74 protein-coding genes and 1 tRNA gene (1 of these 75 cut by a window edge) are annotated in these 115,343 nt (G+C 62.5%); 40 read left to right on the top strand and 35 right to left on the bottom strand.

The window, feature by feature from the left end:
• Positions 1–82: the 5' portion of a hypothetical protein gene (locus ACFSDX_RS22385; protein ID WP_382317671.1), read on the bottom strand. 491 nt of this gene lie to the left of the window's left edge; 82 of the gene's 573 nt are visible here — the first part of the coding sequence; it begins with the start codon at positions 80–82; its stop codon lies off the left edge, out of view.
• A 109-nt stretch (positions 83–191) separates the two neighbouring features.
• Positions 192–1,001: a M48 family metallopeptidase gene (locus ACFSDX_RS22380; RefSeq protein ID WP_382317669.1), complete on the bottom strand. Its 810-nt coding sequence runs from the start codon at positions 999–1,001 to the stop codon at positions 192–194.
• A gap of 266 nt (positions 1,002–1,267) precedes the next feature.
• On the opposite strand from ACFSDX_RS22380, the gene ACFSDX_RS22375 reads away from it, so the two are divergent.
• From ACFSDX_RS22375 to ACFSDX_RS22340, 8 genes are all read left to right on the top strand, one after another.
• Positions 1,268–1,882 (top strand): fumarylacetoacetate hydrolase family protein, encoded by a 615-nt coding sequence (locus ACFSDX_RS22375; RefSeq protein ID WP_382317667.1) that lies wholly within the window; start codon positions 1,268–1,270, stop codon positions 1,880–1,882.
• 146 nt (positions 1,883–2,028) lie between these two features.
• Positions 2,029–4,023 (top strand): M23 family metallopeptidase, encoded by a 1,995-nt coding sequence (locus ACFSDX_RS22370; protein WP_382317665.1) that lies wholly within the window; start codon positions 2,029–2,031, stop codon positions 4,021–4,023.
• A gap of 151 nt (positions 4,024–4,174) precedes the next feature.
• Positions 4,175–4,624, top strand: coding sequence for a thioredoxin-dependent thiol peroxidase (gene bcp / locus ACFSDX_RS22365; protein WP_382317663.1), 450 nt, complete (start codon positions 4,175–4,177; stop codon positions 4,622–4,624).
• Between the two features lie 38 nt (positions 4,625–4,662).
• Positions 4,663–6,108 carry a vWA domain-containing protein gene (locus tag ACFSDX_RS22360; RefSeq protein WP_382317661.1) on the top strand — a complete coding sequence of 482 codons (1,446 nt, stop codon included), beginning with the start codon at positions 4,663–4,665 and terminating at the stop codon, positions 6,106–6,108.
• An 83-nt stretch (positions 6,109–6,191) separates the two neighbouring features.
• Positions 6,192–6,761: an RNA polymerase sigma factor gene (locus ACFSDX_RS22355; protein ID WP_382317659.1), complete on the top strand. Its 570-nt coding sequence runs from the start codon at positions 6,192–6,194 to the stop codon at positions 6,759–6,761.
• A 32-nt stretch (positions 6,762–6,793) separates the two neighbouring features.
• A complete protein-coding gene (locus tag ACFSDX_RS22350; protein WP_382317657.1) occupies positions 6,794–7,243 on the top strand; it encodes a hypothetical protein in 450 nt (149 codons plus the stop codon).
• 20 nt (positions 7,244–7,263) lie between these two features.
• Positions 7,264–7,758 (top strand): hypothetical protein, encoded by a 495-nt coding sequence (locus ACFSDX_RS22345; RefSeq protein ID WP_382317655.1) that lies wholly within the window; start codon positions 7,264–7,266, stop codon positions 7,756–7,758.
• Between the two features lie 44 nt (positions 7,759–7,802).
• Positions 7,803–8,993: an aspartate aminotransferase family protein gene (locus ACFSDX_RS22340; protein ID WP_382317653.1), complete on the top strand. Its 1,191-nt coding sequence runs from the start codon at positions 7,803–7,805 to the stop codon at positions 8,991–8,993.
• Positions 8,994–9,142: 149 nt separating this feature from the next.
• Here ACFSDX_RS22340 and ACFSDX_RS22335 read toward each other — a convergent pair whose 3' ends face one another.
• Positions 9,143–9,589: a tellurite resistance TerB family protein gene (locus ACFSDX_RS22335; RefSeq protein ID WP_382317651.1), complete on the bottom strand. Its 447-nt coding sequence runs from the start codon at positions 9,587–9,589 to the stop codon at positions 9,143–9,145.
• A 253-nt stretch (positions 9,590–9,842) separates the two neighbouring features.
• Here ACFSDX_RS22335 and pfkA point away from each other — a divergent pair, with 253 nt between their 5' ends.
• Entirely contained in the window at positions 9,843–10,814 is a 972-nt protein-coding gene (pfkA, locus tag ACFSDX_RS22330) for a 6-phosphofructokinase (RefSeq protein WP_382317649.1), read from the top strand.
• An 82-nt stretch (positions 10,815–10,896) separates the two neighbouring features.
• Here the strand turns inward: pfkA and miaA are convergent, their stop codons facing one another.
• Both miaA and ACFSDX_RS22320 read right to left on the bottom strand, forming a co-directional pair.
• Entirely contained in the window at positions 10,897–11,829 is a 933-nt protein-coding gene (gene miaA / locus ACFSDX_RS22325) for a tRNA (adenosine(37)-N6)-dimethylallyltransferase MiaA (protein ID WP_382317647.1), read from the bottom strand.
• 86 nt (positions 11,830–11,915) lie between these two features.
• Entirely contained in the window at positions 11,916–12,887 is a 972-nt protein-coding gene (locus ACFSDX_RS22320) for a glycosyltransferase (protein ID WP_382317645.1), read from the bottom strand.
• Between the two features lie 352 nt (positions 12,888–13,239).
• Between ACFSDX_RS22320 and ACFSDX_RS22315 the strand changes: the two genes are divergently transcribed.
• From ACFSDX_RS22315 to ACFSDX_RS22295, 5 genes are all read left to right on the top strand, one after another.
• A complete protein-coding gene (locus ACFSDX_RS22315) occupies positions 13,240–16,872 on the top strand; it encodes a PAS domain S-box protein (protein ID WP_382317643.1) in 3,633 nt (1,210 codons plus the stop codon).
• Positions 16,873–16,927: 55 nt separating this feature from the next.
• Positions 16,928–17,314, top strand: coding sequence for a response regulator (locus tag ACFSDX_RS22310; RefSeq protein ID WP_382317641.1), 387 nt, complete (start codon positions 16,928–16,930; stop codon positions 17,312–17,314).
• Between the two features lie 140 nt (positions 17,315–17,454).
• Positions 17,455–18,222: an MBL fold metallo-hydrolase gene (locus ACFSDX_RS22305; protein WP_382317639.1), complete on the top strand. Its 768-nt coding sequence runs from the start codon at positions 17,455–17,457 to the stop codon at positions 18,220–18,222.
• Between the two features lie 32 nt (positions 18,223–18,254).
• Positions 18,255–18,737, top strand: coding sequence for a hypothetical protein (locus ACFSDX_RS22300; protein ID WP_382317638.1), 483 nt, complete (start codon positions 18,255–18,257; stop codon positions 18,735–18,737).
• A gap of 23 nt (positions 18,738–18,760) precedes the next feature.
• On the top strand, positions 18,761–20,335 hold the full coding sequence (locus ACFSDX_RS22295) for an NFACT RNA binding domain-containing protein (RefSeq protein WP_382317636.1): 1,575 nt from the start codon (positions 18,761–18,763) through the stop codon (positions 20,333–20,335).
• 130 nt (positions 20,336–20,465) lie between these two features.
• On the opposite strand, the gene ACFSDX_RS22290 is transcribed toward ACFSDX_RS22295, so the two are convergent.
• A tRNA-Leu gene (locus tag ACFSDX_RS22290) sits at positions 20,466–20,547 on the bottom strand.
• Between the two features lie 216 nt (positions 20,548–20,763).
• Between ACFSDX_RS22290 and ACFSDX_RS22285 the strand changes: the two genes are divergently transcribed.
• Positions 20,764–21,216 carry a low affinity iron permease family protein gene (locus ACFSDX_RS22285; protein WP_382317634.1) on the top strand — a complete coding sequence of 151 codons (453 nt, stop codon included), beginning with the start codon at positions 20,764–20,766 and terminating at the stop codon, positions 21,214–21,216.
• A 76-nt stretch (positions 21,217–21,292) separates the two neighbouring features.
• On the opposite strand, the gene ACFSDX_RS22280 is transcribed toward ACFSDX_RS22285, so the two are convergent.
• From ACFSDX_RS22280 to purH, 6 genes are all read right to left on the bottom strand, one after another.
• Positions 21,293–21,820 carry a hypothetical protein gene (locus ACFSDX_RS22280; RefSeq protein ID WP_382317632.1) on the bottom strand — a complete coding sequence of 176 codons (528 nt, stop codon included), beginning with the start codon at positions 21,818–21,820 and terminating at the stop codon, positions 21,293–21,295.
• A gap of 181 nt (positions 21,821–22,001) precedes the next feature.
• Positions 22,002–28,166, bottom strand: a complete 6,165-nt coding sequence (locus tag ACFSDX_RS22275; protein WP_382317630.1) for an alpha-2-macroglobulin family protein — start codon at positions 28,164–28,166, stop codon at positions 22,002–22,004.
• A gap of 138 nt (positions 28,167–28,304) precedes the next feature.
• Positions 28,305–28,838, bottom strand: coding sequence for a hypothetical protein (locus tag ACFSDX_RS22270; protein ID WP_382317628.1), 534 nt, complete (start codon positions 28,836–28,838; stop codon positions 28,305–28,307).
• Positions 28,835–29,836 (bottom strand): rod shape-determining protein MreC, encoded by a 1,002-nt coding sequence (mreC, locus tag ACFSDX_RS22265; protein ID WP_382317626.1) that lies wholly within the window; start codon positions 29,834–29,836, stop codon positions 28,835–28,837. Before mreC ends, ACFSDX_RS22270 begins: the two co-directional genes overlap by 4 nt.
• A 108-nt stretch (positions 29,837–29,944) precedes the next feature.
• Positions 29,945–30,970 (bottom strand): rod shape-determining protein, encoded by a 1,026-nt coding sequence (locus ACFSDX_RS22260; protein ID WP_382317624.1) that lies wholly within the window; start codon positions 30,968–30,970, stop codon positions 29,945–29,947.
• A 77-nt stretch (positions 30,971–31,047) separates the two neighbouring features.
• A complete protein-coding gene (gene purH, locus ACFSDX_RS22255) occupies positions 31,048–32,589 on the bottom strand; it encodes a bifunctional phosphoribosylaminoimidazolecarboxamide formyltransferase/IMP cyclohydrolase (RefSeq protein WP_382317622.1) in 1,542 nt (513 codons plus the stop codon).
• A 236-nt stretch (positions 32,590–32,825) separates the two neighbouring features.
• On the opposite strand from purH, the gene ACFSDX_RS22250 reads away from it, so the two are divergent.
• The 3 genes from ACFSDX_RS22250 to ACFSDX_RS22240 all read left to right on the top strand — a co-directional run bounded on the left by ACFSDX_RS22250 (position 32,826) and on the right by ACFSDX_RS22240 (position 35,545).
• Positions 32,826–34,061: an acyl-CoA dehydrogenase family protein gene (locus ACFSDX_RS22250; RefSeq protein ID WP_382317620.1), complete on the top strand. Its 1,236-nt coding sequence runs from the start codon at positions 32,826–32,828 to the stop codon at positions 34,059–34,061.
• A 135-nt stretch (positions 34,062–34,196) separates the two neighbouring features.
• The gene (locus ACFSDX_RS22245) at positions 34,197–34,952 is read left to right on the top strand and encodes a PIG-L deacetylase family protein (protein ID WP_382317618.1); all 756 of its coding nucleotides are present in this window, start codon (positions 34,197–34,199) and stop codon (positions 34,950–34,952) included.
• Positions 34,949–35,545 (top strand): class I SAM-dependent DNA methyltransferase, encoded by a 597-nt coding sequence (locus tag ACFSDX_RS22240; RefSeq protein ID WP_382317616.1) that lies wholly within the window; start codon positions 34,949–34,951, stop codon positions 35,543–35,545. The genes ACFSDX_RS22245 and ACFSDX_RS22240 overlap by 4 nt, the downstream gene beginning before the upstream one ends.
• A gap of 108 nt (positions 35,546–35,653) precedes the next feature.
• On the opposite strand, the gene ACFSDX_RS22235 is transcribed toward ACFSDX_RS22240, so the two are convergent.
• From ACFSDX_RS22235 to ACFSDX_RS22220, 4 genes are all read right to left on the bottom strand, one after another.
• The gene (locus tag ACFSDX_RS22235; RefSeq protein ID WP_382317614.1) at positions 35,654–36,973 is read right to left on the bottom strand and encodes a glycosyltransferase family 2 protein; all 1,320 of its coding nucleotides are present in this window, start codon (positions 36,971–36,973) and stop codon (positions 35,654–35,656) included.
• A 289-nt stretch (positions 36,974–37,262) separates the two neighbouring features.
• A complete protein-coding gene (locus tag ACFSDX_RS22230) occupies positions 37,263–38,486 on the bottom strand; it encodes a BamA/TamA family outer membrane protein (RefSeq protein WP_382317612.1) in 1,224 nt (407 codons plus the stop codon).
• Positions 38,487–38,692: 206 nt separating this feature from the next.
• Positions 38,693–39,595: a geranylgeranylglycerol-phosphate geranylgeranyltransferase gene (locus ACFSDX_RS22225; protein WP_382317610.1), complete on the bottom strand. Its 903-nt coding sequence runs from the start codon at positions 39,593–39,595 to the stop codon at positions 38,693–38,695.
• 134 nt (positions 39,596–39,729) lie between these two features.
• Positions 39,730–40,392 carry a Dps family protein gene (locus ACFSDX_RS22220; protein ID WP_382317608.1) on the bottom strand — a complete coding sequence of 221 codons (663 nt, stop codon included), beginning with the start codon at positions 40,390–40,392 and terminating at the stop codon, positions 39,730–39,732.
• A 208-nt stretch (positions 40,393–40,600) separates the two neighbouring features.
• On the opposite strand from ACFSDX_RS22220, the gene ACFSDX_RS22215 reads away from it, so the two are divergent.
• Positions 40,601–41,146, top strand: coding sequence for an MOSC domain-containing protein (locus ACFSDX_RS22215; RefSeq protein ID WP_382317606.1), 546 nt, complete (start codon positions 40,601–40,603; stop codon positions 41,144–41,146).
• Positions 41,147–41,199: 53 nt separating this feature from the next.
• Here the strand turns inward: ACFSDX_RS22215 and ACFSDX_RS22210 are convergent, their stop codons facing one another.
• Positions 41,200–43,197 (bottom strand): PAS domain-containing sensor histidine kinase, encoded by a 1,998-nt coding sequence (locus ACFSDX_RS22210; RefSeq protein WP_382317605.1) that lies wholly within the window; start codon positions 43,195–43,197, stop codon positions 41,200–41,202.
• 841 nt (positions 43,198–44,038) lie between these two features.
• Here ACFSDX_RS22210 and ACFSDX_RS22205 point away from each other — a divergent pair.
• From ACFSDX_RS22205 to ACFSDX_RS22190, 4 genes are all read left to right on the top strand, one after another.
• Entirely contained in the window at positions 44,039–45,286 is a 1,248-nt protein-coding gene (locus tag ACFSDX_RS22205) for an ATP-binding protein (RefSeq protein ID WP_382317603.1), read from the top strand.
• A 316-nt stretch (positions 45,287–45,602) separates the two neighbouring features.
• A complete protein-coding gene (locus tag ACFSDX_RS22200; RefSeq protein WP_382317601.1) occupies positions 45,603–47,045 on the top strand; it encodes a CehA/McbA family metallohydrolase in 1,443 nt (480 codons plus the stop codon).
• Complete coding sequence (locus tag ACFSDX_RS22195) at positions 47,042–49,315, top strand: GH92 family glycosyl hydrolase (protein WP_382317599.1); 2,274 nt, start codon at positions 47,042–47,044, stop codon at positions 49,313–49,315. Before ACFSDX_RS22200 ends, ACFSDX_RS22195 begins: the two co-directional genes overlap by 4 nt.
• A 147-nt stretch (positions 49,316–49,462) precedes the next feature.
• Complete coding sequence (locus ACFSDX_RS22190) at positions 49,463–50,029, top strand: hypothetical protein (protein WP_382317597.1); 567 nt, start codon at positions 49,463–49,465, stop codon at positions 50,027–50,029.
• 88 nt (positions 50,030–50,117) lie between these two features.
• On the opposite strand, the gene galA is transcribed toward ACFSDX_RS22190, so the two are convergent.
• The 6 genes from galA to ACFSDX_RS22160 all read right to left on the bottom strand — a co-directional run bounded on the left by galA (position 50,118) and on the right by ACFSDX_RS22160 (position 62,631).
• Positions 50,118–53,021 carry a beta-galactosidase GalA gene (galA, locus tag ACFSDX_RS22185; RefSeq protein WP_382317595.1) on the bottom strand — a complete coding sequence of 968 codons (2,904 nt, stop codon included), beginning with the start codon at positions 53,019–53,021 and terminating at the stop codon, positions 50,118–50,120.
• Positions 53,022–53,178: 157 nt separating this feature from the next.
• A complete protein-coding gene (locus ACFSDX_RS22180) occupies positions 53,179–54,780 on the bottom strand; it encodes a RagB/SusD family nutrient uptake outer membrane protein (RefSeq protein ID WP_382317593.1) in 1,602 nt (533 codons plus the stop codon).
• A gap of 24 nt (positions 54,781–54,804) precedes the next feature.
• Positions 54,805–57,876 carry a SusC/RagA family TonB-linked outer membrane protein gene (locus tag ACFSDX_RS22175; RefSeq protein WP_382317591.1) on the bottom strand — a complete coding sequence of 1,024 codons (3,072 nt, stop codon included), beginning with the start codon at positions 57,874–57,876 and terminating at the stop codon, positions 54,805–54,807.
• A gap of 291 nt (positions 57,877–58,167) precedes the next feature.
• Positions 58,168–59,379 carry an AGE family epimerase/isomerase gene (locus ACFSDX_RS22170; protein ID WP_382317589.1) on the bottom strand — a complete coding sequence of 404 codons (1,212 nt, stop codon included), beginning with the start codon at positions 59,377–59,379 and terminating at the stop codon, positions 58,168–58,170.
• A gap of 69 nt (positions 59,380–59,448) precedes the next feature.
• On the bottom strand, positions 59,449–60,675 hold the full coding sequence (locus ACFSDX_RS22165) for a glycoside hydrolase family 130 protein (protein WP_382317587.1): 1,227 nt from the start codon (positions 60,673–60,675) through the stop codon (positions 59,449–59,451).
• Between the two features lie 123 nt (positions 60,676–60,798).
• Positions 60,799–62,631 (bottom strand): sodium:solute symporter family protein, encoded by a 1,833-nt coding sequence (locus tag ACFSDX_RS22160; RefSeq protein ID WP_382317585.1) that lies wholly within the window; start codon positions 62,629–62,631, stop codon positions 60,799–60,801.
• 372 nt (positions 62,632–63,003) lie between these two features.
• On the opposite strand from ACFSDX_RS22160, the gene ACFSDX_RS22155 reads away from it, so the two are divergent.
• A complete protein-coding gene (locus tag ACFSDX_RS22155; protein ID WP_382317583.1) occupies positions 63,004–63,879 on the top strand; it encodes an AraC family transcriptional regulator in 876 nt (291 codons plus the stop codon).
• 36 nt (positions 63,880–63,915) lie between these two features.
• Here ACFSDX_RS22155 and ACFSDX_RS22150 read toward each other — a convergent pair whose 3' ends face one another.
• The 3 genes from ACFSDX_RS22150 to ACFSDX_RS22140 all read right to left on the bottom strand — a co-directional run bounded on the left by ACFSDX_RS22150 (position 63,916) and on the right by ACFSDX_RS22140 (position 67,470).
• Complete coding sequence (locus ACFSDX_RS22150) at positions 63,916–64,950, bottom strand: LacI family DNA-binding transcriptional regulator (protein WP_382317581.1); 1,035 nt, start codon at positions 64,948–64,950, stop codon at positions 63,916–63,918.
• 21 nt (positions 64,951–64,971) lie between these two features.
• Complete coding sequence (locus ACFSDX_RS22145) at positions 64,972–65,901, bottom strand: ROK family protein (RefSeq protein ID WP_382317579.1); 930 nt, start codon at positions 65,899–65,901, stop codon at positions 64,972–64,974.
• Positions 65,902–65,979: 78 nt separating this feature from the next.
• Positions 65,980–67,470 (bottom strand): sialate O-acetylesterase, encoded by a 1,491-nt coding sequence (locus ACFSDX_RS22140; protein ID WP_382317577.1) that lies wholly within the window; start codon positions 67,468–67,470, stop codon positions 65,980–65,982.
• Between the two features lie 372 nt (positions 67,471–67,842).
• Here ACFSDX_RS22140 and ACFSDX_RS22135 point away from each other — a divergent pair, with 372 nt between their 5' ends.
• The 10 genes from ACFSDX_RS22135 to ACFSDX_RS22090 all read left to right on the top strand — a co-directional run bounded on the left by ACFSDX_RS22135 (position 67,843) and on the right by ACFSDX_RS22090 (position 88,952).
• Positions 67,843–69,837 carry a glycoside hydrolase family 97 protein gene (locus ACFSDX_RS22135; protein WP_382317575.1) on the top strand — a complete coding sequence of 665 codons (1,995 nt, stop codon included), beginning with the start codon at positions 67,843–67,845 and terminating at the stop codon, positions 69,835–69,837.
• 460 nt (positions 69,838–70,297) lie between these two features.
• Positions 70,298–72,940 carry a beta-mannosidase gene (locus tag ACFSDX_RS22130; RefSeq protein ID WP_382317573.1) on the top strand — a complete coding sequence of 881 codons (2,643 nt, stop codon included), beginning with the start codon at positions 70,298–70,300 and terminating at the stop codon, positions 72,938–72,940.
• Between the two features lie 164 nt (positions 72,941–73,104).
• Entirely contained in the window at positions 73,105–75,525 is a 2,421-nt protein-coding gene (locus tag ACFSDX_RS22125; protein WP_382317571.1) for a beta-glucosidase, read from the top strand.
• 113 nt (positions 75,526–75,638) lie between these two features.
• Positions 75,639–77,432 (top strand): glycoside hydrolase family 9 protein, encoded by a 1,794-nt coding sequence (locus ACFSDX_RS22120; protein WP_382317569.1) that lies wholly within the window; start codon positions 75,639–75,641, stop codon positions 77,430–77,432.
• A gap of 587 nt (positions 77,433–78,019) precedes the next feature.
• On the top strand, positions 78,020–81,217 hold the full coding sequence (locus ACFSDX_RS22115) for a SusC/RagA family TonB-linked outer membrane protein (RefSeq protein WP_382317567.1): 3,198 nt from the start codon (positions 78,020–78,022) through the stop codon (positions 81,215–81,217).
• Between the two features lie 27 nt (positions 81,218–81,244).
• On the top strand, positions 81,245–82,921 hold the full coding sequence (locus tag ACFSDX_RS22110) for a RagB/SusD family nutrient uptake outer membrane protein (protein WP_382317565.1): 1,677 nt from the start codon (positions 81,245–81,247) through the stop codon (positions 82,919–82,921).
• Positions 82,922–82,996: 75 nt separating this feature from the next.
• On the top strand, positions 82,997–84,124 hold the full coding sequence (locus tag ACFSDX_RS22105) for a glycan-binding surface protein (protein WP_382317563.1): 1,128 nt from the start codon (positions 82,997–82,999) through the stop codon (positions 84,122–84,124).
• 159 nt (positions 84,125–84,283) lie between these two features.
• Positions 84,284–86,257, top strand: coding sequence for a glycoside hydrolase (locus tag ACFSDX_RS22100; RefSeq protein ID WP_382317561.1), 1,974 nt, complete (start codon positions 84,284–84,286; stop codon positions 86,255–86,257).
• A gap of 312 nt (positions 86,258–86,569) precedes the next feature.
• Complete coding sequence (locus tag ACFSDX_RS22095; RefSeq protein ID WP_382317559.1) at positions 86,570–87,799, top strand: glycoside hydrolase family 27 protein; 1,230 nt, start codon at positions 86,570–86,572, stop codon at positions 87,797–87,799.
• A 49-nt stretch (positions 87,800–87,848) separates the two neighbouring features.
• Positions 87,849–88,952 carry an SGNH/GDSL hydrolase family protein gene (locus tag ACFSDX_RS22090; protein ID WP_382317558.1) on the top strand — a complete coding sequence of 368 codons (1,104 nt, stop codon included), beginning with the start codon at positions 87,849–87,851 and terminating at the stop codon, positions 88,950–88,952.
• Between the two features lie 226 nt (positions 88,953–89,178).
• On the opposite strand, the gene ACFSDX_RS22085 is transcribed toward ACFSDX_RS22090, so the two are convergent.
• From ACFSDX_RS22085 to ACFSDX_RS22075, 3 genes are all read right to left on the bottom strand, one after another.
• Positions 89,179–90,579: an RtcB family protein gene (locus tag ACFSDX_RS22085; RefSeq protein WP_382317556.1), complete on the bottom strand. Its 1,401-nt coding sequence runs from the start codon at positions 90,577–90,579 to the stop codon at positions 89,179–89,181.
• Positions 90,580–90,956: 377 nt separating this feature from the next.
• A complete protein-coding gene (locus tag ACFSDX_RS22080) occupies positions 90,957–92,255 on the bottom strand; it encodes a PcfJ domain-containing protein (protein ID WP_382317554.1) in 1,299 nt (432 codons plus the stop codon).
• Positions 92,256–93,963: 1,708 nt separating this feature from the next.
• Positions 93,964–95,487, bottom strand: coding sequence for a TROVE domain-containing protein (locus ACFSDX_RS22075; RefSeq protein ID WP_382317552.1), 1,524 nt, complete (start codon positions 95,485–95,487; stop codon positions 93,964–93,966).
• 671 nt (positions 95,488–96,158) lie between these two features.
• On the opposite strand from ACFSDX_RS22075, the gene ACFSDX_RS22070 reads away from it, so the two are divergent.
• The gene (locus ACFSDX_RS22070) at positions 96,159–97,166 is read left to right on the top strand and encodes a J domain-containing protein (RefSeq protein WP_382317550.1); all 1,008 of its coding nucleotides are present in this window, start codon (positions 96,159–96,161) and stop codon (positions 97,164–97,166) included.
• A 28-nt stretch (positions 97,167–97,194) separates the two neighbouring features.
• On the opposite strand, the gene ACFSDX_RS22065 is transcribed toward ACFSDX_RS22070, so the two are convergent.
• The 4 genes from ACFSDX_RS22065 to ACFSDX_RS22050 form a co-directional block, all read right to left on the bottom strand.
• Entirely contained in the window at positions 97,195–97,902 is a 708-nt protein-coding gene (locus ACFSDX_RS22065) for an exonuclease family protein (RefSeq protein WP_382317548.1), read from the bottom strand.
• 160 nt (positions 97,903–98,062) lie between these two features.
• Complete coding sequence (locus ACFSDX_RS22060) at positions 98,063–99,442, bottom strand: DUF4270 family protein (RefSeq protein WP_382317546.1); 1,380 nt, start codon at positions 99,440–99,442, stop codon at positions 98,063–98,065.
• A complete protein-coding gene (locus tag ACFSDX_RS22055) occupies positions 99,426–100,517 on the bottom strand; it encodes a Kelch repeat-containing protein (RefSeq protein WP_382317544.1) in 1,092 nt (363 codons plus the stop codon). Before ACFSDX_RS22055 ends, ACFSDX_RS22060 begins: the two co-directional genes overlap by 17 nt.
• 237 nt (positions 100,518–100,754) lie before the next feature.
• Complete coding sequence (locus ACFSDX_RS22050; RefSeq protein ID WP_382317543.1) at positions 100,755–101,969, bottom strand: ABC transporter permease; 1,215 nt, start codon at positions 101,967–101,969, stop codon at positions 100,755–100,757.
• Positions 101,970–102,131: 162 nt separating this feature from the next.
• Here ACFSDX_RS22050 and ACFSDX_RS22045 point away from each other — a divergent pair, with 162 nt between their 5' ends.
• The 3 genes from ACFSDX_RS22045 (at position 102,132) to ACFSDX_RS22035 (ending at position 105,033) form a co-directional block, all read left to right on the top strand.
• Positions 102,132–103,283: an exo-beta-N-acetylmuramidase NamZ family protein gene (locus tag ACFSDX_RS22045; protein WP_382317541.1), complete on the top strand. Its 1,152-nt coding sequence runs from the start codon at positions 102,132–102,134 to the stop codon at positions 103,281–103,283.
• Positions 103,284–103,468: 185 nt separating this feature from the next.
• On the top strand, positions 103,469–104,407 hold the full coding sequence (gene fmt, locus ACFSDX_RS22040; protein WP_382317539.1) for a methionyl-tRNA formyltransferase: 939 nt from the start codon (positions 103,469–103,471) through the stop codon (positions 104,405–104,407).
• A 128-nt stretch (positions 104,408–104,535) separates the two neighbouring features.
• Positions 104,536–105,033 carry a dihydrofolate reductase gene (locus tag ACFSDX_RS22035; RefSeq protein ID WP_382317537.1) on the top strand — a complete coding sequence of 166 codons (498 nt, stop codon included), beginning with the start codon at positions 104,536–104,538 and terminating at the stop codon, positions 105,031–105,033.
• A gap of 102 nt (positions 105,034–105,135) precedes the next feature.
• Here the strand turns inward: ACFSDX_RS22035 and porU2 are convergent, their stop codons facing one another.
• The gene (porU2, locus tag ACFSDX_RS22030) at positions 105,136–110,391 is read right to left on the bottom strand and encodes a putative type IX secretion system sortase PorU2 (protein ID WP_382317535.1); all 5,256 of its coding nucleotides are present in this window, start codon (positions 110,389–110,391) and stop codon (positions 105,136–105,138) included.
• A 98-nt stretch (positions 110,392–110,489) separates the two neighbouring features.
• On the bottom strand, positions 110,490–111,620 hold the full coding sequence (locus tag ACFSDX_RS22025; RefSeq protein ID WP_382317533.1) for a putative type IX sorting system protein PorV2: 1,131 nt from the start codon (positions 111,618–111,620) through the stop codon (positions 110,490–110,492).
• A 456-nt stretch (positions 111,621–112,076) separates the two neighbouring features.
• Between ACFSDX_RS22025 and ACFSDX_RS22020 the strand changes: the two genes are divergently transcribed.
• Positions 112,077–112,412, top strand: a complete 336-nt coding sequence (locus ACFSDX_RS22020; RefSeq protein ID WP_382317532.1) for a PadR family transcriptional regulator — start codon at positions 112,077–112,079, stop codon at positions 112,410–112,412.
• A gap of 136 nt (positions 112,413–112,548) precedes the next feature.
• Complete coding sequence (locus ACFSDX_RS22015) at positions 112,549–115,236, top strand: GIN domain-containing protein (RefSeq protein ID WP_382317530.1); 2,688 nt, start codon at positions 112,549–112,551, stop codon at positions 115,234–115,236.
• Positions 115,237–115,343: the final 107 nt, after the last annotated feature.

Below are 115,343 nucleotides of genomic sequence, written 5' to 3'. Positions count from 1 at the left end.
TGGCCTCGCACGAGGTTAGCATCAGCAGGCTCGCCAGCAGGCCCAGCAGCCCGAAGCCCAGTAAACGAGGTAAAACACGCATAAGTAACATACTGATAAATAGACTTTAGTGAGATAAGAACGGACGATTACTAAGGGTTATTATTCTGCTTACTATATATTTTAATAACTTAACTGCCTAACCGGCTCACTTACCGCGCCTTATAATACTTCTGGGCTTCGGGCAGCAGGCGCTCTATATCGGCGATGCGGGTGGCATCGGCGGGGTGGCTCGACAAGAACTCGGGGGTGCCACCCTGACTCTGGGCCGCCATGCGCTGCCAGAATGGGATGGCCTGCGCGGGGTTGTAGCCGGCCATGGCCATGAAAATGAGCCCTAGGTGGTCGGCCTCGCTTTCTTGGTTGCGGCTGAACTTGAGCAGCAGCACCTGCCCGCCCAACTGGGTGCCGGTGCCCACGGCGCTGGCAAAAATGCTTTGGGTAGCGGCCGGGTTCTTGGTGAGCGCCGTCGAGACGGCCGAGGTGCCGAGCTGCGCCAGCATCTGGTCGCTCATGCGCTCCGAGCCGTGCTTGGCTACGGCGTGCGCTATTTCGTGGCCCATTACCACAGCCAGCCCGGTTTCGTCGCGCGTGATGGGCAGGATGCCCGTGTACACGGCCACTTTGCCGCCGGGCATGCACCAGGCGTTCACCATCTTATCGTCCTGAATGAGGTTAAACTCCCACTGGTAGCCGGCTAGCTGGTCGCTCTGGCCCTGGTCGCGAAAATATTTTTCGACGGCCGCCTGAATGCGCTGCCCCACGCGCCGCACCATCGCCACATCGGCCGAGTTGGTCGAGAGCTTCGCCGTAGTGAGCGTCTCTTTGTACTGCGTTACGGCCAGCGAATTCATCTCACTGTCCGACACCAAATTAAGCGTGCGGCGGCCCGTGATGGGCACCGTGGTGCAGGCGGCTAACAGGAGTAAGCTCGTGGCAGTAGCAACTTTTTTAAACAACATACTGGGTCAGGTTTTGGAAAAGACAGAATAGCGTGCCGCGCGCCGCCTAGGTAGCCAGTTTAGGGCCAGTTTTACGAAGGCGCGGCTGGCAGCTATACGCAACCAGACGGGGAGAATGTTTACTTTGTGCTTTGGGTACGAAGCCCGCCCGAACGAGCGACTGGTACGAAGAAACGGCCACCTTTTGAAAAAAACCGCCTTTTCTGCGTACTATCCAACTTTTTCGTCGTTCTCTGCTTTCGCCCCACCCCTACTCGCCCCGCCTTATGAAAATCATTTGCATCGGCCGCAACTACGCCGACCACATTGCCGAGCTTCAAAACGAAACGCCCACCGCGCCCGTCATCTTCCTCAAGCCCGAAACGGCGCTGCTCCAGCGCGGCCAGCCGTTCTTCTACCCCGACTTCTCTACTGATGTGCACTACGAGCTGGAGCTGGTGCTGCGCATCAGCAAAAACGGCCGCCACATCGAGGAGCAGTTTGCCCACACCTACTTCGACGCCATCAGCCTAGGTATCGATTTCACGGCCCGCGACCTGCAAAGCGAGCTCAAGAAAAAAGGCCTGCCCTGGGAGCTGGCCAAGGCCTTCGACGGCTCGGCGCCGCTCTCGCCCACCTTCAAGCCCGCCACCGAGTTTGCCGATTTTAGCAACATCAACTTCCGGCTCGAAGTGAACGGCGAGGTGCGCCAGCAGGGCAATTCGGGCCTGATGCTGCACCCGTTTGCCAAGATTATCAGTTTTGTTTCGCGCTACATCACCCTCAAGCAGGGCGACTTGCTCTTCACGGGCACGCCCGCCGGCGTGGGCCCCGTGCAACCCGGCGACCAGCTCGCGGGCTTCCTGGAAGACGAGAAAATTCTGGACGTGGCCGTGCGGTAGGGTGCGGGGCTTGCCCCCGCCCGGCGCCCTAGGTTAATTAATTAAGCAGGAATACGGCAAGCCCAGGCCTGCCAAACCAACTATTTATTTTGCTGACTACCAAACTAATGCGCCGACTTGCGCTGTCGGCCGCAGGCGGCTTATTATTGCTTACTACCGCCCTACACGGCCAGGACGACGGCAGCGACGACACCACCAGCCGCAAGGTGAGCGGCCCCATCAGGCCAACGGCGGCGGCCTCGGCTGTGGCGGTAGCGCCGGGCTACTTTTTGCTGCCCATCATGCCGGGCCAGCAAAATTTTCTGGCCGCCAGCATGGGCGAGCTGCGGCCCAACCACTTCCACGGCGGGCTGGACATCAAGACGGCGAGCGTCATCAACAAGCCCGTGTACGCGGCGGCCGATGGCTACATCTCGCGGCTGAAGCAGTCGTCGTTCGGCTACGGTAACGTGCTGTACATCACGCACTCCAACGGACTAACGACGGTGTATGGCCACCTCAACGAGTTTCTGGACCCCGTGCTGACGGAGCTGCGCCAGCGCCAGTACGAGAAGCAGACCTACGAGCTGGAGCTGTTTTTTGACAAGAGCCGCTTCCCGGTCAAGCGCGGCGACATTGTGGCCAAGTCGGGCAATACCGGCGGCTCGGCCGGCCCGCACCTGCACTGGGAAGTGCGCGACGGCCAGGACCGCCAGCTGAACCCCCTGCAGTGGGGCGGCTTCCCCGAGATTCAGGACCACCTAGGGCCCATTTTGCAAGCTCTTTCAGTCGAGCCGCTGGCCATCACGGCGCGGGTGCGGGGGCAGTTTGAGCGGGCGCTGCTGGTGCCCAAGACGCAGCCCGCGCCGGGCGCCAACACCGTATTTCCCGACACCGTGGCCTGCGTGGGCCAGGTGGGGCTATTGCTGCAAGGCTTCGATAGATTTGACCAGGCCTGGAACAAGAACGGCATCCAGCGCGTGACGGTGCGCGTGAACGGGCAGCCCCACTACCAGCACGTTATCGACGCGGTGCCGTTTCCGAACGGCTCGCGGCAGGTCAACAATTTCGTGGACTACGCCTACCACTTTCAGGCGGGCCGCATGCTGCAAAAGCTGTGGGTGGATGAGGGCAACGACCTGCCGTTCTACACGCCGCCCGGCCTAGGGCAGGGCAAGCTGACCGTGGAGCCGGGTAAGGTTTACACCGTGGAGTACGAGCTGGCCGATGCCTACGATAACAAGGCCACGGCGCGGCTGGTGCTGCGCGGCGAGCCGCTAGCCGACTACGCCGCCCTAACGCCCCCGCCAGCCACTGCTACCACCGCCAAGCCGCTGCTGCGCTACGACATCACGCGCAACCTGCTGCGCGCCGTGGTCACCAACGCCCCGCTCGACACCGCCGACGTGCCGGCCAACCTCGTGCTGCGCCGCAGCGGCCGCGAGCTGGCTTTGCGCCCCAGCTACCGCAAAGGCCGCGAAACCACCTACCTCTACGACCTGCGCGCCGGCCTGCCCGATTCGCTGGTCCTAGAGGAGGTGTCGAAGCGGTTTGACCGGCAGGTGATGATTCCGGCCGGACAGGAAACCAGCTACACCACACCGCACCTCAACCTGATTTTTGGGCCGCAAACGCTGTTTGCGCCGCTCTACCTGAGCACCGCCTACCGCCCCGCCACGGCCGCCGCGCCCGAAACCTGGGTGGTGGGCTCGGCCATTACGCCGCTCTACCTGCCGCTGCGCATCACCCTCAAAACCACCACCCCGCCCGCCGACCGCGAGCGCACGGCCGTGTACAGCGTCACGGCCAAGGGCGGCCGGGCCTACGTGGGCGGCAAGTGGGACGAGAGTGGCCAGCAGGTGTCGTTCAACACCAAAGTATTTGGCCAATACCGCCTCTACACCGACACGAAGGCGCCCGAAGCCCGCCTCCTAGGTAAGCCGGGCGGCCAGCTGCTGTTCAAGGTCGGCGACGACTTATCGGGGCTAGCGTCGTACCGGCTTTTCATTGGCGGGCGCTTCCGGCTGCTGCGCTACGAGCACAAGAACAGCACGCTGTTCACGGTTGCGAACGACCCCAATGCCCCGGCGCTGCACGGCGCCGCCGAGCTGCGCCTAACCGACGAGGCGGGGAATGAGCGCGTCATTCCGCTGACGTTGTAATCCTACTGAATACTTCATCTAATGACGTCTGTCATGCTGAGCTTGTCGAAGCATCTCTGCCGCTTCGTTACTAGGCTATCTAGACGAAGCGGCAGAGATGCTTCGACAAGCTCAGCATGACAGACCATAAATCCTCTAATTCCCTCCCAACATGCTTCCCGAACCCGGCACCCTCGCTCCCGACTTCACTGCTCCCGACCAGCACGGCAATCCATTCACGCTGAGTAGCCTGCGCGGCCAGAAAGTAGCGCTCTACTTCTACCCCAAGGACGACACGCCCGGCTGCACCGCCCAGGCCTGCAACCTGCGCGACAACGATGCCCAACTAGCTGCTCAGGGTATCAAGGTGGTGGGCGTGAGCACCGACGACGCGGCCTCACACGGCAAATTTGCCCAGAAGTACGACCTAGGGTTTCCGCTGGTGGCCGATGCCGACAAGGCCATCGTGCAGGCCTACGGCGTGTGGCAGGAAAAGAAAAACTATGGCAAAACCTACTGGGGCACCGTGCGCACCACGTTTTTGCTGGACGAAAACGGCGTGATTACCCGCGTTATCAAGCGCCCCGACACCAAGGAGCACGCTGCGCAATTGCTGAAATAAGCGCGGCGCCAAGCCGGGTTTTTGCTTACCTTGCGCCCATGCACCTGGCTTTCTGCACCGCGCCGCGCGCTCGCCCCACCTTTCTCTCCCGCGGCTTCTTCTGGTTATTCATCAGTGCGTTGGCGCTGCTACTGTCGGCCTCGGCCGCCCGGGCGCAGAACGCGCCGCCCGAGCGGCCAAGGGTCACGCGCCTGCTTTTCCTGCTCGATGCCTCGGGCTCGATGATGGCGCCCTGGGAGGGCCAGCCGCGCTGGGAAGTGGCCAAGCGCCTGCTGGCCAAAATGGCCGACTCGCTCAACGCCTACCCCAACCTGGAGCTGGGCCTGCGCGTGTACGGCCACCAGAGCCTCAACTCCGAGCAAAACTGCGAGGACTCGCGCCTGGAAGTGCCCTTCGCCCCCAAAAACGCGGCCGCCATCAAGGCCAAGCTCAAGACCCTAAAGGCCCAGGGCAATACGCCCATCACGTACTCGCTGGGGCAGTCGGCCAATGACTTTCCGATTGACAAAACGTCGCGCAACGTGCTGCTGCTCATCACCGACGGGGTGGAATCGTGCGCGGGCGACCCCTGCGCCACGTCGCTGGCTTTGCAGCGCAAGCGCATTTTTCTGAAGCCCTTCGTCATTGGCATTGGGGCGCAGAAGGACTTTGGCAAGGCGCTCGACTGCCTAGGTCGGTACTACAACGCGGCCGAAGTCAAGACCTTCAAAACGGTGCTCAACGACGTAATCGCCCAAACCTTGGCCAAAACTACGGTGGCCGTGAACCTGACCGACGAAGCGGGCCGCGCCGTGGAATCGAACGTGAACATGACGTTTACCAACAACGTCACAAACCAGCCCGAGTACAACTACGTGCACTACCGCGACGGCCAGGGCAAGGCCGACGTGCTCGACATCGACGCCCTGCAGAGCTACGATTTGGTTATCAATACCCTGCCGCCCGTGCGCCAGGCCAACCTCGTCATCAAGCCCGGCAAGGCCAACGTCTTGACCTACAAGACGCCGCAGGGCACGCTGGCCCTGCAGGGCCCCGGCGTTAGCCCCAACCCCTACGGCGGGCCGGTGCAGGCGGTGGTGCGCACCCCGGCGGGCGCCACGGTGGTGGCCCTGCCCTTCGGCACCAAGCAAAAGCTACTGGCCGGCAACTACGAGGTGGAGCTGCTGACCCTGCCGCGCACGGTGCAGCGCATCAGCGTGCGGCAGGGCCTGACCAGCACGCTCACCTACCCCGCCCCCGGCACCCTCAACATTACCAGCGACCTGAAGGGCCACGGCAGCATTTACCAGGTCGATTCGGACGATACCCAAACCTGGGTGGCCAGCCTGCCCGAAACCAGCAGCAAGGTGAACCTGGCTTTGCAGCCGGGCACCTACCGGCTGGTGTTTCGCACCGCCACCAGCACCGGCAGCAAGTTTACCGACGTGCGCAACTTCACCATCCGCTCGGCCCAGACGACTTCGCTGGCGATTTTTGGGCGGTAGGCAGCGGCTGGAAAAGTGTCAGGGCAGCATTAAACCCGCGCCCGTTTCCGTCGTCCAACCAGCCCGCTTGCCCCACTCCGCGCTTGGAAGACCACGAAATCCTCCTCAAATTTCAGGACCCCGCCAGCCGCAACCTGGCGTTTAACCAGCTCGTGCGCAAGTACCAGCAGCGGGTGTACTGGCACGTGCGCAAGATGGTAATCGACCACGCCGATGCCGACGACCTCACGCAGGACGTGTTTGTGAAAGTCTGGAAGCACCTAGAGAATTTTCGGCAGGATGCGGCCCTCTTCACCTGGATTTACCGCATCGCCACCAACGAGTGCCTGGGCTTTTTACAAAGCAAGCGGCGCAAGTTTTTCCTGCCCCTCAACGACGTAGGCGCCGAGTTGGCAGCCAAGCTGGAGGCCGACCCGGCCGTGGCCGGCGATGAAATCGAGCTCAAGCTGCAGCAGGCCATCCTGCGCCTGCCCGACAAGCAGCGCCTGGTATTCAACCTGCGCTACTACGACGAGATGCCCTACGAGCAGATGGCGGAGGTCACCGGCACTAGCGTGGGCGCCCTCAAGGCGAGCTACCACCACGCGGTGCGCAAAATCGAAGACTATGTGACGGCCGCCGACACGCTGGGTTATTCTTCTGACGCTGATTAAACCCTAGGTTAGCTTTTTCATCATATGTTTATATGACCCCGTTCCGTCTTGACCAGCACCCGCGTCGCGGGTCGCAGCCGCTGAGCGTGCCCCCCGCGGGCTACTTCGAGCAGCTACCCACCCGCGTAATGGCGCAGGTGGCCGCGCCCGCCCGCCGGCCGCTGCTGCCAGATTGGCTGCGTCAAGCGCCGGCCTACGTGCGCACGGGCTTGGCTTCTGCACTCTTGCTGGGCACGTTTGCGGCATCGCTCTGGCTGGGCGGCGGGGCCGCGCCGCGCGCCGCTACGGCGGCTAGCCTCGACGGCGTGCCGCAGGAAGAACTGCTGGACTACCTGGCCAGCGATGCCCGCCTCGATATGACTGACCTAGCCGAGCTGCCCGCCCGCCCCCTAGGTATCACCACCCACTACCTGCACCCTTCGGCCCCCGAGCTCACCGACGCCCTCGACGCCCAGCCCATCGACGAGGCCGCGCTGCTCTAGCCCCCATTTTCTTGCTATTTATGAACACGTTACGCTCTTCTATTTTTAGCGGACTTTGCCTGCTGCTGCTGGCCGCTAGCCAGCCGGCGCAGGCGCAGGTGCGCCCCCACGGCCGGCTAAACCAACCCGCGGGCGGGCGTCTGAATCAGCTCGATAATGCGCGCATCGCCTTTATTACGGGCCGCGTGGTGCTCACGCAGGACCAAGCCCAGCGCTTCTGGCCCGCGTATCACGAGTTTATTGCCAAGCGCCGCGACCTCAACCGCTCGGCCCGCCTACTGCGGCGCGAAACCGAAAACCCAAACCTGGGCGATGCGCAGCTGCGCGAGAACTTCACGCAGGATTTTGCCGTGCGCCAGCAGCAGCTCAATCTGGAGAAAGACTACTTTGAGCGCGCCCAAAAAGTACTGAGCCTGCGCCAGCTCGCGCAGCTCTACCAGGCCGAGCGCGACTTCACGAAGGAGGTGCTGCGGCGCGTGGGCGGCGCGGCCGCGGCGGCACCCGGCGAGGACTAGCCGCCGGGAGGCACCCTAGGGGGCGGTATCTTTGTTGGATACTTATGCTTACCTCCCGCCAGCTTTTTCTTCGCCACCAGGCCCAAACCTCCGGGTTTCCGCTGCTAGTAGAAATCGAGCGGGCCGAAGGCGTGTACATGTACACGCCCGAAGGCCGGCCGATTCTTGATTTGATTTCCGGCATCGGCGTCAGCAACGTGGGCCACCGCCACCCTAGGGTACTGCAAGCCATTCACGACCAGCTTGATAAATACCTGCACCTGATGGTGTACGGCGAGCTGGTACAGGCTCCGCCCGCCCGCCTCGCCCACGCCCTGGCCGCCACCCTGCCCGCGCCCCTCGACACGGTGTACTTCACCAACTCGGGCGCCGAGGCCATCGAGGGCGCCCTCAAGCTAGCCAAACGCCACACCGGCCGCACGGGCTTGGTTTCGGCCTATAATTCGTACCACGGCTCCACCCACGGCGCGCTGTCCATCACCGGCTCCGAGAACTTCAAGAACAGCTACCGCCCGCTGCTGCCCGACGTGGCGCACCTGCGCTACAACGAGCTGGCCGACCTAGCGCTGATAACCGCGCACACGGCCGCCGTCATCCTCGAAACCGTGCAGGGCGAGGCCGGCGTGCGGGTGCCCGCGCCTGGCTACCTAGGCGCCGTGCGGCAACGCTGCACCGAGGTCGGCGCCCTGCTCATCCTCGATGAAATCCAGTGCGGCTTTGGGCGCACGGGCACGCAGTGGGCTTTTGAGCAGTTCGGCATCGTGCCCGATATCTTGGTGTGCGCCAAGGGCATGGGCGGCGGCATGCCCATCGGCGCCTTCATCTCGTCGCCCGAAATCATGGTTGGCTTCCAGACCAATCCCATCCTGGGGCATTGCACCACGTTTGGGGGGCACCCGGTGAGCTGCGCGGCGGCTTTGGCCACGCTCCAGGTCATTCAGGAGGAGAACCTACTGGCCGGCGTGGCGGCCAAGGCCGCTCGCCTGCGGGCGGGCCTACAACACCCGGCCATCCGGGAAGTGCGCAACTGCGGCCTGCTGATGGCGGTAGAATTTGCGTCGTTCGAGGTGCTCAAGCCCATTATCGACCAGGCCCTAGCGCACGAGAACATCCTCACCGACTGGTTTTTGTTCTGCGATAATTCTCTGCGCATCGCCCCGCCCCTCACCATCACCGAGGCCGAGATTGACCAGGCGCTGGCCGGCCTGCTGCAGGCCATCGAGGCCACTGTCTGAATCGCGGATTCGGCGGATTTTTCGGATTACTCGGATTTTGTAGCCGACTGCCTTTCAAAACGAAAAAGGCCATCCTTGCGGATGGCCTTTTTTGCGTCTACAAAATCCGAGTAATCCGAAAAATCCGCCGAATCCGCGATTCAGACGAGTTAGTGCTGCGGTATGTTGTTGTAATTCAGAAAGGCCAGGCTTTCTTCCTTGATGCGCTCGCGCGGTAGGGCGTCCTTCACGCCCTGCGAGATTTTGCGTACCAGCACGCCCACAATGGCTTTGCGGAAGCCGAGCTTCTCGGCCATCATGATGCAGAAGTCCATTTCGGTTTCGTCCACGATACCGTCGGCCAGCATCATATCGACTAGGTCAAAAATCTGGTCGAAGCGCTCCGAGTCGTTGCTCGGAATATCCGACTCACCGCTAGTTTGGCCCAGCACGAGCTTGCGCACGTTGGGGGCCGACATACCATTTTTTTTGCCGACCGTGATAATGAAATTCATCTCACGGTCGTCAATGTGGCCATCGGCTTTGGCTAAAGAAGCTAGGTTGCATAAGTGGCCTTTTATTTTTTTGGCCTGCTCATTTTCGAAAAAACCAAACATAGAGCGGTAGAAAAGAGGGTGGAGAATGTTCGGCTGCGGGCCGGGTGGGAAGTGACCGAAAAATAAGGAGAAAAAGCGTGATAAACTAGTGTTTTTTCTAAAGACGGTGAGCCTAATACGCAAGCGTCGTAAAAATGTCCGGCGAAAAACCCTGGCCTTACCCAATAACTGCCGCTCACGTACGACCTTTGCGGACTTAACGGCTGCCAGCGCTGGCTAGAGGCCAGCTGGCGCTACTTAAGAAACCGGTTTTATGAAGCGAATTGGAGTTTTTACCAGCGGTGGCGATGCCCCCGGCATGAATGCCTGCGTGCGCGCCGTGGTGCGGGCGGCCGTGTACCACGGGCTGGAAGTGTACGGTATTATGCGGGGCTATAGCGGCATGATTAAGGGCGAGTTTGTGCGGATGGACTCGGCCTCGGTGGCCAACACCGTGCAACGCGGCGGCACAATCCTGAAGTCGGCCCGCTCCCAGAAATTCATGACCAAGGAAGGCCGCCAGCAGGCCTTTGACCAGCTCTCGCACGCTGGCATCGAGGGCTTGGTGGCCATCGGGGGCAATGGCACCTTCACGGGCGCTTCCATTTTTGAGCAGGAATTCGGCATCCCGACCGTGGGCGCGCCGGGCACCATCGACAATGACCTCTACGGCACCGACTACACCATTGGCTACGACACGGCCGTGAACACGGCACTGGAGGCCATCGACAAAATCCGAGACACGGCCGATTCGCACGACCGCTGCTTTTTTGTGGAGGTAATGGGCCGCGACTCGGGCTACATCGCCATTCCGTGCGCCATTGGCGGCGGCGCCGAAATCGTGATGGTACCCGAAACGGCCATGAGTGTGGAAGCCGTGATTGAGACGCTGCAAAACAGCTACAGCCGGCACAAAACCTCATTTATTGTTATTGTGGCCGAGGGCGAGGAGGAGGGAAACGTGCACAACGTGGCCCGCCGCGTGAAGGCGGCCCTACCTCAGCTTGACACCCGCGTCACCATCGTGGGGCACATTCAGCGCGGCGGCTCGCCCACGGCCTCCGACCGCCTGCTGGCCTCGCAGCTTGGCATCGCGGCCGTGGAGGGCCTGATGAACGGCATGAAAAACGTGATGGCCGGCATCGTGGACCGCAAGCTCATGTACACGCCCTTCGACGACACCATCCACAAGCGCAAGGTCATCAACCAGAGCTTTATGCGCATGGTAGAGATACTGAGCGTGTAGAAAATAGGTAATTTGAGTAATGGGTAATGGGCGTAATGCGTTTGCTGCAAGGAAGTAGCAAACGCATTACGCCCATTACCCATTACCCATTACTCAAATTACTCCAAACGTAGTTTGGGTCGCGGCGCAGCCAGGTGAGCTGGCGCTTGGCGTAGTGGCGGGTATTGCGCTGAAGCAGGCGCACGGCTTCGGCGTAGTCGTAGGCACCGTCGAGGTAGCCAAAAATCTCCTGGTAGCCCACAGTTTGCAGGGCTTGGTGGTGGCGATACGGCACCAGGCCTTCGACCTCGGCCAGCAGCCCAGCCGCCAGCATCGCGTCGACGCGTTGATTGATGCGGTCGTACAAGACCTCGCGCGAGCGGCTCAACGCCACTTTCACCACCCGAAACGGCCTGGCCGCGGCCGTAGCGGCCGCCGCGGCCGGCCCCGTGTGAAAGCTGGAAAATGGCCGCCCCGTGCCGCGCGTGATTTCGAGGGCGCGCAGCACGCGCTGGTGGTTTTGCAGGTCTATGCGCCCGTGGGCCACGGGGTCGGTGGCCGCAAGCTCCGCCACGAGGGCGGGCAGCCCTAGGGTCTGCAACTCGTGCTGGAGGCTTAGGCGCACGGCGGGGTCCACGGCGGGCAGTTCGTCGAGGCCATCGGTAAGGGCTTGCAGGTAGAGGCCCGAGCCGCCGGTGAGGATGACTACGGGTAGGCGCTTAAACAGCTCGCCCAGCACCCCTAGGGCATCGGCAGCGAAGCGCCCAGCGCTATACTCTTGCGTAATGCTGTGTGAATCAATAAAATGGTGCGGCACGCCCTGCATCTCTTCCGCCGTGGGCTTGGCCGTGCCAATGCTAAGCTCGCGGAAAAACTGGCGCGAGTCGGCCGACAGAATCTCGGTGCCCAGGTGCTGGGCCAAGGCTACGCTCAGGGCAGTTTTGCCCACGGCCGTAGGGCCCGCCAGGGCGAGCAGCACGGGGCGCGGGTCGGCGGCAGTAGACGCTAGCTGAGCTAGTAATTCGGGGGAAAGCATAGGGGTAGCGCGAACTATATAGTTCGCGTTCAGTATTGGCGGCGTGTGGACAAACGCGAACTACAAAGTTCGCGCGCTAGGCTTTTCTAGCGCGCCAGCAGCTTCTGGTACAAACCGACCAACACCTTTTCCTCCTCCTGCCAGCTCCATTCGGGGCGGGCGCGGCGGCAGTTGGCGGCCAGCTGCTGGTGGTAGGCGCCGGGCTGCCCGCCGGGGAGCAGGCGGGCCAGCGCGGCCACCAGCGTAGCGGGGGCCAAGTCGGGTACCAGGGCGGCTACCTCGTGCTGCGCATTGAGGGCGCGGTACTCAGGGAAGTCAATGCACAGCTGCGGCACGCCGGCCTGCACGTAATCGAAGAACTTGTTGGCCAGGGAATAATAGTAGCTAAGGCCCGTGTTTTCGAGCAGCATGATGCCCACCGTGGCCTGGGCCGTGAACTGGCGCAGTTCGGCGGGCAGCACGTAGCCCCGAAACTCGACCTGCCCCGTCGCCAGCAGGCCCAGGCGCTCGGCTTGCTGGCGCAGCTCGGCCGAGCAGTCGCCCTCCCCGCAAATGACGAGCCGGGCCGGCACCAGCGGCATAGCAGCCAGCAGCTGCGCCAGGCCGCGGCCCACGTTCAGCACGCCCTGGTAGAGGAGCACCGGCGCCGTGGCCACCGCTTGTGGCTTGGTATTCAGCGCGAAAGCAATACCAGGTGCGGCCACCGGCTGCCCATTTTGCGCCGCCCCTAGGTCCTGCGCGCTGGCCGCCGCCCTCACCGGTACGTTGCGCACTACCTCGAAAGGATACCCCGCGTGGCGTTGCTCAAACAGCCGGGCCAGCGACGGCCCGACCGTGTAGCGCAGCTGGGTGCGGGGCACAATAAAGTCTTCGACCCACTGCCAGATGCGCTGCACCCTAGGGCGGCCCACCACCTCCGGCACCTCCGGAAAAAGCTCGTGCGCATCGTACACAAACAATTGGTTACTAAGCTTTGCACGCGCCCATATCGGCAGCGCGGTATCCAGGTCGATGCAGCACCACACGTCGGCCCGCCGCCGCAGCAGATACCAGAACAAACGTATAGTATATTCTAAATAAAATAATTTTCCCTTCTGACACCATCCGCGCAGCCGGTGCTGCCGGTAAGGCTGAGCTATTAATGTCCGCGAAGCATTTCGTTGCCAGCCTATTAACTCTACTTCGTAGCCGGCCGCGGCTAGGCTGCCGCACACCCGCTGCATGCGCTGGTCGTAGTTCAGGTCGGTGGTCACGGCAAAAACCAGGCGCCGAGCCCGGGCAACAGAGGCAACCACAGCAGGCGGAATACTAGATTTAATTGTGGGAACAGAATTTGTGCCCCAAATTTAGGCTTCAGTAAGCTGCTACGTGTTTATATTGGTAGTTATATCTTGATGCCGATAGGCTATTATGCGAGGTTTCTTAGCGCCCCCTTCCCCTACTCTACCCCCTGCCGCGGCCCTGCTCGACCAGCTCCAACTGGCTTATATTCTGCTCGACCGTCAGGGCTTGCTGGTAGAGGTTAACGAGACGCTGCTGAAACTAACCGGCTACACCAGCGCCGAGGTCCTCGGCCAGTCGTACCACGAGCTGTTTTCGCCGCTCAGCTACCGCGAGCAGCGGCAGCAGGAGCTGCTGCAAGTGCTGCGCGAGCAGTCGGCTGAGCCCTACTACGAGCACGACCTGCTGGCCCGCGACGGGCAGCTCGTGCACCTGCACTGGCAGCAGCAGCTGCTGCGCGATGCCGACGGGCAGGTATCGGGCCTGTGGGCGGCGGGCCACCAGCTGAGCACCGTGCGGGAGATGCCCGTTATCACCAGCCCCGAGGCGCCGGTGTACTTGCAGGAGTTTTTCAACGACTCGCACGACCTTATTCTGCACCTGAAGGCCGATAACTCGTTCTTGTTCATCAACAAAGCGGGCGAGGAAACCCTGGGCTACCAGGCCAACGAGCTCACCAGCCGGTCGCTGGCCGACATCGTGCACCCCTACTACCGCGCCAAGCTGCTGCACCAGCTGCGCCGGCTCTACGAGGGCCAGGCCCTCAACAAGCTCGAAACGGTGCTCATGACGCGCACCGGCCGGCCGGTGCACCTCATCGGCTCAGTGAGCTGCGTGCGCACGCCGGGCCAGCCGCTGAGCGCCCGCGTGGTGCTGCATGACATCACCGACCGCATCAAGGCCGAGCGCCTGCAGAAGGTTTACTACAGCATTGCCAACCTTGCCATCTCGGCCCGCGACCTGCCGGCGCTCTATGGTGCCATTCACCGCGAGCTAAGCAAGATACTGGAAACCAACAACCTGTATATCGCGCTCTGCGACGACCAGCGCACCCAGCTCCGCTTTGCCTACCACATCGACCAGTACCCGCAGCTCAATTCGGGCGCGTCGCGGCCGTTCTCGTCGGGCGTGTCGGAGTACGTGATTCAGCAGGGCCAGCCGCGCTACTTCAGCCGGGCCGACTTACTGGCGCTGCTGCACGATGGTACCATCACGGCCTTCGGGCGCCTGCCCGAGGTAATGCTCGTGGCCCCGCTCAGCGTGGGCGAGCGCACCATTGGGGTGCTCGCCGTGCAGGACTACGACCGCGCCGATACCTATGCGCCCAGCGACCTGGACATTCTGCACTTTATCTCGAGCCAAGTGGCGCTGGCCATCGACCGCAAAAGCCAGGAAGAGCACCTAGCCCGGCAGAATGCCCGCCTCAACGCCATCTTCGAGAGCGGCACCCACCTGCTGTGGAGCGTGACGCGGCGCGGCGACCTCGTATCGTTCAACCGCAACTACGCCGATAACTACTTCCGCCGCAATGGCGTGATACCCACGCCGGGCATGAATCTGTTTGAGACGGAGCGCGTTACCACGGCTCCCGACACGCACGATGTTATCGCGACTTACTACAATCTGGCGCTGCAAGGCCAGCCGCAGCAGTTTGAGGTGAATACGCCCGACTCGTCAGGCAATCCCCTGTGGAGCAGCGTCAGCCTCAACCCCATCTACCTGCCCGACGGGTCGTTTGAGGAAGTATCGGCCCGCGCCCAGGACATCACGGAAAGCAAGAACTCGCAGCTGGCGCTGGCGGCGCAGGAAGAGAAATTTCGCTCAATTTTTGAGTCGTTCCAGGATATTTACTACCGCACCGACGACGAGGGCTTCTTCACCATCGTGAGCCCCTCAGTGCGCGATATCCTAGGCTACGAGCCGAGCGAGGTGCTGGGCAAGCTGGTGCAGGACTTTTACTACCATCCAGAAGAACCCCTCACCCTGACCAGCGAGCTGCGGCTCGGCGGCGAGCTGCGCAACCGCGAAATTCAGCTCCGCCACCAGGATGGCCGCCCCGTAACGGTGCTCATCAACTCGCGCATCACGCCGAGCGGCACCGAAGGCATTGCCCGCGACGTAACTGAAATGCGGCAGATTCAGGACGATTTGCGCCTAGCCAAAGAAGAAGCCGAAGCCGCGCTGGCCGCCAAAACGCAGTTTTTGGCCAACATGAGCCACGAGCTGCGCACGCCTATGAACGGCATCATCGGCATGATTGACCTGCTGCACCAAACCGGTCTCAGTGCCGAGCAGGCCGACTACGTGGACACGCTGCGCAAAAGCTCGGATGCGCTACTGACCATCCTGAACGACATTCTGGACTTGTCCAAAATCCAGGCCGGTAAGCTGCGCCTGCAAGAAGCACCCCTGGCCCTGCGCGGGCTGCTCGAGCGGCTACACTCGCTGTTTGCGTACCGCGCCAGCCAGAAAAACCTGCGCTTTACCTACCACATCACCTCGCACACACCGCCGCTCATCATCACCGATGAGATGCGCCTGCTCCAGATTCTATCAAACTTGGTAGCCAACGCGCTCAAGTTCACGGCCCACGGCACGGTGAGCGTGGTAGTGTCGTCGGTAGCCATGGAAGGCGAGTTTCACACGCTGCGCTTCGCGGTGCAGGACTCGGGCATCGGCATCTCACCCGACGATGCCGTGCGGCTCTTCACCAGCTTTACGCAGCTCGATACCACGCCCAGCAAGGCCTTTGGCGGCACGGGCCTGGGCCTGGCCATCAGCAAGGAGCTGGCCGAGCTCTTAGGGGGCGAAATCGGAGTTTTCTCCGGCGTCGGCGAAGGCAGCGTCTTCTGGTTTACCATCCGCTGCCGGGTGGCCACAGCCCCGCTGATTGCCCTCGGCGACGATGCGGCGCCGGCCGTGAAGGTGGCGCTACCGCCCGCGCTGCTGCTGCCCACCTCGGGCCCCGCTCCGCGCATTCTGCTGGTCGACGACAACGCCATCAACCAAAAAGTAGCAGCCCGCCTGCTCGATAAGCTGGGCTGCGAGGTCGAGATTGCGAGCGATGGCTACGAGGCCATTGCGCGGGCTACGGCCCTGGATGCCGGGTACCAGCTCATCCTGATGGACATCCAGATGCCTGGCCTCGATGGCATCGCGGCCACCAGCGAGATAAAAGCCCGCCTAGGTGACCAGTGCCCGCCCATTATCGCCATGACGGCCTACTCGATGCCTGACGACGCCACGCGCTTCGTGCAAGCTGGCCTCGACGACTACCTTGCCAAGCCCGTCAAGCACCAGCAGCTCTCCGATATGCTGGCCCGCTGGTTGCCCGAGCCGCTAACTGCCCCCGCGCCCACCAACGTCATCGCGGCCACGCCGGCTCCCGTCACGCTCGATACCGAAGTGCTTAGTCAGCTTCGGCAGCTCGGGGGCCACGAGTTCACGGCTGACCTTTATTCTGACTTCGAGCAGGAGGCCGGCGAGCTGCTCGCCCAGGCTGCCGCGTGCGTGAGCGCCGCCAGTTGGGAAGGCCTGCATCCGCTTATGCACCAGCTCAAAGGCACAGCGGCTACCCTAGGGCTTGTAGCCCTGGCGGGACAGGCCCTGCGCATCGAGCAACTGCTCAAAAGCTCGACCATTGCAGCCCTGCCCATCGAATTTAAACTTCTACAACATTACTTTGCTCAATTCAAAGCTGTATACCCTAGCGTAGTAGCCGCCCCCGAGTCGCTACCCGCTACGGCCGACAGCCTGTCCTAATTCTCTCTTATCTAGTTCGTTCTCTCGTTGTTCCACTCGCTACCTGCCCTACTCAATGCCTGCTGAAAACACCCCCAAGACTATCCTCATTGCTGAGGATAGCTCCGTTATTCTGAACCTTACGCGTAAAATTCTGGAGCAGCAGAAATACAAAATCCTACTGGCGAAGAACGGGGGCGATGTGCTGCCGCAACTCGAGAAGAATACCGTTGATGGCATCCTGATGGACATCAACATTCCGGTGAAGGATGGCATGCAGTGCACCCGCGACATTCGGGCCCATGCCGACGAGCGCATCCGCTCGCTGCCGGTTATCGCCATCAGCGGCAACGCCAATGACTATACCATGGCCGACTTTCAGGCCGCCGGCGTCACAGCATACTTGCCCAAGCCTCTCAACTTTGACGAACTGGTGCGCATGGTACGGCAGTACGTAGGGTAGTGTGTGAGTTAAGAGTTAAGAGTTGAGAGTTAAGCGTTAGCAACTGGCCTGGTCTTCACTTGTAAAGGGTGGCCAGATACCCAATTGCTAACGCTTACCCGCAAACTCTTAACTCTTAACTTTTAACTCTTAACTTCAAAGTGACTATCACGTTTCTCGGTACGGGCACCTCTTCGGGCGTGCCGATGATAGGCTGCGACTGCCCCGTGTGCCGCTCGCTCGACCCGCGCGACCAGCGCCTGCGGGTGTCGGTGCACGTGGCCGTGGGCGACCGCAGCCTCGTTATTGACACCGGCCCCGACTTTCGGCAGCAAATGCTGCGGGCTCGCGTCAGCCACCTCGATGCGGTGCTCTTTACCCACGAGCACAAGGACCACACGGCGGGCCTTGATGACATTCGGGCGTTTAACTTTCGGCAGCAGCAGGAGATGCCCGTGCACGCCGAGCCGCGCGTTATCCGGCAGCTTAAGCAGGAGTTTGCCTACATTTTTGCCGAGCAGAAATACCCTGGCGTGCCCCAGGTGAGCCTCCACCCTATCGAGCGCGACGACCAGCCCTTTGACGTGGCGGGCGTGGCCGTGCAGCCTCTGCGGGCCCTGCACTACCGGTTGCCGGTGCTGGGCTTCCGCATTGGCGGCTTCGCCTACCTCACCGACGCCAACTTCATCGGGCCCGAAACGATGGAGCAGCTGCGCGGGGCCGATACCATTGTGCTGAATGCGCTGCGCCGCGAGCCGCACATCTCACACTTTAGCCTAGCGCAGGCCGTCGAGGTTTTGGAGGACCTAGGGCCCCGGCGGGCCTACCTCACCCACATCAGCCACCAGCTAGGCCGCCACCGCGAGGTCGAGGCAGAGTTGCCGCCATGGATTCGGCTGGCGTATGACGGGCTGAAGATTGAGGTGTAATTCGTCGCACATTGGGGCGATATGATTGCGGTATGCACCTACTGGTTTATCTGAGGCGTCAGTACAGCTCGCCGCTGCCCCCAACGGCCCTGCTACGGCGGCTTGAGCACACGGTACCGCCGCGCCCGGCGGGCTTCTTCTGGTGGCTAGGTATCCGCTACCTGCCCTGCTGGGGCGAGGTAGTGCCTTCCAATCAATCTTTCCGGGCTCGGATGCGCTGGGGTCGCTCCAGCGGCGTAGTCGTGCGAGGGCGCTGGCTGGCAGCCCCTACCAGCGTGCCTTTGGCTGGCACGGTTGTGCAATTAACCGTTCGTGCTACTGTATCGGAGCTGCTAGCCAGCTTCTGTTTCCTGGCCATCGCTGCCGGGGGTATTCGGCTATCGCGCCCGGCCGATGTACTGATACCGCTGCTGCTACCGGGCGTTATGGCCTTGTTTTGGACTGGCCTTTTTTGGCTGGATATTCGCCGCGCTGAACGCTATTTTGGGCAAGCGCTTTTACTGACCAAGACGTAAGCTAAGCCAGTCCTCTTCTCAACATGCACACCAACTATTATTTCCTGCGCCAGCTGGCTCCGGCCCTTACCGAGCAGCTGCGGGGCTACCGCGTAGCCAGCTGCTTTTCGCAGGAAAAGGACGAACTGGTCATTGGGCTGTTGAGCGAAACCGGCGCGGAGTTCTGGCTGAAAGCCCAGCTGGGCGCGGCTTTTCCGGCGCTGGCCCTGCCCGAAACTTTCCAGCGGGCGCGCCAAAACTCAGTGGACTTGCTGCCCGAGCTCCTAGGCCGCACGGTGGCCGCAGTCAGCGCCTGGCCCCAGGACCGGGTGCTCCGGTTCGCTTTTGCCGAAGAGGGCGCCACGCTGGATTTCAAACTTTACGGGCCGCGTCCTAATGCCATCTTCCGGCCTGGGGTTGGCGCGCCGGCCCAGCTGTTTCACCAGCGCTACGCCGCCGACGCTGACTTGCAGCCGGCCGCGACAGCAGACGTCCCGCCCATTGGCGCAACTGGCAAGCTACCGCCCGCGCTAACTGACCTACCGGCCCGCTTCCTGCGCGAGCAGCGCGGCTATGACCCCGCCCCGCCCGAAGTCAAGCAGCAGCTGGCCCAGGAATTATTGACCGAGCTGGAGAAGCCGGCGCACTACTACCTCGTGCAGCTCGACGGGCGCACCCGGCTGAGCCTGGTGCCCCTAGGTACCATTTTACAAACCCTGCCGGGCAATGACCCCGTGGGGGCGCTGCGGCGCTTTGTGCCGCTCGCGCTGGGGCGGCGGGCCCTCGAAACTGAGCGCCGCCAGCTGCACCAGCTGCTAACGCGCCGAGCCGACGAAGCCAGCACCAGCGCCCACCTAGCGCGGCAACGCCTGCACGCGCTGGCCCACGAGGCCGGCTACCGCCACCGCGCCGACCTGCTGATGGCGCACCTGCACGAAATCAAGCCCGGCGCCGCGCAGCTCGAGGTCATCGACTTCTACACCAACGAACCGGTAGTGCTCAAGCTCAAGCCCCTCGAAAAGCCCCAGCGCACCGCCGAAAACCTCTATCGCAAGGCCAAGAACCAGCAGATAGAAGAGCGCCAGCTCAGCGAGCGCATCGCCCGGCGCGAGGATGAGGCGCTGCAAACGCTGGAGCTGCTCGAAGAGCTCGACACCCAGCCTGGCCTGCTGGAACTGCGCGGCCTGCGCACCTGGCGCAAGCAGCACGGCCTCGACCCAGTGGCCGCAGCCAAGGCCGCTGGCCCGGAGCTACCCTTCAAGGTGTTTGAGGACCACGGCTTCACTATCCTGGTGGGGCGCAACGCGGCCAACAACGACCTACTCACCCAAAAGTATGCGCACAAGGACGACCTCTGGCTGCACGCTAAGGACGTGACGGGCTCGCACGTCGTTATCCGGCACCGCGCCGGGCACCCGGTGCCCGAGCCCGTGGTGGAGCGCGCCGCGCAGCTGGCGGGCTGGTACTCGCGCCGCCAGCACGACTCGCTGTGCCCGGTCACGGTCACGCCCAAGAAGTTTGTGCGCAAGCCCAAGGGCGCGCTGCCGGGACAGGTAGTAGTCGAGCGCGAGCGCGTGGTGTTAGTGGTGCCCGGCAATCCGTTTGAGCACACCGCTTAGTAGCGTGAAGCGCCGCTTCGCGCAGCGTGTGGGAATTGCAACGGGCTGACCTTGGCGCTGCGCGAAGCGGCGCTTTGGGCTACGGCCGGACACAAAAAAGCCCGCTTTGCAGCGGGCTTTTTGTTTTGCGTGCGCGCGGGGAGATTCGAACTCCCACACCCGAAGGCACCACCCCCTCAAGATGGCGTGTCTACCAGTTTCACCACGTGCGCAAAGGGCAATCGGTAATTTGGAGCGACCCAGGGGCCGGCTTTACTGAGGTGGTAAAGCGGGTGCAAATGTACGCCCTCAATCCGCTTCTGCGCAACTATTGGCCCGAATTTGCTTGAAAAACTAAGCGCTTCAATTGTCCTTCATGAAGCCTGTTAGTTCTTTGGCAAGGTCTTAGCTCAGCTTTGCCTGCTCATCTTTTTTTTTCATTTTCGCGCATGGCCCACGTTAAGCAATCCTTTTTTGGCCACTTTGCCGAGAAAACGACCCAGTACTCGGGCACTACCTCCGTATTCGTAAGCGCGGTGGGCCTGGTGCTGCTATGGGCCGCTACCGGGCCCTTTTTTCAATATTCTGAAACCTGGCAGTTGGTCATCAACACGAGCACTACCATCATCACATTCCTGATGGTCTTTCTGATTCAGCGGGCCCAGAACAAAGACTCGCTGGTGCTGCACCTCAAGCTTAACGAGCTGCTGGCGGCTACCAAGGGCGCCAGCAACCGCCTCATCAACGCCCAGGACTTCTCGGAGGAAGAAATCCGGCTCATCCACCAGTTTTACTGCCTACTGGCTGAAAAAGCCAAGGAGGATAACGACCTAGGCGAAACCCACTCGGTAGAAGAAGCAGAGGACAACCACCACGAAAAGCTGGCGGCCCACCGCGATTAGCTTCGGGCACGATTTAACTTTAAACCAAAAAGGCCCGGTCAGTACTGACCGGGCCTTTTTGTTGCTTGGATAAAACCTAGCGGCGGTGGCGCTTGGCTTTTGTTTTAGTGACCTTCTTGGCGGTGTGGTGCACGGTGGCCTTTTTGGTTTTCGTCTTGGTTTTGCGGGCGGCTACCTTTTTAGTGCTGCGGTGAGCGGTAGTTTTCTTGGCCTTACTGCTGCGCTTGGTGGCTTTCGCCTTGGTGGCGGCACTGTGGTGGCGCGCGCTGCGGGTGCGGCTGTGGTGGCGCAGGGAGGTGTGGCGCTCGGTGCGGGCAACGAAGGCAATGTCTTCGGGCCGGGCTTCGGCGGCTTCGGCGTAGTGGGCGGTGGCGTCTAGCTCGGGGGCGGCGGTGCTCTCCAGCTCAGCCGACGAGGCGGTGGCCTTCGTCGCTTCGGCCATCTTTTTGTGGCGGATTGGCATCAGGAAATCGCGTTCGGCCCGCTCCCGGATACTCAGTTTTTCTTCACCAGGCAGCTTGGTTACGGCTGGGTTTTTGTCGGCTTGGGCCTGGGCCGCCGAGGCGCTCAGCAGCAAGGCACAAATAGCAATTAACTTCCGCATCAATAACTTAGGAGTTGGTTATAAAAACAAAAATAAGCCGTTGACCCTGACCAAGCAAGCCTAGGGTACCTCTAGCAACGGTGTTTTTTCAAGCCCTACTCGCGTTAGCCGGGGCCAACTAACGCTGTATCAGTGCCTCTAACGCCAGCCAGCGCAAGCAGGGCTTGAATTGGGATTTATCCTATTTAGTAGCTGCGCCGATGCGCAGCCGCTGCCCCGCCGACTGCGCCCTAAACTCGGGTGCGTACAGGCATTGCACCTGGCTGAGGCCGCCTGAGAAGTCGCCGGCCTGGCTGGCGCGCAGCCGGTATTCAAAGACGTGGGTGCCCCGCGGCACGGCGCTTAGGAAGAAGTTGGTGGCCGCGTCGCGGGGGCTTTCGTAGTAGCCCAGGCCGTTTTGGTATTGGTAGCCGCTGAGCTGGCTGATGGGCTCGAGGCCGGCGGCGCGTTGGTCTTTGAGGTGTACGTATTCGAGGGCGCGGTCGGTGCGCAGCACCAGGCGCACCACCAGCGCGTCGCCCACGCGCAGCGGCGTGGCGGCAGTGAGGGGCTCTAATTGGGGGCCGCTGGCGGTGCGAGTTTCGCGGTAGAGCTGGCGCTCGAGGCTTAGCGGGGTGGCGGCGGGCGTCACCTTGTCGAGGTCCTCGAAGTACTGCCAGTAGAGCGCGCCCCAGGCCACGCCCGCGCTGGGTTTGGTCACCGTGACCTTACCTAGGGCCGGCTGGATGGCGGCGGCGGGCCAAGTGGTTTTAAGGTAGCCGGTGCCGGCCTGGACGCCCGTAATTGGCACGGCTTCGCCGCCCACGGTGGCTTGCAGGGGCGGCGCGGCGGCCGCCCAGTCGGTGCCGCGCAGCAGCAGGGCGTAGCAGGCGTCGGCAGTGGCGCGGGTGCTCTCCCAGTTCTGGGTTTGCTTTTGGGTGAGCAGCCACAGCTTCAGCTCGTCCACCGACTTTTGGTCGTTTTTCACTTCATCGAAGGCCTCGATGAGCGTGGCCTGGGTTTCGGTGGGGGCCTCGCGCCAGTAGTAGCCGCCGCGCACGTCTTTCCAGTACATGCCTAGGTCGGGCGAGTGCAGGGCGTTTTCGGTAAGCGCCCGCAGGATGGTTTGGACGGCCGGGGCGGCTTTGTTTTCGCGGTACAGAGCCAGCGCCAGCTGCGCTTGCAGGTAGCGCGTTTGGGCAGGCCAGTGGGTAGCGGCCTGGCCGCGGTAGTAGGCGTAGGCGGCCTGCGCGGCGGCCGGGGGCACGGGCTGAGGCCAGAAGCTGCGGGCGTAGAGGGCCTGCACGGCGAGGTCGCCTAGGTGGTCGGCGGCGAGCGGCACGCCCTTCTGCTGGCGCAGCTCGGCGTAGTCGCGGGCAGTGGCGGCGTCGAGGTAGCGCAGGGAGTTTTGCAGCAGCGGGCGGGCGGCATCGTTTTGGGTGGCATCGAAGGCACCTAGCTTTTTGAGCTTGCCGAAGCCCGCCACAATGAGCTGGGTGAGGTAGCGGTCGGCGGGCATTTTCTCGAACCACGGAAACGAGCCATCGGGCAGCTGCATGGCTTGCAGCTTGGCCAGGGCGCGGGCGGTTTCGGCTTGCAGGCGCGGCTCATCGAAGAGGGTAGCTAGGCGGGCCAGGCGCTCGGTTTCGCTTTGGGCGTCGCGCACCCAGGGGGTTTCTTGCAGCAGCAGGTTTTTGAGGTCCTGGTTTTGAGCGAGCTTGCTGCTGAGCTGCTCACGCTGCGCGGAGGTGCCACTTTGGGCCTGGCGTTGCCACTCGGCCAGCACGGTTTTGAAGCACGGATTGGCTTTCAGAATCTGAGCGGCCAGCAGGTTGGCGTAGAGGCGGCTGAATACCTGCTCGGAGCACTCGTAGGGATACTCCATGAGGTAGGGCAGGCTCTGCACGGCGTACCAGGCGGGGTTAGCGGTTAGCTCCAGCGTCAGGCTTTGGTTGCGGCGGGTGGGGCTGCCGGGGCCGGTGAGTTTCTTCAGTTCGAAGGTGCGGGTGCCGGCGCCCACCAGGGGCAGCGGCAGGCTTTCGGTGATGAGAATCTTGTTGGGCAGCACGGGCAAGGTGTTTTCCTCGCCGTCAGAGTAAGCGGCGCTTGGGGCTGCTTGCTTTTTGCTACGCTTGCTTTTTACCACTTCTCCCCCAGCCTGGGTTACCACGCGGTAAGTCACGGCCACGGGCGCAAAGTCGGCGGGCAGGCTCAGTTGCCACCCTAGGGCCACGCTCTGGTGGGCAGCGGCCGACACCGTTTGCTGGGCGCTGCCTTTCACTAGCTGGCTGGTAATGTCCTGGCCGGTAGCAGCATCGAGCAAGAATAGCTGGGCCGTGCCACCTAGAGCGTGGTCGGTGAGGTTCGAGAACCGGGCGGGAAAAGTAAACGCGTCGCCCGGCCGCAAGAAGCGCGGCGCGTTGGGCGTAATCTGGATTTCCTTCTGCGTCACGAGTTGGCGGGCCAGCTGGCCGGTGTGCAAGCTCTTGTCGTGGGCTAGGGCCAGCAACTGCCAGCGCGTCACGGCCTCGGGCATCTGAAATTCGAGGACCACGTCGCCGTTTTTGTCGGTGTGCAGGGCGGGCTGCCAGAAGGCCGTTTCGCGGAAGTCAGTGCGGGTGGGGACGGTGGTGAGGTCGGGAATAGTAGGCTTTTTAGGTGTGCCGTAACCAACAGTCACAGTCTCATTCAACGCTGCGCCATCGGCCATTGCGGCCGAAGCCATGGGCGCTGGCGCAGCCGTCATTGCCATTCGGGAAACCGCCCCACGAATACGTATTGGGACGTTAGTATAGACTTTATTCTCTATTACCTCTGCCACTGGTGCGGAAAGGTTCAACTCATAGCCATTGAGCATAGGGTAGCGCACTTCAGCGAGTTGTGCACTCGCGTAAGCAATGCCAAGTAACTCCGAATTAGTTTGCCTAAAATATCCCTGCCAGGCAAACCGCGCCGGGTAATACTCTCCACCAAAGTCCAGCCCAATAAAGCTGTGCTTGCGAAACACGTCCAAACTCTGGTCGTAGAGCGTGGCTAGCAGCTCGGCCTCGGCGGGCCGGCCGTTGGCTTGGTGGATGGTCACGCGCCAGGTTTCCTTCTGGCCGGGCTGGAGCCGGTCGCGGAAGGTGGCGATGCTGAGGCGCAGCGGCTGGGGCTGCTCGGCCACCTGCACGGTGGCATCGTGGCGGTAGAGGTGGCCGTCGCGCACCTGCGTGGTGTGGATGTAGAGCGGCCCTAGGGCGGTGGCGGGGCCACTCGCTACTTCCAGGCGGCGCTGCTCGCCGGCGCGCAGCGTCAGCCACTCCTGGCGCAGGAGCTGGCCGCCGCGCTCTACTTCGAGCAGGATGCGGGTGTCGGCTTCACTGCTACCCAGTAACGCCAGCGTGCGCCCGCCAGGAGCCACCGTGTCGGCGGGCACCGTAAACCAATCGGGCGTGGCGTAGGGCACGGTACTGGCCTGCGCATCGTAGAGCACAAAATCGAGGTGGGCGTGGGCGGCCGTGTCGGGCGCGGCGGCCTGGGCTTCGAGGCGGTAGCGGCCGGTGGGCACGCCGGCCAGCAGGGCACCTAGGTCGAGGGCGGGGCTGGTTTTGGTATCGAAGGGCAGCGTCCTGACCAGCTCGGTGGGGGCTTCGTTGTCCTCGGTTTCGGGGGCGGGGCCGGGCACGCCGGGCAGGTTGGGGCGGTAGCGGCGGGCCAGCAGGCGCAGCGTGCCGGCGGCGGGCAGCGGCTCGCCGGTGGCATTGGTGCCGAGCAGCGTGACGGTGGGCGGGTGCTGGCGGTCCACCCGCTCGGGGCCGGCGAGTTGTAATTGGAGCGGATTGCGGCCGATGACCACGCTGCGGGTGCCGGTGCGGGTTTCGCCGGCCGCGTCGGTCACGTCGGCGGTTATTTCAAATAGATAGCCCGGTTCCCAACCCCGGCGGCCCGGCTTGGCAGCGGGCACGGCGGGCGGCGTGAAAGTGAGTGAGAAGTGGCCTTCGGCATCGGTAGCGGTGGTGCCGTGAGCAATTTCTTGGGTGCCGCGCTGGCCGCCGATGCCGCGCCCCCGCAGGCCATAATCGAGTACCCACAGTTCGCGGCGCGTAATACGATACTTCACGGTGGCTCCGTCGGTAGCCTGCCCAGCGTAGGCACGGGCACGGCCGTTCAGGGTCAGTGGCTGGCTCAGCTGCGGCCGGCCGGGCACCGAGTCGAGCGTTACCAAAAACGTGGGCCGCTTGTAGTCTTCGACCGCGAAGCTGAGGCTGCCGTGGTCGGTTTGCAGGCTCATCTCGCCGTTGAGCAAACCGGTGGGCAGCACCAGCGAGCCGTTGAAGCTGCCGTAGTCGGAGGTGGTGAAGGTCAGCGTTTGGGCGGTTTGGCCATTCACATCCACGAGGCGCACGCTCATCGGCTGGCTGGTTAGCAGGTTGCTTTTGGCACCTAGGCTCTCGGTCAGAATGCCTTTGAAATAAAGCGTTTGGCCCGGCCGGTAGATGGCACGGTCAGTGAAGAGGAAGATGCGGCGCTGGGGTTGCGCGGCATTAGGAATGCCGCCAGCAGAATAGTAGGCGTTCAGGGGCGTCAGCAGCGTGTCGCGGCCCAGCCACGAGCGCACGGCGCTCAGCTGCTCGCGCCCTAGGGCATCGCTGGCTTTGTTGGGCCCCGGCAGCTCTACCTCGCCGCTGGCGCTGGTGGGTCGCACGTCGCCCAGGCGGCGGTCATCGCGCTGCTTGGTGCGGTTGTAAACGTTGAAGGTTGCTTGGGCTTTTACCCCGGCCAGCGGGGCGCCGGTGGCCCGGTCGAGCAGCAGCAGGGTGGTGTTGCCGCTGGCCGCTGTGGGGCGATGCACGAGGCTCAGCTGGCTAGCGCCTAGTCGGGCGTAGGCCGTTACGGTGCCAACTGGCGCCTTGCTCGCGGCTGGGTCAGTCGAGAGCACAGCCTTGTTGCTGAGCAAGATGAGGTAGTAGCCGGCTGGCAACGCCGCGCCCGCCGCCGCCAGCTTTTGCTCTTTGTAACCAACCGAATGCGCGGGAACCGGCACGGCCCAGGTGGCGGCCGGGGCAGCTTTGAGGGCCCGGGCATAGCGCTGCGCCAACGGGCGGTTTTGCGGGTCGTAATTGGCACCCTGCTCCCACTCTCTCAGCGTGATTCGGTAGGCCCAAGCGTGCAGTTCGGTCACGTTGCGGGCCGTTACGTCGAGGCGCCAGGGCTGGCCGGGCACCACGATATCGGCCGCCGTAAAGGCTACTTCCGGCCGCTCAATCTCGGCGCGCAGGGCCCGCGCCCGCGCCGCGCCGCGCGACTTAGGATAGCGCGCTTCGGCCGCCCGCGCCAGGGCCACGGCGGCCACGGGGTCGGCTTCGCGCCGGGCCTCGGCCTGGCGGGCCATGAACTCGGCACTGAGGGGCAGAGCTTTATAAGCGTCGGCCAAGCGGGCCAAGGCGCGCACGTACTCATCGGCGAGGTCGGTGTTTTGGGTTAGGCCGTGCAGGTAGTCGAGGCGTTGCAAGTCCACATCAGCCAGCGCGGCCGGGTTATTGGCACCTAGGCGAGCGGCAGTGAGGCGCTGCAACAGCCGCAGCGCGTGCAGCTGGCCATTGAGCGAGTCAGCAGCCGGGGCGTCGAGTTTCAGCGCTGCAAACTCCTGAGCACTACCGAATAGCTTAGGGTCCGTTACTTGGAACTGCTGCTCGGGCCGCGTAATGTAGAGCTCCTGGTTTTGCAGACCCGCAATGGCGCGCTGGGCCAGCAGGTCGTAGAGCGTGGGGCGCAGGGCCCGGCCTTCGGCGTCGCCGCCGGTGGCCAGGTCACCTAGGGCGGCCAGGGTGGTTTTCAGCTGGCGCTGCGGCTCATCCTCCACCGACTGGTAGTAGTGCCGCACGATGGCGCCGCCCAGGCGGCCGGCATCCCAGGTGGCGAGGGTGGTGCCGCCGTCGGCGGCGCCGGGCGTGGCCTGGTCGGCGGTGGGCGCGGCGCCCCGGGTGCGCTCGTAGAGCTGGTAGCGGTGCCCGTTGTAGTAGCTGGCGTAGAGGCCCGCCAGCAGCGAGTGCAGGATGGGGCGGGCCGGAAACTGCGCCGTTTTCAGGTCGGCTTCGAGCAGGGCGATGGCCTTTTCGTCGGCGTCGTTTTCCTTATTATTGAGCAGCCTGATTTTGTAGAGCAGCGCCCGCACGTAGGCCGGGGCGTTGTTGTCGCGCTTGGCCTGCTGATATAGCTGCTCCACCAGCGGCGCGGCGGTGGCCGTCTGGTCTTTTTTGAGCAGAGCATCGATTTTCTTCCACTGCGCGGGCAGCGGCGGGCGGGGGCCGGGCGCAGCCGAATCAGCCAGAAAAGCAGTCATCAAAAGGGAGCCAAACAGGCCAAACAGCAGCAGGTAGCGCATGAGCAGAACGGGAGGAACTGCCCCAAAGATGCCAGAACCACGCCAAATGCACACTTTTCCAATGAGCAATTAATAAGGAGCAATGAGCCGACTGAATAAACAGCCTGCTCCTTGCTCCTTGTTAATTGCTCATTGAAATCATCCCCTCCCCCGCCGCACCGGGAAGAACAGCAACTGTACTATCAGCATCACCACGCTGGTGTAGAGGATGCTTACGCCTACCCGGCCTAGGGTCACCAGCGGGTGTTGCAGCGAGCCAAGCTCCAGAAAAAAGAAGGCAACGTGGTGGACCGTCACGAGCAAGGACAGGTACACCAGAAACCACTGCCAGCCCATCTGGTGGATGTTCACGGTGTCCTGGGCATCGTAGCCGTCGCGCGGGGTGAGCAGGCGCAGCACCCACGGGCGCAGGTAGGCCAGCAGCACGGCCGCGGCGGCGTGCAGCCCGCCCGTATCGTGCGCAATATCAACGGTAAAGCCCATGGCAAACCCCAGCAGCAGCTGCAAGGCAATGGGCGTGTTGATGGGCAAAAACAGCAGGAAGCCTAGGTAGAAAAAATTCCAGCCCAGGCCGAAGAGCACCACGCTGCTGTTGTCGAGCAGCAACACGTACAGGCCCACGTAGAGGGCGAAGCGCAGCAATTGCCCGCCAATGCTTGCGACGATGCTCATGGCTGTTTTGCTTTTGCGGCTTGGGCCTGGGCCGCTTTTACCGGGGCTGGCAGCTCACCGGTGTGCTGCTCCAGGGAATCGCGCTCGGCGCGGGGCGGCGTGGGCACCACGTACACGTAGTTGAGGCGGCTAAAATCGACCCCTAGGCGCAATTTTACCGTCGAGAAATTCTTATTAGGCTCGGTCGTGAACGACTCGACAGTGCCGATAAATACGCCCGCCGGAAACACCGAGTTGTAGCCCGAGGTCACGACCGAGTCGCCCACCACGAGCTTATTTTGGCGCGGAATGTAGTCGAGCATGGCGTGCGAAAAGTCGCTGCCCTCGGGCCAGCCCACGCTGCCGATGGTGCCATCGCGCTTGATTTGGGCCGCCACTTGCAGCTTGGAGTGCAGCACCGAGGCCACGCGGGCGTAGTGCGCGCTCACGGCCTGCACCTTGCCCACCACCCCGGCCGCGCTGATAACGCCGCGGTCAGGCTGCACACCGTCGGCACTGCCTACGTTCAGAGTCAAGTAGTTGTCTACTTCGCGCAGCGAGTTGTTGATGACTCGCGCCGGCACCAGCGGCAGCGTGGCCTGCCTGCTACTACCCAGTAGCAAAGTGTCGGGCCGGCGCTGCGAGTTAAGAGTTGACGCAGTTGTAGTTGGCAGCTGCGGCGCGGCCGGGCGCAGGTGCCGGTACACCACGCGCCCTAGGGTGTCGCGGCCCACGGGCAGCGAGTCGGCTTCGCGGTGCGCAAAATCGGGCGGAAAGAGCTGGCGCCGCAGCTGGGCATTGTCGGCCACGAGCTGCTGGTTGAGCTCGGCCAGCCGGAAATAGTCCGTAACCTGGGTGCGGCGGGCCAGCACCACGCCCATGTAAGCGTTGGCCGAGTTAAAAAACGCCGCCCGCTGGTACGAGCTGTTCGTCAAGAAGAAATACAAGCTCACTACCTCCAGCAGCACAAAGAGCATAACTCCTTGATAGCGCAGCAGAAAAGCAATAAGGTTACGCATAACTCAGTTAAGAGTTAAGAGTTGAGAGTTAAGAGTTAAGGGCTGCAAAGCCGCGGCGTTTCCGCTCTCGGCTTCATAACTCTTAACTCTTAACTCTCAACTCTTAACTTAGGTAAGCAGTACGCCACGGAAGGCCTGAATGTCCTTGATGGCCTTGCCGGTGCCGCGCACTACGGCGCGCAGTGGGTCTTCGGCGATGTGGATGGGCAGCTTGGTTTTGGCGGCCAGGCGCTTGTCGAGGCCGCGCAGCAGGGCCCCGCCGCCAGTGAGATGAATGCCGTTCTCATAGATGTCGGCTGATAGCTCGGGCGGGCTGATTTCCAGCGCCTTCAGCACGGCTTCCTCGATTTTAGCTACCGACTTGTCGAGTGCAATCGCGATTTCGGAAGACGTTACTTTAATGACCTTCGGGATGCCCGTCATCAGGTCGCGGCCGCGCACCTCGTAGTCGGGCGGGGTGTTTTCGAGCTCGGTGAGGGCCGCGCCCACCTCGATTTTGATGCGCTCGGCCGAGCGCTCGCCAATCAGCAGGTTGTGCTGGCGGCGCATATAATCTAGGATGTCCTGGTTGAACACGTCGCCAGCCGTCTTGATGGACTGGTCGCAGACAATGCCCGAGAGGGCGATAACCGCAATCTCGGTAGTGCCGCCCCCGATGTCGATTATCATCGAGCCCACGGGCTGCTCCACGTCGATGCCGATGCCGATGGCGGCGGCCATGGGCTCTTGAATCATCCAGACTTCCTTGGCCCCAGCATGCTCGGCCGAGTCACGCACGGCGCGCTTCTCTACCTCCGTGATGCCGCTCGGAATGCAGATAACCATGCGGTGCGAGGGCTGAAACAAGCGCCGGCGGGTGTCGATGAGCTTGATGAGGCCCTTTATCATCTCCTCGGCGGCGTGGAAATCGGCAATAACACCGTCCTTCAGCGGCCTGATAGTCTTGATATTATCGTGCGTCTTTTCATGCATCTGCTGGGCTTTGCTGCCCACGGCGATGACTTTGTTGGTTGTGCGGTCTTTGGCGATGATGCTCGGCTCATCCACCACGATTTTATCGTTATGAATGATGAGCGTATTGGCCGTGCCCAGGTCAATGGCGATGTCGCTGGTCAGGAAATTAAAGAAGCCCATTATAGAAAGGCGGCGAAAAGCAGGAGGAATTAAGCGGACAAAGGTACGGCCGAAACGGCCGCCCTTACGTCCAACTTTTAGTGCTTAAAGTGCCGCACGCCGGTCAGCACCATCGCCAGCCCTAGGCGGTCGCAGGCGTCGATGCTGTCCTGGTCCTTGATGGAGCCGCCGGGCTGCACTACGGCGCGCACGCCCGCCGCCGCCGCTATTTCGACGCAGTCGGGGAAGGGGAAAAACGCGTCGGAGGCCATCACGGCGCCGTGCAGGTCGAAGCCAAAGCTGGCGGCCTTCTCGATGGCCTGGCGCAGGGCATCGACCCGCGAGGTCTGGCCCACGCCCGAGGCCAGCAGCTGGCCCGCGCGGGCCAGCACGATGGTGTTGCTCTTGGTATGCTTGCAGATTTTGCCGGCAAAAACCAGCGCCGCTGTCTCATCGTCGGTGGGGGCCGATTTGGTTACTGTGCGGAAGTCCGCGGCCGTTTCGCTCTGCAAGTCAGCATCTTGCTCGATGATGCCGTTGAGCAAGGTTTTAATCTGCTTCTTCGGGAATTCTACCGGCTTCTGAAGCAGCAGAATGCGGTTTTTCTTGCTTTGCAGTATGGGTAGCGCGTCGGCGGCGAAGCTCGGCGCGATGAGCACTTCGAAGAACAGTTTATTCAGCTCCTGGGCGGTGGCCAGGTCCACTTCCTTATTCACGATGATGACGCCGCCGAAGGCCGACACCGGGTCGCAGGCCAGGGCATTAACGTAGGCCGTGTGCAGGGTTTCGGCCTGAGCCACGCCGCAGGCGTTGGTGTGCTTGAGGATGGCCACGGCGGGCTGGCCTTCGGCAAACTCGCGCATGAGCTGCACGGCCGCGTCCACGTCCACCAGGTTGTTGTAGCTCAGCTGCTTGCCGTGTAGCTGGTCGAACAGGGCACCTAGGTCGCCGTGGAAAGCGCCGGCCTGGTGCGGGTTCTCGCCGTAACGCAGGCTGGTGCTGGGTGCCTGGGGCGTAGTACCTAGGGCCTGCCCACCATCCAAAGTAGTACCCTGGCTTACGTACTTGAAAATCTCGGTGTCGTAGTGGCTGGTGGCGGCGAAGGCCGCAGCAGCGTACTGGCGGCGGTCTTCCAGAGTAGGCTGACCATTAGTGGCTTCCAGCAGCTGAGTCACGGCCTCGTACTGGTCGCGCGAGCTCACTACTAGCACGTCGCGGTAGTTTTTGGCGGCGGCGCGCAGCAGGGCAATGCCGCCGATATCGATTTTCTCAATCACGTCGGCCTCGGGCGCGCCGCTGGCCACGGTTTCTTCAAACGGATACAAATCGACCACCACCAGGTCGATGGGCGGAATACCGTGCTGCGCGGCCTGGGCGAGGTCGCCGGGCTCATGGCGGCGGTGCAGAATACCACCGAATACCTTGGGGTGCAGCGTTTTGACGCGGCCGCCGAATACCTCGGGAAAGCCGGTGAGGTCCTCCACGGCCGTGACTTCGGCGCCTTGCTCTTCCAGAAACTGCTGGGTGCCGCCGGTGGAGTAGAGCTGCACGCCGAGGCGGCGCAGCGTGGCTACCAGCGGGGCCAGCCGGTCTTTGTGGTACACGGAAAGCAGGGCGGCGCGAATGGGTTGGTCGGACATAAACTACGGGGCGTGAAACGCTAAAACGGAGAGACTATACGGGGCGGCCGGGCCCGCCCACCGGGCACGGCAGGCGACTTAGCGCCGCGAAGGTACGCCCCTCACTAGCGCGCCCCCAAGCCGTGCGCACGCCGCACGGGGCCTCGTTTAGCCCCGCAGCGGTAACTAACCAGGCCCTTTCACAGTTAAGATTAGTCCATAAGGCCTTCATTTTGCCTACCTCGCCGCCTCATTTTATGCTAAAGGACTTACCATCGGCCCTTGTCTCGCAGCCGCTGTTGCCCTTACTACCGCTGGGCGTGGCCTGTGCTACCTGCCCGCCCACCCCCGCGCTGGCCGTGGCCACGGCCGCCCGCCTGGCCCCCCACCTGCTGGCCCGCGCCGCCGAGACGGACCAGGTGGGCGGCTTCCCAACCCAGGAGTTTGCCTGGCTGCGCGAGGCGGGCCTGCTAACGGCGGCGCTGTCGCCGACCCTGGGGGGCGTGGGCCTGGGCGAGCCCGCCGCCGCGCTGGCGCTGCTGCAAGTGCTCTACCACGTGGGGCGCGGTAACCTGGCCGTGGGGCGGCTGTTTGAAGGCCACGTTAATGCGTTATTACTAGTGCAGCGCTTCGGCACGGCGGCGCAGGTGGCGCGCTACGCGGCCGACGCCCGGGCGGGCCACGTATTCGGGGTTTGGAACACCGAAAACCCCGCCCACGGCGTGCGCCTAGAGCTGCTGGCCGATGGCTACTACCGCCTGCACGGCGCCAAAACCTTCGCCTCGGGCGCGGGCCACATCACGCGGCCGCTGCTCACGGGGGCGCTGCCGGGCCAGCAGGGCTGGCAAATGCTGGTGCTGCCCGCCGATGAGCAGCGCCCCAGGCTAGACCGCAGCTTCTGGCGCCCCCTGGGCATGCGGGCCACGGCCAGCTTTATTGCTGATTTTGAGCGCCTGGAAATCACCGCCAATTGCCTGCTGGGCCAGCCCAACGACTACTACCAGCAGCCCTGGTTTGGGGGCGGCGCGGTGCGCTTTGCGGCTGTGCAGCTGGGCGGCGCGGCGGCGGTGCTCGACGAAACTCGGCGCTTTCTACGCGGCCTAGGTCGCATCGACGACCCCTACCAACGCCAGCGCCTGGGCGAGATGCTGACTATGCACGAAGCCGGCCAGGGCTGGCTGCGCGGCGCGGCTACCCACGTGCCGCTACCGGTGCAGCCCGGCGTGGCGGCGTTGCCGGCTGCCACCAGCGCCGCCATCGCCTACGCCAACCTGATGCGCACCGCCACCGAAGAAATCTGCCTGCGCACCTTGCAGCTGGCCGAGCGCTCGGTAGGCGCGCGGGGCCTGCTCCAGCCCGAGCCTTTCGAGCGCCTGCACCGCGACCTCACGCACTACCTGCGCCAGCCCGCTCCCGACGCCATCTTGGCCGATGCCGGCCGCTTCGCCCTTGACTCAGACAAGCCCAGCTACGAGCTGTGGCAACCCCTGTAGCTGGGCCTCTGCGAGTCCGAGCGCGAGCGCAGCTCGCATCTGCGGTCGGGCTGTTCTGACGTGAGTGCTCGCTATACGAGCGCTCGGGCTCGCAGAGGCCAAGCTGCTTTCTCACACTCTCTATTATCTATCCCGTTGGCTCCTCTCGATTCCCCGTTTCTGGCTTACCCCCAGCGCCCCGCCAGCTTTGCGGCTACCCTAGGGGCTACCGTCGTCGTCATTCCGCACCCCGACGATGAGGCCCTGGGCTGCGGCGGCCTACTGGCGCTGCTGCGCCAAGCGGGCCAGCCGGTGGCGGCCGTGCTCACCAGCGATGGCAGCCAGTCGCATCCGCACTCGCAGGAATTCTCGGCCGTGGCCCGGCGCGAGCTACGCTACGCCGAACTGCGCCATGCCCTCAGCATACTAGGGGTAGAGGAAAGCGATGACAACGTGCGCTATCTGCACCTGCCCGATGGCGCGCTGCCCACCGAGGGCCAGCCCGGCTTCGCAGAAGCCGCGGCGCAGCTCGCCGGCTTTTTGCGTGAGAAGCAGCCGGCCACCGTGCTGGTGCCCTGGCGCCGCGACCCCCACCCCGACCACCGCGCCACCAGCCAGCTGGTAGCCGCCGCGCTGGCGCAGCTGCCGCAACCCCCGCGCCGCCTCGAGTACGTGGTGTGGGCCTGGGAGCGCGCCGCTCCCGACGACCTACCTAGGCCGGAGGAAGCCGTTAGTTTTCAGCTCGATATTGCGCCCGTGCTGGCGCAGAAGCAGCGCGCCATCCGGGCGCACCGCTCGCAGTTGGCGCCGGGCATTATCACCGATGACCCCAGCGGTTTTTTGCTGTCTGATAGTATGCTGGCGCATTTTGCCCAGCCCACCGAAGTGTTTTTAGAAGCCCCCACCGCATGAACCAAGACCAGCCCAACTCCCTCGCGCCTGGCTATTTTGACGACGTGTACCGGGCCAACACCGACCCCTGGCAGTTTGCCAGCAGCCCTTACGAACGCGAAAAATACGTGGCTACTCTAGGTGCCCTTTCCCGCCCGAATTACGCCCGGGCCTTCGAGATTGGCAGCTCTATTGGGGTGATGACGGCCCAGCTGGCAACGCGCTGCGGCTACTTACTGAGCGTGGACGTGAGTGAGGCTGCCCTAGCCCAGGCGCGACAAAGGTGCGCCGCTCTGCCGCAGGTCGAGCTTAAGAAAATGCAGGTGCCCAACGAGTTTCCGGCGGGCGAATTTGACTTGATTTTAGTGTCGGAGGTCGGCTACTACCTCTCGCCCGCCGACCTGGCCCGCGCCGCCGACCAGATGCTGGCCGCCCTGCCCACCGGCGGCCAGTTGCTGCTGGTGCATTGGACGCCGGTGGTGCCCGACTACCCACAGACCGGCGACGAGGTTCACGATTTTTTTCTGGCTAAAGCTCAGCCCGGCGGCGCCCTGCGCCACCTCGCCGGCCAGCGCCACGACAAGTACCGGCTCGATTTATTGGAGAAAAACTAACCTAAGGAGATTCTTGAATACGAGTAAGGGCACTGGGGCTGCGCGTATCGCGCAGCCCCAGTGCCCTTATAGTTACGAGCCATATACGATGCGCCGGGCGCCGGCTTCTTAGATTGAACTACTGACCGCTACTCCCTGGCGCACGGCTTGGCGCAGCCAAGCCACCGCCTCGCTGAGCGGAACGCAGGTAATGGGCGAATGCACGGATACGCCGCTGGCGCGGGTGCCGAGCACCCACTCCCAAAAGGCGCCGAACGACTTGGCAGCGTGCAGCTTTTCGTAGAGCAAGCCGGCCTGCACGCGCAGTATCAGGGCCCACTCGCGGAAGCCGGCGGGCGTGGGCTGGCAGCGGCCCTGCCAGTAGGCGCGCAACTCGCACCGGGCCTGCCACACGGCGGCTAGCTGGCGCGGGCACTCCACTTCGGGCTCGCGCTGCTCCTGGGCGTTGGTGGCCCACTCGCGCAGCTGCCACGACAGCCCCACTTCTACGCGGCCTTGCTGCCGGGCCGAGGTACTCACGCGCACGCGGGGGCTGTGGCGCACGGGCAGGTCGTGGCGGCACAGGGCGCGCCACAGGGCTTCGTCTTCGAGGTAGCGCACCACGGGCAAGCCCCCCACTTGGCGGTAGGCCGCCACCGTGAGCGCCAGGCTGGCGCCGAAGTGCTGATGGTGGCGGGGCCAGGGGTCGTGCTGGCAGGGGTCGAGCAGGCACTCGAGTTGGTTGCGCAGCAGGTGGTAGGTAGCATCGCGGAGCTGGGTGCGGCGCACTGCCAGCGCCTGGCTCACCAGGGGCTCGCTGCACGGGTTCACGGCCACCAGCTCTTCGGGCTCGGGAGCGCCGGGGCGCGTGAGGATGCGCCCGCCCACGGCCGCCGCCCCGGCAGCTACTTCGGCGCGGCACGCGGCCAGCCAGTCGGGGGCCACCAGCGTGTCGGCGTCGGTGCTGAGAATAAGGCCGCCGGGCCCGGCAGTGTCCTCGAGGCGCGTGGCGGCGGCATCCATGAGCAGGCGCCGGGCCTGGCCCACGTGGGCCAGCTCGCCGGGCAACTGCAGCTCGGCCACGTGCAGCGCAAGGCTGGGGTAGCAGTGCGCCAACTGGCGCACCACGGCGGCCGTGCTGTCCTGGCAATTATTGGCCAGCACGATAACCTCTAGGCAGCCGGCCGGTAGGGGCGTGCCATTGAGCTCGGTTTGGGCGGCCAACGCTGCCAGGGTAGCGGGCAGGTTGTGGGCCTCATCCTTAGCCGGAATAATAACGCAGGCCTGTAGGCCGGCGGCCGGCGGTGGCAACTGCCGCCAGAGCGCCCGCGCCAGCTGGGCGGGCGTAGTGAGAGGCCGCGGCAGTTGAACTGGCCAGGGCAGCAGGGTAGCGGTGGCCATAGCCTCGCGGGCTGCGTGAAAGCGGGCAGGCGTAGCAAAATTGCTCATAGGGTAGCGCGTGTACGCCCCCTTGGCTCTTCAGGATAAACTCACAGCTATAATTTATCCAAAACAGCAACCGGAATAAGCTCAATAAAGCTTATAAATCCTGCTTATACTATTATTATACAATAGCTTATCAAAATCATACTTTACCAATGAAAAACTAGTATTATTAGTCAGCCCAGGGCCAGCGCGCTGGCGCACCGGTGGCCGACAATTGCTAAAAAGCCGCGTTGCCTAGGTAGGCAACGCGGCTTTTTAGCAATTGTCGGCACGAGGCCGGGCTCTAGGTAGGCTAAAACGCCTCGCCAATGGCGAAGTAGAAGCCGGGGTCTTTGCCGAAGGCGTAGTCGAAGCGCAGGTTCACGCGGTCGCGCCGGATGAAGTTGAAGCGTGCACCCACGCCGCCCGCCGTGTGGAGGCCGCCAAACGTGTAGTCGCTGAGGTTATTACGCACCTGGCCCACCCCCAGGAAGGCGGCGCCATCGAGGCGCCAGAACAGGTGCTGGCGCAGCTCGGCCTGGGCCGTCACCATCTGGCGGTCGCGGTAGCGCTGCTCGTAGATGCCGCGCATCAGGTTGGCATTGTCGTAGAGCGTGCCGCCTAGGTTGGCCCCGAGGCCCGCCAGCGCGTGCCAGGGCACATTGCCGGAGTGAAACTGCCCCAGAAACTGCAGCGCCAGGATGGTTTTGTTGCTGAAAATGGGCTGAAAGTGCCGCGCATCAATCTGATACCGCACAAAGTTGTAGTTGGAGCCAATAAACTTGCCGTTGAACATCACCTGCAAGTCGAGCAAATCGCCTTTCGTAGCCCCTAGGGCCACATCGCGCGAGTCGAGGGTGTAGACCGGCCCAATGCCCGAGGTGTTGAAATTGCGCGTCTGACTAGGGTCCTGCAAGATGCGCGGGTCGCGCAGGAAGTAGTTGGTGCCGCTAATCTGGTCGCCGTCCTTATTCACTAGGCCAGTCTGCGGCGCAATATTGTAGACCCGCGACAAGCGGTACTGCAAGCCCAGAAACTGGTTTTTGGCAATGCTTTTCTGGATGCGCTGGTTGATGATGAACAAGTTGAAGTCCAGAAACGACCGGTTGTCGTCCGATACCTCATTGCCGATACCGAAGTAGTACAGGCGGTTTTTGTAAGCGCTAATCTCACCGTTGAGGTAAAACTTCTCGCCCGGCGAGTAGATAGTGTGCACAAACTGCAACAGGTTCTGGCTCTGCTGAGTGGTCCAGTACTGCACGCGGGCATTAGACGAGCGCGTGATGGTATCGGTACCTAGGCGCCCGCTGAGCAGGCCACCCAGGCCGTAGCCGACCCCCGTTTCCTGCTGGTAAAACAGCACCGGAATGGGGAGAATCGTGATTCGCTTGGGCGGCTTGGCGGTCTTAACCGGGGCAACGGTAGTAGTGGCAGTAGTCGTGCGGGTCGTATCGGGCTGGCCGGCGGGTAGCCCCTGCCCCTGGCTTACGAGCGAACCACTCACTAACCCTGCTAACAGCAGCGGAAAAATGCGCATATGAAATGAAGAAAAGAAGAAGAAGTAAGGGTCTCAACGGAATTCGGGCCTCAACGGTTGAGATACCACGCGAAATGGGCAGGGGTGAAGGAGTGAATGAGCGAATGAGCGAGGGATTAAAGGAGTGAGTTTACTGCCAGGGCATAGTCAAGCGCCCACTCTCTTCTTCACCAACTCACTCATTCACTCCTTCACCCCCTGCCTCACTACGCCAGCAGCATGCTCAGCACGCCCGCCAGCATAATGCCTTTGCACCAGCTGCTAAGCTGCCGAAAATGCCGGCGGCGGTCGGCCCGCCAGAGCAAGCGCGCCAGCCCGCCCAGCGGCAGCAGCACCAATAGCAGCAGCCAAGCCCCCAGGGCCCAGCGCTCGAAGGCCAGCAGGTGGTAGATTACCCCGATTACCAGCATGCCCAGGCAAGCTAAAAAGCCCCCGGCTACCCACTTGCTGCGCGCCACGCCCCACACAAGCGGCAGGGTGTGGCAGTCGTGCTGCGCATCGCCGCGCATGTCTTCGATATCCTTGGCGATTTCGCGCACCACCGTGAGCAAAAAAGCCGCGAGCGCATACAGCCACACGGCTTTTTGGCCCGTTAGTAGCTGCAGCTCGGGCAGCAGCACCAGCGCCGCCGTGAGGGCGCCAATGCTGACGTTGCCCACCAGGGCCACCCGCTTGAAGCGGGCCGAGTAGCCCCACAGCAGCAGCGCCGCCCCTAGGGTCACGAGCCCCAGCCGCCCCGACAGGGCCGCGGCCAGCAGCACCCCCACCCCGCTCAGCACCACGTGCGCCAGCATGGCGTGCCGGCGGCGCACCACCCGCCCTACCACCAGCCGGTCGGGCCGGTTGATGGCGTCGATTTTAACGTCGTAGTAGTCGTTGATGATATAGCCGGCCGCCGCTACCAGCAGCGCCGCCAGCACCAGCAGCCCGAAGCTAGGCGCCAGCAGCGCTTGCCAAAACGGCCGGCCGGGCTGCAGCAGCGGCCCCCGCACCAGCACTAGGCTCAGCAGCATAATAGCTAGGTTGGGCCAGCGCACCAGCCCCGGCAGCGCCCGGAGCAGCGGCCCGGCGGGGGCCGTGGGGTCAGGGTTGGGGCGGGCAGAAAACATGGCGCACACAAGAAAGGGGCCCAAAGATACTAGCCTACCCCCGCGGCGGGCTGCCAAACCAGCTAGCCGCCCACGCAAAAGCCCGGCCTTGCGGGACCGGGCTTACTATTAGCCGAGGGCTAGCTAGCGAATGACTACTCCGCCTTCGTCAGCGGCGACTCTACTACGTGCTCCGATACAAACCACACTTGCAGTTCGTTGGTACGCATTACCTGGCTTACCACCAGGTCATTGGTGCCATCATCGCCCGACTCGTCGGCTTTTTTGGCGTACTCGTGGCAGTTTTTCAGAATAATCTGGTGAGCTTCTAACAGACGCGAAATCTGCACGGGGGCTTCCTCACGGTCGCGCGGGGGGCGCGGAATGCTGGTGATTTCGGCCACGTCGAAGGCCATAGCCACCGCTACACCACCTAGAATCTGGATGCGCTCGGCAATGGTATCAACCAACTCCGACTGCTCCTCATAGTGCTTGTCGAACAGCAGGTGCAGCTGGTAGAACGTAGGACCTACTACCTGCCAATGGTGCTTTTTGTAGAGGTCGCGCAGGCTGATGGTGTCGGCCAGCAGTTGATTCAGCATTTGCACGCTTTCTAGGCGCACATGGTCGTCGAGGCCGATGGGCAGGCGCTGGCTTACGGTGCCAAAGCGCTGCGTAGGGTTGGGGGCCTGCACTTGCTGGTTGAGAATCGGCTGAATATTCACTGCCGAATTTGTCTGCGGCTCACCAGCGCCCTTCGTCGAAGTCAGGCCTTTGGTAGCTTCTTTTTTGGTTTTGCTGGGGGCTTGCGTAGCCATAAAAACAGAATTTTTAGTAAGAAAGCGGGTCTAGCGCCAGTGCTGCACTCGACTGAGCGCGGTAACCGGCGGCTGGTTATTTTACGCAAGGCAGGCGGCTAAGTTGAGGTAGCAGCCCGCTTTATTTTGGTTTCTTTCGCCCGGTAAGCCACTTTTACTGTTATCCTCCTCCTTCGGTGTTCTGCTGCTTATCGTCCTTACTTATCCCATGGCTTTTCCTTTTTTTGGCGACAACAAATCAACCATTGCGGGCCTGCTGGCCACCCTGCCCCAGCAAGGGCGGCTGGAGTGGATAGGCCTGCGCCCGGCCCGCCGCACTGCGCTGCTGGCCGTGCCCGAGGCCGAGGTGCTCACCGACCAGCGCCTGGCCGGCGACCACGCCAGCCCCAAGCCCAGCGGCAAGCGCCAGCTCACCCTCATTCAGTACGAGCACCTAGGGGCCGTGGCGGGCTTTTTGGGCCTGCCCGAGCCAGTGGCGCCGGGCCGCCTCCGGCGCAACCTGGTGGTGAGCGGCCTCAACCTGCTGGCCCTCAAAGGCCGGCAAATTCAGATTGGCGACGAGGTGCTGCTCGACATCACGGGCGAGTGCCACCCCTGCTCGCGCATGGAGGAGGAGCTGGGCCCCGGCGGCTACAACGCCATGCGCGGGCACGGCGGCCTCACGGCCCACATTGCGCAGGGCGGCACGATTCGGGTGGGCGATGCCGTGCGCGTAGTGGCTCCGGCTCCTCCTGAAGCGGCGGCGCCAGCCTAGGCATCGACGAGCCGCACGCTGGCTAAGGGAAGCATCCAGCAGAGGCAACGGACTCAAACAGGGATGGAGACGGTGAAAGTGGTACCCACGTTGGGCTGGCTCTGCACCTGGATGTTACCGCCCGCATTTTCCACGAGGCGCTTGGTAATGTAGAGGCCCACACCCGTGCCCTCTACGTGGGTGTGCAGGCGCTGAAACAAGCCAAAGAGCTGGCGCTGCTGCACCTCGGTCATCCCTAGGCCATTATCCTGCACTGTGAGCACCACGGCCTGCGGCGTTTGTGCAGCGCGCACTTGCACCCACGCCGGCCGGCCGGGGGCGCGGTACTTGATGGCGTTGCTGAGCAGGTTGTACACAATGCTGCGCAGGTTGGCGGGCGAGAAGGACACCACCAGCCCGGCCGGCACCGCCACCGTGAGCTGCGTACCCGCCGTGGCAACGGCGGGCAGCAGGTCTAGGCGCACGTGCTCGACCACCGCGGCCAGGTTCACGGGCTCGGCGGGCCCAGTATGGGCCAGTTGCAGCCGCGAAATATCGGTGAGCTGATTGATGGTGAACTGAAAGCGGGCCACCGTCTGGTCAAGCAAATCGAGCAGGTGGGGCACCAGTGGGTCGGGTGGCGCCGCCGCCGCGAGCGTCTCGCGCAGGGCCAGCACGATGCTCTCGATGTTGGTGATGGGCGCCTTCAAATCGTGCGAGGCCGTGTACACGAACGTGTCCAGGTCCACGTTGGTGCGCGTGAGCTGGCGGTTGCTCTCGCCCAGCTCCTGGTTGCTGGCCTGCAACTTCTCGTTGCTGGCGGCCAGCCTCTGGTTGAGGCTTTCTATCTGCTGGCGGGTGCGCACCTGCTCCGTTACGTCGTTGGCAAAGACCCGCACGCCGTTGATGCTGCCGTCGGCCGCGCGGCGCGCCTGATACGTGAAGGTCCAGTAGATTTCTTCGGGCGCGCGCCCCTCGTGGCGCGCCATCATCAGGGGCATTTCCTGCACCGTTATGGGCTTGCCGGTTTGGTACACGCGCTGAAACAAAGCGGGAATGGGGGTGCCCACCAGTTCGGGCAACGCTTCCAGCAAGGACTTGCCCGCCAACGCGCGCCCCGGAAAAATGCGCTGGTAGGCCGGGTTCACCAGCTGAAACACCAAGTCGGGTCCATCAAGAATGACGATGGGCGCCGGGGCCTGCATAAACAGCTGCTCAAGTTGCCGCTGCTCCTCCTCCCGCTGGCGCCGGGCCATTATCTGCGCGGTTACGTCGTAGACAAAGGTGGAAATGCCCACAATCTCCCCGTGCTCCCGCATGGCCTGGTAGGTGAAGGAGACGTGGACCCAGGCGGGCGGCCCGCTGGGCTGGTCCAGCAGCAGGGAAACCTCACTGGCCTGAAACGTCTCGCCCGTCTGGTACACGCGGTCGAGCTGCGCCAGCAGCCCATTGTCTATCACCTCCGGAATGGCCTCGGCCACGCCTCGGCCCACGAGCGGGCGGTCGGGGAAAAACTGCTGGTAGGCCGCGTTCACGTATTCGTAGCGGTGCGCGGGTCCCCGCTGCAGGCAGATGGCGGCCGGCGTTTGCTCAAATACCTGGTAAAACGTTTCGCGGGCTTGCGCCTGGTGCTGGGCGGTGGCCAGCAGGGCGGCCTGCTGGGCGGCCTGCACCTCGGCCGTAACATCCACGGCGGCGTGGATAATGTGCGTGACGTTGCCCTGCGCATCCAGCACGGGCGCATTGAGCGCTCGCCAGTAGCGCTCCACAAACTGGCCGGGGCGGTCGGGGTCAGGCACGTCGAAGTGCTGGTGGGCTATCTGGTGCGGCTGCCCGGTGGCAAGCACCTGCGCCAGCGAGGCGCGCACGTTGTGCCCGCCGTTGGCCTCGGGCGTCTGCGGATTATCCGGAAAAGCATCAAACATGTACTGCCCCACCAGCTGCGCGCGCTGGGTCAGCGTGGCGTGGAGGTAGGCGTCGCTTACGGCTTCAATCACAAACGCTGGCGAGAGCAGCAGATGGGGCGTGGGCAGGGCATTGAAGAGCGCGACTGATTCGGGAGCGGCAGGCATCGGGGGTAGTCGGGAAAGTAGCGGTAGCGAAGGTACACCGCTTCGCTACCGCAGGCTGAGGACTGCCGGCGCGCCTCCCCCACCTTGCTTTAGCCGGCCAACCCAGGCTTTCGCGAGCAGGCCCCTAGCCAGCACGGGCCGAGCCCCGCACTAGCGGCGCTAACTCAAACAGCCCTAGGAGAAGGGCGCGGCCAGGGCTAGCAGATTCCGCGGGCCGGGCCAGAGAGCAGCTTGGCGGCGCCCCGGGCCTAGGGCCGAAATAACTACCGGAGCCAGGTTGCCGTCTGGCACGCAGCAGGTACCTTTCATGAAAATCAAGGTTTTTTTGCGGCAAGCTTTCCTGGTGAGGAACGGAACCGAGTTCGTTTTCACCGCTTCGTGCCCATGCTGCATTCCTCCTTTTCCGCGCAGCGAGTAGCTCGCCGGGCGCTCATGCCAATCGACTGGGGCCAGCCGGCCGCGTGCTGGTGCCTGATGGGCCCACCGGCCCGGCCCTGAGCTAGCCCCCCGCCCGCCGGGCCCCAAACCGGGCCCTAGGTGCCCACCGCCGGGCCCCCAGCCTGCGGGCCAGAGCAGGCGGTCAGCCATCTCCCAGGGGTATACCTCGGCGGGTGGTCATTTATTCTTTTCAGGATGGGTTTGCGAGCCGATGGCTGGCGCAGCACCACATGCGGCAGCGACTACCCGCAGCTTTTTGCGCGCCCGGCCCTAGGCTAGCTGCTGAGGGCCCGCCGGGACCTTGCGCGCTTAGTTTGGAAGGGCAGCCAGCGTGGCTGCCCCGTTCGCATCGCTTACACGGCGTGGCGCAAGCTGCCCTCCGCGTGCTACTACTCTTGATTTTATGAAACGCATTCTAATTATCGAAGACAACGAAGCCGACCGCTGCCTCTACCGGCGCTACCTGGCGCCGTCGGGGGCTGAGCCGCTGGAGTTGGAACTGGAGGAGGCGTCGTCGGGGGAGGAAGGCCTGGCCTTGTTTGCGGCGCGCCCGCCCGACTGCGTGCTGCTCGACTACCAGCTGCCCGATACCGATGGCTTGGTGCTGCTGGCCCAGCTGCAGGGCCTGTGCCCGGCCCACACGCTGTGCGTGGTGATGGTGACCGGCCGCGGCAACGAGCAGCTGGCCGTGCGGGCGTTGCTCAACGGCGCCCTCGACTACCTGGTCAAGCAGCAGTTCGACCCGTTTATGCTGCGCAAAACGGTGTGGCACGCCATCGAGCGCAACGAGGCCCGCCAGCACGCCGCCCATTTCCACGGGCAGCTGCACACCATCAACCAGCAGCTGCGCGCCTCTTTGCTCGACCTCACGGCCAGCCAGCAGCAGGTGCAGGCCCAAAACCTGTGCCTGCACACCGCCAACCAACAGCTCATCCACTCCAACCAGAACCTCGACAACTTCGTGTACGCCGCCAGCCACGACCTCAAACAGCCCATCAACAACCTAGTGGGCCTCTTCGGCGAGCTGCAGCGCACGGCCACCTTTCACGATGCCGAGGAAGGCATAGTGTTGCAGATGGTCGAGGAGTCGCTGCGCGACTTGTCGACCACCATTCACGACCTAGCGGCCGTGGTGCAGGAGCAGCGCCCACCCAGCGCCCTGGCCGCCGAGCCCGTGGCCCTGGCCGAGGTACTGGCCGATGTGCAGCTGGCCCTGCGCCCCGCCTGGCTCGCCACCCAGGGCCAGCTCACGGCCGATTTTGCGGCCCTGCCCACGCTGCACGGCGTGCGCAGCAGCCTGCACACGATAGTGCTCAACCTGCTCAGCAACGCCCTCAAGTACCGCCAGCCCAGCCGCCCCCTGCGGGTGCACGTGCGCACCTACGAGCAGGGTGGCTGCGCCGTGCTCGAAGTGCAGGACAACGGCCTGGGCATCGACCTGCCCCGGTGCGGCAAGGAGCTGTTTCACTTGTTCCGGCGCTTCCACCCCGAAGCGGCTGAAGGCACGGGGGTCGGGCTGTTTCTGGTCAACCGCCTGGTCGAAAGCACCGGCGGCCACATGCAAGTAGACAGCCAGCCGGGCGGCGGCACCACTTTTCGGGCGCACCTGCCCGTGCGGCCAGTGTTCGCCAGCCCAGCGGCCGTTTACTAAACCAAAGCAGCTCGAAGCCCAGCCGGGGCGAGCCGCAGCACACCGGCCAGTGCCCAGTAATTTATAAGATAAGTAGCATGGATTATATGCTTAGTGCAAAGCGTAACAATGCAATTATATTCTGGTAATAGGTGCGCCGGTGCTTTGCAGTGCTCAGAAACAGCCTGGGCCAAACAGCCTTCGTGCTTATGCAAAAGCAGTACTTCGTGCCACCTAGGAAAAAATCGGCCAAGCAAGGCAACGCGTGGCTACAGCTGCCAGCCCCTGGGGCAGCCAGATGAGGCCGGGAAAAAGGCAGTGCAGCTATCTGCTTGCCGTGGGCAGCTACCTAGGGCTAGCCGCCCCGGCGCCAGCCCTGGCCCAAGCGCCAGTCGAGCTAATCCGCACCGGCCACGTACCGGCCGACAGCCTGTATAAGTTGCTTTACGTGCCCATCGAAGTGCCGGCCGGCACGCGCGAAATCCGGGTGCAGGAGTCGTACCCGCATCAGGGCAAGAACGTGCTGAACATGGGTATTTACGACCCTAGGGGCCACCAGGCAGGCCACCCGCGGGGCTTCCGAGGCTGGTCGGGCGGGGCTAAGAACGAGTTCTTTATCAACGCCCAGGCGGCCTCGACGGGCTACGTGCCCGGCCCCGTAGGAGCCGGCACCTGGCACGTGCTGCTCTACCCCTCCACCATCGAGCCGGCGGGGCTCGACTGGCAGCTACGCGTGACGCTGGTGCCAGGCGCGGCCGGGCCGGCCTTTCAGCCCACGCCCGCGCCGGCCGTGGCCAATGATAGGCCCGGCTGGTACCAGGGCGATTTGCACCTGCACACGCTGCACTCCGATGGCAAGCGCACCCAGCAGGAGCTAGTGGATGAGGCTAGCGCCCAGGGGCTGGATTTCCTCATCTCAACCGAGCACAACACCAACAGCGCCAACCTAAGCTGGGGCCAGTATGCTAGCCCCAAGCTACTCATCATCAACGGCGAAGAAGTAACCACCACCGCCTTTGGCCACTGGAACGCCCTAGGACTAGACGCCACCACGCTGCTCGACTGGCGCTACGCGCCCGCCGACAGCGCCATTGCCAGCGCCACGGCCCAGGTGCGGGCCCTGGGCGGGCTGGCCATCATCAACCACCCGTTCTTCCCCGATACGGTCAACCGTTTCCGGTTTGGGGTGCGGCACTTCGATGGCATCGAGGTCTGGAACGGCCGCTGGGACGCCCGCAACGAGCGCGCCCTGGCCTGGTGGGACGCCCTGCTGCGCCAGGGCCGCCCTACCCTGGCCGTGGCCGCCAGCGACACTCACACCGCCGCCCCCTCGCCCAACCAGCTTGGCCGGCCGCGCACCGTGGTGCAAGCCGGCGGCTTGTCGCGGACGGGCATCATGCAGGGCCTGCGCCGGGGCCGGGCCTACCTAGTGGCCGACCGCCTCATCAGCCTGACGCTCACGGCCCAAGCCGGTGCGGCCACAGCCGGCCTAGGCGATACGCTGGCGGTGGTCGCCGTGCAGGTTATTCGGGTGGCATTTGAGCTACGGGGCGCGCCGGCCGGCACCATCACGCTGCGCAGTGACCTAGGCGTGCTGGCCACCAACCCGGTAGCCGCCAGTGGCCCCACGGTAGTGCGCTGGCCGCTGCCAAATGCCCATCCCCGCTACCTACGGGTGGAGGTGCGCACGCCGCAGGGCGCCATGCTAGCCCTCACCAACCCCATTTGGGTGAGCAGCCCGGCCACCCGCCGGCCTGCTAGTAAGAAATTGATTAAATGAGAGTTGCTAAATTTATTTTGCTGGCCGCTAGCCTCCTAACTAGCCGGCTTCCGGCCGCTGCGCAGGACTACACCCGGTTCGTGGACCCGCTCATCGGCTCGCAGGGGCTGGGGCGGGTGTTCGTGGGCCCCACCGCGCCCTTCGGGATGGTGAAGCCCAGCCCCGACTGCACCAGCAGCCCCAACAGCGGCTGGCTGCCCGAGCCCACGCCCGTCACCGGCTTTGCGCAGGTGCACGTGAGCGGCACCGGCGGCGGCCCCAAATACGGCAACATCCTGCTCATGCCCTTCAGCGGCCCGCTGGCCCTAGGTGATAAGTCGGCGCACCGCCAAGCCGAGCACGTCGAGCTAGGCTACTACCGCGCCCAGCTCGCCCAACCGACTATTAAAGTAGAGATTACGGCGTCGCCGAAGGTGAGCTTCTACCGCCTGGCCTACCCCCAGGGCCAGCCCAAAGCGCTGCAAATTGACGCTGGTTTTTTCCTAGGTGAGCAGCCCGAACCCGACGGCCGCGAGGCCCAGCAGTTCGTGGGCTCGGAGGTCGAAGTAGTGTCGCCGACCGAGGTGCGGGGCTACAGCCGCATCCGCGGCGGCTGGAACAACGGCCGCGCCTACACCGTGTATTTTGCGGCCGTGTTCGACGCACCAATGGCCGAGTTTGCCACCTGGAAGGGCAAGCAGCTGCACCTAGGCCAGAAGCTACAAGCCGACTCGGGCGAAAAAACTGGGGCCTTACTGCGCTTCGCCAATGGCGCCGGCGATACGCTAAAAGTGAAGGTCGGCATCTCCTTCCTGAGCGCCGCCCGCGCCAGCGAAAACGTGCGGGCCGAAATACCGGGCTGGAATTTTGCCCAGGTACTAGGCCAGCTGCGCGAGCGCTGGAACGCCCTACTGAGCCGCGCTGAGCTGGGCGCCGATACGCCGCTCGCCCAGCAAAAGCTGTTCTACACCGGCCTCTACCACACCATGCTCATGCCTGTGGACCGCACCGGGGAGAACCCGCTCTGGAACGGCCCCATGCCGTACTACGACGATTTTTACGCCATCTGGGACACGTACCGCACGTCTAATCCGCTCATTACGCTGCTGGCGCCCCAGCGTGAGGTGGCCATCGTCAATGCCCTGCTCGACATCTACAAGCACGATGGCTACCTGCCCGAGGCCCGCAGCGGCAACGCCAACGGCCGCACCCAGGGCGGCTCTAACGCCGAGGTGCTCATCGCCGATGCCTACGTCAAAAACCTGCCCGGCATCGACTACCGCCTGGGCCTGGAAGCCATGCTGAAGGACGCCACCGTGCCGCCCGGCGGCAACGAGGAGCAGGAAGGCCGCGGCGGCTTGCTGGCTTATAACAAGCTGGGCTACGTGCCCTACGGCGTGGACCGCGCCGGCAACCGCACGCTCGACTACGCCTACGACGACTATTGCATCTCCGTGGTGGCCAAGGGCCTGGGGCAGCAGCCCCTGTATGAGCAGTACCGCCGCCAGGCCAACAACTGGCAAAACCTGTGGCGCGCCGATTATAAAAACCACGGCGCCACCGGCTTTATCATGCCGCGCGATGCGGCCGGCCAGTGGCTCGATACCATTCCGTTTGGCAATTCGGTGCGGCAGCACCCGACGTTCGTGTACACGCCGCTCACCCGCGAAAACCCGTGGTACGTGTGCCATTGGTGCGCCTATTTCTACGAGGCCACGTCCTGGGAATACTCGCTGAGCGTGCCGCACCAGGTGCCGGCGCTCATTGCCAAGTCGGGCGGGCCGGCGGCCTTCCGGGCGCGGCTCGATACGCTGTTTGAGAAGAAATTTTACAATGTGGCCAACGAGCCGTCGTTCCTCACGCCCAGCCTCTACCACTGGCTGGGGCGGCCCGATTTGAGCAGCCAACGCATCCGCCAGATTATCTCCCAGAGCTACAATACCACGCCCACCGGCCTGCCCGGCAACGACGACTCGGGCGCCATGTCATCGTGGCTGGCCTTCCAGATGATGGGCCTCTACCCCAATGCCGGCCAGCCCTACTACCTACTCAATGCCCCGCTGGTGCACCAAACCACCCTGCGTTTGGCGGACGGCAAAGACTTCAAAATCACCGCCCGCAATCTGTCGGCTACCAACTGCTACGTCAAGTCGGCCCGCCTCAACGGCCGCCCCCTACGGCAGGCTTGGCTCTCGCACCAGGCGCTGATGCAAGGCGGCGAGTTGGTGTTTGAAATGGCTGCGCAGCCCGGTAGCTGGGGCACGCAGGTATTGCCGCCCGCGGCGGAATAAGCTTAATCTACAGCGAATTGATTAGGGTACGTTTGTCCTTGCGAGCGCAGCGAAGCAATCGCACTCACGCAGCGCGTCTTGATGCTATTGCTTCGCTGCGCTCGCAAGGACAAACGCGCTCTATTCCCGAAACTGGTATATACTATTATGCTCAGAAATATCCTGCTACTATCGCTCGCCGCCCTAGGTAGCGCTTCGGCCCGCGCCCAAGCCCTAACGCCCGCCGTGGGCGTGGGCACCACGTTCAGCTACAACTTTGAACTGCACGGCCAGCACGCGCCCTTCGAGCTGACTATCGCCAACGCCACCGACACGCTGAAGCTTAAGTGGCGCATCCGCAACCTAGCGGGCGGCGTTTATGCCGTGTCGCCCGCGGCCTGGCAGCGGGGCACCGCGCTGCACGTGGCTCAGCCGCTGCCCGGCCCGCCGGTGCGCCTACCCGATAGCCAGACGTTTATGATGCTCTCGAAAAGCGCCTACGCCACGCTGCTCGCCCAGCGCCGCTTTACGTATAACAACACCGTGTACGAGCTGCGTGACGACCCAGGCGCGCACCCACTGCTGCTCGGCGGCCAGCCGCTCGACGTGCTACACGTGGTGGCTCAGGGTGACCTCACCGAGCTCTGGATACTGCGTAACGCCGCCTTCCCGGTCATCTGCCAGATGGCGCACAGTCCCCTAGGGGTCAATTATGTGCTTACCAACCTCAAGTAAGCGGCGGTGGCTTAGACGCGGTTTGCATTAGGCCACCGCCGCAGCGGGGCAGTGCTACCGCAACTGGATAGCACTGCTCGCCCCGCTGCTAGTTGGCCGCGCGCGCCGGGGCGGCTACCGACTTTATTTTCAGCACGCTGGCCTTGAGTCCCGGCGCCTGGGCCGTGAGCGTAATCTCGCCCGCCGCCTGGGTCGATTGCACCAGCACCTGCGCCAGGCCGTTGAAGGCTTTGCGCTTCCAGGCCGGGGCCGGCGTGCGCACTTGTATCGTGCCAGGCAGGGTGTTAGTCACGTCCCACGGGCGGTTTTTCACCAAGGGCGTCGCCACGAATACAATACTGTTTTTGCCCGGTTTCAGCAGCGCTGCATCCAGCACAAACCCCGCCGCGGGCGATTGCTCGGCCTTGAGGCCCTGGGTGAGGGCGCGGCCATTCACGTAGATGGATTGCTCGCGCCCAATGGGTTGGTAGAAAAGCGTGACCCGCGAGCCACCTAGGGCATGACGCGGCAGCTCGAAGCTGCCCCGCGTCACGTACATCTTGGCCGTGGGCGCCAGCTGCGCGGCATCGTACTGGCGCGTAGTGAAGGCCGTTACCCAACTCGCATCGTCGAAAGTGGGCGTCAGCTCGGGACCGGTGGTGAAGCTGTCGGCCGCCCGCTCGCGCAGATTTTCGATGGGAATGACGCGCACCGTGTCCACGTAGCGGTCGGGTTCGAGGGAAGTCGGGTCGCCGTTGCCGACGCCGATAATGCGGCCGGGACCGCTCAGGCTGAAGGTTATTTCCGGGTTGGCGGTCGGCATGAGCAGCTTGCGCTGGTCAGTGACTTGCACCGTCACGACCGCTATGTCTTCGCGGTTGGCTTGCACCGCTGGCTTATCGGCTAGCAGACCTAGGGCGGCCGCCGGGCCGGTGGTGCGCACCTCGTCGGTGGCGATGCGCTTGCCCTGGCGGTAGCCCACGGCTACTAGGGTACCGGGCGCGTAGGGCACCTGCCATTGCAGGTGCGAGTTGCGGGGCATGGGCTTGCGGCCCAGGCTTTTCTTGTTCAGAAACAGCTCTACCTCGTCGCAATTGCTGTAGGCCCACACGTCGATGGGTTGGCCTTCGCGGCCGGGCCAGTTCCAGTGGGGCAGCAGGTGCAGCACGGTCTGGTTGGTCCACCACGAGCGCAGGTACCACACGTTATCCTTGGGGAAGCCGCATAGGTCCAGCATCCCGAAATACGAGGTAATCGAGGGCCAGGCAAACGGCGTGGGCTCGCCCCGGTAGTCGAAGCCGGTCCAGATGAACATACCGGCCAGGTACGGCCGGGCGGCGTAGTGCTGCCAGCCGCCCTCGATGCTGTAAAACTTGGGGTTCGGTTTCTGGTCGTAGGCCGCCGCGTAGTGCCGCGCCTCATCGCGCACGTAGATGCCGCGCGTGGCGTGGGTCGAGCCCTCCTCGGTGCCCCAGCCGGCCTGCTTCGGAAACTTGGCGTGCTGCGCGTCGGTGTCGCCCTGCCCGATGTAGTTGTAGCCCATCAGATCGATAACTGTGGACGTGCCCTGGCCCCAGCCCCCGCTGATGGCCACCGTAATGGCCCGCGTCGAGTCCACGGTTTTGGCAAACGCCTGCATGGTGGCCCCGATGCGGGCACCCAAAATATTGCCTTCAATGGCCCACTCCTCGTTGCCAATCGACCAGCTGATAACACTCGGGTGGTTGCGGTCGCGCACCATCAGGCGCTTCAGCTCACCTAGGTTATTCTGGGTGATGCCCATCAGGCGGTTCTCGTCAATGACGAGCATCCCGAGGCGGTCGCAGATGTCGAGCAGCTCGGGCGTGGGCGGGTTGTGCGAGGTGCGGTACGCATTGCAGCCGAAGGACTTGAGCTGCCGGATGCGCCATTCCTGGAGCGCGTCGGGGATGGCCGAGCCCACGCCCGCGTGGTCCTGGTGGTTATTGGTGCCGGTCAGCTTCACGTGCTTGCCGTTGAGGAAAAAGCCCTCGTTGGCATCAAAGCGAATGGTGCGGATGCCAAATTTCGTCTGGTACTCATCCACCACCTGCCCACCCTGCCGCACGCGCGTCACGAGGGTGTAGAGGTAGGGCGTTTCGAGCGACCACAGGTGCGCCCCGGCCACCGCGATGCGGCTACCTAGGTCCTGCTGCCCGGCCCCGGCCACCCGCACTTGGGTAGCGGGGCTAGTGGCCACCGTTTTACCTTCAGCATCTAGTACCGTCTGGGTCACTTCTACTAGCTGGGCCGTGGTGCTGCCGTTGGCCAGCGTGGCCTGAGCCGTGACCGTGGCCGCGCTGCCCGCCACCTGCGTCGTCACGAATGTGCCGTTCGGGGCCACGTGCACGGGGGCGGTTTTGGTTAGCCACACGTGGCGATAGATGCCGGCGCCCTCGTAAAACCAGCCTTCTTCCATCGTGGCATCCACGCGCACGGCTATCACGTTGGGCTTGCCGTCGTAGTTGAGGTAGTCGGAAATGTCGTACTGGAAGCCGTTGTAGCCGCTGGCCTCGGTGCCTAGGTAATGCCCATTCACCCACACGATGGAATTGCGAAACACCCCATCAAATTCTAGACTGATGCGGCGCCCTAGGTCGGTGGCGGGCACCGCAAACGACTTGCGGTACCAGCCCACGCTGGCATCTGGGAACGGCCGGCCGATGGCCTTGAAGCCGTGGCTAAAGCTAGCTTTCTCCGAGAAAGGCTGCTCCACGGCCCAGTCGTGGGGCAGGTCGAGCTGGCGCCAGGCGCGGTCATCGAAGTTGGCGGCGGCGGCCCCGTCGCCGTAGCCGGTTTTGGCCAGGTAGGAGAAGTAGCCGAGGCCATTGTTGAAATCGCGCTGGGGGTCAAACGGATGGCCGTAGGCGAAGCGCCAGTCGAAGTCCATCAGCAAATGCTCGCGGCCAGTTGTCGGCGCGGCCTGGCTGCGTAAGGGCCCGGCCGCTCCAGCCAGTAGGAACACGAGTAGGGTGAGTAATGGGCGGGAAGACATAGGGGGTGACTGAAGTAAAGTTTGATTACCAGGCCGAGCCCTGGCTGAAAGTCTCAGCACAGGCACGAAGGCCGAACCTAGCGGGCGGGCTACAAAGCAAAAAAGACCAGAATAGCTACTGGCTACTCCGGTCTTTTTTCAGCAAACTATGCGCAGCTTAATAGCCAGGGTTCTGGGCGATACCCCAAGTCTGCACATCCTGCAACTCGATGGGCAACAGCGGAATGGGGTTCACTACCCCGGTCGTGATGCTGTGGGTGCGGGCGCGGGTGGCTACGTCGGCGGGCAGGGAGCTAAAGTAGCGGCCCGTGCGCACGAGGTCCCAGTAGCGCAGCGACTCCTCGCCAAACTCGACGCGGCGCTCGTGCCAGATGGCGGTGAGCAGCGCCGAGCCCGAGAGGCCCGTAATGTCGGGCAGGGTGCCGGCCGGCACGTTGGCGGGGGCGTAGGCCGTCGAGCCCACGGTGGTGCCGGGCGGGCGGGTCGAGAGGCGGGCGCGGGCGCGCACTTGGTTGACGAGCGTGATGGCTTCGCTGTTGCGGCCGAGCTGGGCGGCGGCCTCGGCCTTCATCAGCAGAATGTCGGCGTAGCGCATCTTGCGCACGTTTTGGGAGGCCGACTGGGGCGCGGGGGGTGCCGCAATCGCCACTTTGCGGCTGAGGTAGCCCGTCGCGTTAAAGCCAGGGTCTACGGTATTGGTCACCCCTAGCACCACGTCACCGTTCTTAATGAAAGTGACTTCGCGGCGCGGGTCGTTGGCCTCAAACTCGCTGTACAGGCTCTGCGTCGGGTTGTTGAAGCCGTAGCCGAAGGTGGCGCGGTTGTTCTGGAACACGTTGTTAGCCGTACCCGTCGAGATGGGGCCGTAGCTATCGTTGGAGGCCGCGAACTGAATTTCAAATACCGACTCGCTGCTGTTCTCGCCAATATCCTGGTGGATGGCGGCGTAGTTGGGGTACAAGCTGTACTGGGCCGACGTGATAACGGTGTTCGTCAGGTCGTACACTTCCTGCCAGGTGTGGTTGTTGGTGTTATCAGTACCGAGCTGGTACATGATAACGCGGGCCAGGTAGCCGTTGGCCGCCCCCTTGGTAGCGCGGCCTAGGTCACTCGAGGCCAGTGCGCCCTTCTCGGGCAGCAGCGCGGCAGCGGCTTTCAGGTCTTTCTCGATGAAGGCGTAGGTTTCGGCGATAGTGCTCCGCTTCACGTTGCCCGCATCAGTAGGCAGCACGGCCTGCTCAAACAGCGGCACGCCGCCGAAGGTCTTCACCAGGTTGAAGTAGAAGTAAGCCCGCAAAAATAGCGCCTCGCCCTTGAGGCGCGACTTCAACGTGGCATCGATGGTACCCGCGTCGATGTTGTTAATCACGGTATTAGCCCGTGCGATGCCCGTGAAACTGTGCGTCCACAAGCTGGCAACAATTAGGTTGGTGGTCGGCACCGACCAGTTCTTGATTTCGGCTACTGCCCCGAAGTCGGTGGGGCTGCTGCCCTTCTCGGCGTCGTCGCTCAGGATGTCGCCAAACATCCACTCGAAGTGAACCGTCACGAAGTCACCCACCCCGAACTTGGGGCCTTGGTCCCAGCCGGCCACGTCATACACCGCGTTCACGGCCTGCACGGCGTTGGTAGCGTCGTTGAAGAGGTTGACTTGGGTAACGGTACCTAGGGGGTCTTTATCAAGAAAGCTTTTGCAGCCGGGGGCCATACCCAGTAGGGCCGCGAAGGCCAGCATACGGGCGGTAGAATAGGTTTTCATCTGTTATAGCGGGTGGGAATAGTCTTAAAACTGTACGTTGAAGCCCAAGCGGTAAGTACGGGGCTGGGGGTAGTTGCCGTAGTCTACACCGTAGGCCAGTGGGTTGCCGTAGTAGCCGCTCGACGAAATCTCGGGGTCCAGGCCCCGGTACTTCGTAACGGTGAACACGTTGTCGACCGAAGCAAACACCCGGAAGCCGTTGATTTTGAATTTTTCAAGCACGGTCTGGGGCAGCGAGTAGCCCAGCTCCATGTTGCGGGCGCGCAGGTAGCTGGCATTCTCCACAAAGCGGCTGCTCAAGGCGTCGTTGGTGGTGGCCGCCGACGTCATGCGGGGCTGGTTGCTGTTGGGGTTGCTGGGGGTCCAGCGGTCCATGCGGTCGGCATAGAAGTTGGTCCAGATGTTGGCAATGGCGCTCGACTTGTCCAGGTTGATGGCCGCGGCGTTGAGCGCCTCGGCACCCTGCACCCCGTAGAGGAGGATTTTGAAGTCGAAGTTGCTGTAGTTCAGATTTAGCGAAGCGCCGTAGGTGAAGCTCGGCGTGGCGCTGCCCAGGTAGGTGTTATCGGTGGCGTCGATTTTACCGTCGCCGTTGGTGTCCTGGTACTTCACGTCGCCAGCTTTCGCAGTGGGCTGGATGGGGGTACCACCGGCACTCACGTAGCTAGTAGCCTCGTCCTGGGTGTGGAAGACGCCCAGCGCCTGCAAGCCGTAGAAGTAAGCAATTTCGTGGCCCACGTCGGTGCGGGTCGTGAAGCCGATTTGGGTGTTGCCGCTGGCGATGGGGTTAGCCCCACCCAGGCTCGTGATAACGTTGTTGATTTTGGTGAAATTCACCCCCACGTTATACCCGAGCTTGCCGATTTCATTGCGGTAGCTCAGGGCTAGCTCCAGGCCGCGGTTGCGCAGCGTGCCCACGTTGGCGCTGGCGGGTGCCTGGCCCAAGTAATCCGGCACGGGCAGCAGGGCAATCATGTCCTTGGTCGTGCGCTGGAAGTAGTCGCCGGTGAAGGTCAGCTTGCTATCCAGGAAAGAGGCATCGATACCGATGTTGCCCGTCTCAGCCGTTTCCCACTTCAGGGCCGGGTTGCTGAGCGTGGCGATGGCCAGGCCCGGGGCGCGCGACTGGTCGGCGCCAAACACGTAGTTCTGGTTGTTGACGGCCGTCGAAGCGTAGCCGTAGTTAGGCGCGGCGTTCTGGTTGCCCACGCGGCCCCAGCTGGCGCGCAGCTTCACCTGCGATACGGCAGCTACATCCTTCAGGAAATTCTCGTTAGAAACGTTCCAGGCGGCACCCACCGATGGGAACACGCCCGTGCGGTTGGAACCTAGGAAGCGCGACGTTTGGTCGAAGCGCAGGGTACCCGTCACGAGGTAGCGGTCGCGGAAATTGTAGTTGGCGCGGCCGAAGTACGAGAGCAGCGAGCCATCATACTGCGAGCTGCGGATGGTAGAGTTGGCCGCGCGGGCGGCCGAGATGTATTGCAAAGTTGCATCGGCGGGCACGTCGTAGCCGGTCACCGAGATGCCGTTGCCGTAGCCGCGCTGCGCTTCCTGCCCTAGGGTAAAGGAGAGGTTGCTGTTATCCGCGAAGGTCTTGTTGTAGTTGAAGTAGTTCGACCACACCCACGAAATGTTCTCGTTGCGCGTCTCGATGAGGGTGCTTTGCGTGCGCCGGTCATTGGGCCCTAGGTAGTACTGCGGCAAGTACACCTTGGGGTGAAAGTTGTTGTAGTTGATGCCGAACGTGGAGCGGAACGTCAGGTTCTTGAGCAGCGCTACGTCGAGGTAGGAGCTGGTGAAGAGCGAGGTATTTGCCGTTTTGTTGTACTGCTGCTCGGTAAGGTAGCGCGCCAGGTTGGGCGTGAAGCTCGTCACGTTGTTGTACGCGTAGCTACCATCCGCATTGTAGGGCGAGCTGATGGGGTTGGCCTGAATGGCATTTTGCAGCACCGTGCTGTAGCCCGTGTTGCCGTTGGCGTCCAGGCCGCCGGTTTGGTTCGAGTTGGTGAAAGTGGCCGATACGCCCGCTTTCAGAAACTTGGTCAGCGTGGCGTCGTCGTTCAAGCGCACCACATACTTGCGGTAGCCCGACTGCTGAATGATGCCATTCTGCTGGAAATAGCTGCCGCTGATGAGGTAGCGGTTCTGCTCAGTGCCGCCCGAGGCCGACAGGCTGTAGTTGGTAATCAAGCCTTTCTGCAACACCAGCTTCTGGTAGTCGGTGCCGGTGGCACCGCCAGTCAGGGCGCTAGTCAGGAGGGGGGTCAAGTCAGCCGGCACCACCACGTTATCGTTGGTGTAGGCCTCCGATACCAGCGTGGCGTACTGCTGGGCATTGGTGAGGGGCAACTGGCGCCGAATCTCCTGGAAGCCCGTGTAGCCAAACAGGTTGAACTGCGTTTTGCCCGCCTTGCCGTGCTTGGTGGTGATAATAACCACGCCGTTGGCGCCGCGCGAGCCGTAGATGGCAGTAGCCGAAGCGTCCTTCAGGATTTCGGTCGATTCAATATCAGTCGGCAGCAGGAAGCTAATATCCCCCGTTTGCACGCCGTCTACCACGTACAGCGGGTCGCTGTTGTTGATGGTACCCACGCCCCGCACCCGGATGCGGGTGCCCGCACCCGGCTGGCCGCTATTGGCGGTAATGTCCACGCCGGCTACCCGTCCTTGCAGGGCCTGCACCGGGTCGGCGGTGGCTACCTGGGTTAGCTGGGCGTTGCTCACGCTGGCCACGGCGCCCGTGAGGTCGCTCTTACGGGCCGTGCCGTAGCCCACTACCACTACGTCGTTGAGGCTCTGCGCATCCGCGTCGAGCGTAACGCGAAAGTCGGTTTTAGTGCCGATGGGCACCTCCTGCGTTTTAGCGCCTACCGAGCTAATAACCAAGGTAGTAGCTCCGGCCGGCAACCCCAGCTGAAATTTGCCGTCAACGCCCGCCGTAACGCCAGTAGTGGTGCCCTTTACCAGGATGGTAGCGCCGGGAATGGCTTCGCCCTTGGTATCGGTTACAACGCCCTGCACGGTGCGCTGCTGCGCAAAGGCTAGGGTAGTGCTGCACGCCAGCACCGCCGCAGTCTGTAAAAAAGTCCTCATTAAGTAAAGTAAGAATTAGGTGAGAATCAGGGAATCAAAGGTGACGGTTAACTGACTATTTTTAGTAATGATATTTTATCGTTTTTTTGTATTAAAATGCGCGAAATGTCATGATACTTTATGCGTAAAATATTATTTATTAATATTTTAACTATCAAAACAGATTAGCTTCACATTTGATGTGGCTAGGCGTTTTATAGCGCTACGCTGGAAAATGCCCACTAAGCAACCCCTATCGCCATCCACTAGATGTCCTACTTAGCACCTAAGATTTGTGGGACGTACCTAGGGTCAGCCAGGTATAGTTTGCAGGGTATCGGTCACTCCGATGCTCCCCAACCGGCGCAGCATTTCGAGGCAGGCGCGGCTGTTGTGATAAGGGCACTTCCAGGGGCCCACCTTGTCTTCGCCGGGCATCGGGGAGTAGTCGGCGCGCACGCCCCAGTGCCATTCCCCCTGGCTGCGGTCCAGGATGTGCGCTTGGATAAAGCGCCAGGCGTCTTCGCTGCGGGCTTGAAACTGCGCATCGCCGCTCACCTCAAACGCGTTGTAGAAGCCCACTACCGCCTCGGCCTGCACCCACCAGTGGCGGTCGTCGGCCCAGTGGCCGCCGGGCGCCAGCTCGTAGCGCAGGCTGCCATCGGGGGCCAGCCCCTCGGCAGCGGCCTGCGCCATTTGCACGGCTACTTCTTGAAAGTGGATAACTAAGCAGGGCTCACCTAGGGTTTGCGCGGCTTCGAGCAGCAGCCAGGCCGCTTCTACGTCGTGGCCGAAGGAAATCGCATCGGGCTGCGGCTGCCAGTCCTCATCAAAAAACAGCGTGAGGTGCTGCGTCCTGGGGTCGATAATATGGTCTGTGAAGTTGAGCAGCAGCGCGTTGAGCTGTTGCCGCAGTTGCGGGTCGGGCCACACCTGGTAGAGCGTGGTGTACGCCTCCAGGATGTGGAGGTGGGTGTTCGTGGTTTTCTGCGCGTTGGCGTCCTTGTCGCTTAGGCGCAGGTCGTCGATGGACTGCCAGTCGCGGGCAAAGGCCTCGTAGTAGCCGCCCCGCAGCCGGTCGAAGCCACCCAGCTCGATGCTGTAAAACAGCGTCTGGGCGTGGGCCAGCGCCGTTTCGTCGCCGCTGGCGCGGCAGTACTCGGCCAACCCGTAGAGGCTGAAGGCCAGGGCGTATAGCTGCTTTTTGGTATCGAGCGGCTGCCCTAGGTAGTCCACCGTCCAGTACACGCCGCCGTGGTCGGGGTCGAGAAAATGGATAGTGAGGTATTCATACGCCCGGCGAGCCACCGCTAGGTGCGCCGGGTCTTGGCTGCGGCCGTAGGCCGCCGCAAACGTCCACAGGATGCGGGCATTCAGCACCGAACCCTTGGGCGCGCGCGGGTTGGGCTGGTTGTCAGCACTCACTTGGCCGTAGAAACCACCGTGCTCATGGTCGGGCACGCAGGTCATCCAGTAGCCCAGAATGTTGTCCAGCTCTTGTTGAAAGTCAGCAGCTTGCAGCATGGAATGCGAAAAGAACGAGGCAAGTGAGCCTAGGGGATGCGCCGCCTCCCCTACCCTCCCCTGGCGTAGTTACAAGGTGTGGGCGTGCGCCGCGTTGGCCACGCGCTCAGCCAGCGTAGGCGTTGGGATGGTTTGATTCTTATCAATCAGCTCATTAATGCGCTGCACCGAGGCCGCCGAGCGCAGCCCGTCTTCGGGTGTGTGCACCACGTAGTCGAGCAGTTGGGCCAGGGTCGAGGTGGCCACGTGCAGCCGGGTGTCGGACGAGGCGTAGTAGATGAACACCCGGCCGTCGTCGTCCAGAATCCAGCCGTTGCCGAAGGCCACGTTCGACACATCGCCCACGCGCTCCTCGCCCTCGGGGGCCAGGAAGTAACCGGCCGGCTTGTGAATAATGCGGGTCAAATCGTCGAGCGCCGTCATGAACACGTACAGCACGTAGCGCAAGCCGGCGGCCGTATTGCGCACGCCGTGGGCTAGGTGCAGCCACCCTAGGTCGGTTTTGAGCGGCGCGGGACCTAGGCCGTTTTTCAGCTCCGAAATGGTGTGGTACTGCTTCTTGTCGATGATAACTTCCTCCATCACCCGGGCCGTCTCGATGGTGGCCGACAGGCCAAAGCCGATGCCGCCGCCCGAGCCGGCTTCGATAAAGCCATCCTGCGGGCGGGTGTAGAAGGCATACTGGCCCTGCACCAGCTCGGGGTGCAGCACCACGTTGCGCTGCTGGGCCGAGGTGGTAGTCAGGTCGGGCAGGCGTTCCCAGTGCACGAGGTCCTTGGTGCGGGCGATGCCGCATTTGGCCAGCGCGGCCGACTGGTCGGCTTCCGGAGCGCTGGGGTCGCGGCGCTCGGTGCAAAACAGGCCGTACACCCAACCATCCTCGTGGGCCACTAGGCGTATGTCGTACACGTTGGTGTCGGGCTCGTCGGTTTCGGGCATCGTCACGGGGTGGTCCCAGAAGCGGAAGTTGTCGATGCCGTTCGGGCTTTCGGCCACCGCAAAAAACGACTTGCGGTCGGCGCCCTCCACCCGCGCCACCACCAGGTAGCGCCCCTGCCACTTGATGGCGCCCGCGTTGAACACGCCATTCACCCCGATGCGCTCCATCAGGAAGGGGTTGGTACTGGGGTTGAGGTCGTAGCGCCAGGCCAGCGGCGCGTGGGCGGCCGTGAGCACGGGGTGCGCGTAGCGGGTGTATACGCCGTTGCCGAGGGCTTCGGGGTGGTTAGGCCGGTGCAGCAACTCGTGGTGGGCGGTTTGCAGCAGGTGCAGGCGGGAGGTAAAAATAGGGGCCATGTTTCCAGCAGTTGTTGAGCCGTTAGCTACTAGCTGCTGGCTTGCCGTTTGAGGTAGAGAAAGGATAGAATGCAGTTGCTAAAATATTAGCAGTCATTACATAAAATGAGTATCAATCAAAAACTAGTCGTCGCCTAGGCGGTTCCACCAGGTCTTCTTCAGGATGAAGCCGATGACTGCCAACAGGGCCACCGTGATGGCCAGCGGCCCGTGCTGCCGCAGTAGCAGGTACATAGGCAGAATGGTGAGGCCCAGCTGCGCCACGATGCCGAGCACGACATTAAGCATATTGCGCCCGAAGTTGCGGTTGGGCTGAAAGCCCGGCTCCTGCGCCCGCACCTCGGCCAGCACCGGCCCCCAAAAACCCCAGGGCCGCACCGTACGGTAGAAGTGCTGGAGCACCGCCGCCTCGGTGGGTGGCGCCAGGTAGGTGCCCCCGATGGAGCCCGCCAGCGAGATGCCAAACAGCACCGGAAACCAATAGAGCAGGTTGCCGGACGGGATGAACAGCCCGAAGACCATCGCCGCCACGATGCCCGCGAGCATTCCCGTGAAAAAGCCCGTGGCGTTGAAGCGCCACCAATGCCACTTGAGCACGTTGGCGGCGATGTAGCCGCCGTAGAGCGCCGACACGATGAACTGAAGCACCGTGTTTACATCCTTGGCCAAGAAGCCCAGGGCCACGCCGGCCGCCACTACCAACACCCCCACCAAGTAATTGGTCGAAATGATGCGCCGGGTGCTGGCCTGCGGGTTGATGTACTTGAGGTAGATATCGTTCACCACGTAGGCCTGTGCCGCATTCACGGTGCCGCTAAACGTGCCCATGAAGGCCCCCAGCAAGCCCGTGAGCACCAGCCCCACCAGCCCGGTGGGCAAGAAGTTGTTGATAGTCTGCGGCAGAATGCGCTCGAAGTCGATGGTGCCATCGGGCGCCTGCAAGTTCATTTGGCGGTAGTAGAGCAGCCCCAATACGGTGAGGCCCACGATGAGCGCGTAGCGAATGGGCAGCAGAATGATGGACACGAACCCGCTCATTTTGCTAGCGTCCTCGGGCGAGCGGGTGCTCAGGATTTTCTGCATGTCGTAGTTGGGCGCCGGGCCCGCCAGCGACGCAAACACGCCCTTGAAGGCCATCATCATGAAGAAAACTCCGAACAGCGAGTAGCCGTCGCTGGAGATTTTGCTGTTAACCTCCGGGATAATCCGCGACCAGTCGAGCCCCAGCCGCCACCCAAAAAACGGGTTGAACCAGCCCGCCGGCACGGCCAGCTCGTGGCCTTGCAGCTTGACGTAGGCGATGCCGGCAATGGCCACGCAGGCCACCGTCATGACGGCGTACTTGATAATATCGCCCAGCACGATGCTATGCATGCCCCCCACAATGGAGTAAAACATGGCAAACAGCGTGAACACGATGCCGTACACGTGCGGCACGTACTGCGGCGCCACCGCGAAGGGCACATAGCCGCGCACCAGCTCCCAAGGGATAAAAATCTCGACAAACTTGCCTAGGCCCACAAAACCGTAGGCCAGAAAGCCCAGGCAGCTGAGCAGCGCAAACGCGATAACCACTTGGTGCGAGGCCCGCACGCCCGGCCCGCGCTGCCCGAAGCGGGTGGCCAGCCACTCGGCCCCCGTGGAGGCATTGGAGCGGCGCAGCCAGCGCGAGAGGTACATCATCAAAAACACCTGGTTGAACACCGGCCAGAGCCAGGGTATCCAGATGCTTTTCATGCCGTACACGAAGCACAAGCTCACCATCCACATGGTGCCGCTGATGTCGAACATGTCGGAGGCGTCGCTCAGCCCCAGCTTGTACCAGGGCAGCGTGCGCCCGCCCAGCATGTAGCTGTCCTTGTCCTGGCTCGATTTTTTGCGGTAGTAGAAGCCAATAAATACCGTCGCCAGCAGGTAGGCCGCGATGATAAGAAAATCGATTAGCTGAAGCTTCATGCAGCAAAGTGGGTGGGAACTGCCAGCCGGCGGCGCGGGGCGAGCCGCTAGGTTAACAGGGAGAGTAGCCACGCCTAGGTTGCCAATTTTGTAGCGGGCCACTCGTGGTAAAAGAGGCTCTAGGCCAGCAGGCTAGGCGGGAAAACAACGGGCTACAAAGGTCTATTCAGAAGCACTCGTTAACTAATGCTTTTATAGCAATTAATTGTAGCGAATTAACAGAAACTTCTTTCGCCGCACCCGCTCAAATCTCCCTATAAGCTACTATTAAGCTAAATAGACCTTATTAGCTCAGTCAGATTCTGATTTTACACTGATAGCATTTTGTTATTACAGCGTAATTTTATTGCTGGCCACCTATCTATTTGCCCCATGAGACAGGAAATCATGCGCGAAATCACGCCGCTCACGCAGAGTGATTGCTTCACTTTGTTCTCGCGGGTGAAGGAGGAGTTTGACTTTCCGCTCCATTACCACGAGGAGTATGAGCTGAACCTGATTCTCAACGCCGGGGGGGCCAAGCGCATCGTGGGCGACCACGTGGAGGAAATCACCGATGTGGAGCTGGTGCTCGTGGGGCCCAACCTCTACCACGCCTGGTTTACGCACAAATGCCAGGGCAAGCAGATTCGGGAAATTACCATTCAGTTTCACAAGGACCTGTTTGAGGACCGGCTGCTGCGGCGCAATCAGCTCAGCTTTATTAAGACCATGTTCGACATGGCGCAGCGGGGCGTTTTGTTTGCCCCCGACACCACCGAGCGCTTGCTGCCGCGCCTGCTGGGCCTGGAGCAGAAGCACGGCTTCGACTCGGTGCTGGAGCTGTTTTCCATCTTGCACGACCTCTCCACGTCGCGCAACATGCGCATGCTGTCCGGCACCTCCTCCGACAACGAGCAGCTCAACCACCACAGCCGCCGCATCGAGAAGGTATTTGAGTACATGAACGCCAACTACAGCCGGCCCATTACGCTGGCCGAAGTAGCCAAAGTGGCCAACATGCCCGAAACCTCGTTTAGCCGCTTCATCAAAAAGCGCATCGGCAACACCTTCATCGATAGCCTCAACGAGATTCGGCTGGGCCACGCCACGCGCCTGCTCATCGACACCACCCACAACGTGACGGAAGTGGCCTACAAGTGCGGCTTCAATAACATTTCCAACTTCAACCGCACTTTCAAGCAGCGCAAAGGCTGCACCCCCAAGGAGTTTCGCAGCAACTTCTCGGGCAGCCGGATATTCATCTAATAGCCAGTAGCTTGGGCTTTGTAGTCCAAGCTACTGCTACTGCCGCGCAGACGACCCGCGGACTACTAACGACACCGGTAGCTCTACCGTTTGCGGCTGGGCCGCCGCCGGGCGCTCGTCGCTCAGCTTGGCGAGCAGCACGTTGATGAGGGCCTCGGCGAGGGCTTCCACGGGCTGCGCAATGGCGGTGATGGTGGGCGAATGCAGTCGAAACAGGTCGTTGTCATCGAAGGAGATAACGGCCAGCTCCTGCGGGATGCGGCGCCCTAGCTGCGCAATTGCCTCTAACCCTAGGGTAGCCAAAGAGTTGTTGGCAAAAATAACCGCCTCGCAGGCAGGATTATCCTGCAAGAACTGGTGGATGGCCGCGATACTTTGCTCCCTAACGCTATCATCATCGAAGTTCAACGGCACGTGCTGCACCTGAGCCGGCTGGCCGGCCTCCTGCATCGCACGGGTATAGCCTTGCTGGCGGGCCGCCATCTGGGTCTGGGTTGACTCGGTGGTAAGAAAGGCGATGCGGGCAACGCCTTGGTCGAGCAGCAGTTGCGTGGCCTGGTACACGCCAGCGGCATTATCCACCCCGACGTAGTCGGTGGCTAGGCCGGGTAGATAGCGGTCAAAAAACACGGTTGGCACGCCGCTTTTCAGCAGCTGCTCCAGCTCCGCTTCCACGCCGGCGGGCGGCGCAATAATGTAGCCATCAAGGTGTTGCTCCTGAAATAGGGCAATCAGGTCTTTGGCCTTGGCCGCACTATCATCGGTGCTGCTATAGAGCACGCGGTAGCCACGCGCCGAAGCGTGCCGCTCCACGAGCCGGGCCACGGTGGCGAAGAACGGATTGGAGATGTCCTCGATTATCAGCCCGATAACGTGCGTTTTGCCAGTGCGCAGGCTCTTGGCCAGCTGGTTGGGCCGGTAGCCCACCTGCGCTACGTACTGCATCACGCGCTCGGCCAGGGCGTCGCTGATGCGGTATTCCTTGGCCTTACCGTTCAAGACAAGCGACACCGTGGTGATAGACACCTCTAAATGCCTGGCAATGTCGTGAATGAGAGTTCGCTTTTTCAAATCAACTGCGCTGGGAGAGTGCTACGCCACCAAGTAGGCGGCGCCAAATACGCCGGCACTATCACCAAGCAAGGGCTTGACGACCGGGGCTTCAAACTGGTGGTCGAACACGTGCGCGTTCACGCTGGCCACTCCTGCCTGGTAGAGGCAGTCAATATTACCTACGCCGCCCCCAATTACGATTACATCCGGGTCCAGCACATTGATTAACCCGCTCAGGGCCAAGCCGAAGAAGCTAGTGAGTCGGTCCATGGTTTGGGTGGCCGCCGCGTCGGAGCCGGCGGCGGCCCGGCTCGCGATGTCGGGGAGCCGGCGCGCCTGCCCGCTCTGCTGGGCGTAGTAGCGCTCCAGGGCGGGGCCCGCCAGAATGCTCTCGTTGCAGCCCGTTTTGCCGCAAAAGCAGGGGTAGCCCTCGACTTCGCTGAGGTAGTTGTGGCCCCACTCGCCGGCAATGCCGTGAAAGCCCTCGATAACCTGATTGTTCACGACCAGCCCGCCGCCCACCCCCGTACCTAGGATGATGCCAAACACCACTTTAGCCGCCGGAAACTGCTGCTTCACCACCCCCAGCCGGGCCTCGGCCAGGGCAAAGCAGTTGGCGTCGTTGGCAATAACAACTTGCATAGCAAGCAGCTGCTCTAGGTCGGCGCGCAGGGGCTGGCCGTTGAGCACGGTGGCATTGCAGTTTTTTATCAGGCCCGTTTTGGGCACGGTGGTGCCGGGCGTGCCGATGCCTAGCCGGGCCGGGCGGTAGCCCGCGGCGGCCGCCATGTGCTGCACCAGTTGCGCAAGCTGGCCCAAGATGTGCGCGTAGCCTAGGTCGGCGCCGGTGGGCACGCGGTGCCGAAACAGCACCTCCGGCTCCTGCGCCGACCGCAAAATAACGCCTTCTATTTTGGTGCCGCCTAGGTCGATACCCCAGATATTCTCGTGTTGGTTAAAGCTATTCACGTAGTGCGTGGTAATGATGAATGCGACCTAGGCGCGCCCGCCGGGCCGCGGTTTAGTGGTAGAGTAATGCGCCGATACTCACGGCTTGGCCGCGGCCGGGCGGGGCCACTGGTCGGTGCGAAACGGCGCGGCCGGTAGGCCATCCTTGTTGTAGAGGTTACCCAGGGGGTTATTGGCCCAATCGTAGCGCACGGCTACCGGCACGGGCACGGCGGCGCACGTCAGCACTACTTCTGAGCCAACCAATGTGGCGGCGGCCCAGTGAAACTGCTGGTCGGCCCCGGCCACGGCGAAGCCGCTGAGGGTGGAGTTGCCCGTTTTCAGGGTCAGGCCGGCGCCTAGGTTCGTAAACGTGAGGCGCGCCTGGTTGCCGCGCACGCTCAGGCGCTGAAAGGTGGGGCCGGCGGCCACCACCTGCTTGTCGCCATAGGCTACCTGGCGCGCCACCAGGGTCAGCCGGTGGCCAACATCCTGCTTGTTAGCAGGATGAATATCCGCGCCGTCGCCGATGTCGATGGCCACCACCATGCCGGTGCGCGGCAGGGCCAGCGCCTGGGCCTGGGCTTCACGCAGTTCGGCCCAGTCCGACTCGGCCGGGAAGGGCAGCACCGGCGTGAAATTGGCCAGCTGCACAAACAGGAACGGCACCTCGGCCCCCCAGCGGGCGCGCCAGTCGCGGATGAGCGCCGGAAACAGCGTGCGGTACTGGGCCGCGCGGCCCACGTTGCTCTCGCCCTGGTACCAGATGATGCCCTTGAGCGCGTAGGGTAGCAGAGGCGCTATAATGCCGTTGTAGAGCACCGTGGGGGTGTTTTGGGCGTCCTTTTCCAGCGGCTCGGGGCGCGTAGGGCGCTGGGCCAGCGCCGTTACTTTGTCCTGGAAGTCGGGTAGCTGCTTCAGGGCCTCCGGGCTCACCCAGGCTTCGGCCGGGGTGCCGCCCCAGGGGCTGCTAATCAGGCCAATGGGCACGTGGTAGCGCTGGTAGAGGTCGCGGGCAAAGAAGTAGCCCACGGCCGAAAAGCTGCCGGCCGTGCCGGGGCTGCACACCTTCCAGTCATAGCCTTCGTTCTCGGTTTGGGGCTGGTAGGCCACCACTTTTTTCACCGTGAACTGCCGAATCTGTGAAAAATCGGCCATCGCCACTTCCTGCTCGGCGTTCACAATCAGGGGGTAAGCGCCGGGCGCGGGCGCGTTGCGGTCGCGCAGCGGCAGCTCCATGTTCGACTGCCCGGAGGCGAGCCACACGTCGCCCACCAGCACGTCTTCGAGCGTAATCGTATTCTGGCCTTTGACTACCAGCGTGTAGGGCCCGCCGGCCGGCGTGGCGGGCAGCGCCACCTGCCACTTGCCATCGGCACCGGGCGTAGCCGAATAGGTTCGACCTAGGAACGTTACCGTCACTTGCTCGCTGGCGGCGGCCCAGCCCCAGACGGGCACGGGCACATCGCGCTGCACCACCATGTGGTCGCCCACCAGGGCCGGCAGCCGCACGGTGGCCCTAGCCCCGAGGCTGCTCCCCCACCCTAGCACTACTAACGCGACTAATCGCTTGTTTTTAAGCTCGTTCAATTGAAAAACTTGATAATGGGTACTACTTCAAACTAGCCCCGCGAGGCGGACAAAGCCAAATGTATCGCGTGTTTCGGACCGCGCAACCGGCTACCTAGGCCCTAGCCCTGGCCTCATTCAGCGGCTACTTTTTCTAAACAATGCGCTGCTACCATAGCTGTGGCTGTTTGACTAGCATTTTCAGCTGATTAGCTTTTCTATTCCGGTGGCAACTTCGCTAAACTATTCCTTACTTTGTGAGCTGCTAAAACCTATTAGTGAGCAAATATCGGCCTTTTTTCGGTTTGTTACGCTGCATAGGATAGTCTTTTTGCTGACAGCCACCGTTCGCCCGGCGAAGCAACTAGACAATCTCTCATTTTCTTTCCTACTATGGTCGTCAAATACTTCATTCTGGGCGCGTTGCTGGTAGCGGGCCCGGCTGGCTGGGCTCAGCGCGGCGCCGTTTTCCACGTAAAGTCGCCGGACGGCCAGCTCGACCTTACCGTGCAGACTGGCGCCACGCTCAGCTGGGCGGTGCAGCACGCGGGCACGCCCATCCTCACGCCCTCGACCCTGTCACTGACGCTGGCCGGGGGCGAGGTGCTGGGGCACCACGCCGTAGTGACGAGCGCTAAAACCGCGGCCGTGAATACGGCCATCCTGGCCCCGGTTTATAAGAAGCGTGAGGTAATCGACCAGTACAACCAGCTGACGCTGAATTTAAGAGGCAATTACGGCCTGGTGCTGCGCGCCTACAACGACGGCGTGGCGTACCGCTTCTTTACCCGGCGCAAGGGCCGCCTCACCATTGCGCATGAGGAGGCGACCTTCAATTTTGCCCAGGATTACGCGACCTTAATTCCCTTCGTGCGCGACTTACGGGTGCCGACCGACCCGTACATGTCGTCGTTTGAGGCCCTATATTCTCCGTACAAGCTGTCGCAGATAAAGCCTGATTCGCTCGCTTTCCTGCCCGCCCTGGTGGCGGTGGGCAGCACCAAGAAGGCCGTGGTGCTGGAGTCGGACGTAGAGGACTACCCCGGCATGTTTGTGCGGGCCAACGGGGCGGCCACCCCGGGCCTGCACGGCGATTTTGCCCGCTACCCGGCCACTGAGGCGGCCGGTGGCTTTCATAATATGCAGCTAGTAGTGCCCCGGCGCGAAGATTTCTTAGCCAAAACCAGCGGTACCCGCACGTTTCCGTGGCGGGCCGTGGTCGTGAGTTCGGAGGATAAGGAGTTGCTCAACAACGATATGGTGTATAAGCTCGCGGCCCCGTCGCGGGTAAAGGACCCGTCGTGGATAAAGCCGGGCAAGGTGGCCTGGGACTGGTGGAACGACTGGAACCTGACACACGTCGATTTCAAGGCCGGCATCAACACCCCTACCTATAAGAAGTACATCGATTTTGCGGCGGCCAACAAGCTGGAGTACGTGATTCTGGACGAAGGATGGTCGCAGGAAACCGACATTCTTCAGCCGTCGCCGGCCATCGACTTGGCCGAGCTGCTGGCCTACGCCCAACAGCGGGGGGTAGGGATTATTTTGTGGGCTAACTGGCACGCCATCAGTGAGAAGATGGACGCCGCCTATGCCCAGTACGCCAAAATGGGGGTGAAAGGCTTCAAGATTGACTTCCTGGACCGCGACGACCAGAAGATGGTGATTTCGTCGTACAACCTGGCCCAAAAAGCGGCCGAGCACCACCTACTCGTCGATTTTCACGGCATGCACAAGCCCGACGGCTTGCAACGCACCTACCCCAACGTGCTGAACTACGAAGGCGTGAAAGGCCTGGAAAACAGCAAGTGGACGCCCCACGACGATGTGCCGCGCTACGACGCGACCCTGCCCTTCGTGCGGATGCTGGCCGGGCCCCTCGACTACACGCCCGGCGCCCTGCGCAACGCCACCAAAGCCGAGTTTCGGCCCAGCCACTCGCTGCCCATGAGCCAGGGCACGCGCTGCCACCAACTAGCTATGTACGTGGTGTTTGAGGCCCCGCTCCAGATGCTGGCCGACAGCCCCAGCGCCTACCAGAAAGAGCCCGAGAGCACGGCTTTCATCGCCGCCGTACCCACCACCTTCGACCAAACCACCGCCCTGGCCGGCCAGGTAGGCGAGTACGCGGCCCTGGCCCGCCGCAAGGGCGACACCTGGTACGTAGGCGCGCTCAGCAACTGGACCGCCCGCGACCTGACGCTGGACTGTTCCTTCCTGGGCACTGGCACCTACGAGGCCGTGATTTTCCGCGATGGCCCCAACGCCGACCGCGATGCCACTGACTACCAGCGCGAAGTGCGGCGCGTCACGGCCAACGACAAGCTAACGTTGCACCTAGGTAGTGGCGGCGGCTGGGCGGCCCGGATTTATCCGGTGCGTTAGGCTGGGCACGCAATCTACTTGCGTAGGGGCAGAAACCAGTAGTCCGGGTGGTAGGCGCTCAGCTACCTCAAAATCACTTTAGCCGGCTTGGTGCGTCCGCGTAGGTGGTAGTTATTAGCAAAATACTATTAGTGTATTTGCGCCCCCAGTTTGCCATAAAATAGCTACTGGCATTCCTAGGCACTGCTTTGGTTGGCGGGCTTTACGCAACTGCGCGGAGTGAGTGTTAAATCAGTACAAGTAAATGCTGGTAAACTATTACTCGTGGGCAAAGAATCAATAGACCTTTGCAGTACCCCATAATAGCATAGGCTCCCTGCGTGGCCGCTAGCCAGTGTAAGCGTGCCGCAATACGCTGGTTTGGCTATGAGTTTACGGCCAAATTACTGGTTCGCAATGGTTTGCTGATTCGGTCAGCCGGTGCCTTCTTTCTCACCTACACTTCCCCTCGCTCTTCTTTGTGCGTTTTTTTTCTATTTCGGCGCGGCGCCTAGCCAGCCTGGCTAGTTTCGCTGTGCTGACCAGCCAGCTACCCGCTGCCGCTCAGCAAACCAACCTTGCTACCCGCTCCGACGGCGGCAAAACCACCCAGCCCATCCTCACGGGCTGGCGCTTTCACCAGGCGGGCAAAGATAACTGGGCACCCGCTACCGTGCCCGGCTGCGTGCACACCGACTTACTGGCCACCAAGCAAATAGAGGACCCGCTGTACCGCGACAATGAAATGAAGCAGCAGTGGATTGGCAAGGCTGATTGGGACTACGAAACCACGTTCGACGTGGCGCCCGCCACTTTACAGCGCCAGCACCTGGAGCTAGTATTTAAGGGCCTGGACACTTACGCTGACGTGACGCTCAACGGCCAGGCTATCCTGCACACCGACAACATGTTTCGGGAGTGGCGCGCCGAGGTAAAGCCGCGGCTCAAAGCCACCAGCAACCGCCTGCTCATTCACTTCCGCTCGCCCCTGAACGAGGTGGCTGACTTACCGAAGAAATACGGTTATAACTTGTTCGCTATCAACGACGAGCAGGCCATGGGCATTGTGGGCGACAAGGGCCCGGTGCTGAGCCCTTACACCCGTAAGGCACCCTACCACTACGGCTGGGACTGGGGCCCTAGGTTCGTGGGCGCGGGCATTTGGCAGCCGGTGCAGCTCGAAGGCTGGGACGCCGCCAAAATCACAGATTTTCACGTGGTGCAGCGCCAGCTGAGCGCGCAGGCCGCCCAGCTGAGCCTGGTGGTGGAGTATGAAGGCGCGGCTGCCGCCAGCGGCCCAGCCACCCTGGTGCTCGAAACCACCGGCCCCACCGGCCAGGCCGGGCCCCGCCTAGAGCAGGCCGTGACCTTGCAGCCCAACCGCCACGAAGTGACCGCCGAGCTGCGCCTGGATAATCCGCAGCGCTGGTTTCCGGTGGGCTACGGCGGGCAGCCGCTCTACTCGTTTAAGGCGCGCCTGGTGCAAGGTGGCAAGGCGGTAGATGAGGCCCGCACCCGCATCGGCCTGCGCACCATCGAGCTGCACCGCGAGAAAGACACCTACGGCAAGTCGTTTGAGTTTATCGTCAACGGCATCCCGATTTTTGCCAAGGGCGTGAACTGGATTCCGGCCGACATTTTTCAGACCCGCGTAACGAACCCGCGCTACCACAAGCTGCTGCAAGCCGCTAAGGACTGCAACATGAACATGGTGCGCGTGTGGGGCGGCGGCATCTACGAAAACCAGTATTTCTACGACACCTGCGACGAGATGGGCCTGCTCGTGTGGCAGGACTTCCTGTTTGCCTGCTCGTTCTACCCCGGCGACGAGGCGTTCAACAACAACGTGCGCGCCGAGCTGACCTACCAGGTGCGCCGCCTGCGCGACCACCCCAGCATCGCCATTTGGGTGGGCAACAACGAGAACGAGGTGGCCTGGCAGCAGTGGGGCGTGCCCGAAAAGATGGGCAGCCACAAGCTTGACGTGTGGAGCAACTACCTCAAGCTTTACCGCGACCTCATTCCGACCATTCTCAAAACGGAGGACCCTAGCCGGCCCTACGTGTCGTCGAGCCCGTCCTCGGATTTTGAGGATATGGCTGGCTCGCAGACCACCGGCGACATGCACTACTGGGACGTATGGGGCGGCACGGCCCCGCTCTCGGACTACGAAAAGCAGACGCCGCGCTTCATGAGCGAGTACGGTTTTCAGTCGTTCCCCGAGCTGAAATCGGTGCAGCAGTTCACGGTGCCCGCCGACCACGACATTGCCTCGCCCGTGATGAAAGAGCACCAGCGCAGCGCCGTGGGCAACCCGCGCCTGCAAGAATACCTGCTGCGCGACTACAAGGCGCCCAAGGACTTTGCCTCGTTTCTGTACGTGAGCCAGGTGCTGCAAGCCCAGGCCATTAAGCTGGCGGCCGAGCACCTGCGCCGCAACCGCCCGCGCACGATGGGCTCGATGTACTGGCAGCTCGACGACTGCTGGGGCGTGGCCTCGTGGTCGAGCATCGACTATTACGGCCGCTGGAAAGCCTTGCAGTACTACGCCAAGCGCTTCTACTCGCCGGTGCTGGTGAGCCCCCACGAGGAAGGCGAGAACGTGCGCATTTACGTGGTATCGGACCAGCAGGCCGCTACCCCGGCCACGCTGAACGTGCGCCTGCTCGATTTCAATGGCAAGGTGCTGTATAAGCAATCGGCTGCGTTGCAAGTAGAGCCCCTGACCAGCAAAGTGTACCTTGACATTCCGAAGGCCAAGCTGCTCAAAGGCCAGGACAGCAAGAAAGTAGTGCTAAGCTGCGAGCTGCAAGCCGGCGGCACCACGCTCTCGACCAACACCCACTATTTCGCGCTGCCCAAGGAGATGGCGCTGCCCAAGGCCAACATTACCGCCACCTGGCAGCCCGCCACCGACAGCACCTATCAGGTGACGCTGAAGAGCAAGACGCTAGCCCGCGAGGTATGGCTCTCGCTGGCCCAGGGCGACGGCTTCTTCGGCGACAACTACTTCGACCTGCTACCCGGCGAAACCAAGGTACTGACGTTCAAGAGCGAAGGCGCCATTTCGGTGGCCGAGCTGCGCAAGCAGATGGTCGTGCGCACGTTGCCGGATGCGTTTTAATTAATTGCTCGGACGCCTCACCCCACCCCCGGCCCCTCCCCTTCGGGAGAGGAGAGCCTAACGTTGGCTGACGGTCGGCTCCCCTCTCCCGAAGGGGAGGGGCCGGGGGTGGGGTTACGCGCCCAACGAGCCAGCCCACAGATTACTGAAAATTAGTTATTTAAATGATTATCCCCCGCTCTACTTCCTTGCGCTCAACACGCCCCAGCTTTAGCCGCCGTACCGTGGCCGCCCTATTTGGCGCGGCTACTTTCCTAGGTGCCTGCCAGCGCCCGGCCACGCCGACTACTGCCGCCCCTACCCCCCTCGCTACTGCCACGCCTACCTCGGCCACGCCCGCCGCGCCGCAGTGGAGCCCGCGCGTGGCCAAGCTGCTGCGCGACATGACGCTGGAGGAGAAAATCGGGCAGATGACGCAGATTACCAACGCGGCCATCAACCACACCGGCGAGCAGAAGGACGTGAGCCTCGACTCGGCCAAGCTGGTGCCGTTCATTCGCGAGTACGGGGTAGGGTCGTTTCTGAACGGGGAGGCGGTGCCGCCCGCGCAGTGGCTCAAGTATCTGGCGCCCTTGCAGCGCATCGCGCTGCGCGAGTCGCGGCTGCACATCCCCATCATCTACGGCGTCGACCACATGCATGGGGCGAGCTACGTGAGCGGGGCGGCCATTTTTCCGCACAACATCAACCTAGGCGCCACTTTTAATACCGAGTTTGCCCGCCAGGAGGCGCGCGCCACGGTGATGGAATCGGCCGACCTAGGGCACCTCTGGGTGTTTGCCCCGGTGCTCGACCTAGGGCTAAACGTGTACTGGCCCCGCTTCTACGAAACCTACGGCGAAGACCCGCTGGTGGCCGCCGAGCTGGGCGCGGCCTACGTCACCGAATTACAGAATAACAAGGACATTCTGCCCTACAAAGTGGCCGGCTGCGGCAAGCACTTCCTGGGGTACTCCGACCCGCGCAACGGCTGGGACCGCACCAACGCACTCATTCCGGAGCAGCGCATTCAGGAGTTTTTTCGGCCCTCGTTTCAGGCGGCTATTGATGCGGGCCTGAAGTCGGTAATGGTGAACAGCGGCGAAATTAACGGCGAGCCGGTGCACTCCTCCAGGGCGATTCTGACCGACTTGCTGCGCACCCAAATGGGCTTCAAGGGCGTGGCCGTGACCGACTGGCAGGATATTCTACGCCTCGTGACGGTGCAAAAAACGGCGCCCAACGAGAAGGAAGCCACGTTTCGGTGCATCGACGCGGGCATCGACATGGCCATGACGCCCTACAATACCAACTTCTGCCGCATCGTGAAGGAGCTGGTGCAGGAAGGCCGCCTGACCAAGGAGCGCATCGACCTTTCGGCGGGCCGCGTGCTGCAAATGAAGGACGAGCTAGGCTTGTTTGACAACCCGCTGCCCCGCGCCGACCGCCTGAGCCGGGTGGGTGCGCCCGAGCACAAGCAGCACGCCCTGGAGGCCGCCCGCGAATCTATTGTGCTGCTCAAGAATGAGCAGAACACTCTCCCGCTGGTCCCGGCCCGCGTGAAGCGCCTGCTGGTAGTGGGCCCCTCGGCCGACTCGCGCGCCAACCTCTCGGGCGGCTGGACGCTGGCCTGGCAGGGCCGCGCCGAAAACCAGTATCCGGCCGACGTGCCCTCGCTGCTCACCGCCCTCCGGCGCGAGTACCCCGGCGCCGTGGTCGAAACCGTGCCTTACCAGGATGCCGCCGGCCAGCCCCAGGCCGCCAACGTGCTGACCGCCGCCCGCCGCGCCGATGCCGTGGTGCTGGCCCTAGGTGAGCGCCCGTATGCCGAAGGCCTGGGCAACATCAACGACCTGACGCTGCCCGACGACCAGCAGCAGCTGGTGCGCACCGCCCAGCGCAGCGGCAAGCCCACGATTATGGTCATGATTGGCGGGCGGCCCAACATCATTCGGCCGGTGGCCGAGGGCTCGCCGGCCATCATCTGGGCGGGGCTGCCGGGCTTCGGCGGCGGGCAGGCGCTGGCCGAAATCATCAGCGGCAAGACCAACCCCAGCGGCAAGCTGCCCTTTACCTATCCGCAAGCCGCCGGCCACATCGCCAACTACCACCACGACAACAACGAAAACAGCCTGGAGCTGAGCGACTTTGGGGTGGGCTTTGAGCAGCACGCCAACAAGGCTAAGGCCACCATGCTCACTGAGTACGGCACCGGCCTGAGCTACACCACCTTCCGCTATAGCAACTTGCAGCTTTCCGATTCGGTGCTGAGCGGTGCGGGTTCGGTGCGCGCCACCGTGCGCGTGACCAACACCGGCGCCCGGCCCGGCAAGGAAGCCGTGCTCTGGTTTATGACCGACGAGATAGGCCGCATCACGCGGCCCGTGCGCCTGCTCAAGCACTTTGAGAAGCAGGACTTCAAGCCTGGCGAAAGCCGCGAGCTGACGTTCACCATTCAGCCAATGAAGGACCTCAGCTACCCGGCCGCCAGCGGCCAGCGGCTGCTCGAAGATGGCTTTTTTGTGCTGCGCGTGGGCGACCAGCAGCAGCGCTTCCGCTACGCCGGGGCCACGGCGCAGGCGGCGCGGCCGGCCGGCGGCAAGTAGGCAGTAGAGCAACTATCTAGGTCTTTCATAAGCCTTAGCTTGCCGGCTGCCGCTTCTGCTTTCTTGAGTTTTCGCCGCCGCCTTGCGTCAACCCCTTTTCCCACCCTACTCCTATGCTCACCAATGCTTTACGCAGCGCACTAGCGGCCGGCATCCTCCTAGGTGCCGCCGCGCCGCTCGCGCAGGCACAGCAGCCCGCCGCAACCATTCACCTTAACCAGGTGGGCTTTTACCCGGCCGCCCCCAAGGTGGCCGTGGTAGTGGGCGCGGCCGGCGGCCGCTTTTCGCTAATGGCTCCCGGCAGTACCAAGCCCATTTTCACGGGCGACCTGGGCGCGGCCCGCTACGACAGCCTGGCGCAGCAAACGGTGCGGCTAGCCGACTTTTCGGCGTGCCAGACGGTAGGCACGTTCGTGTTGGCGGTGCCAAGCGTGGGCAGCTCCTACCCTTTCCAGATTAAGCCTAGGGTGCACGAAGCCGTGGCCCAGGCCGCCCTCAAGGGCTTCTATTACCAGCGCGCCTCCACGGCACTGCCGCCCGCCTACGCCGGCGCCTGGGCCCGCCCCGCTGGCCACCCCGATACGCGGGTGCTCGTGCACGCCTCGGCGGCCACGGCCCAGCGGCCCGCCGGCACGGTGCTGGCCAGCCCCCGCGGCTGGTACGATGCGGGCGACTACAACAAGTACGTCGTGAACTCGGGCATCACCCTAGGTACGCTGTTTTCGCTCTACGAAGACTTTCCGGCCTACTGCGGGCAGCTCAAGTCAAACATTCCGGAGAGCACCAACGCCCTGCCCGACGTGCTCGACGAGTCGCTCTGGAACCTGCGCTGGCTACTCACCATGCAAGACCCTACTGATGGAGGCGTGTACCACAAGCTCACCAACGCCAGCTTCGACGGCATGGTGATGCCCGACGCCTGCGCCACCCCGCGCTACGTGGTACAAAAAAGCACAGCCGCCGCCCTCGACTTCGCGGCCGTGCTGGCGCAGGCCAGCCGCGTGCTTCGCCCTTTTGGCCGGGCGCTGCCGGGCCTGGCCGACTCGTGCCTGCGCGCCTCGACCCAAGCCTGGGGCTGGGCGCGCCAGCACCCGGCCACCTACTACCAGCAAGATGAGCTGAACAAGCAGTTTCAACCAGCCATCCAGACCGGGGCCTACGGCGACGAGGACGTGCGCGACGAGTGGGCGTGGGCCGCCACCGAACTATACGTGACCACCAAAGACGAGCAGTATTGGGAAGCCGGCCAGCTACTAGCTACCACTACCCTACCAGTGGCCAACTGGGGCCAAGTGCGCCCACTGGCCTACTACACGCTGCTGCGCTTTAGCAGCACGCTCACGCCGGCCGGCCGCCGGGCCCTGCCGCAGGTGCAGCAGCGCGTGCAGGCCCTGGCCGATAGCCTGCAAGCCGGCCACGCCACCCGCGCCTACGGCACCGTAATGGGTCACCGCGCCCGCGACTACAACTGGGGCAGCAGTGCCGAAGCTGCCAACCAGGGCATCGCCCTCATTCAGGCCTACCGCCTCAGTGGCGAGCGGCCCTACCTGCTGGCCGCGCTCACCAATCTCGACTACCTGCTCGGCCGCAATGCCACCGGCTACTCTTTCGTGACGGGTAGCGGCAGCTGCGCCCCCCAGCACCCGCACCACCGCCCCTCCGAGGCCGATGGCATAGCTGCCCCCGTGCCCGGCCTGCTGGTGGGCGGCCCCAACCCCGGCCGCCAGGATAAATGCGCCTACCCCTCGTCCCTACCCCCGCTGGCTTACAGCGATACGGTGTGCTCCTACGCCTCCAACGAGATTGCCATCAACTGGCAGGCCCCGCTGGTGTACCTGGCCGCTGCCCTGGAGGCGCTGCAACCCCAGGTAAGCTATCTGCCGACACCTAGGCAGGGCGTGAAATAAGCTTGGCTCAAGGCAAATCTGTCGAATTGTTGTAGCGGCACCCCGTTGCTACTGAACGGCTTATGCGAAATGATTTTGCGAGAAATATTTTGGGAGAAAGCAAAAAATATTTTTAAGAAATATTTTTTTAATTATACCTCGTCCTGGGTAACTGTAAAATGCTGAGCATGAAAAATTAATGATTTGTTCATCTGCCACCACTGGCCAGTCAGCCCCGCGATGAGGACTCTGGTGACCTCTTTACTAGCACCAAAAAACTGATTCTGAGGGGGTATAAAAAATTGCCAGGCTATTTCTAGTCTATAACTTTAACGCAAACGATTGCAGCGAAAATCTAATAAAAACTACCGCAAACGATTGCTATTGTTAGCCACTGGTTCAACCACTACTGCCAGGGCTTCTTCATACCGCCTCACCCATCTAAGTCCCACCCAAATGAAACAGCGATTCTCATCGGCGTAACTGCTTGCCCATGCCCCTCGTCCCGGCACTGCGCATGGCCCCTTTCCGCCCCGCGCCGGCCCCGCCGGATACCCGCCCCAGCGGCCGGCTCTTAACCTCTGTTTCCAAACTAATACTCGCTCTGTATGAAGAATTTTACCCCCCTAATAGTAGCCACTGCTCTCGCGGCGGGGCCGCTGTGCGCGGTGGCCCAGACTACGATAAAAGGCACCGTGACCGACGGGGCCAAGGGCGACCGCCTACCTGGCGTGAGCATCGTGGTGAAGGGCACCACCCGCGGCACCACCTCCAACTCGGATGGCTCCTACGCCCTGGCCCTCCCCACGCCCGACGCCACGCTGATTTTTTCCTTTGTGGGTTACCAAACCGTTGAGCGCAAAGTGAATGGCCAAAATACCCTCGACGTGGGGCTGGCCGAGCAAAAAGCGCTGGACGAAGTAGTGGTAGTGGGCTACGGTAGCGTGAAGCGTAGCGACCTCACCGGCTCGGTAGCGACGGTGAAGACCGAAGACCTACTCAAAACCATTCCGACCAGCATCAATCAAGGCTTACAGGGCCAGGTGGCCGGCGTAGCGGTGAACCGCAGCGACGGAGCCCCCGGCGGGGGCATCAGCCTCACCATTCGGGGGGCCAACTCGCTTTCCGGCAACACCGAGCCTCTCTACGTTATCGATGGTATTCCTTACATCGCACCCGCGGCCTCAGCGGCATCGGCGGGCACGGGTATTGCCTCGCAGCAAAGCACCAATGCGCTCTCGTTCCTGAACCCCCAGGACATTGCCAGCATGGAAATTCTTAAGGACGCCTCGGCTACGGCCATCTACGGCGCCCGCGGGGCCAACGGCGTGGTACTTATCCAAACCAAGAAGGGCCAGGCTGGTACCGACAAGGTGGAAGTAATTGCCAACACGACCATCTCGCAGATAGCGAAGCGCATTAAGGTGCTCGACGCCTACCAGTACGCCCTCTTTCAAAATGAGGCGTACCAGAACAGCATTACCTACAACGGGGCGGCCCCTACGCAGGCGCCGTTTCCGGGCATAACGGCCCCCGACCCCCTCACGGGTAAGGTAGTACGCCTGCCCGCCCCTGAGGACTACCTCACCGGCCTGCAGGGCACTTCCTACCCCGACGGCTTTACGGGCACCAACTGGCAGGACCAGATTCTCCGCACGGCCGTTACCAAGGACTACACGGTGCGCATGTCGGGCGGTAGCGACAAGGGAGGCTACTCCATCTCGGGCAACGTGCTCGACCAGCAGGGCATCGTGAAGAACTCGAGCTTCACGCGCTACGGCCTGCAGGTCAACGTCAACCGCAAGCTGTTTAAGTGGCTTGAGTTTGGCACGAGCAACAACGTGTCGTTCAGCAACTACAACCTGGCCAAGTCGAACTCCAACGGCAACGAGGCCAGCCTCATCAGCTCGGCGCTGGTATTTCCGCCCACGTTCCCCACGGTAGTGGATGCCGCCGCGCTGGCCCGCGAGAATAACGTGTCGTGGTACGCCGCCGCCAACCCGCTCACATACCTGCAGCAGGCTAAAGACCAGACGGCCTCGACCAGCATTTACTCGGCTAACTACCTACAGGTGCAGTTTACGCCCTCGCTAAGCTTCCGGCAGAACATCGGGGTAAACTTCAGTGGTAACAACCGGGAGGTGTACTACGGCCGCCGCCTGCAGGAAGGCCGCACCGTGAACGGCTCGGCGTTCGTGTCGGACGATACCTGGCGGGCGCTCACCCTAGAGTCCTTGCTGAGCTTTAATAAGACCTTCGGCAAAGACCACTCGGTGAACGCGGTGGTGGGGGCCACGCGCGAAAACAATAGCTACTACATGCGCAACATGTCGGCCACGGGCTTTCCCGACGACTTGCTCCAGGATAATAGCATTGGCAACGGCGCCAACCAGCGGCAGCTGAACAGCAGCAAGTCGGACGGCGCGATTATGTCGCTGCTGGGCCGCATCAACTACAGCTATAAAGGGCGCTACATGGCGACGGTGTCGTTTCGCCGCGACGGGTCGAGCCGCTTCAGCGAGACCAATAAGTACGCCAGCTTCCCCTCGTTCTCGGTGGGCTGGAATGTGAATGAGGAGCGCTTCATGCAGGGCATGCAGGTGTTTAGCACCCTGAAACTGCGCGGCGGCTACGGCCAAACCGGCAGCCAGGCCATCGGCGCCTATGGCACGCTAGCGCTGCTCTACTACACGCCTTACGTAGCGGGCGGCAGCCTGCAGCCGGGCTACTCCGACAACCCCTACATCGGCCCGGCCGACCCGAACCTACGCTGGGAAACCACCGGCCAGACTAACATCGGCCTGGACCTGGGCTTTATGCAGAACCGCTTCACCTTCACGGTGGATGTGTACCGCAAGCTCACCCGCGACCTGCTCCAGCGCATTTCGCTGAACCCGAGCAGCGGCTCGTTTTACCAGCAAACCAACTTCGGCTCGGTTGAGAACAAGGGCCTGGAGCTCTCGGGCGTCGGCACGGTGCTCTCTACGCAGCAATTTAAGTGGAGCGTCAACGCCAATATCTCCTTCAACCGCAATAAGCTGCAGGACCTGCCCGGCGACCAGTACGCCCCGCGCCTGTACTTCGGCGCCGACCAGTTCTTTCTGCAGCGCAACGGCCAGCCCATCGGGGCAATACTCGGCTACGTGGAGGATGGCTTCTACGACAACCTGGCCGAGGTGAAGGCCGACCCGCAGTTTGCCAACCAGTCGGAAGCCACCCAGCGCCAGCAGATTGGAGAGATTAAGTACAAAAACCTCGACAGCGACCCCACCAGCATCAGCGCGTCCGACCGCACTATCATCGGCAACACCAACCCCAAGTACTCTTATGGGGTAACGAACAACTTCTCGTACCGCAACTTCAACCTGAGCGTATTTGTGCAGGGCGTGGAGGGTAACGATATCATCAACAGCAACCTCTACCAGATTCGGATGGGCCAAGTGGCCAACATTCCGCAGTTTGTGTACGACGGCCGCTGGACGCCCGAAACCGCCGCCACCGCTACCTGGCCCAAGCCCCTGACCGCCGACACGCGCCAGGCGCGCCTCTCGAACCGCCTCGTGGAAGATGGCTCCTACGTGCGCCTCAAAAATATCAACTTCGGCTACGTTTTCAACAAGCCCCTGCCCTTCATCGATAGCATCAACCTGTACGGGGCTGTCGGTAACGTGTTTACCATTAGCAAGTACAGCTGGTACGATGCGGACGTGAGCGCCTTCGCCGGTGATGCTACCCGCCGGGGCGTGGACATGAACTCCTACCCCACCAGCCGCACCTATACGCTGGGGCTACGCCTGGGCTTCTAACCGTATTTATCCCACCCTGCCTGCTATATGAAAAAGCTAGTTACTTCGGCCCTCCTCGCGGCCACGCTGCTGGGGGCCACCTCGTGCAAAGACTTCCTGACCGAGAAGCCGGTTTCCGGGGTTGCCCCCGCCCAGATTACCTCCGCGGACCTGTACATCAACGGTGCCCTCAACACAATAATTGGGGAAACCATGTTCCGCTACGGGCCCTTCCCCAACCTGTGGGACTACGACAACGACGACGCGACCGGGGCCACCTGGGCCTTCGGCGACATTGGGGCCGGCAACTTCCAGAACTACTGGGGCATCGACAACGGCTGGAACGGCCCCTACATCCTGATTAACCACTGCAGCTTTGCCATGGCCCGGATTCAGGCCCTGCCGATGGACGCCGCGGCCCAGAAGGACGCCATCGCGCAGCTACGATTCTTGCGAGCCTGGGGCTACTACCTGCTGGTGCGGGCCTACGGGCCGGTGCCGCTGCTCAAGAAAGCGGTGGCCGACGGCGAAACGCCCCAGCTGCCCCGCTCGCCGGTGAAGGATGTGTATGCCTTTATTATTGAAGACCTAAAGGCGGCGGAAGCTGACCTGTACCCGGCCGCCAACGCCGTAGTAGGCCACCCCAACCAGACGATAGCCAAGAGCCTGCTGGCTAAGGTATACGTGACGATGGCCTCGGGTTCGCTGGCTAGCGGGCAGGTAACGGTAATGGGCGGGCCTACCTACCGGCTGGTGGCGGGCAAGCGCGTGTTGCTATCCCCGATGGCCCTGACCCACACTAAGACCGTGGTCGGTGGCCTCGAAGGGCTGAACTCAACTGACTACTTCAAACTGGCCCGCGACAAGGCCCAGGAGGTGATGACCAGCGGCGTGTACACGCTCTTCCCCACGCACGCCGAGGTTTGGACGGTGGGCAACCAGAACAAGGGCGAGCACATCTGGTCGCTGCAAACCATCTCGAACGACCCGAATTTTGGCAACGAAGTGTCGATGTTTCACATCGGCCGCATTAACCCCGCCAACAGCGAGATTGAGGGCGGCTGGATTGCCTCGTCCAACCACTGGTACCACCTGTTTGAGGACAATGACCAGCGCATCACCGATGGCGTGCTGCACCGCTGGAAGCTGTACGGCAACTTCAACTACTATCCCCTCTCCGACAGCTCGGTGGTGAAGGGCACGGACCAGAGCGCCGCCGCCATCGCCAAGCGGGCCCGCTACGGCTACCTGCCCACCGACGTGTCGGGCGTCGACGACTCGCACGTGGCCCGGCTGCGCAAGTTTGAGGCCGTGAGCGACCGCACCGTCACGCGTGGCAATTTTAATTACCCGCTGCTGCGTTACCCCGATATCCTGCTCATTTACGCCGAAGCCGCCAACGAAGCCAGCAGTGGCCCCACGGCGGAGGCTTTGGAAGCAGTGAACAAGATTCGCCGCCGCAACGGCGCCTCCCTGGTGACAACCATGAGCCAGCAGGCCTTCCGCTCGTTCGTGCTGGAGGAGCGCCGCCGCGAGCTGGCTCACGAGGGCGACCGCCGCTGGGACCTGCTGCGCTGGGGCATCTACCTGCCCGTGATGAACGCGCTCGACAGCGACGAAAACAACGTGCTGAAGCGCCGCAGCAGCAAGCACCTGCTGATGCCGATTCCGGTGACGGAACTCAACATTAACCACGAAATCTCGGGCAATAACCCCGGCTGGTAGTCCCCTAGGGGGTATCGGGCGGCGCCACCCAGCGCGCCGCCCGGTAGTTACTCACTCTTCGCAACTCAACTATCCATGAACTTATATTCAGTACTACCTAAAGCCGCCCTAGGTCTAGCTCTGGCCGGCACGCTGGCCCTGACGGGCTGCAAAAAAGACGACACCGAAGTGTGCGGCGGCACGCCCGCCCTCACGAGTGTAACCTCGACCACCGACCGCACCCAGGTGAGCACCTCGGGCAACCTGGCCGACTGGATTATCGTGAAGGGCACCAACCTCTGCAACGTCAGCCAACTGTCGTTTAACGACGTGGATGTGTCGCTGGCCGATGCCTACATCACCGCCACCGAAATCACGGTGCAGATACCGCGCGTGGTGCCTAAAAAGGTAACCAACACCATCACCGTGACCACGGCCGGCGGCACCGCCCAAACGGCGTACACGCTCAGCGTGCCGGCTATGTCGGTGACGAGCATGGCCAATGAATATGCCGCGCCCGGCCAGAAAGCCGCCATCGTGGGCAGCAACTTTGACCTCTACGAGGTGACGCCCACCAAGGGTAAGGTGCTGTGGAACGGTACGGCGCTGGCCGTTACTAAAACCACCGCCGACTCGGTATACTTTGTGGTGCCCGCCAACGCCACACCCGGCGCCACGCTGAAAGTAGTGGACGCCAACGGCAAGGAAACCGCCGTGCCCGGCCGCTACAAAGACAACCGCAACATCCTCTTCGGCTACGACACCAACGGCAGCGTATGGGGCGGTAACACGTTCATCACCACAGGCCCCATGCCGGCGCCCGTCAACGGCCCTTACGTGCGCGTGAGCCAGAGCATTGGCGCCTGGACCTGGACGGAGTTCTCGACCAACAACAACATCGCGCTGCCCGCCGACGTCATCGCCAACCCCGGCAACTACGTGATGCGCTTCGAGGTGAATACGCTCAAGGCATTTAATACCAATGCTATCCGATTCTCTATCGATGGCGATGTGGCCGCTAATAATACCTATACCTGGACGCCCACCAGTCCCTTTAACACGCGCGGGCAGTGGAGCACGATGACGGTTCCGCTGAGCGGCTTCATCAATAAGAAAGCCGACCTCGACAAACCACTGCACGAGTGCAAGTTCGTTTTCCTCGGCGACGGCGCCTTGGATGCTGACATCTCGTTCGACAACTTCCGCATCGTGCCCAAGGGCTAAGCCGGTCGGCTGCCCATCAGCAAGTTGACTATTCATGAGCACACGCAAGCGCCGCTGGCCCTAGGGTCGGTGGCGCTTCTGCGTTAAATGAGGACCCTGGGGGCTGCCTAGCGGCTGGAATTACCCCCTAGTTTTACTCAGTTTAGTTGCCCGTTTAGTATGAAGAAGCTGCCCGTTCCATTCCGCTCCGCTCCCCCCACGCTGGCCCTGCTCGGGCTTCTCACGCTGGGAAGCTGGCACCCCGCTTTCGGCCAGGCCGAGCTGGCGCCCTGGGGCAACCTCCAGGGCCTACGCGTGCAGGGCCAGCTGCTGGAAACCAACGCCAGCCTGCGGCTGCTGCGCCCCGGCGGGGCCAGCGAAGCCGCCACCCGGCACGAAGCGCAGCGCCCCCACTACACACGCCAGGGCCCGGCGCAGTTGGTCACGACCCGCCTCGACAGCCTGGACCTGCGCGAAACCGTGACCGACCTAGGTCCCGGCCGGGCCTCGGTGGCGGTGCAAGCCACGGCCCGGGCCACCACGCCCATGCTCGGCGCCTTTATGGCCCTGGAGCTACCTAGGGAGGAATATGCCCAAGCCAAAGTGCAGTTTCTGGACACCCAGGGCAAGGTGCTAACCCAGCAGGCCCTGAGCGGCGCACCCGGCGAAAGCCCCGTGGCCAGCCGCCTGCGCCTCGTGGCTGCCACGCGCCGGCTCGACATCGTGCTGGCCACCCCCGGCAAGGTGCTGCTGCGCCCGGCCAAAGCGGGCCAGCCGCTGCTGGTGTACCTGCCCATCTGGGCCGGCAATCTGGCCAAGAGCCAGAAGGCGCAGCAGACGTTCACCATCACGGCGACCGGCACCGTGGACCGCGCCCCCGTGCAGCTGGCCCTGAACCCGGCGCAGCCGGGCCGGCCGTGGGCGGGCTTCGGCGGCAACTTTCGGCTGCAAAACCCCAAGCACGACCCGCAGGTAATCGACTACTGCCTGAATAATACGCGCGTGGCCTACGGCCGCGTCGAGATGCCGTGGCAGCTCTGGCAGCCCGCCCTAGGTGCCGACCCCACGGCCGCCGCCCGGCAGGGGCAGCTGGCCCCGCACGTGCGCGAGTCGATGGAAATGGCGCAGCGCCTAGGTAAGCTCGGGATGCCGATTATTGTCTCGGCGTGGTCGGCGCCGCAGTGGGCCGTGGTGGGCGACCAGGGCAACGGCACCGGGCCGGGCGCCAACGGCCAGTGGGGCGCGCCCCTCAACCAAGCTAACCTGCCCGCCAGCTACAAGTCGATTGCCGACTACCTGGTCTACCTCAAGGAGCAGTATGGCACCGAGGCCACGCTGTTTTCCTTCAATGAGTCGGACCTGGGCATCAACATCCGGCAGACCGGGCAGGAGCACGCCGACCTTATCAAGAACCTAGGGGCCTACTTTGCCTCGCGCGGGCTGAAAACCAAGCTATTGCTCGGCGACAACTCCGATTCCAACTCGTTCGGTTTCATTGGGCCGGCCCTGCAAGACGCGGCGGCGCGGCCCTACATCGGGGCGGTGTCGTTTCACTCGTGGCGCGGCTGGGACACGCCCACCCTGCAAAAATGGGCCGACGCGGCCACCCAGCTCCAGCTGCCGCTGCTGGTGGGCGAGGGCAGTATCGACGCCCAGGCCTGGGGCTACCCCGCCATTTTTGAGGAGCCTACCTACGCGCAGCAGGAAATCAGCCTCTACCTGCGCCTACTCGCTGTTTGCCAGCCGCTCAGCATCTTGCAGTGGCAGCTCACCTCTGATTACTCGCCGCTGGCGGGCGGCGGCATCTTCGGCAATAACGCCCCGCTGCACCCCACCCAGCGCTTTTTTAACTTGCAGCAGCTGGCCGCCACGCCCCTTGACGTAGCCTACCTACCCCTCACCGCCAACCGCCCCGACATTGCCTGCGCGGCTCTCGGCAACCCGGCCAAAAATGTGTACGCCGTGCACGTCGTCAACAACGGGGCCACGCGCCAAATCACGCTCGGCGGGCTGCCCGCCGGGGTCAAGCGCCTGCGCTGCTACGTGACGGACCCCACCCGCTCGCACCAGGAGCTGGCCCCCGTGAAGGTGGCCGGCGGCCAGGCCCGCTTCACCCTCGACGCGGGCAGCTACCTCACGCTCGTGAGCCAGTAGTACCCTAGGTGGGGTTTTGCCTTGCATTCCTTACCCTAGCGAGTAAGGTGAATCCAGCGCATTTGGGCGGCTATTGAACAGGCGCGATAGTCCCGCTTTGCTTACCCAGACAGCCAGCAACTGCTGGCGCTGCAGAACACCACCTAGCGTGAAAACTGCGGCGGATAGTTTTTTTTGTACAGCTTCCTTCTGCCAACAGAATTTCTAGTGCATTTTTGCTAAAACCTTTTAGTTAAGTTTGATTAACTACTCCACTTTGCTTTTTTACAAACTGCTTTACCAGAGCTGTTTCTCACCCACCCTATTTTTATTGTGAAGCATTTACCGCTCTTCGTACTCGGGCTGCTCGGCGCGCTACCCGCCCTAGGTCAGGGCAACAACTACGCCCAGAATTACAAGAAATTTGATAACCTGGCCCTGACGCCGCCCATGGGCTGGAACAGTTGGAACAAGTTTGCCTGCAACGTTGACGAGAGATTAATCAAGGAAGTGGCTGATGCCATGGTAAGTACCGGCATGAAAGATGCGGGCTACACCTACATCAATATCGACGACTGCTGGCACGGCGAGCGCGATGCGCAGGGCTTCATTCAGCCCGATGCCAAGCGCTTTCCGTCGGGCATGAAGGCGCTGGCCGACTACATCCACAGCAAGGGCCTGAAAATGGGCATCTACTCCGATGCGGGCTCGCAAACCTGCGGCGGCCGCCCCGGCAGCCGGGGCTACGAGTTTCAGGATGCCCAGCAGTACGCCGCCTGGGGCGTCGATTACCTCAAATACGACTGGTGCAACACCGAGGGCCTCAAGGCCGAGGGCGCCTACAAAACCATCACGGCGGCGCTGCGCAAGGCGGGCCGGCCAATGGTGCTCAGTATTTGTGAGTGGGGCAACGACAAGCCCTGGGAGTGGGGCCCCACCGTGGGCCACCTCTGGCGCACCACCGGCGACATCTACAACTGCTTCGACTGCATCAAGGACAACGGCACCTGGAAAGCGTGGGGCGTGATGCAGATTATGGACAAGCAGGAGCACCTACGCCAGTACGCCGGCCCCGGCCACTGGAACGACCCCGACATGCTGGAAGTCGGCAACGGCATGCCCGCCAACGAAGACCGCGCCCACTTCACAATGTGGGCCATGATGGCCGCCCCGCTCATCACCGGCAACGACCTGCGCACGATGAGCCCCCAAACCAAAGCCACGCTCACCAACCGTGAGGTGCTGGCCATCGACCAAGACCCCCTAGGGGTGCAGGGCTTCCGCTACGCGGCCAAGGACAGCCTCGAAACCTGGCTCAAGCCGCTGGCTGGAGACAAGTGGGCCGTGGCTTTCCTCAACCGCAGCAAGCGCCCCCAGCCCGTGCGCTTCGACTGGCAGGCCACGCCCATCGCCGACGAGGTAGCCAAAGTCGAGCTGAACGCCGCCAAAACCACCTACCGCCTGCGCAACCCGTGGGCCCAAAAGGAAGTGGGCACCACCAAAAAGCCCTTCGTGGCCACTGTACCCAGCCACGACGTGGTAGTGGTAGTGCTGAGCAAGTAAGCCGTAGCGGCCTGCTCGGCGCCCTTATTCTGAAGATGAAACACTGCATATGAAATTCTTAGCACATTACGCATTAGTAGCAGCTAGCAGCCTGGCTCTGAGCGGCGCAGCCCCCCACCCTACGGCCAAACCGGTTACCACGCTCCCCGCCACGGCCTTGCAGCCCTACGGCCGCACTTTACTAAACCAGCAGAAGCAACTGGAACTGATTAGCTCGGCGGCGCACCTAGGCTTTAGTTTCGAAGGCACGGAGTGCCGGGTTTTTGCAACGCTGCCGGCCGGCCAGGACCACAACTATTTACAGTACGAGCTGGATGGCGTGTACCAAAAGCGCCTCCGGGTGGCGGGAGGGGCGGCGCCGCTGGTTATCACGGCGCCCGGCCCGGGCAAGCACACAGTATGGCTCTACAAGGCCACCGAGGCCCACACCGGGGCCATTGTCCTCGACAAAATAACCGGTCAAAACGTAAGAGCCCTGCCCAACCCCCGGCTGCCGCTCATCGAGTTTATCGGCAACAGCATCACGTGCGGCGCGGCGGCCGACCCCTCGGAGGTGCCCTGCGGCACCGGCGTGTACCACGACCAGCACAATGCCTACCTGGCCTACGGCCCTAGGGTGGCGCGGGCGCTCCACACCAACTTTGTGCTGAGCAGCGTCAGCGGCATCGGCATCTACCGCAACTGGAACAGCGAGGGCCCCAACATGCCGCAGGTGTATGAGAAGCTTGATTTCCAAGAGAAAGGCACGCGGCAGTGGGATTTTAAGACCTACTCGCCCCAGGTAGTGAGCATTGCCCTCGGCACCAACGACCTGAGCGCCGGCGATGGCAAAACCTCGCGCCTACCCTTCGACAGCACCCGCTACGTGAGCAGCTACCTGCAATTTATTAAGCTCGTAAAATCGAAGTATCCGCAAGCCCAGCTGGCTCTGCTGAGCAGCCCCATGGCTTCTGGCCAAAACCGGGCCCTGCTCCAGCGCTGCCTCACGGCCGTGCAGCAGCAAACCAACGCCGCTTACCCCGCCAGTAAGCCCGTGGCCACGTATTTTTTCCAGCCCATGCAGGCGCGCGGCTGCTCGGGCCACCCCAACGTGGAGGACCACGCCATCCTGGCCAAGGAGCTGGAGCCCTTTTTTAGCAAGCTGCTGCGCTAAACGGGCGCCGGCCAGGAAGGCGCCTGGCGGCGATTTTGCCTAGCTAGCTGCGCCCCCGCCTGCCGCCGAAACAAGGCCTGATTTATCTATCATAACCTGTTGATTAGCACAAAAAAATAGAGAGCACCCAAAGGGTGCTCTCTATTTGCTTATGAAAACACGACTCCAAAGAGCCTACCCCACCTACGCAGCCAATGGTGGGGTCGGATTTTGGCTCGCCGCAATTTTATGCCCCGTCCATGCGCACGATTTTGGGCGTGAACGACCCTAGGACATCCACCAACTCGCGCTGGCTCGCCATCACGGAGTGGATGTCCTTGTAAGCCATCGGCGCCTCGTCGAGGCCGCCGCCAATGAGCTCCACGCCGTGGTCGGCGAGATGGCGGCGCACCTCGGCTTCGCCGAGCTCGGCCTTGGCGCGGGTGCGCGACAGGAGCCGGCCGGCCCCGTGCGAGGCCGAGGCCAGCGACGCCGCCGCGCCCTTGCCCCGCACAATGAAGCCGGGCGCCGTCATGGAGCCGGGGATGACGCCGAGCACGCCCGCGCTGGCCGGCGTGGCGCCCTTGCGGTGCGTGATGACCTCGCGGCCATCGGCCAGGCGCTCCTTCCAGGCGAAGTTGTGGTGGTTTTCCACTTTCGCCAGTGGCTTCTCCCCTAGCGTTTTAGCCAGGCGGCGGTGGATTTGCTCGTGGCAGGCCGAAGCGTAGTCGCCGGCCAGGGTCATGGCGGCCCAGTACTCCTGGCCGGCCTCGGTGTCGAGGCCCAGCCAGGCGAGGTAGGCGGCTTCGGCGGGCAGCTTGCACACGTCGCGGGCCAGGCCTGTGTAGTGCTGCGCCACGCTCGCGCCCAGCCCCCGCGAGCCCGAGTGCGAGAGCACGCCCACGTACTGGCCCAGCGGCAGCCCTAGGTCGTTGGTCGGGTCGGTAATTTCGACCAGCCCAAACTCCACGAAGTGGTTGCCCGAGCCCGACGTACCAAGCTGCTCCACGGCGCTGACGTGCTTGTTTTTGAGGAACGGCACCGTGGCAAACTCGTCGCGCTCCAGCACGTCGTGCCCTAGGCGCTGGCCCCGCTCCCAGCCGCGCCCGCCGCCAAAGCGGGTGTTGGCGAGCAGCAGGTTGCGCAGCTCCTGGGTGCGCTGCCCTAGGTACTTGACCGGCAGGTCGAACACCGACAAGGCCATGCGGCAGCCGATATCCATGCCCACGGCGTAGGGAATCACCGCATTATCGGTGGCCAGCACGCCGCCGATGGGCAGGCCGTAGCCGTAGTGCGCGTCGGGCATGAGGGCGCCGGCCACCGTCACGGGCAGCTTCATGGCTACTTCCATCTGGTGAATGGCGCCCTGCTCGATGTGCTCGGCCCCGAAGGTGGCGTACTCCTTGCGCGCCACCAACTCAACGTGGCGCGACGGGGGCGGCAGCAGCGCGGCGGCCGTGTGGCTCCAGGCCAGGTCGGTGAGGTAGTCGGTGGGGCTGGTCAGAATGGTTTTGAGCAGCGCCAGCTGCTCGGTTTGGGGTAGGCGCTTGTGTTCTTTGCGCTGCAATTGCGCCAGCGCCAGCCCGATAGCGCGGCCCTCAGGAAACCCGAGCTGCCGCAAGTCATTGCCACGTAGTTGTGAGGCCATAGCTTTAGTTGTTAATGAATTGTATTTGACACTTAATCGGCTGTCCTTGCGAGCGCAGCGAAGCAATCGCATCAAGACGAGCCGTTCGGGTGCGATTACTTCGCTGCGCTCGCAAGGACAGCCGATTTAAACGCAGAAAAAAGAAGCTGCCGGAGCGATAAGCGGCCTGCGCAACGGGCCACGGCGGGCCCGACGTGACAGGTCGGAGTAGCGCGGGCCTACGGCATCCGGCAGCTTCCAGGAAAAAAACGGGCGACAAACGCGCTGGCTTGGGGTAGTTCGAGTTTCAGGCGAAGTAAGCCAGGGCTACGGCACCGTTTTGGGTTGACCTTTATCGTTGTCCGGCAGGGCGAAATGTATTTTGACCTGCGTATACCTCAGTCTTCCCACGCGTAGTCGGCCACCGTCAGGCGCGCTACGGCTAGCCACTGGTTCACCCAGCGCTGCTCCTCGGCCGAGGCCAGGCGGTTGTACCTGCCGCGCACCTGCACTAGCTGGCGGGCGGCGGTGAGCTGTAACGTCAGCATCCGCGCGCCGTTGAAGGTGAGCGAGAAGATACCGTTGCGGCCCAGCTGGCAGCTGCGCTGGTAGTTGGCCACGCAGTGGTGCATGCGCTGGCCTTCTTCGAGCAGGGCAGGGTAATCACGCAGTTGGCGCACCTGCACCCAGCCGCCCTCGCCACCCGCAAAGTCGGGTACCGACAGGCCGGGCCACGTGCTTTCGAGTAGCTTCATGTAGTGCGGGTTGCGGCCGAGGTGGCCCAGCGTACGGTGCCAGCGGGCCGTGTGCGCCAGCAGCGAAGCCAGGCTACGGCCCCGAAGCGAAAAGCCCGGCTGGGCCGACTCAGCGGGACTGCCCACGCAGCGCCGGAAGTAAATCCAGTCGCACACGGGGCCAAACTGCCAGGGGTCCAGGTCGGGCTCGGCCCGGAAAAGGTCGAGCACCGCCAGCCACAGCGCATCGTCGAGGCCGATGGGCTCGCGGCCCAGGCGCGAGTCGAGCGCCACGCCCAGCCATTCAGTAGCGTCACGCTCGGCCAGTTGGGCGTAGCGGTAAGCTTCCTGAAACGTGCAGCCCGCCGGCGCCTGCCGCAGAGCGTGCTCCTGGCGCTTGCTGATGGCCACGGGCAGGCCCGCAAAGCGGCGTAGCGCCTGCCCCCGCCCTATGTGCAGCGCCAGCTGCGTGAGGTCGAGGCCCGCGTGGCGGTCGGGACTGCTGCCCCAGCCACCCAGCACCCAGGCCGGCACGTCGCCGTACTGGTCGAAGAGGTGCCGCAGCAGGCTATCGAGCTGGTAAAAAGCATTTTTGGAAGGCGGCTGCCAGGCACTCAGCTCGCGCACCCGCTGCGCATAATGCAGGCCGATGTGCGCCAGGGCCGGCACTAGCTCGGGCCGGTGCAGCAGGGCCGTGCGGCACTGCACCAACTGGCTCAGAAAGTGCCGGATGCGCCACTGCTCGTTGCTTGAGCGCGTGGCCACGCAGTGCCGATACAGCTTGGCCAGCACCGAGTGTGGCTCGACGCGGGTGGCAATACCGGTGGCGGCCTCCGCCGAAAACAGGTAGGCTAACTGGCGGGCCAGGGGCCACTTTTGCCAGTTTAGGTGCCGCGCGAGGGCGGCGTCGGCCCGCTGCGCGGTGCGCACTTGGGCCGGAATGGGTTTGTTGCGATTGGCCATACACAACCGACGCGGCCACAGTGGCCCGCCGAGCTTAGGAGTGGAATAGTCATGTTTGCGGTCGGGTTGACGGGAATAGCTCTTTGCATGAGAGTGTCTGGTTTAGAATGAGAAACGAGTAAAAATTGGGGCAACAAGCGAAGAGCGATAGGCACGGGTTCTCGCTTTCGGCCACTCAGCCACGCACGCGGGCCAGCGCCCACGCGGGCAGGATTCGAACCTGCGGCACCCTTAGGAGTACAAGAAGTAGCGCTCCTCTACGACACCCAATTTCAGCCGCGTAGGGCAAGCAGTAGCTCACTAGTAATCCTCTAAAAACTGGGCAACAAGCACGAAGCCTTCTCTTTAAGGTGCGCTAACCACTACGCCACCACTGGCTGGGCCAGCAGGCGGGATTCGAACCCGCGACCTCCTTAATCCTAGCGAAGTATGGCCTCGCTACGGCACCAGTTTTTAATAGATAATCAAAAAATCAACCCAGGCAACAAGCGGTCGGCGGCATTTCCAAAGCCGAAGCTTCGGAGCGGGAATCGAACCCAACTGTCCCATGGGGCCAGCTTTCACCAGACGAAGTAGCGCCTTCCTACGGCACTGGATTTTTCAAGTATAGTTTGGGGCAACAAGCGCCCGGCCTCCAATATCCTGCTCTAACCAACTGAGCTACAAAAGCTACCTAGGTAGCCAAAGGCGGGACTCGAACCTGCGACCTGGGCATTAAAAGTGCGAAGTATGGCCGGGCTACGGCACCCAAACTAGTAAGCGTAACGAGGCGACAGACGGCGAGCCTTTTAATTGTGCGTCTACCACTTTCGCCACCTAGGGCACGCCCTAGGGCAGGGCTCGAACCTGCACACCCGTAAGGGCGCAATTCCCGAAGTATGACTCGCCTACGGCACTCGTTGTAGTTCCGTATTCAGTATTAAAAACCAATGTATCGGGGCAACGGGCGCGCCGCCACCGGGCCGGCTTAAACCGCATCGCAACGCGGCCGCTGTTGCCAGCAGCCACTTCGGGAGTCGAACCCGCCACCGGCCCCAGGGGAGCGAAGTAAGGCGGCACTACGGCACCCGATATACTGGTTTTCAGACCCTAGGGCAAAAAAGTTGTTTTCATATCAGAAAGGTTTTTTGGGTTGACTCCTCCGCAAGCTGCCGGGCTAATAAGTCGCCTGCGACTGCTGCTCTACCGTTGAGCTACACCCGCTTTAAGTACTTACTAGAGCGGGTGATAAGAATCGAACTTATAACCCGAAGGAACGCCTGGCTACGACACCCGGCAGCAAGAAAGGATACAGGGCAACGGGCGGCCAGCGCACTGTTTTCGTCCATCGGCCGAAGCCAACTATGGGATTCGAACCCACAAGACGTGCCCAAAGCCACGCCCGAAAACTTTACCACGAAGTAGCGCCAGCCTACGGCACCTGTAAGAGAAGGAGTTAACACTAGGTATGGAACGGGCCGCCGGGGCATCGAGGCCCCAGCAGTAGTCCGTTCCGGCCAGCGGCTGCCATTAAGGGGTCAGCCGTTTGCCTAGGTGGTGCAGCATAAGTATGTGCGTTTAGAATGAGTTGCAATTATGTTGCCAAACACGTCTTAGTGAGGGGGTTTACAGCTAAAAATCTATTTCATTATTTATAAAATCGCAATTAGCCATTGGATAATCAGGGTGGCCGGGGGTTTCGCTTGATTGCCCGGCCGGGCCGCTTGGGTTACAGCTCTATTTTTTGGATTTCGGTGAGGGCGTCGCCGCCGTTGTCGAGGGCCGCCAGCACGTCAAATACTTTGTCGGACCAGCCGGCGATGAGGGCCACGCCGTGCTCGGCGCGCACATCGAGTGGGGTGGGGCCGAGGCCGGCCAGGTCGAAAAGGTACAGGCGAGCCTGCGGGGCCACGTTGGCGCGGTAGGCCGCCCATTCCTGGGCTAGGTCCACCCCGCGGTCGCTCCACAGCTGGCAGTCGGTGAAAATCATGACTTTATCAACTACCTCGCGGCGCTGACGCAAGTCCTGAATCACGAGGTAGCCATTGGTGGAGTAGCCTACCTCACCCTCGCGGCGGTACAGCTCCTGCACGTTGCGCAGCACCTGGCCCTGGGGCAGGGCCACGCGCTTCCAGGTAGCCCCGAACATGCCGGTGACCACGTGCTGGCAGCGGTTTTGCAGCAACATACCCAGCACCAGGCCTACGTCGTAGAGCAGCACTTTGCTACGCGGTGAAATGGGTTGTTGCATCGAGCCCGACACGTCGCAGGCTACCACCACGCGGGTGGTGCCGTCGAAGCCGCGTAGGTTGGCCACGCTGGCCGAGATGGCCGCTTCGAGCGCTGCCAGCACCGGGGCCGCCGCGCCGTTGTTTAGGGCCAGCACCTCGCGGTAGGCGGCCAAAAAGCGGAAGGGCAATTGCTTGGCGCGGGCCACCTGAGCCGGGTCGGCTAGGGTAGCGCAGGCGTAGGCTAGTACGTCGGCGCTCACGTTGGCTTCCAGCAAATTGCGCAGGTTGCGCAGCAAGGCCATGTAACCTAGGCGGCCGCTAGTCACGAGGGTTTCCCAGGTGCGGGCTACGGCAGCCTGGCGCTCGGCGGGCGAGGCGTAGGTCACTTGACCGGCAGCCGACAACTCGGTTTCCCAGGTGTAGGGCGTGGGCAGGGTACCGGCCACCAACTGGTCGAATACGGCTTGCTGGCTCGCATCGCGCGGCTTGGGGTGAATGAGGAACAGGGCATCGCGCAGGCGCACGGCTCCGTCGCGGTTGTACTTAGCCAGCTGGTAAGCATCAAACTTGTTGAAGGCCAGCGCCAAGCCGTGCTGCATTTGCTTGGAGAGGCGACCTAGAGTTTTGGTACCCGTGCGGCCGTTGGCCTGGGCATAGAAGGCCAGCAATTCCGGGATTTCGTCGGCCCGCTGCACCACCCGCGCCACCAAGCGGCTCACCAGGTTGTCGCCGCGGTGGATGCGGGCCAGCTCCACGGCCAGCACCAGCGGCACCGAGCGCAGGTAGAGCTGCTCGCGGGCATACACCGCCAAGCGAGCTACGAACTGCGGCTCATTTTTCGCCACCAGCTCGCGCAAGCGGACCAGGCGGGCGTCGGCCTTTTCGTAGAACTGGTCGCTGAGGGCGGCCGTGGCTACGGTAGCATACAGTTCTAGGGCCGGAGTGAGCACGTAGGCCGGTGCGCCTTCGTGGTTGCGAACGGGGGGAGGCGGCGCTTTGCGAAAGTTGAAATTGAAGCGCATGACAAGTGGAAGTAAAGGTGATGAATAGGCAAAAAATTAATTCCGCAGATAATTAATTTTGAATTGCAAAGGCAATACTTTTCTAGTGAATAAAAACGTATTTTTATTCATTTAGTAATTACACAAAAAAGCCCAGCTTGTAATGGCCGGGCTTTTTCGATGCGCGATACTACTGGTAATTACCAGTATTTAATTCGCAAGAAAAAAGCATGGCCGTGCCGCTTACCCCAACCGCTAGTGGGCTGGCTCTGGAGCTGCTGCAACGGGTAATTGGGGCGGATAAAGGGCATCGAGGGAAAAGGCTAAGCGGTTGACGAACCGGCTAAACACAAAAAAACCCGAGCTTATGGGCTCGGGCAGTGGCAGTTCTAACCTAGGGCTAGAGGCAGGCACATGTACCGAGCAGGGGCAGCCGTTCTGGCTGCATCTTATCCGAATTCCGGCGGCTGAGTGTGAAGTGATACATGGCGGTGGTGTTTTAGTGTGACAAAGGTAGGCGAATATTTTTTATAACTACAACTAATTTATAAATTATTTTTTAATAGTTATTTATTTAAATGAATTAGCTGGCATTTGCACTTCCTTACTATACCCTTAGCAATTTTGGCAGCTTATACTATCGATTATAAAAAAGGTTAACCCCGTCCTTCTTAGTAAGTACTTTTGTAGTAATGGCTGATGCTTCCTTTCCCCTACGCCGCCCGCTACCCGAGCGCCAGCCGGCCGATGAGCCAGCCACTAGCCCAGCCCAACAGGCGTTTCGCCAGGCTATTCGGGCGGTGGAAACACTGCGCGAGCAACTGCACGCGCTGCGCACTGCGCAGGCGGCTACCCGCCAGGCCTACTGGCGGCAGGTAGGGCCGCTGGCGGCCGATACCGTGGCCGCTCGCCGCACGCTTTACCAACCGCTGGAGGCCGCTTTGCTCGGTGGCTACCTCAGCCGCGCCGAGGAGCAGCAGGTAACGGAGCTGCTGCTGCACAATGCGCAGAGCCTGCAAGAGCGGTTTGGGGAAGACGAATCGGCTATTGTGGCGCGCTACGCGCCAGCATCTGGCCCAGCGGAGTTTGCGCCGCCCGCTGCCCGCCCGCCCGCCGAGCCTGAAGCACCCCTGCACGAGCAAGCGGCCGCCACGGCCCGCGAGCGGCGCCAGCAACGCGCCCAGGCCGCCCGCGAAGCCAAGGCCCGCGCTGCTGATACGGAGGGCCAGGCCTTACTACAAAATACGAAGGCCGCCTACCGGCAGCTGGCCCGCCTACACCACCCCGACCGCGCTGCCCAGGCCGACGCGGCCACCCAGCAAACCCAAACGGAACTAATGCAGCGCATTACGGCAGCTTACGCAGCCGGCGACCTAGCGGCGCTCCTCGCCCTGCTAGCCGAGGCACCCGTCACCACCCCGCCCACCGCCGAAACCGAGGCGCTGCTTCGGCAATACACGCAGGCCCTGGCACGGCAGCAGGCCCAATTAAGCCAGCAACTGGCCGCCGCCCAGCGCCCCGAGGCCGATGCACCCTGGAGTGGCACGGAGAAGCAACAACGCACCCGCCTACGCGAAATCAAGCGCAGCCTGCGAGCCGAAACCGAATACCTAGGCTACCTCGTGCCGCAGCTAAGCGAGCCAGCGACGCTAAGAGGCCTACTCCGCGAACTGGCCAGCTTAGGGCAACGAACGCTGTAACGGGGGCTACCCGCCCACGCGCCTGCTGCTACAGCCCTAGGGCCGTGACGGCAGCTTGCACGGCGGCGGCGCGGTAGGCGGGCGCCGTAGCTGGGGCTTGCAGCAGCTTCAGTAGGTGTATGTACTTGCGGCGGCCTTCGGCCAGCATTTCGGCGGGTACTTCAAGCGGGAATACGCCGAAGGGCTCGACCTTTTGCACGCCCACCAGCAAAAAGCGCTCGGCGTGCAGGGCATCGAGGTAAAAGGCTGCCTGGCGGTCGTAGTCGTAGTGGCTGCACTGCAGCCGGAAGTGGTCGGCGTCGCGGGCCAGGGTTGTTTTAAAATCGACTACCGTGTAGGGCTCGCCGGGCTGGTCGAGCACGAGGTCTGCGCGCAGCTTGCTGAGCGTGCCGGTGGTAGGCTCCGTAAAGAGGGCGCTGCGCTCGGTGAGGCCGTGGGTGAGCAGCCGATTAAGCTCCGTATTGAGCTTCACGCCCTCCACCAGCCACCAGATAAGCGTATCGTTAAGGCCAGGCTGGCCGGCTTGGTAGTCATCGGGCTCAAGCAGCGCCGTGTGAAAGGCCGTGCCAAAGCTCAGCGCGCCCGAGCCCGAGTCGGTGCGCGGGGGGCGCCCATCGAGGGCATCGCGCAGGCGCGACAAATCGGAATTGGCAATGGCGGGCAGGGCCCGGTAGTCGTCGTAGGATACGCGCAGCAGGTCGGGGCGGTGGGCGGGGGTAGGGAGCAAATCAGACACGATAGCTTAACAAGAAAAGCCCGCCGAAAGTACCGCCTACTAATGGCTTTAGGCAGATTTTTTTGCCGCCGCGGCCTATTGGCCTGAGCTTAAACGCAAAACTGCCCCGGGCAAAGCGCCTGGGGCAGTTGGTAGCGACCTACGAACAGCTTAGCTAACCTCAATTATTACTAATGAGATATAGTCGCAGCCGCAGCCGGTTATTGTTCCGGTTAGGGCCGCCAAGCACCACGCGCTCCGGTGAGGCTGGCGCAGTCGTGTTGAGCAAAAGGCCATTGTTAGTTATCTGGCCGCTTATAACGCCTTGGCAGTACGAGAGGACCGACCACTCATAGCCGGCTTGGCTTATGCCGGCCAAATTGGCCACCGCCGCATTGTAATCGATGGTGTTAGCTCCACTCAACACATTAGCTGACTGTATCAAATTAACCGGATGATTAGCTTGGTCAGTGGTATACAGATTGAGTACAGCTGGCGGCGGTAGCAACGAGCTAGTAAGCCTTACGTTATCAGGAACTTGTGCCGTCATCACGGCACTCGTAATGATGATATTTTGCCCTAGGCTACGTAGATTAACCAGATAGGGAATCTCAATCTTGGTTTGGAGACCCAGCAGTCCCTGAATGTACGTTTGCTGCGTGGTGAGGGCAGAATTAATTTGCTGCAACGAGGTAGTCAGAGTACTCAGGCCCGCGATGGCCGAGCGGTCGGCCTCCGCTTGGTAGAAATGCCGGCCCGTGCTCAGGCTAAATGAGTAACTGAGCACCGTGCTGGCATCGGCTGGGTTGTGATAGTAGAGAATAAGCGCTGACTCGGTGTTATTGGCCGCAAATTGCACGAGCGCGGCCTCATCAGCCGCCCCCGGCAACAGGGCCAGGCCTGGGTAGCGGGCATCCAACTGCTCCTGAGTATCCAACAACCGTGCTTTGCCAGCATTCAGCATTTCCTGCCCTAGGGCACTGGAAAGGCGCAAACGCAAGGTGGTCAGTCTACGAGTGGCACGCCGAACAATGACCTGGGCCGGGTCATTGACTGAAGCGGGCTGCACTCGGCTACTCATCGGCGTCAGCTTGGGAGAGGCGTAGCCATACTGCGTTGTGGGTACGAAGGAGTTTAGGCGATGCACATCAACCAGCGTCTGCGTCTTGGTCGTGTCGCCGTAGCGGTAGGTGTTGGGCTTCAGCACGAGCACCAGCGAGTCGTACACCAGTGCCTGATCGGGGGCAAAGGTGCCCGACAAGGCAAAGGTTACGTAGCTTTTAGCCGTGATGGTACCCAGCTGCGCGTCGCGGTAGCGCCCCACCAACAGCAGGTTCGACGACGACGTAATGATGGAATCGCGCAGGACGGTGGAGGCGCGAATAGTGAGCGTATCTACCAAGTAGGCGCCGGTATTGGCGTCGGCGCTGGGCAGGCCGACGCCAATATTGCCGGGCGTGCTGGAGCAAGCCGCTGCTACCAGCAGCAGGCTCAGCCCCAGCAGTAGCCGTTGCCACCCAGCAGCCCACGCTGCCGTAGCTAGCTTAGTCTTGCGAAGCATCGGGGGCAAATTTCCAGAAATCGTCGAAGTATGAGCTGCCGGTATTGCCTAGCCCAACGTACCCAAAATTGCCAATGCTAAACGATACGGCAGTAGAACGACCTTGGCCCAGGAAGGGGTTTTTCAACGTCCAGGTATCAGCTATCGGGTCGTACACGTAGCACGTGAGCAAGTTGCTGCCGTTGTTGCCTACCGTTACGTAGCCGTAGCTACCCACCGCAAAGGCCACGGCCTGGGTGCGGGCCACGCCGCTGTAGTCGTAGGTATTGGTCGAGGTGCTGATGTTAGCCAGGCTGCGCTTCTGCGACCAGGTACCGGCCGTAGCATCATAGGCCCAGAACTGGGTGTTCACCGTGTTGTTGTTCGTGCCAAAACCCATGTACAGGGTATTGCCGATGGTGAAGGTGGAGGCGTTCACGCGCTTGTTACCGGTAAAACCAGTGCTGGTCCAGGTATCGAGCGTGGGGTCGTACTTGTACATGTCGTTTTCCCAGTTGCCACCGAAGCCGCAGCCCATGTAGCCAAAGTTGCCCACGCTGCCCGCTACCGCGCCCCGGCGGCCGGTGCCCGTGGTAGTGAGCGGAAAGTCGCTCTTTCTGGTCCAAACACCCACGGTAGCCGTGGTGCCCGTGCCGGTGGTACCAGCGGGGTCAAACTGCCACATGTCGCTGAGGTAGTTGCCTTTATCATCGTAACCGGTGCCTACGTAGCCCTTGCCACCAGCGGCAAAAGCGGCGGCCAGGTAGCGCACGCCGGCGGCGGCGGGCATGGGCGTTACGCGCGTCCAGCTGCCCTGGGTACCTTTCGAAGGGTCAAACGCGTAGAAGTCATTGAGGCGCGGGGTAGTGTTGCCATTGCTCCCATCGAGGCCCGTGCCTACGTAGGCGACGTTGTTGATTACAAAGCTTACTGCTCCGGTGCGGGTTACGCCGGGGAAGGTGCTGAACGAGGTGGCCCCCACCCAGTTGCCGGTCACCGTGGTAGTTTCATCCTTTTTGCAGCTGCTCAGCCCTAGGCCGGTGAATAGTAGCGCCAGGGTCAGGAAACGGCCTGCCCGCAACGAGAAGTTTTTCATGTAAAAAGAGAAATGGATTGCGCTTAAGAGTAAGCCAGCTGGCAAAGTGGTTGCGTGAGCTGTAGTTAAAATGTAAAGTTTGTGCTGACCTAAAGCCCTGCAAGGTACGGCGCAACCCGCTTTTGCCCCAATTTCTATCGGCTAACGCGGGCATTTTACCGAGCAACAAGCCCAACCAGGGGGCCAACCAGCGCCGGAGCTGACCCAACGCCCACCGAGCGTTTTTCTTGCTCCCGGCTAGTCAAATCGAATAGCCACCATGGGCTTGATGCGGGCAATGAGGTAGGTAGGAATGAGCACGGCCAGGCCCGAAGCGCCCAACGTAGCCACGTTAAGCAGTATCATCATGGTGGGGTCCCAGGCAATGGGCACGCGATTCATATAATAGTTATCGGGGTCGAGCGGAATGAGGTGGAAGTAGTACTGCGCCGCGCAAAAGCCCAGCGCCACGGCGTTGCCAATTAGCAGGCCGCGCAGCGTGATAGACACGCCCCGGAAAAAAAACATTTCTCGAATCTGGTTGTCGCTTGCCCCTAGGGCCTTCAAAATCCCTATCATCTTGGTGCGCTCCAAAATCATGATGAAGATGGTGGCCACCATGTTAAAGGTAGCCACGAAGATGATGAGCACCAAGAAGATGATAACGTTGCGGTTCAGCAGCTGCAGCCAGTCGAAGAGCTGGGCGTACTGGTCGGTCACCTTCTCCACGCGCACATCATAAGGCAGCTGCTCCATAAACTGGTCGAAGGTGGGGTCGAGCTGCTTGAAGTCGCGCAGGCGCACCTCCAGCCCGCCCACCAGCGAGTCGGGCCAGGCGTTAAGCTCCTGCACTTGGCGCAGGTCGCCGAGCACGTACACCTCGTCAAACTCGTCGAGGCCCGTTTGGTATATGCCCGAAACCCGGAACTTGCGCACCCTAGGCGGCTGCTGAATGAAGTAAAACAGCGCCTCACTACCCACTTTCAGCCGCAGCTTATCGGCCACCTTGCGCGACACCACAATGTCGGGGCTGGCGGCCGAGTCAGCGAAGGTGATAAACTTACCGGCCACCATATTCTGGCGCATCGAGTTGGGGCCGTGCTTTTCGTTGATGCCCTTGAGCACCACGCCGAGCACCTCGTCGGTGGTTTTGATGATGGCCGTTTTGCGGGCGAAGGGCTGCACCGACGCTACCTGGCGGTAGGCACCTAGGCGCTGGCGCAGGTCGGGCTCGGAGAGCGGGGCCACTTCGAGCGAGTTGGTATTGTCGTAGCGCGAAAGCTGAATGTGGGCGCCAAACGAGAATATCTTGCCCTGAATCTGCTCGCGAAAGCCTTGCAGGATGGAGAACGAAACCAGCATCACGGCAATGCCCAGGGCAATGCTCACCGTGGCAATGCGGGTGACGGAATGGGTGAAGGAGCCGACGTCGGCCCCGTCCATTTTACTTGATATGTAACGGGCAATGTTCACTAGCGGGCGTAAAGCTACGGCCGGGCTGGCGTTGGGCGGCGGCCGGGCGGCCAGCCGGTGTATTTTTGGGCCATGATAGCGCGCATTTTAGCTGGGATTGGGATATTTATAGGGTGCGGGGCTTGCCCCCGCCCACACGCCGGGGCCGCGTCAGGCGCAGCTTTGCTAACGCCAAGCGATACCACGCTGGCGCCGGGCGAGGGCCTACCCCGCACCCGGCTGGGTGCCGAGCAGTTGCCGGCCTACCTGCCGCTGCTGCAAGGCAAGCGCGTGGGCCTGGTCGTGAACCAAACCTCGCTGGTGGGGCGCACGCACCTGGTCGATACGCTCAAAAGCCGGGGCGTGCACCTAACGGCCATCTTCGCCCCCGAGCACGGCTTTCGGGGCGAGGCGGCCGACGGGGCCACCATCACCGACGGGCGCGACGGGCGCAGCGGCGTGCTGGTGCGCTCGCTCTACGGCAAAACCAAGAAGCCTACGCCCGAAATGCTGGCCGACGTAGATGTGCTGGTGTTCGATATTCAGGACGTGGGCACGCGCTTCTACACCTTTATCAGCACGCTGCACTATATAATGGAAGCCGCCGCCGAGCAGGGCAAAATCGTGGTGGTGCTCGACCGCCCCAACCCCAACGGCGCGGTGGTCGATGGCCCGGTGCTCGAAGCTAAGCACCGCTCGTTTGTGGGGCTCGACCCGCTGCCCATCTGCCACGGCCTCACGGTGGCCGAGCTAGCCAAGATGCTGAACAGCGAAAAGTGGCTGGCCGGCGGCCGCCAGTGCGCGCTGAAAGTGGTGCCCATGACGGGCGGCTACACCCACGCCCAGCCCTACGCCCTGCCCGTGCGCCCCTCGCCCAACCTGCCCACCGCGCGGGCCGTAGCGCTGTACCCCAGCATCTGCCTCTTCGAAGGCACCAATGTGAGCGTGGGCCGCGGCACCGACCGGCCGTTTGAGGTCGTAGGCGGGCCCACGCAGCCCGCTAGCCGGCCCTACCAGTTCACGCCCCGCCCCAACGCAGGCTCCCCTACCCCACCCCTCAACGGCCAGCTCTGCTACGGCCTCGACCTGCACCAGCCCGCCGCCGGCGAGCCGGCCGAGTTTTTCACGCTGAAGTACCTGCTCGATTTCTACCAGCAGAGCACCGACAAGGAGCACTTTTTCACCAAGTACTTCGAGCAGCTGACCGGCACCGACTCGTTGCGGGCGCAGGTCATCGCGGGCCGCTCGGAGGCCAGCATCCGGGCGAGCTGGCAGCCGGCCCTAGGTCGCTATAAGGTGCTACGCAAGAAGTATCTGCTGTATCCGGAGCGGTAGAGGGTCAAGTACTGGAAGCCTTTTTTACCACCGGTTAGCCCTAGGGTGCATCTCCTAATATGGGTCAAACTATGAGTTGCTAATCGGCCCTAGGTAACTGCACACTGGGCTGGTTGGAAGTAGACAAGTTAATTTCACGCCGCGCTCGGGCGGCCTAGGTGGCTGCTGGGCGCTTCTTGCTCCCTATGCCTACTCCGCTTCGCCTCATTTTCATGGGCACGCCCGATTTTGCCGTGCCCACCCTCGAAACCCTGCTGGCGCTGCCCGAGGCGCAGGTGGTGGCCGTGGTCACGGGGCCCGACCGGCCCGCCGGGCGCGGGCGGCAGTTGCAAGCCTCGGCCGTGAAGCAGGCGGCCCTCGCCCACGGCCTGCCGGTGCTGCAACCTACCAATCTAAAAGACCCTGCTTTTCAGCAGGAATTAAAGAGCTGCGCGGCCGACTTGCAGGTGGTGGTGGCCTTCCGGATGCTGCCCGAGGCGGTGTGGAACATGCCCCGCCTGGGCTCGGTCAACATCCACGGCTCGCTGCTGCCGCAGTACCGCGGCGCGGCCCCCATCAACTGGGCCCTGATGCACGGCGACCAGGAAACGGGCGTCACGAGCTTCTTCCTGCGCCACGAAATTGATACCGGCGACCTCATTTTGCAGGACAAGCTGGCCATCACCCCCGACGATGATTTTGGGTCGGTCTATGATAAGCTCAAAGTCCTAGGTGCCCGGCTGGCAGCCCGCACGGTGGCGGCCATTGCGGCGGGCACGGCGCCCAGCACGCCCCAGCCCACCGCGCCCGATGGCCTGCGCCCGGCCCCCAAGCTAACCAAGGAAACCGGCCGGCTTAACTTTGAGCGCCCAGCCGCTGAGCTGGTCAACCAGGTGCGCGGCCTCAGCCCGGCGCCTGCCGCCTATACTGCCCTGCCCGATGGCCGCGGGCTGAAGGTATTCCGGGCCCAGGCCCTACCCATGGAGGCGGCCACGGCGCCCGGCACCTGGGCCACCGATGGCCGCCAGCACCTGCGCGTGGCTACCAGCGCCGGCTGGCTCGACCTGCTGGAAGTGCAGCTGGAAGGCAAGAAGCGGATGAGCATAGGCGAGTTTTTGCGCGGCACCAAGGTGGAAGTGCAGTAGCTTGGACTCTGCGAGTCCGAGCGCGCGCGCAGCGCGCACCTTGCGTTCGGACTATCCTAACTGTAAATACGCGCTGCGCGTGCGCTCGGACTCGCATAGTCCAAGCTACATTTTTCTCCTCATTCTCCATGGTTTCTCTTATCGTAGCGGCGGCCGAAAACGGCGTTATCGGCCGCCAGGGCCAGCTGCCGTGGCAGCTACCCGCTGACCTCAAGCACTTCAAAGAACTCACCCTAGGGCACCCCGTAGTGATGGGACGGCGCACGTTCGACAGCATCGGGCGGGCACTGCCGGGCCGTACTAATATCGTGCTTACGGGCCACCCTGGCTGGGCGGCGCCCGCGGGCGTGCTGGTGGCCCACTCGCTGCCCGAGGCCCTGGCGCTGGCCGCCACCCAGCCGGGCGGCGATGAAGTATGCGTCATCGGCGGGGGCGAAATCTACCGCCAGGCGCTGCCCGGCGCGGCCGTAGTGCACCTCACCGAAGTGCACACCACCGTGCCCGATGGCGACACTTTTTTCCCGACCCTCTCGCCCTCCGAGTGGCGCGAGGAAATCCGCCAGCGCCACCCCGCCGACGACCGCCACGCCGTGGCTTACAGCTTCGTGACGCTGAGACGCAGGTAATGAGTAATGGGGGTAATTGGCGTAATGGGTAATAAAAAAGCTCGTCTAAACACATTAGACGAGCTTTTTTATTACCTATTACGCTAATTACCCCATTACCCATTAACGCAGCAGCACGAGCTTGCCCCAATCTTTCTTGAAAGCTTGGTCGCCGGCGGTGGAGCGCTGGGTGAACTTGCCGCTCGGGTCGTTGAGCGAGACGCGGTAGAGGTAGGTGCCGTTGGCGAGGTGGTCGCCGTACTGGTCGGTGCCGTCCCAGGCGTAGTCGGTGATGTTGTTGCCGATGTGCAGCGGCCCAAGCTCACTCATGAAAATCTCACGCACCACCTTACCGGTGAGCGTCATAATCTGAATTTTCATGTCGCGCGGCAGCTCCTGACCCGTAACGGTGAATACGAAGCGGGCTTTGCTCGTAACAGGGTTAGGGTACGGAAAGACGTTGGTAATGGTCGATTCCGTCACCACCTCAAACTTGATTTGGTAGGTTTGGGTACCGGCAGAGTTGCTGGCCCGGTCGCGGCCCTGCACTTGCAGCGTGTAAATGCCTTTGGCGAGCGGCGTGCCTTTGCCGGGCTGGTAGTCGAGGCGGGCCACAGTACCAGCCTGCGAGGTCGAGTCGGTCGTGAACTGGATTTCCGGGTTGCCGGTGGTGTTCACCAGCGTGGCCGTGGCCTGGCCGGGCTTCTGGAGCAGCACCGTGAAGGCCGAGGCGTCCTTGATATGCCGCAGCTTGTCCTCATCCTTAAGCTGAATGCTAATGACCGGCGTCGGCGATACGAGGTCGCCGCTGAGCAGGTGCCGGCCGTCCACGGCTACGTCGAGGGTCGGCGGCACGTTCGTATCGCCGACGGTGTAGGGCGCGAGCGTGAGCGTGTTGTTGAAGAAGTACAGCTCGGGCTGGCGGTTGGTCACCGGGTTCACCGTCACCACCGGCGTCAGGGTGCCGAAGATGCCTACCACATCGAGGCTGACTTGCACCGTCATGCTTTCACCGGCTTTCAGCGTGCTAGGTGCCGTGAAGGTGGCCGATTTCACCGAAACGCCGCTGGCATTCAGCAGGTCGATGCGCGTAACGAGCGGCGCCCCAAAGTCGATGCCGCCGATATTCTGGAACACCACCGGAAACTTGATGGTGCCGTTGTTAGCCGCCTGCGCAGCCAAGGTAGCCGGGTCGTAATTGGAGCTGGCCACCAGGTCGCGCCGCACGGTGCCCTCGGGCAAGCCCCGGTAGGCCACCAGCCACTGCCGCAGCTGCGGTGGCACCCGGTTCACCGAGTCGCGCAACGTTACTTCGAGCTGCAGGTAGGGGTACTTGGCGGCCGGTACCGAGGCCAGGCTGTAGGACTTGGTTTTCACGTCGGGCGCCAACTCGGTGGTCACGTTGGCCGCGTCCACGCCCAGCACGCGCAGGGTGTAGGCCGAGGTTGCAGTTTCGCGCTTGATAACGTTGAAGAGCGCCTGCCACTCCGTGGCCGGGCCGATGCGGGTGCTCAGCACCGTGCCGGCCTGGCCGGGGGCACTCACCGTTTCCACGAAACTCACCAGCTGGCTGTAGCTCGCCTGGCCTAGGGTGCGGTCGGGGCCTTGCTCGCGCACCAGCGTGCCGCCGGCGGCGAATTTCTTGGCCAGCAGCGCCCAGGGCTCACCATTGCGCAGCTGCCCGCTGGCGGCTAGCTGGCTACCCAGCAGCCTGGTAAGCGCCGTGCGCACGGCCGCCGGGAAGGCCGCGTAGCGCAGGCGGTTCATGCTAATAAGGGCCACGTAGGCACCCTCAGGCACGTTGGTGAGGAACGTCACCAGCTGCTGCTGGCGGGCCGCGCTGTTGTTCAGGTTGTCGAGGGTATCGCTGCTGGTACTGCCGAAGTGGTAGAACAACTGGTCGCCCAGACCGCAGGTAGTGTAGGGCCCGCCGGGCACCGCTACGCGCTTGAGCGTGCGGCCATCCAGGGCCACGAGCAGCAGGTTGGGCGAGTCGGTACCGCAATCGCCTAGGTAAGGCGGCACCGTCGCATTGGTCCGAATGCCGTAGCCATTGCCGATATTGAAGGTGCTGCCGGCCCCCACGCCCCCGCCCCCCACGGTGAGGAGGGTGATGGCCTGCTGCTGGTCAGCAAAATTCCAGCGGCCCGCCGGGGCCGCTACCGCCACGGTTTGCAGCTGGTCGCGCTGAAACTGCGCGTGGTGGCTCTGCGACCAGCCGCCCGCCACCGCGCCCGCAATCACGCGGAACGACGACTGCTGCCAGCTGGCATCTTCGCCCGCCGCGGCTTGGTTGAAGCGCACGCGCCAGTACCACACCACCGAGTCGGGCCGCGCGCCCACCAGGGCCGGCGGCTGCCAGCTCACCACGGCCGGGCCCGACAGATTAATCGCCTGCCGGAGCGCGCCGCTATTAAAGGTAGCCACCGTGTCAACTTGGAAGTCGTAGCCACGCGCGGCGGCGGCCGCGTCGTTGTTCTGGGCCACCAGCAAGGGCCGGTTGGTGCTCACGATGGCAAATTCGGTGGGCGTGACCAGCGTGATACCACCCTTCAGGAAGGAGTAGGTGATGGTTGCCGTGTTGTTAGTTTCATCGAGCTCCGCCACTTTGTTGGCGTAGTCCAGCTCTACCTTAAAGGTGTTGTCGCCATATACATCACCGACGTTGCTGAGGGCAAAAGTGTAGGTGGTATCGCGCGCCCAGGCCTGCCGAAAGGTTTGGGTCAGCACCTCGGCTGTCCGGCCGCCACCGGGTCGATACGTCCGCGTTACCCTGATTTCAACGGGGTCCGTAGTGATGCGGGCTGGGTTGCTCACGCCGACCTTTAATACGAAGGGAGTAGTGGGCGTAATAACTGAGACCCCGGCCGCCGGCGCCAGCGATAGGGTGGCGTTGCTGGCGATGAAATCAGGCTTAGCGGGCGCGTACAGGCGCAGCGCTGGGTCGCCCTGCCAGGTCGTGCTTAGGAGTTGCTCCTGGCCAACGGCCGATTGGTAGGCGGACCGGCCTTGCATCTGGCGCACCATCTCGTTGTATACCTGCGCCACGGGCTGGCCAAACCAGGTGGGGTTGTTGAACAGCAGCTCGTAAAGCTTATCCTGCACGGGGTCGATGAGGTAGGCGTACGACTCGCAGGCTTGGGACAGCATCCCAATCGAACCCTTCTGCGGGGCCAGCAACCAGCTAACGCCAAAAATGTGCGTATTGAAAGCGAAGTCGCCCGCGATGCAGCCGTTGTACATCATAACGGGGTAGCGCCCCACGTTTTGGTAGCCGTTGGAAGCATCGTCGATGTTGCCAATGTCCAGGTTAAAGTAGTCGAGCGCCCCGTGGCCAAAGTAGGTAATGGCGGCTAACCCGGTGTTGAGCTCCGTCGAAATATTGAGCGGTACTATAAACTGATTGGTCGTATTTTTCTGATAGGTAGTAACCTTGCCCCCTAGCAAGGGGCGCGGCACCCGGCGGGCATAGCCGTCGAGGTAACCCCTGAACTCCTTAAACTCGTCGTCAGTGGCGCCCCCGGCCAGGTGCAGTACATTTTTGCGCCAGAGCTGGGGGTCGGCGGCGTTGTAGGTCAGCAGCCTTTCTTCGTGCTGCTTCAGCTTGGCCAAGTAGTTGGCTGCCTCCTGCGGCGTGGTGGCGGGCACGCGGCCAGTGGGCATGCGGGCCGCAAAATTATTGTTGGGCCAGTCGCTGGACAGGAAGTTGTCCGAGGTCGAGGCCGTCGAAGTCGGCACCAGGTCTAGGCCCTGCTCGCCCAAAATGCGGCTGGTGTTAGCGGCCACAATACCGCCCCCATTCAGCACGTAAGTCTGGCCAGGCTGCGTACCCGGCCCTAGGCCCTTGCCTAGCAGCAACAGGTATTTGACTTGCGTGGCCGGTGACGAGCCCACTAACCAGAGGGCAAAATGGCGCAGCGCCATCACTGAGCGCTCGCCGTAGTGAAACTGGTCGTAGAGCTGCGGCGCGGTGACCATCAAGGTATCGTAGCGGCCCCCGGCCACCGAGGCGCGGTAGTCGGCATAGGCCCGGGCAACATTGGGCACGTCGCCAGCCGCTCGCATCAGCTGGGGGTGGGTAATGATGACAAAGTTGGGCTTAGCTGGGTCGAACGTTCTAAAAGTGACGCGCGCCGCGGCCGCCGGCACCAGCCACGCGTTGGCATCGGCCAGCAGCAGGCGATGCGTGCTTTGCGCCGAGGCGTTTGGAAATACGAAGCGACGCGCCGTGCTACCCATCGTTTGGGCGGCCACCGGCGCAACGCGCTGCACATTCCAAGGGTCCTGGATGTCGTAGCCCACTACCGTGGCGGGCACATTGTCTAGCTCGTAAGTGGCGGCCCCAGTCAGCAGCGAGTCGTTCTGAAACCACAACTGGCGCCGGTCGCTCAGCCACACGCTCTGCTGCGGCGCCGTTACCCGCAGGTAGGCATAGCGCCACACATCGTAGGGCGAGCCCGTACGCTGGCCAAGAGCTGTGCAGCGCACTTCTACCATGCCATTATTGACTTCGCTGGACTGGATAGCATACCCCCCGCGCACAGGATTATAATTTTGAAATCTGAGCACGCCCAGCTCACGCGGCGCTCCGCCCGGCGGCACTACGCGCACGCTGGCGGTGTGCAGGCCGGCGGTGCCGCCGTTGTTGCTAGGTACGCTCCCTCCCACCAGGCACACTTCGGCCCGGATGGCCGGCGCCCCCGCCTGCGTGGCTATTGCCCGCAGCAGGCTATCGGTTCGCACCGAGTAGTCGCCCGTCGTGCCAGAGAAAAAGCCTTCGCTACTCTCCAGCCACGGCATGTGGGCGGTGCCTTCGGTAGGTCCTTGCACGTAGCCGTTTACGACCAGCTTCAACGACGTTTGGAGGCGCCAGGCGTGGGGCGTGCCCCCGGCCGCGGTGGGCTGTTCCACGCGTTTGCCGGCGCGGCTGCCCCAGGTGATGAAGTAGGCGGCCGTATCGGTATAAAAGCTGTAGTATTGGTGCGCCTGGTCGGCCGCGTTCTTGTAAAATTCGCGGTCGAGCTTGCCGTCGTTGCGCTGGCCGTAAAACTCTAGGTAGCTCGTGGCATCGAGCGCCGTGGCGTTGCCGCCCTGGTAGAGCGCCACTTCCTTGCCCCGCCGCCACAGCTGGAATTGCGTGGGGGCCACGCCCGCGGCGTTGAGGCTGCGCAAGTAGTTGTAGTCGAGGCGATAGATACCATCGCGCCACACTTTTAGCTTGTAGTAGGGCTGGCCCGCCACTATCCATTCGTTGCCGTAGGCGCCCGACTGCGCGTGCGCGCCCACGCTCAGCAGCAGGGCCAGCAGCACGAGCAGGGTTTTGCTCAGGCTTTGCCGTGCGGTAGTAGGGTGCCAACCAGCGGTGTACTGTTGTGTCATCGCTTATTAGATTAGATATGCCGGCCTGCGCCAGCGGTATAGAAATAGGTAGCTGTAGCTAAAGAGTTGGCCGATTTTCCGGCCTAGGTGCCCACTGGTTAGTTGGTGCTGCGCAGGCCGCCGGCGCGGCTCCCAAAGCCGTAGCCTAGGCTCACAATTAAAGAGTTGACGCTGGCCGACTGGTCGAGCGCCAGCCGCGACAGCGCTAAATCGACGCGCAGGCCGCTAAACGCCACGCCAGCCCCTAGACTATACTGACCTTTCCACTGCTGCTGCTGGTCAAAATTTCTGATTTTCTGGTAGTTGCCGACCCCGCCTCGCAAGAAAACCAGGCTGCGGTAGCCCACTTCGACGCCCACGCGCGGGTCCACGCTCACGGGCTTGGCCGAGATGAGCGTATTGCGCTGTCCATCGGTGGTAGCCTCCAGGTCGGTGGCCACCAGCGCCGTAAACTGGGCCGGCAGCTTAAACTGATACCCGATGCCTATTATTAACCTAGGCAGCGTCAACTCAGTCGAGTTGGTCGGAATAACTTCGTTAGGAGTAGTAGTAGCCTTAAACTTCTCGGCGTCGATGCTCCAGGCGTTGAAAGTTGTTGTGATGTCGCGGGCCGTCAGGCCCAGGCGCCACCCCTTATGGTTGTACTGCACGCCGGCATCGATGCCAAAGCCGTAGGCATTGGCGTATGAGCCAATATTGCGGTATATCAGCTTCGCATTGGCCCCAACGCTTAGGCCCTCCGGGCCCAGCTTGCGAGCGTAGGATAACAGCAGTGCATAGTCCGCCACCGAGAAGTAGGTGATTCTATCGTACTGAATCTGGCCATATTCATTGACGAGCGCCCGGGTGTCGGCGATGTTGTCGACGCCCGAGCGCAGCAGCGTGGCCCCTACCACGCTCTTGTCATCGAGCGGCATGGCAAAGGCGGCGTAGTCGTTTTTCACCACCCCCGAAAAGAGCTCGGAGTGCATCAGGGCGCCGTCGTAGCGGGCTTGCAGGTTGGTGAGGGCGGCGGGGTTCCAGTAGCCGGCCGTGGCATCGGTGGCCAGGCTTGCTTGCACTTTACCCATACCTAGGGAGCGCGCGCCGGCACCCAGGTTCAAAAATTCATTGCTGTACTTGGGCGTGCTGGTTTGGGCGTGCGCGCCCAGGGTGGCCGCCAGCCCCAAGCTCAAGCTTAGGCTCCACTTCACGCGCCAAGACCGACTAGCGAGGATAAATTTTAGCATAGCAGATATAAAGACGAAGAAAAATTGTCACGCCAACGCAAGTTACTGCCGGATAGCGCCTGTACCTGCTTTCACTATGGCGGAGCGCCGGGCTGCGCCGCGCACAAGCCACTAGTTATCCGCGCACTAGCTCACCGGCCCGCCCCCAGCGGGCAAGCAGAGCAGTAGCGTACCAGTATTTTATTGGCTTTTTCTGATTATGGGGCTAGCTAGCATTGGCTTTGAGCCGCCAGATAGCATACCTGGAAGCATTGGCTGAGGCTTCAAAATGTTAATTATCAAATTTTTATTTCTGGTTATTCGCGCAAGCAGCCGCTAGTAGTTGCCGACTTGGGAAATATTCTTTTTGCGGGGCGCGCAAAATGAAACAAAATATTTTTCTGCAAGTATTATGCAATACAAAGTACCTGCATTACTTTTGTACCGTTCCTCACCTACTACTAGCCCATACCGCCCATGAAACTAGAGAACACCCAGGTGCAGATGCGCAAAGGCATCCTCGAATTCTGCATCTTGGAGATTATCGGCCGCGGGGAGGCCTACGCCAGCGACATGCTGGAGGAGCTCACCCAAGCCCGCATGATAGTGGTGGAGGGCACGCTCTACCCGCTGCTCACGCGCCTCAAGAATGCCGCCCTGCTCGACTATGTCTGGAAGGAATCGACCTCCGGCCCGCCCCGCAAATACTACACGCTCACCGAGGCCGGCCGCCAGTTTTTGGAGGAGCTGCGCCAGACCTGGGAAGACATGGCCCTTTCGGTGGGCATCATTCGCCAGCCTCGCGCTTCTTAATGGGTAATAGGTAATTTGAGTAATGGGTAATGACTTAATCATCAGCACCCTTACTTCCTTTCAGCCAAATTACTCTCATTGCCCATTGCCCATTACCCATTAAAAACGCCGCGCTTCGCCGCCTGCGGCCTTTCTCATGAAAAAGAACATCAGTATCAACTTGCAGGGTATCATCTTCCACATCGAGGATGATGGCTACGAAGTGCTTAGCCGCTACCTCCACGAGGTAAAGGCGCACTTTGCCAGCTACCAGGGCCACGAGGAGATAGTGGCCGACATTGAGGGCCGCATCGCCGAGCTGTTTTCGGCGCGCCTCTCGGCCGTTAAACAAGTCATCACCCTCACCGACGTGGAGGAGATGACCGCCAAAATGGGCCGCGTCAGCGACTTCAACACCTCGCCCGACGACGATGATGAACCCGCCTACGCCGAGCCCACGGCCACCAGCCAGTCGGCCGGGTTTGGCCGTGGCTACACGGGCGGCGCCACGCCGCCCTTCGGCACGACGGGCACGGCCGATGGCCAGCCCCGCCGCCTCTACCGCGACCTGGCCCACCGCAAAATAGCGGGCGTGTGCGCTGGCCTGGCCCAGTACTTCGCGGTGAATCCGCTGGTGGTGCGACTGATTTTTCTGGCTTTAGTGCTGCTGCCCAACGTTTTTGGTGTCTACGACCACTTTCCCGGCACGGGCATGTTTCGCCACCGCTTCGATTTTGGCGGCTTGGCCCTTATTGCCTACATCGTGCTCTGGATAGCCCTGCCCAAGCGTGACGATGCCCCCGCCCCCATCGACACCCTCGATTTTGGCGGCTCATTGACTGGCCGCAAGCTGTTCCGCGATGTCGACAGCGGTAAGGTCGGCGGTGTATCGGCCGGCCTGGCCGCCTACTTCCGCACCGATGTGGTGCTGGTACGCGTGCTGTTCCTCATTAGCTTGTTCCTGGGTGGCTCGGGCTTCATCATTTACCTCATTCTGTGGGTAGTGGTGCCCGAGGCCCGCACGGTATCGGAAAAAATGCAGATGCGCGGCGATGCCGTCACGCTCTCGGGCATTGATAACAACTTGCGCAGCAACGCGTTTGACGGCGATACCACCACGCCAGTCGGCAGCCGCTCGGTAGGCACTTTTTTGGAGGGCGCGGCGCGCAGCGCCCGGCCCGCCGCTAGCTTTCTAGGTACAATTATTCGCTGGCTGGTGGGCGGACTGCTGATTTTTTGGGGCGGCTCCGGGCTGTTTGGCGTGCTCATGATGCTGGGCGCCGCCCTGAGCATTATTCCCTTCACGGCCGTGGAGCACACCAGCAATGGCTTTATGTTCGATGACAGCTTTGGGGCGCTGGTGCGCAACCTACCGCCCTGGGGCGCCATCGCGGGCGCCTTACTGCTGGGTATTCCGGCCCTAGGGCTGATACTGCTGGGCCTGCGGCTGATTTTGCGCCGTTCGGTATTGGGCCGCACCACCGGGTCGGTGCTGCTGGGCCTGTGGCTGCTGGGAATAGTGGGCTCGGTGGCCGCTGGCTTGCAGGTTGCCCGCGACTTTCAGGCCAAAGGCACTTACAACACGACCATGCGCCTCACTAACATGGCGGGCCGGGGCATTGTGCTCGACTCGCGCAATGTGGAGGATGATTTTGAGTGGGTGAAGCTGCGCGTGGCTCCGGCCGACAGCGGCAAGGCGCCCTATGTGGAGCAAGAATTTCGGGCCAATGGCCGCACCGAGGAGGCCGCCCGCCTCACGGCCCAGCAAACGGTAGTGTACAGCATCGACCAGCGCGACTCGACCATCACCTTCGACCAGGGCTTTCGCCTCAAAGACAGCGCCCCCTTTCGCAACCAAAAGCTAAGCCTGACCTTGTACCTGCCCCTAGGTAAGGTGTACCGCCTCACGCCCCGCTTTATCGAGCACCTCGACGACGACGACTTCACCAGCGGCCGCCGCCCCGATACCGACGGCGACCGCTCGTACCGCGCCCGCTTCACCCGCGAGGGCAAGTTCGCCTGCCTCGACTGCCCGGTATCGGATGGCGATGATGACAATGACGACAGCGACAATGATGAGGTAGTGGACGTGGACGTAGACGGCGCCAAAACCCAGGTGCGCGTGAACACCGATGGCGACGAGCCCACGGTAAGCATTAGCACCAGCTCGCCCAACTTCAACACCGACCCCGGCCACTACGGCACCGGCCGCAAGACCATTAGCAGCGGCAGCGAGTTTAGTGAAATTGAGGTAGGCGGCGCCTTTCGGGTGCTGGTGCGCCAGGGCGACGGCTACAAAGCCGAGGCCGCGGGCCGCGCCAGCGACCTCGACGAGGTGCGCTTTGAAGTGCGCGGCGACCGGCTGGTGGTGCGCAACCGGGGCGGCAACGGGCTGTTTTCGGCCTTTGGCAAAAATCGCAACCCGATACTTATAACCGTGACGCTGCCCCGCTTGCGCCGCCTCGAACTGAGCGCCGCTGCCCAGGCCGACGTGAGCGGCTTCCGCGACGAAGACCTGACCTTTAATGCCTCCAGCGCCGCCTCGGCCCGCCTCGATGTCAACGTGCCCCGCCTCGAAATAGACCTCAGCAGCGCCGCCCACGCCGAGCTCAAGGGCACGGCCAATGAGCTGTCAGTCGACGGCTCCAGCGCCAGCTCGCTCGAAGCCCTGGGCCTGCGCGCCACCAAAGCTGCCATCGACCTGAGCAGCGGCTCCGAAGCCAAAGTGCACGCCACCGACGAGCTGAAAGTAGACCTCAGCAGCGGCAGCCAAGTAAAATACGCCGGCCGCCCCGCCCGCATCGACAAAGACCTCAACAGCGGCAGCTCGCTGGAAGCCCTGTAGGGTGCTATAGGTAATGGGGTAATTGGCGTAATGGGTAATAAAAAAGCTCGTCTAATGTGTTTAGACGAGCTTTTTTATTACCCATTACGCCAATTACCCCCATTACT

The organism is Hymenobacter bucti, assembly GCF_042681145.1.
Classification (GTDB): Bacteria; Bacteroidota; Bacteroidia; order Cytophagales; family Hymenobacteraceae; genus Hymenobacter; species Hymenobacter bucti.
This window is presented reverse-complemented; position numbering and strand designations above follow the sequence as displayed.

Bases quoted from the DNA above. Each gene is read 5' to 3' on its own strand.
- ACFSDX_RS22380 (WP_382317669.1), bottom strand. From the start codon at position 1,001: ATGTTGTTTAAAAAAGTTGCTACTGCCACGAGCTTACTCCTGTTAGCC.
- ACFSDX_RS22375 (WP_382317667.1), top strand. From the start codon at position 1,268: ATGAAAATCATTTGCATCGGCCGCAACTACGCCGACCACATTGCCGAG.
- bcp (WP_382317663.1), top strand. From the start codon at position 4,175: ATGCTTCCCGAACCCGGCACCCTCGCTCCCGACTTCACTGCTCCCGAC.
- ACFSDX_RS22360 (WP_382317661.1), top strand. From the start codon at position 4,663: ATGCACCTGGCTTTCTGCACCGCGCCGCGCGCTCGCCCCACCTTTCTC.
- ACFSDX_RS22350 (WP_382317657.1), top strand. From the start codon at position 6,794: ATGACCCCGTTCCGTCTTGACCAGCACCCGCGTCGCGGGTCGCAGCCG.
- ACFSDX_RS22345 (WP_382317655.1), top strand. From the start codon at position 7,264: ATGAACACGTTACGCTCTTCTATTTTTAGCGGACTTTGCCTGCTGCTG.
- ACFSDX_RS22340 (WP_382317653.1), top strand. From the start codon at position 7,803: ATGCTTACCTCCCGCCAGCTTTTTCTTCGCCACCAGGCCCAAACCTCC.
- ACFSDX_RS22335 (WP_382317651.1), bottom strand. From the start codon at position 9,589: ATGTTTGGTTTTTTCGAAAATGAGCAGGCCAAAAAAATAAAAGGCCAC.
- pfkA (WP_382317649.1), top strand. From the start codon at position 9,843: ATGAAGCGAATTGGAGTTTTTACCAGCGGTGGCGATGCCCCCGGCATG.
- miaA (WP_382317647.1), bottom strand. From the start codon at position 11,829: ATGCTTTCCCCCGAATTACTAGCTCAGCTAGCGTCTACTGCCGCCGAC.
- ACFSDX_RS22315 (WP_382317643.1), top strand. From the start codon at position 13,240: ATGCGAGGTTTCTTAGCGCCCCCTTCCCCTACTCTACCCCCTGCCGCG.
- ACFSDX_RS22310 (WP_382317641.1), top strand. From the start codon at position 16,928: ATGCCTGCTGAAAACACCCCCAAGACTATCCTCATTGCTGAGGATAGC.
- ACFSDX_RS22300 (WP_382317638.1), top strand. From the start codon at position 18,255: ATGCACCTACTGGTTTATCTGAGGCGTCAGTACAGCTCGCCGCTGCCC.
- ACFSDX_RS22295 (WP_382317636.1), top strand. From the start codon at position 18,761: ATGCACACCAACTATTATTTCCTGCGCCAGCTGGCTCCGGCCCTTACC.
- ACFSDX_RS22285 (WP_382317634.1), top strand. From the start codon at position 20,764: ATGGCCCACGTTAAGCAATCCTTTTTTGGCCACTTTGCCGAGAAAACG.
- ACFSDX_RS22280 (WP_382317632.1), bottom strand. From the start codon at position 21,820: ATGCGGAAGTTAATTGCTATTTGTGCCTTGCTGCTGAGCGCCTCGGCG.
- ACFSDX_RS22275 (WP_382317630.1), bottom strand. From the start codon at position 28,166: ATGCGCTACCTGCTGCTGTTTGGCCTGTTTGGCTCCCTTTTGATGACT.
- ACFSDX_RS22270 (WP_382317628.1), bottom strand. From the start codon at position 28,838: ATGAGCATCGTCGCAAGCATTGGCGGGCAATTGCTGCGCTTCGCCCTC.
- mreC (WP_382317626.1), bottom strand. From the start codon at position 29,836: ATGCGTAACCTTATTGCTTTTCTGCTGCGCTATCAAGGAGTTATGCTC.
- ACFSDX_RS22260 (WP_382317624.1), bottom strand. From the start codon at position 30,970: ATGGGCTTCTTTAATTTCCTGACCAGCGACATCGCCATTGACCTGGGC.
- purH (WP_382317622.1), bottom strand. From the start codon at position 32,589: ATGTCCGACCAACCCATTCGCGCCGCCCTGCTTTCCGTGTACCACAAA.
- ACFSDX_RS22250 (WP_382317620.1), top strand. From the start codon at position 32,826: ATGCTAAAGGACTTACCATCGGCCCTTGTCTCGCAGCCGCTGTTGCCC.
- ACFSDX_RS22240 (WP_382317616.1), top strand. From the start codon at position 34,949: ATGAACCAAGACCAGCCCAACTCCCTCGCGCCTGGCTATTTTGACGAC.
- ACFSDX_RS22235 (WP_382317614.1), bottom strand. From the start codon at position 36,973: ATGAGCAATTTTGCTACGCCTGCCCGCTTTCACGCAGCCCGCGAGGCT.
- ACFSDX_RS22230 (WP_382317612.1), bottom strand. From the start codon at position 38,486: ATGCGCATTTTTCCGCTGCTGTTAGCAGGGTTAGTGAGTGGTTCGCTC.
- ACFSDX_RS22225 (WP_382317610.1), bottom strand. From the start codon at position 39,595: ATGTTTTCTGCCCGCCCCAACCCTGACCCCACGGCCCCCGCCGGGCCG.
- ACFSDX_RS22220 (WP_382317608.1), bottom strand. From the start codon at position 40,392: ATGGCTACGCAAGCCCCCAGCAAAACCAAAAAAGAAGCTACCAAAGGC.
- ACFSDX_RS22215 (WP_382317606.1), top strand. From the start codon at position 40,601: ATGGCTTTTCCTTTTTTTGGCGACAACAAATCAACCATTGCGGGCCTG.
- ACFSDX_RS22210 (WP_382317605.1), bottom strand. From the start codon at position 43,197: ATGCCTGCCGCTCCCGAATCAGTCGCGCTCTTCAATGCCCTGCCCACG.
- ACFSDX_RS22205 (WP_382317603.1), top strand. From the start codon at position 44,039: ATGAAACGCATTCTAATTATCGAAGACAACGAAGCCGACCGCTGCCTC.
- ACFSDX_RS22195 (WP_382317599.1), top strand. From the start codon at position 47,042: ATGAGAGTTGCTAAATTTATTTTGCTGGCCGCTAGCCTCCTAACTAGC.
- ACFSDX_RS22190 (WP_382317597.1), top strand. From the start codon at position 49,463: ATGCTCAGAAATATCCTGCTACTATCGCTCGCCGCCCTAGGTAGCGCT.
- galA (WP_382317595.1), bottom strand. From the start codon at position 53,021: ATGTCTTCCCGCCCATTACTCACCCTACTCGTGTTCCTACTGGCTGGA.
- ACFSDX_RS22180 (WP_382317593.1), bottom strand. From the start codon at position 54,780: ATGAAAACCTATTCTACCGCCCGTATGCTGGCCTTCGCGGCCCTACTG.
- ACFSDX_RS22175 (WP_382317591.1), bottom strand. From the start codon at position 57,876: ATGAGGACTTTTTTACAGACTGCGGCGGTGCTGGCGTGCAGCACTACC.
- ACFSDX_RS22170 (WP_382317589.1), bottom strand. From the start codon at position 59,379: ATGCTGCAAGCTGCTGACTTTCAACAAGAGCTGGACAACATTCTGGGC.
- ACFSDX_RS22165 (WP_382317587.1), bottom strand. From the start codon at position 60,675: ATGGCCCCTATTTTTACCTCCCGCCTGCACCTGCTGCAAACCGCCCAC.
- ACFSDX_RS22160 (WP_382317585.1), bottom strand. From the start codon at position 62,631: ATGAAGCTTCAGCTAATCGATTTTCTTATCATCGCGGCCTACCTGCTG.
- ACFSDX_RS22155 (WP_382317583.1), top strand. From the start codon at position 63,004: ATGAGACAGGAAATCATGCGCGAAATCACGCCGCTCACGCAGAGTGAT.
- ACFSDX_RS22135 (WP_382317575.1), top strand. From the start codon at position 67,843: ATGGTCGTCAAATACTTCATTCTGGGCGCGTTGCTGGTAGCGGGCCCG.
- ACFSDX_RS22125 (WP_382317571.1), top strand. From the start codon at position 73,105: ATGATTATCCCCCGCTCTACTTCCTTGCGCTCAACACGCCCCAGCTTT.
- ACFSDX_RS22120 (WP_382317569.1), top strand. From the start codon at position 75,639: ATGCTCACCAATGCTTTACGCAGCGCACTAGCGGCCGGCATCCTCCTA.
- ACFSDX_RS22115 (WP_382317567.1), top strand. From the start codon at position 78,020: ATGAAGAATTTTACCCCCCTAATAGTAGCCACTGCTCTCGCGGCGGGG.
- ACFSDX_RS22110 (WP_382317565.1), top strand. From the start codon at position 81,245: ATGAAAAAGCTAGTTACTTCGGCCCTCCTCGCGGCCACGCTGCTGGGG.
- ACFSDX_RS22105 (WP_382317563.1), top strand. From the start codon at position 82,997: ATGAACTTATATTCAGTACTACCTAAAGCCGCCCTAGGTCTAGCTCTG.
- ACFSDX_RS22100 (WP_382317561.1), top strand. From the start codon at position 84,284: ATGAAGAAGCTGCCCGTTCCATTCCGCTCCGCTCCCCCCACGCTGGCC.
- ACFSDX_RS22090 (WP_382317558.1), top strand. From the start codon at position 87,849: ATGAAATTCTTAGCACATTACGCATTAGTAGCAGCTAGCAGCCTGGCT.
- ACFSDX_RS22085 (WP_382317556.1), bottom strand. From the start codon at position 90,579: ATGGCCTCACAACTACGTGGCAATGACTTGCGGCAGCTCGGGTTTCCT.
- ACFSDX_RS22080 (WP_382317554.1), bottom strand. From the start codon at position 92,255: ATGGCCAATCGCAACAAACCCATTCCGGCCCAAGTGCGCACCGCGCAG.
- ACFSDX_RS22075 (WP_382317552.1), bottom strand. From the start codon at position 95,487: ATGCGCTTCAATTTCAACTTTCGCAAAGCGCCGCCTCCCCCCGTTCGC.
- ACFSDX_RS22070 (WP_382317550.1), top strand. From the start codon at position 96,159: ATGGCTGATGCTTCCTTTCCCCTACGCCGCCCGCTACCCGAGCGCCAG.
- ACFSDX_RS22060 (WP_382317546.1), bottom strand. From the start codon at position 99,442: ATGCTTCGCAAGACTAAGCTAGCTACGGCAGCGTGGGCTGCTGGGTGG.
- ACFSDX_RS22055 (WP_382317544.1), bottom strand. From the start codon at position 100,517: ATGAAAAACTTCTCGTTGCGGGCAGGCCGTTTCCTGACCCTGGCGCTA.
- fmt (WP_382317539.1), top strand. From the start codon at position 103,469: ATGCCTACTCCGCTTCGCCTCATTTTCATGGGCACGCCCGATTTTGCC.
- ACFSDX_RS22035 (WP_382317537.1), top strand. From the start codon at position 104,536: ATGGTTTCTCTTATCGTAGCGGCGGCCGAAAACGGCGTTATCGGCCGC.
- porU2 (WP_382317535.1), bottom strand. From the start codon at position 110,391: ATGACACAACAGTACACCGCTGGTTGGCACCCTACTACCGCACGGCAA.
- ACFSDX_RS22025 (WP_382317533.1), bottom strand. From the start codon at position 111,620: ATGCTAAAATTTATCCTCGCTAGTCGGTCTTGGCGCGTGAAGTGGAGC.
- ACFSDX_RS22020 (WP_382317532.1), top strand. From the start codon at position 112,077: ATGAAACTAGAGAACACCCAGGTGCAGATGCGCAAAGGCATCCTCGAA.
- ACFSDX_RS22015 (WP_382317530.1), top strand. From the start codon at position 112,549: ATGAAAAAGAACATCAGTATCAACTTGCAGGGTATCATCTTCCACATC.